Annotated in this window: 102 protein-coding genes, 1 tRNA gene and 1 pseudogene (1 of these 104 running past the window's edge); 38 read left to right on the top strand and 66 right to left on the bottom strand. The window is 71.4% G+C overall.

The features are described from left to right. Positions 1-46: 46 nt before the first annotated feature. The 11 genes from BJ971_RS03720 to glyA all read right to left on the bottom strand — a co-directional run bounded on the left by BJ971_RS03720 (position 47) and on the right by glyA (position 10,174). A complete protein-coding gene (locus BJ971_RS03720; protein ID WP_184989819.1) occupies positions 47-1,189 on the bottom strand; it encodes an LCP family protein in 1,143 nt (380 codons plus the stop codon). Between the two features lie 167 nt (positions 1,190-1,356). Further along, entirely contained in the window at positions 1,357-2,799 is a 1,443-nt protein-coding gene (gene atpD / locus BJ971_RS03715) for a F0F1 ATP synthase subunit beta (protein ID WP_221478725.1), read from the bottom strand. Beyond that, positions 2,799-3,725, bottom strand: coding sequence for a F0F1 ATP synthase subunit gamma (locus BJ971_RS03710; RefSeq protein ID WP_184989815.1), 927 nt, complete (start codon positions 3,723-3,725; stop codon positions 2,799-2,801). The genes atpD and BJ971_RS03710 overlap by 1 nt, the downstream gene beginning before the upstream one ends. 3 nt (positions 3,726-3,728) lie before the next feature. Next, a complete protein-coding gene (atpA, locus tag BJ971_RS03705; protein WP_184989813.1) occupies positions 3,729-5,378 on the bottom strand; it encodes a F0F1 ATP synthase subunit alpha in 1,650 nt (549 codons plus the stop codon). An 81-nt stretch (positions 5,379-5,459) separates the two neighbouring features. Continuing rightward, on the bottom strand, positions 5,460-6,281 hold the full coding sequence (locus BJ971_RS03700) for a F0F1 ATP synthase subunit delta (protein ID WP_184998628.1): 822 nt from the start codon (positions 6,279-6,281) through the stop codon (positions 5,460-5,462). After that, positions 6,278-6,820: a F0F1 ATP synthase subunit B gene (locus tag BJ971_RS03695; RefSeq protein ID WP_184989811.1), complete on the bottom strand. Its 543-nt coding sequence runs from the start codon at positions 6,818-6,820 to the stop codon at positions 6,278-6,280. The genes BJ971_RS03700 and BJ971_RS03695 overlap by 4 nt, the downstream gene beginning before the upstream one ends. A gap of 33 nt (positions 6,821-6,853) precedes the next feature. Further along, complete coding sequence (locus BJ971_RS03690) at positions 6,854-7,081, bottom strand: ATP synthase F0 subunit C (RefSeq protein ID WP_184989809.1); 228 nt, start codon at positions 7,079-7,081, stop codon at positions 6,854-6,856. Positions 7,082-7,152: 71 nt separating this feature from the next. Further along, positions 7,153-7,944: a F0F1 ATP synthase subunit A gene (gene atpB, locus BJ971_RS03685; RefSeq protein ID WP_184989807.1), complete on the bottom strand. Its 792-nt coding sequence runs from the start codon at positions 7,942-7,944 to the stop codon at positions 7,153-7,155. Between the two features lie 15 nt (positions 7,945-7,959). Then, entirely contained in the window at positions 7,960-8,193 is a 234-nt protein-coding gene (locus tag BJ971_RS03680) for an AtpZ/AtpI family protein (protein WP_184989805.1), read from the bottom strand. Positions 8,194-8,402: 209 nt separating this feature from the next. After that, entirely contained in the window at positions 8,403-8,813 is a 411-nt protein-coding gene (locus BJ971_RS03675) for a hypothetical protein (RefSeq protein ID WP_221479085.1), read from the bottom strand. Positions 8,814-8,884: 71 nt separating this feature from the next. Then, positions 8,885-10,174 carry a serine hydroxymethyltransferase gene (glyA, locus tag BJ971_RS03670; protein ID WP_184989803.1) on the bottom strand — a complete coding sequence of 430 codons (1,290 nt, stop codon included), beginning with the start codon at positions 10,172-10,174 and terminating at the stop codon, positions 8,885-8,887. An 80-nt stretch (positions 10,175-10,254) separates the two neighbouring features. Between glyA and BJ971_RS03665 the strand changes: the two genes are divergently transcribed. Further along, positions 10,255-11,769 carry an SDR family oxidoreductase gene (locus BJ971_RS03665; RefSeq protein WP_184989801.1) on the top strand — a complete coding sequence of 505 codons (1,515 nt, stop codon included), beginning with the start codon at positions 10,255-10,257 and terminating at the stop codon, positions 11,767-11,769. Here the strand turns inward: BJ971_RS03665 and BJ971_RS03660 are convergent. From BJ971_RS03660 to prmC, 4 genes are all read right to left on the bottom strand, one after another. Beyond that, positions 11,693-12,655 (bottom strand): L-threonylcarbamoyladenylate synthase, encoded by a 963-nt coding sequence (locus BJ971_RS03660; RefSeq protein WP_184989799.1) that lies wholly within the window; start codon positions 12,653-12,655, stop codon positions 11,693-11,695. The two genes, BJ971_RS03665 and BJ971_RS03660, sit on opposite strands and share 77 nt — an antisense overlap. An 89-nt stretch (positions 12,656-12,744) precedes the next feature. Continuing rightward, complete coding sequence (locus BJ971_RS03655) at positions 12,745-13,368, bottom strand: arsenate reductase/protein-tyrosine-phosphatase family protein (RefSeq protein ID WP_184989797.1); 624 nt, start codon at positions 13,366-13,368, stop codon at positions 12,745-12,747. 2 nt (positions 13,369-13,370) lie between these two features. Beyond that, positions 13,371-14,012: an L-threonylcarbamoyladenylate synthase gene (locus BJ971_RS03650; RefSeq protein ID WP_184998626.1), complete on the bottom strand. Its 642-nt coding sequence runs from the start codon at positions 14,010-14,012 to the stop codon at positions 13,371-13,373. Positions 14,013-14,049: 37 nt separating this feature from the next. Next, complete coding sequence (prmC, locus tag BJ971_RS03645) at positions 14,050-14,925, bottom strand: peptide chain release factor N(5)-glutamine methyltransferase (RefSeq protein WP_239087508.1); 876 nt, start codon at positions 14,923-14,925, stop codon at positions 14,050-14,052. A 99-nt stretch (positions 14,926-15,024) separates the two neighbouring features. On the opposite strand from prmC, the gene BJ971_RS03640 reads away from it, so the two are divergent. Both BJ971_RS03640 and BJ971_RS03635 read left to right on the top strand, forming a co-directional pair. Beyond that, positions 15,025-16,530, top strand: a complete 1,506-nt coding sequence (locus BJ971_RS03640; protein WP_184989793.1) for a GGDEF domain-containing protein — start codon at positions 15,025-15,027, stop codon at positions 16,528-16,530. A 26-nt stretch (positions 16,531-16,556) separates the two neighbouring features. Continuing rightward, positions 16,557-17,897: an outer membrane protein assembly factor BamB family protein gene (locus BJ971_RS03635; RefSeq protein WP_184989792.1), complete on the top strand. Its 1,341-nt coding sequence runs from the start codon at positions 16,557-16,559 to the stop codon at positions 17,895-17,897. Here BJ971_RS03635 and prfA read toward each other — a convergent pair. Continuing rightward, complete coding sequence (prfA, locus tag BJ971_RS03630) at positions 17,881-18,972, bottom strand: peptide chain release factor 1 (protein ID WP_184989790.1); 1,092 nt, start codon at positions 18,970-18,972, stop codon at positions 17,881-17,883. The two genes, BJ971_RS03635 and prfA, sit on opposite strands and share 17 nt — an antisense overlap. 79 nt (positions 18,973-19,051) lie before the next feature. After that, positions 19,052-19,276, bottom strand: coding sequence for a 50S ribosomal protein L31 (rpmE, locus tag BJ971_RS03625; protein ID WP_111651844.1), 225 nt, complete (start codon positions 19,274-19,276; stop codon positions 19,052-19,054). A gap of 230 nt (positions 19,277-19,506) precedes the next feature. On the opposite strand from rpmE, the gene BJ971_RS03620 reads away from it, so the two are divergent. From BJ971_RS03620 to BJ971_RS03610, 3 genes are read left to right on the top strand one after another with little or no spacing between them, the layout of a single operon-like run. Next, positions 19,507-20,577, top strand: a complete 1,071-nt coding sequence (locus BJ971_RS03620; protein WP_184989788.1) for an RNA ligase — start codon at positions 19,507-19,509, stop codon at positions 20,575-20,577. After that, positions 20,574-21,470 carry a phosphatase domain-containing protein gene (locus tag BJ971_RS03615; RefSeq protein ID WP_184989786.1) on the top strand — a complete coding sequence of 299 codons (897 nt, stop codon included), beginning with the start codon at positions 20,574-20,576 and terminating at the stop codon, positions 21,468-21,470. Before BJ971_RS03620 ends, BJ971_RS03615 begins: the two co-directional genes overlap by 4 nt. Next, the gene (locus BJ971_RS03610) at positions 21,470-22,102 is read left to right on the top strand and encodes an RNA ligase family protein (protein WP_184989784.1); all 633 of its coding nucleotides are present in this window, start codon (positions 21,470-21,472) and stop codon (positions 22,100-22,102) included. The genes BJ971_RS03615 and BJ971_RS03610 overlap by 1 nt, the downstream gene beginning before the upstream one ends. A gap of 6 nt (positions 22,103-22,108) precedes the next feature. Here BJ971_RS03610 and BJ971_RS03605 read toward each other — a convergent pair whose 3' ends face one another. The 5 genes from BJ971_RS03605 to BJ971_RS03585 form a co-directional block, all read right to left on the bottom strand. After that, positions 22,109-23,290 (bottom strand): nitric oxide synthase oxygenase, encoded by a 1,182-nt coding sequence (locus BJ971_RS03605; RefSeq protein ID WP_184989782.1) that lies wholly within the window; start codon positions 23,288-23,290, stop codon positions 22,109-22,111. 129 nt (positions 23,291-23,419) lie between these two features. Further along, positions 23,420-25,456 (bottom strand): transcription termination factor Rho, encoded by a 2,037-nt coding sequence (gene rho, locus BJ971_RS03600; protein WP_184989781.1) that lies wholly within the window; start codon positions 25,454-25,456, stop codon positions 23,420-23,422. 294 nt (positions 25,457-25,750) lie between these two features. Next, entirely contained in the window at positions 25,751-26,686 is a 936-nt protein-coding gene (gene thrB, locus BJ971_RS03595; RefSeq protein ID WP_184989779.1) for a homoserine kinase, read from the bottom strand. Positions 26,687-26,706: 20 nt separating this feature from the next. Beyond that, positions 26,707-27,996, bottom strand: a complete 1,290-nt coding sequence (locus BJ971_RS03590; RefSeq protein ID WP_184989777.1) for an MFS transporter — start codon at positions 27,994-27,996, stop codon at positions 26,707-26,709. 67 nt (positions 27,997-28,063) lie between these two features. Further along, positions 28,064-31,393 carry an efflux RND transporter permease subunit gene (locus BJ971_RS03585; RefSeq protein WP_184989775.1) on the bottom strand — a complete coding sequence of 1,110 codons (3,330 nt, stop codon included), beginning with the start codon at positions 31,391-31,393 and terminating at the stop codon, positions 28,064-28,066. A gap of 149 nt (positions 31,394-31,542) precedes the next feature. On the opposite strand from BJ971_RS03585, the gene BJ971_RS03580 reads away from it, so the two are divergent. Then, a complete protein-coding gene (locus tag BJ971_RS03580; RefSeq protein WP_184989773.1) occupies positions 31,543-31,980 on the top strand; it encodes a MarR family winged helix-turn-helix transcriptional regulator in 438 nt (145 codons plus the stop codon). An 8-nt stretch (positions 31,981-31,988) separates the two neighbouring features. Here the strand turns inward: BJ971_RS03580 and thrC are convergent, their stop codons facing one another. The 5 genes from thrC to argS all read right to left on the bottom strand — a co-directional run bounded on the left by thrC (position 31,989) and on the right by argS (position 37,845). Next, positions 31,989-33,038, bottom strand: coding sequence for a threonine synthase (thrC, locus tag BJ971_RS03575; protein WP_184989771.1), 1,050 nt, complete (start codon positions 33,036-33,038; stop codon positions 31,989-31,991). A 68-nt stretch (positions 33,039-33,106) separates the two neighbouring features. Continuing rightward, a complete protein-coding gene (locus BJ971_RS03570) occupies positions 33,107-33,475 on the bottom strand; it encodes a VOC family protein (protein WP_184989769.1) in 369 nt (122 codons plus the stop codon). A gap of 4 nt (positions 33,476-33,479) precedes the next feature. Further along, positions 33,480-34,790, bottom strand: coding sequence for a homoserine dehydrogenase (locus tag BJ971_RS03565; RefSeq protein ID WP_184989767.1), 1,311 nt, complete (start codon positions 34,788-34,790; stop codon positions 33,480-33,482). Continuing rightward, complete coding sequence (gene lysA, locus BJ971_RS03560; RefSeq protein WP_184989765.1) at positions 34,787-36,172, bottom strand: diaminopimelate decarboxylase; 1,386 nt, start codon at positions 36,170-36,172, stop codon at positions 34,787-34,789. Before lysA ends, BJ971_RS03565 begins: the two co-directional genes overlap by 4 nt. Positions 36,173-36,174: 2 nt before the next feature. Beyond that, positions 36,175-37,845, bottom strand: coding sequence for an arginine--tRNA ligase (gene argS, locus BJ971_RS03555; RefSeq protein ID WP_184989763.1), 1,671 nt, complete (start codon positions 37,843-37,845; stop codon positions 36,175-36,177). Positions 37,846-37,941: 96 nt separating this feature from the next. On the opposite strand from argS, the gene BJ971_RS03550 reads away from it, so the two are divergent. From BJ971_RS03550 to BJ971_RS03540, 3 genes are all read left to right on the top strand, one after another. Beyond that, positions 37,942-38,724 (top strand): thioredoxin-like domain-containing protein, encoded by a 783-nt coding sequence (locus BJ971_RS03550; RefSeq protein WP_184989761.1) that lies wholly within the window; start codon positions 37,942-37,944, stop codon positions 38,722-38,724. A gap of 89 nt (positions 38,725-38,813) precedes the next feature. After that, complete coding sequence (locus BJ971_RS03545; RefSeq protein ID WP_311772735.1) at positions 38,814-39,389, top strand: DUF305 domain-containing protein; 576 nt, start codon at positions 38,814-38,816, stop codon at positions 39,387-39,389. Between the two features lie 63 nt (positions 39,390-39,452). Beyond that, positions 39,453-39,524, top strand: a tRNA-Arg gene (locus BJ971_RS03540). A 440-nt stretch (positions 39,525-39,964) separates the two neighbouring features. On the opposite strand, the gene BJ971_RS03535 is transcribed toward BJ971_RS03540, so the two are convergent. Next, a complete protein-coding gene (locus BJ971_RS03535; protein ID WP_184989757.1) occupies positions 39,965-40,228 on the bottom strand; it encodes a DUF2283 domain-containing protein in 264 nt (87 codons plus the stop codon). Positions 40,229-40,420: 192 nt separating this feature from the next. Here BJ971_RS03535 and BJ971_RS03530 point away from each other — a divergent pair, with 192 nt between their 5' ends. Both BJ971_RS03530 and BJ971_RS03525 read left to right on the top strand, forming a co-directional pair. Next, a complete protein-coding gene (locus BJ971_RS03530) occupies positions 40,421-41,026 on the top strand; it encodes a hypothetical protein (RefSeq protein ID WP_184989755.1) in 606 nt (201 codons plus the stop codon). Positions 41,027-41,083: 57 nt separating this feature from the next. Next, positions 41,084-41,485, top strand: a pseudogene (locus BJ971_RS03525) (MerR family transcriptional regulator); the annotation flags it as partial. A 61-nt stretch (positions 41,486-41,546) separates the two neighbouring features. Here the strand turns inward: BJ971_RS03525 and pgfA are convergent. The 3 genes from pgfA to BJ971_RS03510 form a co-directional block, all read right to left on the bottom strand. Further along, positions 41,547-42,650: a cell envelope lipid trafficking protein PgfA gene (gene pgfA / locus BJ971_RS03520; protein ID WP_184989753.1), complete on the bottom strand. Its 1,104-nt coding sequence runs from the start codon at positions 42,648-42,650 to the stop codon at positions 41,547-41,549. 88 nt (positions 42,651-42,738) lie between these two features. Beyond that, positions 42,739-47,754 (bottom strand): alpha-(1->3)-arabinofuranosyltransferase domain-containing protein, encoded by a 5,016-nt coding sequence (locus tag BJ971_RS03515; protein WP_184989751.1) that lies wholly within the window; start codon positions 47,752-47,754, stop codon positions 42,739-42,741. Then, positions 47,751-49,550: a substrate-binding domain-containing protein gene (locus BJ971_RS03510; RefSeq protein ID WP_184989750.1), complete on the bottom strand. Its 1,800-nt coding sequence runs from the start codon at positions 49,548-49,550 to the stop codon at positions 47,751-47,753. The genes BJ971_RS03515 and BJ971_RS03510 overlap by 4 nt, the downstream gene beginning before the upstream one ends. Positions 49,551-49,655: 105 nt before the next feature. Here BJ971_RS03510 and BJ971_RS03505 point away from each other — a divergent pair, with 105 nt between their 5' ends. Beyond that, a complete protein-coding gene (locus BJ971_RS03505; protein ID WP_184989748.1) occupies positions 49,656-50,837 on the top strand; it encodes a glycosyltransferase family 4 protein in 1,182 nt (393 codons plus the stop codon). 368 nt (positions 50,838-51,205) lie between these two features. Here the strand turns inward: BJ971_RS03505 and BJ971_RS03500 are convergent, their stop codons facing one another. Genes BJ971_RS03500 through BJ971_RS03485 form a run of 4 tightly spaced genes read right to left on the bottom strand, consistent with a single transcriptional unit; the run spans position 51,206 to position 55,670 of the window. Further along, entirely contained in the window at positions 51,206-51,364 is a 159-nt protein-coding gene (locus BJ971_RS03500) for a hypothetical protein (RefSeq protein WP_184989746.1), read from the bottom strand. After that, positions 51,340-53,064, bottom strand: a complete 1,725-nt coding sequence (locus BJ971_RS03495; RefSeq protein ID WP_184989744.1) for an MmpA family trehalose lipid delivery protein — start codon at positions 53,062-53,064, stop codon at positions 51,340-51,342. The genes BJ971_RS03500 and BJ971_RS03495 overlap by 25 nt, the downstream gene beginning before the upstream one ends. 3 nt (positions 53,065-53,067) lie before the next feature. Further along, the gene (locus tag BJ971_RS03490) at positions 53,068-54,915 is read right to left on the bottom strand and encodes a hypothetical protein (RefSeq protein ID WP_184989742.1); all 1,848 of its coding nucleotides are present in this window, start codon (positions 54,913-54,915) and stop codon (positions 53,068-53,070) included. Beyond that, positions 54,912-55,670 (bottom strand): FkbM family methyltransferase, encoded by a 759-nt coding sequence (locus tag BJ971_RS03485; protein WP_184989740.1) that lies wholly within the window; start codon positions 55,668-55,670, stop codon positions 54,912-54,914. The genes BJ971_RS03490 and BJ971_RS03485 overlap by 4 nt, the downstream gene beginning before the upstream one ends. 117 nt (positions 55,671-55,787) lie before the next feature. Between BJ971_RS03485 and BJ971_RS03480 the strand changes: the two genes are divergently transcribed. From BJ971_RS03480 to BJ971_RS03460, 5 genes are read left to right on the top strand one after another with little or no spacing between them, the layout of a single operon-like run. Beyond that, positions 55,788-56,978 carry a nucleotide sugar dehydrogenase gene (locus tag BJ971_RS03480; RefSeq protein ID WP_184989738.1) on the top strand — a complete coding sequence of 397 codons (1,191 nt, stop codon included), beginning with the start codon at positions 55,788-55,790 and terminating at the stop codon, positions 56,976-56,978. Positions 56,979-56,986: 8 nt separating this feature from the next. After that, positions 56,987-57,766: a glycosyltransferase family 2 protein gene (locus BJ971_RS03475; protein WP_239087509.1), complete on the top strand. Its 780-nt coding sequence runs from the start codon at positions 56,987-56,989 to the stop codon at positions 57,764-57,766. After that, positions 57,763-58,788 carry an NAD-dependent epimerase/dehydratase family protein gene (locus tag BJ971_RS03470; protein WP_184989734.1) on the top strand — a complete coding sequence of 342 codons (1,026 nt, stop codon included), beginning with the start codon at positions 57,763-57,765 and terminating at the stop codon, positions 58,786-58,788. Before BJ971_RS03475 ends, BJ971_RS03470 begins: the two co-directional genes overlap by 4 nt. A 7-nt stretch (positions 58,789-58,795) precedes the next feature. Beyond that, on the top strand, positions 58,796-59,998 hold the full coding sequence (locus BJ971_RS03465; RefSeq protein ID WP_184989732.1) for a polysaccharide biosynthesis protein: 1,203 nt from the start codon (positions 58,796-58,798) through the stop codon (positions 59,996-59,998). Positions 59,999-60,033: 35 nt separating this feature from the next. After that, positions 60,034-60,705: an enoyl-CoA hydratase-related protein gene (locus BJ971_RS03460; protein WP_184989730.1), complete on the top strand. Its 672-nt coding sequence runs from the start codon at positions 60,034-60,036 to the stop codon at positions 60,703-60,705. A gap of 45 nt (positions 60,706-60,750) precedes the next feature. Here BJ971_RS03460 and BJ971_RS03455 read toward each other — a convergent pair whose 3' ends face one another. Beyond that, the gene (locus BJ971_RS03455) at positions 60,751-64,122 is read right to left on the bottom strand and encodes a CARDB domain-containing protein (protein WP_184989728.1); all 3,372 of its coding nucleotides are present in this window, start codon (positions 64,120-64,122) and stop codon (positions 60,751-60,753) included. Between the two features lie 256 nt (positions 64,123-64,378). Further along, positions 64,379-65,818, bottom strand: a complete 1,440-nt coding sequence (locus BJ971_RS03450; protein ID WP_184989726.1) for a serine/threonine-protein kinase — start codon at positions 65,816-65,818, stop codon at positions 64,379-64,381. 189 nt (positions 65,819-66,007) lie between these two features. Here BJ971_RS03450 and BJ971_RS03445 point away from each other — a divergent pair, with 189 nt between their 5' ends. Next, positions 66,008-67,729, top strand: coding sequence for a CocE/NonD family hydrolase (locus tag BJ971_RS03445; RefSeq protein ID WP_184989723.1), 1,722 nt, complete (start codon positions 66,008-66,010; stop codon positions 67,727-67,729). Here BJ971_RS03445 and BJ971_RS03440 read toward each other — a convergent pair. Both BJ971_RS03440 and BJ971_RS03435 read right to left on the bottom strand, forming a co-directional pair. After that, positions 67,695-68,060 (bottom strand): nuclear transport factor 2 family protein, encoded by a 366-nt coding sequence (locus BJ971_RS03440; protein ID WP_184989721.1) that lies wholly within the window; start codon positions 68,058-68,060, stop codon positions 67,695-67,697. The two genes, BJ971_RS03445 and BJ971_RS03440, sit on opposite strands and share 35 nt — an antisense overlap. A 164-nt stretch (positions 68,061-68,224) precedes the next feature. Then, on the bottom strand, positions 68,225-69,385 hold the full coding sequence (locus tag BJ971_RS03435) for a serine hydrolase domain-containing protein (RefSeq protein ID WP_184989719.1): 1,161 nt from the start codon (positions 69,383-69,385) through the stop codon (positions 68,225-68,227). Between the two features lie 112 nt (positions 69,386-69,497). On the opposite strand from BJ971_RS03435, the gene BJ971_RS03430 reads away from it, so the two are divergent. Both BJ971_RS03430 and BJ971_RS42460 read left to right on the top strand, forming a co-directional pair. Further along, positions 69,498-69,965, top strand: a complete 468-nt coding sequence (locus BJ971_RS03430) for a hypothetical protein (protein ID WP_184989717.1) — start codon at positions 69,498-69,500, stop codon at positions 69,963-69,965. Positions 69,966-70,364: 399 nt separating this feature from the next. Beyond that, positions 70,365-71,993: a VOC family protein gene (locus BJ971_RS42460; RefSeq protein ID WP_369076835.1), complete on the top strand. Its 1,629-nt coding sequence runs from the start codon at positions 70,365-70,367 to the stop codon at positions 71,991-71,993. Positions 71,994-72,063: 70 nt separating this feature from the next. Here BJ971_RS42460 and BJ971_RS03420 read toward each other — a convergent pair whose 3' ends face one another. Then, entirely contained in the window at positions 72,064-72,387 is a 324-nt protein-coding gene (locus tag BJ971_RS03420; RefSeq protein WP_184989713.1) for a winged helix-turn-helix transcriptional regulator, read from the bottom strand. Between the two features lie 76 nt (positions 72,388-72,463). Here BJ971_RS03420 and BJ971_RS03415 point away from each other — a divergent pair, with 76 nt between their 5' ends. Next, positions 72,464-73,366 carry an alpha/beta hydrolase gene (locus BJ971_RS03415; RefSeq protein ID WP_184989711.1) on the top strand — a complete coding sequence of 301 codons (903 nt, stop codon included), beginning with the start codon at positions 72,464-72,466 and terminating at the stop codon, positions 73,364-73,366. On the opposite strand, the gene BJ971_RS03410 is transcribed toward BJ971_RS03415, so the two are convergent. From BJ971_RS03410 to BJ971_RS03400, 3 genes are read right to left on the bottom strand one after another with little or no spacing between them, the layout of a single operon-like run. Beyond that, positions 73,281-73,745 carry a VanZ family protein gene (locus BJ971_RS03410; protein WP_184989709.1) on the bottom strand — a complete coding sequence of 155 codons (465 nt, stop codon included), beginning with the start codon at positions 73,743-73,745 and terminating at the stop codon, positions 73,281-73,283. The genes BJ971_RS03415 and BJ971_RS03410 overlap by 86 nt on opposite strands. 40 nt (positions 73,746-73,785) lie before the next feature. After that, positions 73,786-74,121, bottom strand: a complete 336-nt coding sequence (locus BJ971_RS03405) for a YnfA family protein (RefSeq protein WP_184989707.1) — start codon at positions 74,119-74,121, stop codon at positions 73,786-73,788. Positions 74,122-74,149: 28 nt separating this feature from the next. Continuing rightward, complete coding sequence (locus tag BJ971_RS03400; protein WP_184989705.1) at positions 74,150-74,506, bottom strand: STAS domain-containing protein; 357 nt, start codon at positions 74,504-74,506, stop codon at positions 74,150-74,152. A gap of 273 nt (positions 74,507-74,779) precedes the next feature. Between BJ971_RS03400 and BJ971_RS03395 the strand changes: the two genes are divergently transcribed. Further along, positions 74,780-75,784 (top strand): helix-turn-helix transcriptional regulator, encoded by a 1,005-nt coding sequence (locus tag BJ971_RS03395; RefSeq protein ID WP_184989703.1) that lies wholly within the window; start codon positions 74,780-74,782, stop codon positions 75,782-75,784. 13 nt (positions 75,785-75,797) lie between these two features. Here BJ971_RS03395 and BJ971_RS03390 read toward each other — a convergent pair whose 3' ends face one another. Next, positions 75,798-76,136 (bottom strand): hypothetical protein, encoded by a 339-nt coding sequence (locus BJ971_RS03390; protein WP_239087893.1) that lies wholly within the window; start codon positions 76,134-76,136, stop codon positions 75,798-75,800. 287 nt (positions 76,137-76,423) lie between these two features. Here BJ971_RS03390 and BJ971_RS03385 point away from each other — a divergent pair, with 287 nt between their 5' ends. Continuing rightward, positions 76,424-76,666: a hypothetical protein gene (locus BJ971_RS03385; protein WP_239087896.1), complete on the top strand. Its 243-nt coding sequence runs from the start codon at positions 76,424-76,426 to the stop codon at positions 76,664-76,666. Positions 76,667-76,677: 11 nt separating this feature from the next. On the opposite strand, the gene BJ971_RS03380 is transcribed toward BJ971_RS03385, so the two are convergent. Both BJ971_RS03380 and sigK read right to left on the bottom strand, forming a co-directional pair. Further along, entirely contained in the window at positions 76,678-77,430 is a 753-nt protein-coding gene (locus BJ971_RS03380; RefSeq protein ID WP_184989701.1) for an anti-sigma factor, read from the bottom strand. Beyond that, positions 77,427-78,044, bottom strand: coding sequence for an ECF RNA polymerase sigma factor SigK (sigK, locus tag BJ971_RS03375; RefSeq protein WP_184989699.1), 618 nt, complete (start codon positions 78,042-78,044; stop codon positions 77,427-77,429). The genes BJ971_RS03380 and sigK overlap by 4 nt, the downstream gene beginning before the upstream one ends. Before the next feature lie 386 nt (positions 78,045-78,430). Here sigK and BJ971_RS03370 point away from each other — a divergent pair, with 386 nt between their 5' ends. Genes BJ971_RS03370 through BJ971_RS03360 form a run of 3 tightly spaced genes read left to right on the top strand, consistent with a single transcriptional unit; the run spans position 78,431 to position 83,362 of the window. Next, positions 78,431-79,888, top strand: coding sequence for a leucyl aminopeptidase (locus BJ971_RS03370; protein ID WP_239087894.1), 1,458 nt, complete (start codon positions 78,431-78,433; stop codon positions 79,886-79,888). Continuing rightward, positions 79,885-81,552, top strand: coding sequence for an AbgT family transporter (locus BJ971_RS03365; protein ID WP_184989695.1), 1,668 nt, complete (start codon positions 79,885-79,887; stop codon positions 81,550-81,552). Before BJ971_RS03370 ends, BJ971_RS03365 begins: the two co-directional genes overlap by 4 nt. Positions 81,553-81,556: 4 nt before the next feature. Next, complete coding sequence (locus tag BJ971_RS03360) at positions 81,557-83,362, top strand: SLC13 family permease (protein WP_184989693.1); 1,806 nt, start codon at positions 81,557-81,559, stop codon at positions 83,360-83,362. Here BJ971_RS03360 and glsA read toward each other — a convergent pair. From glsA to BJ971_RS03345, 3 genes are all read right to left on the bottom strand, one after another. Then, a complete protein-coding gene (gene glsA, locus BJ971_RS03355) occupies positions 83,297-84,382 on the bottom strand; it encodes a glutaminase A (RefSeq protein ID WP_239087895.1) in 1,086 nt (361 codons plus the stop codon). The two genes, BJ971_RS03360 and glsA, sit on opposite strands and share 66 nt — an antisense overlap. A 24-nt stretch (positions 84,383-84,406) precedes the next feature. Then, on the bottom strand, positions 84,407-84,889 hold the full coding sequence (locus BJ971_RS03350; RefSeq protein ID WP_260414854.1) for a hypothetical protein: 483 nt from the start codon (positions 84,887-84,889) through the stop codon (positions 84,407-84,409). 143 nt (positions 84,890-85,032) lie between these two features. Then, entirely contained in the window at positions 85,033-85,929 is an 897-nt protein-coding gene (locus tag BJ971_RS03345) for a Gfo/Idh/MocA family protein (protein ID WP_184989689.1), read from the bottom strand. 78 nt (positions 85,930-86,007) lie between these two features. Between BJ971_RS03345 and BJ971_RS03340 the strand changes: the two genes are divergently transcribed. Continuing rightward, positions 86,008-86,373 carry a hypothetical protein gene (locus BJ971_RS03340; RefSeq protein WP_184989687.1) on the top strand — a complete coding sequence of 122 codons (366 nt, stop codon included), beginning with the start codon at positions 86,008-86,010 and terminating at the stop codon, positions 86,371-86,373. Next, on the top strand, positions 86,366-86,794 hold the full coding sequence (locus tag BJ971_RS03335) for a hypothetical protein (RefSeq protein ID WP_184989685.1): 429 nt from the start codon (positions 86,366-86,368) through the stop codon (positions 86,792-86,794). Before BJ971_RS03340 ends, BJ971_RS03335 begins: the two co-directional genes overlap by 8 nt. A gap of 4 nt (positions 86,795-86,798) precedes the next feature. On the opposite strand, the gene BJ971_RS03330 is transcribed toward BJ971_RS03335, so the two are convergent. The 6 genes from BJ971_RS03330 to BJ971_RS03305 all read right to left on the bottom strand — a co-directional run bounded on the left by BJ971_RS03330 (position 86,799) and on the right by BJ971_RS03305 (position 92,588). Further along, complete coding sequence (locus BJ971_RS03330) at positions 86,799-88,265, bottom strand: glutathionylspermidine synthase family protein (RefSeq protein ID WP_184989683.1); 1,467 nt, start codon at positions 88,263-88,265, stop codon at positions 86,799-86,801. Between the two features lie 2 nt (positions 88,266-88,267). Then, a complete protein-coding gene (locus BJ971_RS03325) occupies positions 88,268-88,666 on the bottom strand; it encodes a hypothetical protein (protein ID WP_184989681.1) in 399 nt (132 codons plus the stop codon). 84 nt (positions 88,667-88,750) lie between these two features. After that, the gene (gene fabG, locus BJ971_RS03320; RefSeq protein WP_184989679.1) at positions 88,751-89,509 is read right to left on the bottom strand and encodes a 3-oxoacyl-ACP reductase FabG; all 759 of its coding nucleotides are present in this window, start codon (positions 89,507-89,509) and stop codon (positions 88,751-88,753) included. A gap of 145 nt (positions 89,510-89,654) precedes the next feature. Next, positions 89,655-91,301: an alpha-amylase family protein gene (locus tag BJ971_RS03315; protein ID WP_184989677.1), complete on the bottom strand. Its 1,647-nt coding sequence runs from the start codon at positions 91,299-91,301 to the stop codon at positions 89,655-89,657. Next, positions 91,282-92,145, bottom strand: coding sequence for an HTTM domain-containing protein (locus tag BJ971_RS03310; protein ID WP_184998621.1), 864 nt, complete (start codon positions 92,143-92,145; stop codon positions 91,282-91,284). The genes BJ971_RS03315 and BJ971_RS03310 overlap by 20 nt, the downstream gene beginning before the upstream one ends. A 5-nt stretch (positions 92,146-92,150) precedes the next feature. After that, positions 92,151-92,588 carry a hypothetical protein gene (locus BJ971_RS03305; RefSeq protein WP_184989675.1) on the bottom strand — a complete coding sequence of 146 codons (438 nt, stop codon included), beginning with the start codon at positions 92,586-92,588 and terminating at the stop codon, positions 92,151-92,153. 73 nt (positions 92,589-92,661) lie between these two features. Between BJ971_RS03305 and BJ971_RS03300 the strand changes: the two genes are divergently transcribed. Beyond that, entirely contained in the window at positions 92,662-93,327 is a 666-nt protein-coding gene (locus BJ971_RS03300; RefSeq protein ID WP_184989673.1) for a DedA family protein, read from the top strand. A gap of 27 nt (positions 93,328-93,354) precedes the next feature. Here the strand turns inward: BJ971_RS03300 and BJ971_RS03295 are convergent, their stop codons facing one another. The 4 genes from BJ971_RS03295 to BJ971_RS03280 all read right to left on the bottom strand — a co-directional run bounded on the left by BJ971_RS03295 (position 93,355) and on the right by BJ971_RS03280 (position 97,126). Further along, positions 93,355-94,545 carry a chitinase gene (locus BJ971_RS03295; protein WP_377885264.1) on the bottom strand — a complete coding sequence of 397 codons (1,191 nt, stop codon included), beginning with the start codon at positions 94,543-94,545 and terminating at the stop codon, positions 93,355-93,357. Between the two features lie 29 nt (positions 94,546-94,574). Then, positions 94,575-95,858: a glycosyl hydrolase family 18 protein gene (locus BJ971_RS03290; protein WP_184989671.1), complete on the bottom strand. Its 1,284-nt coding sequence runs from the start codon at positions 95,856-95,858 to the stop codon at positions 94,575-94,577. A gap of 188 nt (positions 95,859-96,046) precedes the next feature. After that, a complete protein-coding gene (yidC, locus tag BJ971_RS03285; protein ID WP_184989670.1) occupies positions 96,047-96,763 on the bottom strand; it encodes a membrane protein insertase YidC in 717 nt (238 codons plus the stop codon). A gap of 69 nt (positions 96,764-96,832) precedes the next feature. Then, positions 96,833-97,126 carry a DUF6412 domain-containing protein gene (locus BJ971_RS03280; protein WP_184989668.1) on the bottom strand — a complete coding sequence of 98 codons (294 nt, stop codon included), beginning with the start codon at positions 97,124-97,126 and terminating at the stop codon, positions 96,833-96,835. Positions 97,127-97,194: 68 nt separating this feature from the next. On the opposite strand from BJ971_RS03280, the gene BJ971_RS03275 reads away from it, so the two are divergent. The 3 genes from BJ971_RS03275 to BJ971_RS40880 all read left to right on the top strand — a co-directional run bounded on the left by BJ971_RS03275 (position 97,195) and on the right by BJ971_RS40880 (position 101,405). Continuing rightward, positions 97,195-98,361: a carboxylate-amine ligase gene (locus tag BJ971_RS03275; RefSeq protein ID WP_184989666.1), complete on the top strand. Its 1,167-nt coding sequence runs from the start codon at positions 97,195-97,197 to the stop codon at positions 98,359-98,361. Beyond that, positions 98,358-99,737, top strand: coding sequence for an FAD-dependent oxidoreductase (locus BJ971_RS03270; protein ID WP_184989663.1), 1,380 nt, complete (start codon positions 98,358-98,360; stop codon positions 99,735-99,737). Before BJ971_RS03275 ends, BJ971_RS03270 begins: the two co-directional genes overlap by 4 nt. 132 nt (positions 99,738-99,869) lie before the next feature. After that, positions 99,870-101,405, top strand: a complete 1,536-nt coding sequence (locus tag BJ971_RS40880; protein WP_239087900.1) for a polysaccharide deacetylase family protein — start codon at positions 99,870-99,872, stop codon at positions 101,403-101,405. On the opposite strand, the gene BJ971_RS03260 is transcribed toward BJ971_RS40880, so the two are convergent. Next, positions 101,384-102,202 (bottom strand): Fpg/Nei family DNA glycosylase, encoded by an 819-nt coding sequence (locus BJ971_RS03260; RefSeq protein WP_184989660.1) that lies wholly within the window; start codon positions 102,200-102,202, stop codon positions 101,384-101,386. The two genes, BJ971_RS40880 and BJ971_RS03260, sit on opposite strands and share 22 nt — an antisense overlap. Positions 102,203-102,298: 96 nt before the next feature. Here BJ971_RS03260 and BJ971_RS03255 point away from each other — a divergent pair, with 96 nt between their 5' ends. The 4 genes from BJ971_RS03255 to rocD all read left to right on the top strand — a co-directional run bounded on the left by BJ971_RS03255 (position 102,299) and on the right by rocD (position 105,870). Continuing rightward, the gene (locus BJ971_RS03255) at positions 102,299-102,907 is read left to right on the top strand and encodes an ATP-dependent Clp protease proteolytic subunit (protein WP_184989658.1); all 609 of its coding nucleotides are present in this window, start codon (positions 102,299-102,301) and stop codon (positions 102,905-102,907) included. Positions 102,908-103,028: 121 nt separating this feature from the next. Further along, entirely contained in the window at positions 103,029-103,655 is a 627-nt protein-coding gene (locus tag BJ971_RS03250) for a hypothetical protein (RefSeq protein ID WP_184989656.1), read from the top strand. 200 nt (positions 103,656-103,855) lie between these two features. Further along, on the top strand, positions 103,856-104,662 hold the full coding sequence (gene ddaH / locus BJ971_RS03245; protein WP_184989654.1) for a dimethylargininase: 807 nt from the start codon (positions 103,856-103,858) through the stop codon (positions 104,660-104,662). Beyond that, a complete protein-coding gene (rocD, locus tag BJ971_RS03240) occupies positions 104,659-105,870 on the top strand; it encodes an ornithine--oxo-acid transaminase (protein ID WP_377885263.1) in 1,212 nt (403 codons plus the stop codon). Before ddaH ends, rocD begins: the two co-directional genes overlap by 4 nt. A gap of 31 nt (positions 105,871-105,901) precedes the next feature. Here the strand turns inward: rocD and BJ971_RS03235 are convergent, their stop codons facing one another. Then, on the bottom strand, positions 105,902-107,047 hold the full coding sequence (locus BJ971_RS03235) for an FHA domain-containing protein (RefSeq protein ID WP_184989652.1): 1,146 nt from the start codon (positions 107,045-107,047) through the stop codon (positions 105,902-105,904). An 80-nt stretch (positions 107,048-107,127) separates the two neighbouring features. Further along, entirely contained in the window at positions 107,128-107,421 is a 294-nt protein-coding gene (locus BJ971_RS03230) for a 4a-hydroxytetrahydrobiopterin dehydratase (protein WP_184989650.1), read from the bottom strand. Positions 107,422-107,682: 261 nt separating this feature from the next. On the opposite strand from BJ971_RS03230, the gene BJ971_RS03225 reads away from it, so the two are divergent. Continuing rightward, entirely contained in the window at positions 107,683-108,489 is an 807-nt protein-coding gene (locus BJ971_RS03225; protein ID WP_184989648.1) for a hypothetical protein, read from the top strand. A gap of 36 nt (positions 108,490-108,525) precedes the next feature. Here BJ971_RS03225 and BJ971_RS03220 read toward each other — a convergent pair whose 3' ends face one another. The 4 genes from BJ971_RS03220 to BJ971_RS03205 form a co-directional block, all read right to left on the bottom strand. Next, on the bottom strand, positions 108,526-109,584 hold the full coding sequence (locus BJ971_RS03220) for a 1-acyl-sn-glycerol-3-phosphate acyltransferase (protein WP_184998616.1): 1,059 nt from the start codon (positions 109,582-109,584) through the stop codon (positions 108,526-108,528). Further along, positions 109,581-110,426 carry a patatin-like phospholipase family protein gene (locus BJ971_RS03215; RefSeq protein WP_184989646.1) on the bottom strand — a complete coding sequence of 282 codons (846 nt, stop codon included), beginning with the start codon at positions 110,424-110,426 and terminating at the stop codon, positions 109,581-109,583. Before BJ971_RS03215 ends, BJ971_RS03220 begins: the two co-directional genes overlap by 4 nt. 74 nt (positions 110,427-110,500) lie before the next feature. Further along, the gene (locus tag BJ971_RS03210; RefSeq protein WP_184989644.1) at positions 110,501-111,889 is read right to left on the bottom strand and encodes a chitinase; all 1,389 of its coding nucleotides are present in this window, start codon (positions 111,887-111,889) and stop codon (positions 110,501-110,503) included. Between the two features lie 83 nt (positions 111,890-111,972). Then, a protein-coding gene (locus BJ971_RS03205; RefSeq protein WP_184989642.1) for an ATP-binding cassette domain-containing protein crosses the window boundary here: on the bottom strand, positions 111,973-112,499 show its final stretch. 673 nt of this gene lie beyond the right edge of the window; the window shows 527 of its 1,200 coding nt (coding positions 674-1,200); its start codon lies off the right edge, out of view — the gene reads right to left on this strand; the stop codon is at positions 111,973-111,975.

Below are 112,499 nucleotides of genomic sequence, written 5' to 3'. Positions count from 1 at the left end.
TGGGTGACACCACGGTGCCTCGGGTGGCGACCGCCACTGCCGACTATCAGAGTTTCTGGAAGAAGTCTGGGTGGTCGATCAGGAACGTCGTGATCGTGTCGTTGTTGACGGAGGCGAAGAAGGAGTCGGCGGAGGGCTCGAGCGCCTCGCCGAGGTACTTCTTGTTCTCGATGATGCTCCGGCCGGGCAGCTTGACCAGGGTCATGTCGTCGGAGCGCAGGCCCTTGAGCGCCAGGCCCCAGTCGACGATCGTGTGGCCGTTGCCGTCGAAGATCAGCGCGTCACCGGCGGCCCGCAGCACGGCGTCGAGCTTTACCGGGTTGGTCACCACGTTCTTGCTCAGCGCCTGCGAGGCCATCGCCTTGATGAACTGCTGCTGGTGCCGCTGGCGGTCGTAGTCGCTGCGGGGCAGGCCGTAGCGCTGACGCACGTAGTCGAGCGCCTGCCAGGCCTCGAGGTGGTACGTGCCCTTCTTGTACTCCGCCTGCGGCCCGATGTAGGGGTGCTCGCAGTTGTTTGCCGCGCACTCGGGGCGGCGGTCCCGCGGCTTGCCGTTGGGCTTCAGGTGCTCCGACTTCACGTTCTGGTCGATCTTCATCGTGACGCCGCCCATCGCGTCGACGATGTCCTTGAAGCCGTTGAAGTTGATGATCGCGCCGGCGTCGAACTTCTTGATGCCCGTCAGCTTGCTGACCGTCTTGGCGAGCAGGTCGAAGCCCTGCGCCACGTCGTGCTTGCCGTTGCCGATCGAGCTGCCGTACGACATCGCGGCGTTGATCTTCGCGGTCCCGCCCCGGAAGCCCGTCTTCTCGAACGGCGGGATCTCGACCCGCAGGTCGCGCGGGATCGAGAAGAGGTAGGCCTGCTTCAGGTCCTTGGGTATGTGCACCACGATGATCGAGTCGGACAGCGGTGCCGCGTTGGTGTTCCGCGGGTCGATGCCGACCAGCAGGATGTTGACCGGGCCCTTGATGTCGCTCGCCTTGGTGGCGCCGTTGGCGGCGTTGCCGAAGAGGTCCTTGGTCTCGACCGCGCCGGCATAGCGCGCCACCAGCACCTGGCTCGTGACGAGCCCGCCGCCGCTGACGACCATCAGGACGGCCCCGAGGATCGCGCAGAGCCGCGCCCACAGGGGCGCGCGCCGGCGGTTCCCGGATTTACTGCTCTTCGCCACTCGATCCCCAACCATGCCGGTCGAACCATCCGCGATCAACGGCAGTGCCAGACTATCCGATCAACAAAAGAAAGATTCACGTCCGAAAGCAGTACTGCGTAGCTAAACGGACATAACGGCACTCTGGAAACGCGTGAGCCGCGCCGACAAGCGTCGGCGCGGCTCACGTGAGATCCGCAAGATCAGCCCTTCATGAGCTCATGCGCGTTCTTCTCGAGGTCCTCGAGGCCACCACACATGAAGAAGGCCTGCTCGGGGTAGTTGTCGTACTCCCCCTCGCTGATCTTCTTGAACGCCTCGATGGTCTCCTTCAGCGGGACCGTCGAGCCGGGTACGCCGGTGAACTGCTCGGCGGCGTACGTGTTCTGCGAGAGGAAACGCTCGATGCGGCGAGCCCGCTGCACCGTGACCTTGTCCTCCTCGGAGAGCTCGTCCATGCCGAGGATGGCGATGATGTCCTGCAGGTCCTTGTACTTCTGGAGGATCCGCTGCACCTCGCGGGCGACCGCGTAGTGCTCGGCACCGACGAACTCCGGCGCCAGGATCCGCGAGCTGGAGGCCAGCGGGTCCACGGCGGGGTAGATGCCCTTGTCGGAGATCGACCGCTCGAGGTTCGTCGTGGCGTCCAGGTGGGCGAACGTGGTCGCCGGCGCCGGGTCGGTGTAGTCGTCGGCGGGCACGTAGATCGCCTGGAGCGAGGTGATCGCCTTGCCACGGACCGACGTGATCCGCTCCTGGAGCTCACCCATCTCGTCCGCCAGCGTCGGCTGGTAACCGACGGCGGACGGCATGCGGCCGAGCAGCGTCGACACCTCGGAGCCGGCCTGGGTGAACCGGAAGATGTTGTCGATGAAGAGCAGCACCTCCTGGTTCTGCACGTCACGGAAGTACTCCGCCATGGTCAGCGCGGAGAGGGCGACGCGCAGGCGGGTGCCCGGCGGCTCGTCCATCTGGCCGAAGACGAGGGCGGTCTTGTCGAGCACGCCACCCTCGGCCATCTCCAGGATGAGGTCGTTGCCCTCGCGGGTGCGCTCACCCACGCCGGCGAACACCGACGTACCACCGAAGTTACGGGCGACCCGGATGATCATCTCCTGGATGAGCACCGTCTTGCCGACGCCCGCGCCGCCGAACAGGCCGATCTTGCCACCGCGCACGTACGGCGCGAGCAGGTCGAGCACCTTGATGCCGGTCTCCAGCATCTCGGTCTTCGGCTCGAGGTCCGCGAACGCCGGGGGCTTGCGGTGGATCGGCCAGCGCTCGGTGATGTCCAGCGTGGACGGGTCCACGTTGAGCACCTCGCCGAGGGCGTTGAACACGTGGCCCTTGGTCACGTCGCCGACGGGCACCGAGATCGGCGAGCCGGTGTCCCGGACCTCGGCGCCGCGGACCAGGCCGTCGGTCGGCTGCATCGAGATGGCGCGGACCAGGTTGTCACCCAGGTGCTGGGCGACCTCCAGGGTCAGCGTCTTCGTGCCCCCGGAGAGGGTCACGTCGACGTGCAGCGCGTTGAAGATTCCGGGCATGCCGTCACGGGGGAACTCGGCGTCGACGACCGGGCCGATGACCCGGACGACGCGGCCGACGCCGGTCTCCGTCTTGGTGGGCTCAGCAACAGCAGTCATCACTCATCACTTCCCGCCGCGGCCAGCGCGTTGGCGCCGCCGACGATCTCACTGATTTCCTGGGTGATCGCAGCCTGCCGCGCGGAGTTCATCTCGCGCGTGTACCGCTTGAGCAGGTCGTCCGCGTTGTCCGACGCGCTCTTCATCGCCCGGCGCCGAGACGCCGACTCGCTGGCCGCCGAGTCCAGCAACGCCGCGTAGATCCGCGTGTTGAGGTACTTCGGCAGCAGCGCCTCGAGCAGCTCCTCCGCCTCGGGCTCGAACTCGTATGCCGGACGCAGCCCGGGCTCGCGCTCCAGCTCCTCGACCTGCATCGGCGCCAGGAAGCGCGCCTCCGCGGCCTGGGTCATCAGCGACTTGAACCGGGTGCTGACGATGTGCAGCTCGTCGACGCCCTGAATGCCGTCCGGCCCGAACGACTCGTCGTTGTCCGCTCCGGCGACGAACGCCTCCAGCAGGGCGTTGCCGATGGCGCGGGCGTCGGCGAACGACGGCCGCTCCGAGAACCCCGTCCAGCTGGTCTCGATCGGCCGGTTACGGAACCGGTAGTACCCGACGCCCTTGCGGCCGACGATGTACAGCGCCACGTCCTTGCCGTCCGCACGGAGCCGGGCCATGAGCTGCTCGGCGGTGCGGATCGCGTTGGCGTTGTAGGCGCCGGCCAGGCCCCGGTCGCTGGTGATCAGCAGGACCCCGGCCCGCCGCACCCGCTCGCGCGACTGCAGCAGGGGGTTGTCGATCGTCGCGTTGGACGCCAGCGCCGTCAGGACCCGCGTGATCGCCTCCGCGTACGGCTTGGAGGCGTTCACCCGCTCCTGCGCCTTGGCGATGCGGCTCGTCGCGACGAGCTCCTGCGCCTTGGCGATCTTCTTGGTGGACTTGACGGTGCGGATGCGCCGCCGAAGTGCCTGTACCTGACCGGCCATGGCTTAGTTCTCGTCCCCGGGACGGACCTCGCGGGTCACCGTCTCCCGGCTCTCGCTGCCGTCGGCCAGCGGCTCGGCCTGCGCCTCGTTGCCGACGTTGCTACGGGTCTCGCCCTGCTTGAACAGCACCTTGAACTCGTTGACGCCGCTCTGCAGCGTCTCGACCTGCTCGTCGCTCAGCTCGCCGGTCGACTCGATCGCCGTGAAGGTCTCGCCGCGGTTGCGCTTGACCCAGTCCAGCAGCTCGGACTCGAAGCGGCGCACGTCGCCGACTGGGATGTCGTCGAGCTGGCCCGTGGTGCCGGCCCAGATGATGATGGTCTGCTCGGCCACCGAGTACGGCGAGTACTGCGGCTGCTTGAGCAGCTCGACCAGGCGTACGCCCTTCTCCAGCTGGGCACGCGACGCCCTGTCCAGGTCGGAGGCGAAGGCCGAGAAGGCCTCCAGCTCACGGAACTGGGCGAGGTCGAGGCGGAGCCGGCCGGAGACCTTCCGCATGGCCCTGACCTGTGCCGAGCCGCCGACCCGCGACACCGAGGTGCCGACGTTGATGGCCGGGCGCACACCCGAGGCGAACAGGTCGGCCTCGAGGAAGATCTGGCCGTCGGTGATCGAGATGACGTTCGTCGGGATGTAGGCCGAGATGTCGTTGGCCTTCGTCTCGATGATCGGCAGGCCGGTCATCGAGCCACCGCCGAGGTCGTCCGAGAGCTTCGCGCAGCGCTCGAGGAGGCGGCTGTGCAGGTAGAAGACGTCGCCCGGGTACGCCTCGCGGCCCGGCGGGCGGCGCAGCAGCAGCGAAACGGCGCGGTACGCCTCGGCCTGCTTGGTCAGGTCGTCGAAGACGATCAGGACGTGCTTGCCGGCGTACATCCAGTGCTGTCCGATGGACGAACCGGTGTACGGGGCGATGTACTTGAAGCCGGCCGGGTCGGACGCGGGCGAGGCCACGATCGTCGTGTACTCCAGCGCGCCCTGCTCCTCCAGCGTGCCCCGGATGCTGGCGATCGTCGTCGCCTTCTGGCCGATGGCGACGTAGATGCAGCGGACCTGCTTGTCCGGGTCGCCGGACTCCCAGTTGGCGCGCTGGTTGATGATCGTGTCGAGCGCGACCGTGGTCTTGCCGGTCTTGCGGTCGCCGATGATCAGCTGGCGCTGGCCGCGGCCGATCGGCGTCATGGCGTCGATCGCCTTGATGCCGGTCTGGAGCGGCTGCTTCACGGGCTGCCGGGACATGACGTTCGGCGCCTGGAGCTCGAGCTCGCGGAAGCCCTCGCTCTCGATCGGGCCGCGGTCGTCGATCGGCTCGCCGAGCGCGTTCACCACGCGGCCCAGGTAGGCGTCGCCCACCGGAACCGAGAGGACGCGGCCGGTCCGCTTGACCTGCTGGCCCTCCTCGATGCCGGTGAAGTCACCCAGGACAACGGCGCCGATCTCGCGGACGTCGAGGTTCAGGGCGACACCCAGCGTGCCGTCGGCGAATTCAAGCAGTTCGTTCGCCATGGTCGAGGGCAGACCCTCGACGTGCGCGATCCCGTCGCCCGCATCGGAGACGATGCCGACCTCCTCACGGGAGACCTCGGGCGTGTAGGACGAGACGTAGCGCTCTAGCGCCCCCCGGATCTCGTCCGAGGAGATGGTCAGCTCGGCCATCCTCTGCCTTCTCTAGTCGGCTCGGGGCGTCGCCGCCGCCGAGGGCGTGCTCGGGACGTCGCCGCCACCGAGGGGAAGAAACTATTTAGCGAACGCCTGCCGGGCTTCGTTGAGTCGCCGCAGGATCGTGCCGTCGTAGAGGTCGGAGCCGACCCGGACGCTGAGGCCGCCGATGATGCTCGGATCCAGCTCGAACTTCAGCGAAACCTGCCGGCCGTAGATGTCGGCCAACTTGGCCGCGAGCCGCTGCTCCTCGGCGTCGCCGAGCAGCTTGGCGACCGTCACGTAGGCCACCTCGCGGTCCCGCTTCGCGCTGGTCAGTTCGACCAGTCGAATCAGCGAGGTCTCGAAGTTGCGCCCGCCGAAACCCTCGAGCGCCACCGCGATGAGCTGGATCGTCGCCGCCTGGGCCTTGCCCTCCAGCAGGTCCCTGGCCAGCTTAACCCGGCGCTCGGCAGGCGCACCCGGGTCACTGAGCGTGACCGCGAGCTCGGCGTCGCCGCCGACGATCTGACCGAAGCGGAACAGCTCGTCCTCGACCTCGGCGATCGTGCCGGCCTTGTCGGCCGCCGCCAGGACCATGTCCACGCCGAGCCGCTCCACCGCGTCGAGCAGCTCGGACGGCCGGGAGAAGCGCGCGGACACCAGGGTCGCGAGCGCGTCGACGGTGACCGCACCGAGCTTGCCGGCGAGGATCGAGCGGATCAGGTCCGCCCGGTCGCCGCCGCCGCGCGACGGGTCGGTCAGTGCCCGACGCAGCCGCAGCTCGCCGCGCAGCAGCCGGGCCACCGACAGGATCTCGTCGGCGGTCGTGGCGAGCTGCGCGGCCGTCGCCTGCCGCGTGTCCGCGGCGAGCTTCTCGGCGGCCGCCGCGTACGACTCCCGGTTGACGGTCGCCATCAGCGGGCGCCCGCGCCGAGCTCGTTGATGAAGCGGTCGACGGTGCCCCGGCTGCGCGCCTCGTCGGCGAGCGACTCACCGACGATCTTGCTGGCCAGGTCCACCGCGAGCGTGCCCACTTCGGAGCGGAGCTCACGGACGATGCTCTCGCGCTGGGCCGCGAGCTGGTCGCGCCCGGCCGCGATGATGCGGTCGGACTCCTCACGGGCCTTGGCCAGGACGTCCTGGCGGATGCCCTCGGCGTCGGCACGAGCCTCGTCACGGATGCGAGCAGCCTCGGTGCGGGCTTCGGAGAGCTGGGCGCGGTACTGCTCCAGCAGCTCGTTGGCCTCCGCCTGAGCGGTCTCGGCCCGCTTGATGCCACCCTCGATCGCGTCCACCCGCGCCGCGAAGGTCTTCTCCATGATGGGGAAGACGAACTTCATCAGCACGAAGCAGAGCACGGCGAAGGCGACCGTGCCGACCACGACCTCCTGCCAGATCGGAATGATCGGGCTGTGTTCGGCTTCCTCAACCACCTCAGTGGCTAGGTACGAGAGCATGTGAACCTCCGTTTCGGCGGGACAGCGTCGGGGCTAGCCCTGCCAGATGAAGCCGAAGGCGATGCCCAGCAGGGCGAGCGCCTCGATGACGGCGAAGCCGATCCAGACGAAAGGCAGGGTCAGGCGCGACGACTCCGGCTGGCGGGCCGTCGACTGGATGTAGGCCGAGAAGACCAGGCCGACACCGATGCCGGGGCCGATGGCAGCAAGACCGTAGCCGATGGCGGCGGTGCTGCCCGTAACGGCGGCAATAACGTCCATTACTGATTCCTCCTGGTATCTCGCGTGACTTTCACGCGGGACGACAACGGGGTGTTAAGCGGGCGGGCGACTCAGTGCTCGTCGGCGAGGGCGCCCGCCACGTAGCTCGCGGTCAGGACCGTGAACACGTAGGCCTGGAGCACGATCACCATGAACTCGAGGAACGTCAGCGCGATCGTCATCGCCCACGAGACGATCGAGAACGGCGCGTACCAGACATTCGCACTGAGCATCGCGAAGCCGCCGAGCGTGAACACGAGCAGCAGCATGTGCCCGGCGAACATGTTGGCGAAAAGTCGGACCGCCAGCGAGAACGGGCGGACCAGGAAGTTCGAGAAGAACTCGATCGGAATCAGCAGCGGCAGAATGAACCACGGCGCCGGCGGGATCAACGCGGTCTTGAAGTACTTGACGAAACCGTGGTGCCGGATACCGACGGCAATGAACAACACATAGCTGATCACCGCGAGAACCGCGGGGAAAGCGATGTGTGACATCGGCGAGATCTGGATGAGCGGCACGATGCCGAAGAAGTTGTTCAGCAGGATGAAGCAGAACAGCGTCGTCAGGTAGGGCGCGAAGGCGACACCTCGGGGCCCGATCATCTCCACCGAGATGTTGTTGCGGACGAAGCCGTAGAGGCTCTCCGCCAGCCACTGCTTCTTCGTGGGTACGAGCTGCGGCTTCCGGTTCGAGACCAGGAAGAAGATGATGAGCGCCGCGACGGACACCCAGACCAGCAGGGTGATCTTGGTGAACCAGTAGGAGTGCTCACCCCACGGCGCGATGCTGGGCAGGTAGAAGTCCTCGACGCTCGGCGGGAACGGAACATCCGCTGCGAGGACGATCGACTGACCGGTCACCGTAGCCCTTTCCTGTCAGGCGCCGAGACGGCGCACGATGAGGTAGACACCGCCGGCGGTGCCGATAACGACACCGATTCCGGCGAAGATGCCCTTGGTCCCGACGTAGTGGTCGACCAACCAGCCGATGCCACCCCAGACCAGCATTCCCCCGAGGAGATAGCTGAGGGCCGTCATTCCCATGCCCGAGTCGGGGGGATTTTGACCGTCGTCGCCGTGGGGGTTGCCGGGAGGTTTTTCACCAGTCATGACGGCCCGAACGATATCAGCAGGCGAGACAAAGCTAAGCGGGACCCCCCGCACAACCGCAGTTGTCCAGGCGTCAGGGGTCTCGCAACTCGCCATCACGCTACTCCTCCTCCGCCAGAACCGGACAACTTCGCCGTGCATCAGTCACCGGATCGTGGACAGATGGCACCCAAAGGGGCACTGACCAGCCGAAACGCCAGTGCAAAAGATCACTTGGAGAGGCTGGTCCGCGCCACCCACCAGATCTGCACGGCGGTCCAGCCGAGCACTCCCGCGACGATTCCCCACCCCATCGCGAACCGGCCCGGCCACTCCGAGGAGACCACAAACGCCAGGATCACGCCGAGCAACGTGTACTTCACCACGTAGGTCAGCATCCCCAGCGGCATCAGCAGCGCGGGGCGCACGGTGTCCGCCCAGGCGAGCACCAGGGTCGACATCGTGAAGCTGACCGTGACGATGGCCACCCCGGCGGCCGCGCCCACCGCCGACGGCGCACCGCCGGCGAAGAAGCCGACGGACGCCGCGCAGATCATCAGCGCCACCGAGAAGGCGGTCAGGAAGGGCAGATGCTCGACGCGCCAGCGCGGATCGGCGGGCAGCGGCGGCAGGTCGGGCAGCGGCCGGGCGTCCTCGTTGTCGTCGTCGACGGCGCCGGGCTGTGCCGGCACCACGCGGTCGGCGGAATCGTTCACGCCGGCACCCCGACCTGCGCGTACGCCGGGAAGTCCCGGACCAGGTCCGACACCTCGCCGGCGACCTCACGCAGCGCGGCGGCGCCGCCGGGCGAGCTCGGTTCCGCGCGCACCGCGGCGGCGATCAGCCCGGCGATCCGGCGCATCTCGCCCTCGCGCATGCCCTGGGTCGTCACGCTCGCCGTGCCCACCCGGATCCCGGAGGCGGTCATCGGCTTCTCCGGGTCGAACGGGATCGCGTTCTTGTTCAGGGTGATCCGGGCCTGGTCGCAGCGCGCCTCCGCGTCGCGGCCGCTGACCCCGACGTCGCGCAGGTCGACAAGGGCCAGGTGGGTGTCGGTGCCGCCGGAGACCGGGCGCATGCCCTCCACGGCCAGCCCGGCGGCGAGCGCCTGACTGTTTTTGACCACCTGGTTGGCGTACGAGCGGTACTCGGGCAGTGCCGCCTCGTGGAGGGCGACGGCCTTCGCGGCGATGGTGTGCATCATCGGGCCGCCCTGCGAGAACGGGAAGACGGCCTTGTCGATACGCGCGGCAAGCTCTTCACGACACAGGATCATGCCGCCCCGTGGCCCGCGCAGCACCTTGTGGGTGGTGCAGCACACGACGTCGGCATGCGCTACGGGCGACGGCACGGCCCGGCCGGCGACCAGGCCGATGAAGTGCGCCGCGTCGACCATCAGATAGGCGCCGACCTCGTCGGCGATGTCGCGGAACGCCTTGAAGTCGATCAGACGCGGGTACGCCGTCGCGCCGCAGACGATCAGCTTGGGCCGGTGCGCGAGGGCCAGGTCGCGGACCTCGTCGTAGTCGATGAGCTCGGTCTCGCGCCGCACCGCGTAGCCGACCGGGTGGTACCACTTGCCGGAGAAGTTGACCCTGCTGCCGTGGGTGAGATGGCCGCCGTGCGGCAGGTCCATGGCCAGCACCGTGTCACCGGGCTGGATCAGCGCCGCGTACGCCGCCATGTTGGCCGCCGAGCCCGAGTGCGGCTGCACGTTCGCGTGCTCGGCGTCGAACAGCGTCTTCGCGCGGTCGATCGCCAGCTCCTCGGCGCGGTCCACCTGCGCGCAGCCGCCGTAGTAGCGCCGGCCGGGATAGCCCTCGGCGTACTTGTTGGTCAGCGTCGAGCCGAGCGCGGCCAGCACGGCCGGCGAGGTGAAGTTCTCGCTCGCGATGAGTTGCAGACCGCCGCGCTGACGCTCCAGCTCGCCCAGGATCACTTCCGCGATCTCCGGGTCCTCGCGCTCGAGCGCACCGAAGTCGGGGCCCCAGAACGTCTCCATGGCGCGCTCCCTCACGTCGGCGACGCTGCCGGATTCGAGCATATGGCTTATTGGGCCCTGCCTGCGGGCACAGTGGGGTTATGCATTGTCTGGTCACCGGCGCGACCGGCTATATCGGCGGGCGGCTGGCACCTCGGCTGCTGGACGCGGGCCACTCCGTCCGCTGCCTCTCGCGCAGCGCCGCACGCCTGCGGGACGTGCCCTGGGCCGGCCGGGTCGAGATCGTCGAGGGCGACCTGTCCGACCCCGGCACCCTGCCGGCCGCGTTCGACGGCGTCGAGGTGGCCTACTTCCTGATGCACTCGCTGGGCCGGCCCGACTTCGAGCGCCTGGACCGGGAGGCGGCCGTCAACTTCGCGGCGGCGGCCCGGGCCGCCGGGGTGTCCCGGATCGTCTACCTGGGCGGGCCCGAGCCGCCCGCCGACGAGCATCCGTCGGCGCACCTGCGCTCCCGCGCGGAGGTCGCGCGGATCCTGCTGGACAGCGGGGTGCCGACGGCGGTGCTGCGGGCGCCGGTGATCATCGGCTCGGGCTCGGCCTCCTTCGAGATGCTGCGCTACCTGACCGAGCGGCTGCCGGTGATGGTCACCCCACGCTGGGTGCGTAACCGGATCCAGCCGATCGCCGTGCGCGACGTGCTGCGCTACCTGATCGGCTGCGCCACGCTGCCGGGAGACGTCAACCGCGGCTTCGACATCGGCGGCACGGACGTCCTGACCTACCTGGAGATGATGCACCGGTACGCACGCGTCGCCGGGCTGCCCAGGCGGGTCATCGTGCCGGTGCGCCCACTGAGCCCCTGGCTGTCGTCGCACTGGGTCGGCCTTGTCACGCCCGTACCGAATTCGATCGCCCGGCCGCTGGTCGGCAGCCTGATCCACGAGGCCTTCGCCCGGGAGAACGACATCGCCCGGTACGTGCCGGCCCACGGCCTGCTCGGCTTCGACGAGGCCGTCCGGCTCGCCCTCGGCAAGATCCGCGACGCGAACGTCGAGACCCGGTGGTCGAACGCGGCCGGCCGGGACGCGGCCGCGGAACCCCTGCCCAGCGATCCGGACTGGTCCGGCGGCAGCGTCTACGTCGACGAGCGCACCCACCCGGTCGAGGCGCCACCGCACGCACTGTGGCGGGTGATCGAGGGGGTCGGCGGCGAGAACGGCTGGTATTCGTCCCCGCTCGCCTGGTCCGTACGCGGCTGGCTGGACCGGCTGGTCGGCGGCGTTGGCCTGCGCCGCGGCCGCCGCGACCGGAACCACCTCTACGTCGGCGAGGCGCTGGACTGGTGGCGGGTCGAGGAGATCAGGCCGGGCGAGCTGCTGCGGCTGCGGGCCGAGATGCGGGTGCCGGGCCGGGCCTGGCTGGAGATGTCCGCGGAGCCCGGGCCCGATGGGACCAGCGTCTACCGGCAGCGGGCCATCTTCGTGCCGCGCGGGCTGGCCGGGCACGCCTACTGGGCGAGCGTGCTGCCGTTCCACGGGATCATCTTCAGCGGCATGGCCCGCAACATCGCGCTGGGCGCTACGACGCGGCCGCCCGGCGCAGCCGGTCCCGCACGGCCAGCCATTCCTCGGTCTCCGGCGGGGCCTGGACGATGATCGTGGCGACCCCGGCGTCGTCCAGGCGGTGCAGGGCCGCGTAAAGGTCGGCCGCGTACTCGCGCGGATCCACGCTGAGCACCTCGGCGACGAGCTCGTCCGAGAAGTCCTCGACGCTCTCGTAGCTGAGCACCGCCACCGGGCCGGCCAGGTCGCCGTGCTCCACCTCGCGCACGTCCTTCGCGAGGATCACGGTCGCCTTCGGCGCGTAGTGCCGGGCACCCATGCCGGGCGAGGAGCGCATCGCGCCGTCAACGACCTCGTCCGGCAGCGCGATCGCGCCGGTCACCTCGCGCAGCTCCCGCAGGCCGAGCGCGCCCGGGCGCAGCAGCTTCGGCGTCTCACCGGTCAGGTCGAGGACTGTCGACTCGATACCCAGCGAGGCCGGGCCGCCGTCCAGGATGAGCGGGACGTCGGGCAGGCCGCGCAGCACGTGCTCGGCCGTCGTCGGCGAGATGCCCTCCGAGCGGTTCGCGCTGGGCGCGGCGAGCGGCAGCCCCGAGGCCTCCAGCAGCTTCAGCGCGACCTCGTGCGCCGGCACCCGGAGCGCGATCGTCTCGAGCCGCGGACCGACCGCGCCCAGGTGCCGGGCCCGCTCCACCACCAGGGTCAGCGGGCCGGGCCAGAACTGTGCCGCCAGCTCGTTCGCCGCGTCCGGCCACCGCTCGGCGAGTCCGCGGGCCTCCGCCACGCCGGACACGTGCACGATCAGCGGGTTCCACGACGGGCGGTTCTTGAGGCGGTAGACCTCCGCGATCGCCTTCTCCGAGAAGGCGTGCGCACCGAGGCCGTAGACCGTCTCAGTGGGGAACGCGACCACCGACTCCTGGCGCAGCAGCTCCACCGCCCGGCCCAGGCCGTCGGCGTCCGGTTCAACTATGAGCAATTTTCAACCTGCCCTCGGGCCAGCGGTATCCGGGCCATCGACCTCCGCCGGGCGCTGCCGCCCGGGCCACGTTGAAAAAGGCTCAATCGTCACGCGGGCCTCGGCGCGGTCGGCAGCAGGGCGTCCACGAGCGCGTACAGCGACTCGTCGATGTCGTCGGCGATGCGCTGGAAGGTCTGGTCGCCCCGGCCCCACGGATCGTCCAGGTCGTCGCCGGGCACCGGCTCGGTCTCGCCGCGGCGGCGATCGGCGGCGGCGACCAGGGCGGCGGCCCGGGCCGCGAACGCGGCGGCGTCCGCGCCGGCCGGCGGCAGCGCCGAGAGGTCAAGCTCGCGCAGCAGGCGGGCGAGGTGGCCGAGCACGAACGTGCGGGCCGCCGCGCCGGGCACCAGCGCGTGCACGTAGTCGCTCTGGTCGGCGGTGGCGGTGAGGATCAGGTCGGCGTCGTCGAGCTGCGCGCTCGTCAGCTTGCGGGCCGTGAAGCCGTCGGTGCTGCCGCCGCGGAGGGTGATCTGCCGGGCCGCGGGCGGGTTCATCTCCTCGCCCTCGTGCCAGCCGCCCGTACCCGCGCTGGCGCTGCGCAGCAGGTCGCCCAGCTCCGCCTCGGGCGCGGTCTTGGCCAGCCGCTGCGCCGCGGCGAGCACGAGCAGCCGCTCGGCCATCGGGGAACGGCAGATGTTGCCCATGCACACGTGCAGGACCGTGAACGGCATCGTCAGGCTCCCACGGCCAGGATGCCGGGCACGACCTCACGCAGCTTCTCGAACGGGATGGCGCCCTCGCGCAGCACCCGGGGCTCGTCGCCGGTCACGTCGACGATCGTGCTGGGCGCCGGGTCGGCGGCCGGGCCGGCCTCGAGGTAGACCCGGACCGCGTACTCCAGCTGGTCGCGGGCCTCCTCGGCGGTGGTCGGCGCCGACTGGCCGATCTTGTTGGCCGTGGTGACGGCCATCGGGCCGACCTCCCGCAGCACCTCGAGCGCCACTGGGTGCAGCGGCATCCGGACCGCCACCACCCCGCCGGTGTCGCCCAGGTCCCACTGGAGGCTCGGCGAATGCTCGACGACGATCGTCAGCGCGCCCGGCCAGAACGCGTCGGCCAGTTCGCGGGCGGCCTTCGGCAGCGAGTAGACCAGCCCGTCGAGCGTGTGCCGCGAGCCGACCAGCACGGGCGGCACCCGGCGGTCCGTGCCGCGCGCGTTCTGGAGGGCGTTGACGGCGTGCGCGGTGAACGCGTCCGCGCCGACGCCGTAGACGGTGTCGGTGGGGAAGACGGCAAGCTCACCGCTCTTGACCGCCTCGACGGCCGCGGCGATGCCGCGATCCCGGTCGGCGACGGTACGGCAGTCGTAGAGCATCACAGGTTGCAGTGTGCCATGGCGCGGGTCACGTTCCCTATCTGCGCCGTGCCGTCGCGAATCTCGGGCGGCCCGCCAGATCGCGGTGCGCGACGACGTCGGCGAACCTTCCGTCCGCGCGTACCAGGCCGGGAACCTCGGCGCCGTGCACGTCGTCGTGCTCGATGCCGACCGTGCCGCCGGGCCGCAGCAGGGACGCGGCCAGGGCGATCACCGGCCGGATCACCGCGAGGCCGTCGGCGCCGCCGAAGACCGCCTCCGCCGGGTCGTGCTCGGCGACCTCGGCGGGCACGGCGGTGCCGTCCGGCACGTACGGCGGGTTGCAGAGCAGCACGTCGACCCGGCCCCGGTACTCCGCGAGCAGGCCGGGGTCGGTGACGTCGCCCTCGACGACCCGCACCACGCCGAACGCCGCCGCGTTCCGGCGCAGGTATTCGAGCGCCGCCGGCGCGCGTTCCACCGCGATGACCAGCCCCGGCTCGGCCTCGTCCGCGATGGAGAGTGCGATCGCGCCGGTGCCGCTGCACAGATCGACCACCGTCGCGCCCGGCGCGGTGCGCTCGACGCCCCAGCCGGCCAGCAGCTCGGTCTCGGGCCGCGGCACGAAGACGCCGTCGCCGACCTCGAGCTCGAGATGGCGGAACGCCGCCGTGCCGAGCAGGTGCTGCAACGGGATCCGGCGTGCCCGTTCCTCGACGAGCTCGGTGAATCGGCGCAGCTCGTTCCCGCGCACGGTGTCGATCAACAGCAGTCGACCGCGGCCGACGCCGAGCGCGTGCGCGGCGAGCAGTTCGGCGTCGACGCGGGGCGACGCGACGCCCGCCTCGGCCAGCCGCGCGGCCGCCCGCGCGAGCGCCGGCGCCAACCGCGCCCGTTCCGTCCCATCGGAGGGGTGTTCGTGCGTCGGCGTCACGGCATAATCATGGAACGTCGTATCTCGAAGGTGACCGGCCGGGTCACCCCATCGACGAACGACGTCGGCAGGAGGGGCCTGGATGGCCATGGCAACACCATGACGTGGTTGGACCAGCTCCCGGATTCAGTCGACGAACTGGCCAACGCCGGCGAGCTCCAGCAGGGCGGTCGCTCCGCGGAAGCGCTGGCGATCCTCGACAAGGTGCTCGCCACCACCGCCGACCCGCTCACCCGGGCGTACGCGCTCGTCCAGCGCTTCGGCGCGCTCATCAACCTGGGCCGCGTCGCCGAGCTCGCCACCGCGATGATGGTGGCCAGCAACGCCGTCCGGGACACCTCGGACCCCTACCTGCGCGGCCAGATGCACGCCTTCGCCGCCCTCGGCGCCTACCTTCAGGGCGCACTCGACCGGGGCGTCACCCACCTCGTGCAGGCCTCGCGGGCGCTGGCCGCGGTGGTCGAGGGCGACACCGAGACGGCGTGGGGCTGGCACGACCTGGCAATGGCCTACAGCTACCTCGGATTCCACGGCCACGCGCTGACCGCCATCGAGCAGGCCCGCCAGGTCGGCGCGGCGGCCGGCATGGCGAGCGAGGTCTTCGCCGCGCCGGGCATCCGGCTGCGCAACGCGGTCTCGCTGGACCACCAGGGCGACACCGACGGCTGCCTGCGGGTGCTCCGCGACATCGACGCGGAGCTGACCCGCTACGTCGCCACCGGCGCCGATGTGCGCCTGCGCCCGAGCAGCCGCCCCGTGTACGGCTACGCGCTCGCCCGCCGCGCGGCACTCGGCGAGTGCACCGAGACCGACGTCGCCGCGCTGCTGACCGGCGGCGGCGACAGCGTCCGCTCCCGCGACCTGCGGCATCTCGGCACGGTGTGCCTCGACATCGCCGCCGACCGGCCCGGCGACGCGCTGCGCAAACTCGACGCCGTGCCCGTCTCCCAGGAGATCCTCGGGCCCTCCGAGCCGGCCCGGCTGCGCAGCATCTGCTACGCCTCGGCCGGCGACCACGAGGCCGCGCACATCGCCGACCGGCACGCGTTCCGCCTCGCCGCCCAGCGCATCGACCGGCTCCGGGACGGCTACCTGGACGGGGTCGCCGCCCGCCTCGACGCCCAGGAGACCCAGCGCGACGTGGGCCGCTACGGCGACGAGACGCTCACCGACCCGCTCACCGGCCTGCCCAACCGCCGCCAGCTCGAGCGCTACGTCGCGGCGATGCTGGCCCGCGGCGAGCGCGCCGCGATCGGCGTCTGCGACCTGGTCGGCTTCACCGCGGTCAACGCGCGGCACGGCCGGCACTGCGGCGACCTGGTGCTGCAACGCATCGCCGGCGTGCTCAACCGGGTCATGCGCCGCGGCGACTTCGTGGCCCGCTTCGCCGGCGACGAGTTCGTGGTGCTGCTGCCCGGCGCGGGCCCGAACCAGGCGGCCGAGGTCTCCCGGCGGATCAGCGCCGCGGCCGCCGGGGAGAACTGGCAGGTTCTGGTGCCCGGCACCCCGATCGGCCTGGCCGCGGGCTGGTCCGAGGTCGGCGCAAACGGGCGCAGCCTCAGCGCCGCCCTGGCGACGGCGGCCTCGAACCGCACCCCCGCCTAGGCGGCCGGAGGACATACGCTCGGCCCATGACCGTCATCGAGCTGGGGCTCGTCACCGACGGCGGCGACCAGCCGCCGGCCGATCGTGTGCGGCGACGGCTGCGCCGCTCGGAGCTCCGGCGGATGCTTGTCGCCGCCGTGGCGGTCCTCTGCGCGCTCACCGTCACCGGCTCGGCGCGGCCCGACCCGCACGCGCCGGAACAGCTCTGGAGCACCCCGTACCGCGACGGCGCCGACATGTTCACGGTCGACGGCGACGCCGTCTACCTGCTCAGCCAGTCCGGCGACACCCGGCTCACCGCGTACGACCTGAGCACCGGGGCGGTGCGCTGGTCGAACTCGAGCCTCGGTGACCCCAAGTGGCTCGGCCCGGTCCAGGCGGGGGTCCTGCTGTTACCGGCCGCCTACTCGACCGCGCTCCTCAAGGACCCGGACGGCCAGGAGGTCTCCCGCGAGTTCAGCCGGGAGACGATCGCCGTCGACACCGCCACCGGGCGGCAGCTGTGGCGCGTGTCCGGCGAGCTGTCGGTGGCCGCGGGCGACCGGGCCCTGCTCGCGGACTGGAGCGACGACGGCGGCCGGGTCCGCACGTTGCGGGTGGTCCGGCTCTCGGACGGCGGCACGGTCTGGTCGAAGCCCGCCGACGACCTGGAGAACTGGGTGACCGAGGGCCTGTACCAGGACAGGGCCGACCGCCTGGTCACCGCGTCGCCGAACGGCGACGTCGAGGTGTTCGACCTCGCCGACGGCTCGCGGGTGGCCGCGGCGACGCTGCCCTGGTCGGCCCCGGACACCCAGAACTCGGCGGTGACCGTCGACGGGCACCGCCTCTATGTGGAACACGCCGGCGCGAAGACGACGATCACCGCGTACGACACGGAGACCCTGCGGCGACTCTGGCACATCGAGCCGGGCCAGGTCGGCGGCGGCTTCTACAGCTGCGGACCGGTGATCTGCGTCAACGGCCCCGGCGAGACGGCCGGGTACGACCGTGACACCGGCGAGCTGCGCTGGCGGATACCCGGCTCGGCGAACGCCTTCCCGTTCGCCGGCGGGCAGTTGCTCGTCGACGACGACCAGAGCGGCACACGACACCACCTCATCGACGCGGCAACGGGGCGGCGGATCGTCGACCTGGGCCTGGCGACACCGGTGTGGAACTTCCCCATCGAGGCGTCGCCGTACCTGCTGGCCCGCACCCGGGAGCCGGCCGGGCTCGTGGCGGTGAGCCGCTTCGACCCGCGCTCCGGCGAGGTGCTGCTGATCGGCGCGATGCCGCCGGTCGTCGAGTACGGCTGTCAGAACGAGGGCACCCTGCTGGCCTGCGTGACGCCGGAAGGCCGGCTGGCCGTCACGGACGTCGGCTGATCTCCGTCCCGCCGGCCAGCCGGGCGGCCCGGTCGGCCTCCGCGAGCGCGTCCAGCACCGCGTCCAGCTCGCCGCCGAGCGCCAGATCCAGGTTGTACGCGGTGTAGCCGATCCGGTGGTCGCTGATCCGGTTCTGCGGGAAGTTGTAGGTGCGGATCCGCTCCGAGCGGTCCACGGTCCGCACCTGGAGCTTGCGCGCGTCGGAGGCGGCCGCGTCGGCCTGCTCCTGCGCCATGGCGAGCAGCCGGGAGCGCAGGATGCGCATGGCCGACTCGCGGTTCTGTAGCTGGCTCTTCTCGTTCTGGCAGCTCACCACGGTGCCGGTCGGCAGGTGGGTGATGCGCACGGCCGAGTCGGTGGTGTTGACGGACTGGCCGCCGGGCCCCGAGGAGCGGAACACGTCGACCCGGATGTCGCCCGGTTCGATGTGCACGTCGACGTCCTCGGCCTCGGGCAGCACCAGGACGCCGGCGGCGCTGGTGTGGATGCGGCCCTGCGACTCGGTGACCGGCACCCGCTGCACGCGGTGCACGCCGCCCTCCCACTTGAGGCGGGACCAGACGCCGTGGCCGCCCTCGGGCACGCCCTTGGTCTTCACCGCCACCGAGACGTCCTTGACGCCGCCCAGGTCGGAATCCTGCACGTCGATGATCTCGACGACCCAGCCGTGCTTCTCCGCGTAACGGGTGTACATCCGCAGCAGGTCGCCCGCGAACAGCGCCGACTCCTGCCCGCCCTCGCCGGCCTTGATCTCGACGATCACGTCCTTGGCGTCGTGCGGGTCGCGCGGGATGAGCATCTCGCCGAGCTTCTCCTCCAGGGGTGCGAGCAGCGCGGCGACCGCCTCGACCTCCCCGGCGAAGGACGGGTCCTCGGCGGCGAGTTCCTTCGCCGCGGCCAGGTCAGCGCGGGCGGCGTCGAGCTCGGCGCTGGCGGCGTAGAGCGGCGCCAGCTCGGCGAAGCGGCGACCGACCCGGCGCACCAGCGCCTGGTCGGAGTGGATGGAGGGGTCCTCCATCTGCTTCTCGAGCTGCGCGTACTCCTCGAGCAACGTCGACAACCGGTCGGTACTCATGCCGCCTCCTTGGTCACCCGGACAGGAACACACGAACGGCGCCCGACCCCGGAATCCAGGGTGGGCGCCGTCGCGGCAGCTACTTCTTCTTGGCGGCGGTAACCTTCGCGTACTTCGCCTGGAACTTGGCGACCCGGCCCGCGGTGTCCAGCACGCGCTGCTTGCCCGTGTAGAACGGGTGGCAGGCGCTGCAGGTCTCGACGCGGATCTCGCCGCCCTTGGCGGTGCTGCGGGTCGTGAACGTGCTACCGCAGGAGCAGACGACCTCGGTGGTGGTGTACTCCGGGTGGATACCGCTCTTCATGATTTCTCGGTCCCTCTCGATGATGTGGTCGCCGGGTCGCCGTCAGCGCCGAACCACCCCGCCAGGGCGGACGACTCGAGCGTGAACCGGAACCATTACTGGCCGATGGACCAGTCTGCCATGTCACCTGCCCCGATCAGAAATCAGGAGGCATTACTGGGTCCGTGGTCGATAACGTGAGCGCCCCCCGTCGCATTCCCGCGGCGGGCGCACACGGAGGGAAAGCCGTCATGGCGCTGCTCGCGGACGTCCTCGACCCGGCCGAACTGGCCACCGCGGTCGAAAACGGGCACGTGCGGGTCCAGCGTCACCCGACGCGGCCGTACGTGATCTACAACTACACCGAGGCCTGCCAGTACGCCGGCGCATGGACGCCGATCACCCTGGCCTGCCGCGGCCTGATCGTGCACGGCGACACCGTCCTCGCCCGGCCGTTCAGCAAGTTTTTCAACCATGACCAGAGCCACGCGCCGCGGTTCCTGCCGGATACGGCGGTGACCGTCACCGACAAGGCCGACGGCTCGCTCGGGATCATCTACCGCGACGGCGCGAACCTCTCGGTCGCCACCCGCGGGTCGTTCGCGTCGGACCAGGCGCGGCACGCGACCGAGGTGCTGCGTTCCCGGTACCCGGGCTTCGTGCCGCCGGACGGGCTGACCGTGCTCGTCGAGATCGTCTACCCGGAGAACCGGATCGTGCTCGACTACGCCGGGCTGGACGACCTGATCCTGCTCGGCGCCGTCGAGATCGCCACCGGCCGAACGTTCGGGCCGGCCGCGGTGCCGAACTGGACCGGCCCGGTCGTGGACTCCTTCGCGTACGCGACGCTGGCCGAGGCGCTCGCCGCGCCGCCGCGCGAGGGGCGCGAGGGACTCGTGGTGCACTTCGCCGGCACCGACCAGCGAGTGAAGATCAAGTACGCCGACTACGTCCGGCTGCACCGGCTGGTGACGGGGCTCTCCGCCCGTACCGTATGGGAGGTTCTCGTCTCGGGCGGCGACCTGGACGCGCTGACGGAACCCCTGCCGGACGAGCTGCACGCGTGGGTTGCCGACGTCGCCACCGCGCTGACCGACAAGGTCGATGCGCTGGCCGCGGCCGTCGAGGCGGAGTTCGCGGCGATCGTGGCGGGCCTGCCGGAGGGCTGGGGCCGGCGCGAGTTCGCGGCCCGGGCCGTGCGCAGCGAGCACCGCGGCGCGCTCTTCCTGCGCCTCGACGACAAGGACTACCGTCCCGGCCTGTGGCAGCTCGTGCGGCCGGCCGCCGACACCCCGACCGGTACCCAGGTGAGTGAGGAATGACCAGACTGCTGATCACGCGTGGCCTGCCCGCCTCGGGCAAGACCACGTTCGCCCGCAAGCTCCAGCCGCGGGTCGTCCGGGTCAACCGCGACGACCTGCGGCGGATGCTGCACGGGCGGCCGCTCTACACCCAGTGGGCGGAGGGCCAGGTCACGCGCGCGCAGCGGGCCGCCGTCGAGGCGCTGCTACGCGGGCACACCGACGTGATCGTCGACGACACCAACCTGCGGGCCAAGACCGTGCGGGAGTGGGCCGAGCTCGCGGCGCGCTTCCACGCGACGTTCGAGGTGCACGACTTCACGGACGTGCCGCTGGAGGAGTGCCTGCGCCGCGACGCCGACCGCGGCGAGGACGAGCGGGTCGGCGAGGAGGCCATCCGCCGGATGCACGAGCGGTACCTCGCGGGCAAGCGGACGCCGCTGCCGATCCCGTACGTGGATCCGGGCGGCCCGGCGGCCGTCTACGACCCGGACCTGGAGCTGCCGCCGGTCGTGCTCGTGGACATCGACGGCACCGTCGCGCTGATGAACGGCCGCAGCCCGTACGACTGGGGCCGGGTCGGTGAGGACGCGCCGAACCCGGCGGTCATCGCGGCGGTCCGGGCCATGCACGCGGCCGGCCACGCGATCGTCTTCTGCTCGGGGCGCGACGAGGAGTGCCGGGCCGAAACACAGGCCTGGCTGGACCTTTACGTCGCCGTGCCGTACGAAGGACTCTTCATGCGGCCCGCCGGCGACTCGCGCAAGGATGCGATCGTCAAGCGGGAGATCTTCGACCAGGAGATCCGCGACCGCTGGCGGGTCATCGGCGTCTTCGACGACCGCCAGCAGGTGGTGCGCATGTGGCGCGCCCTGGGACTGACCGTGTTCCAGGTGGCGGAGGGAGACTTCTGATGGACGGGCAGGCCGGAAAGTACCCGCGGACTTTCCACCTGCCCGACTCCCCCGGCGCCACCGGCGACGACCGGGTGCAGCCGGATCTGTCCTGGTTGGACGGTGAGCTGGTCGTAACGGAGAAGCTCGACGGCGGCAACCTGACCTTCACCCGCGACGCGATGTACGCCCGCTCCGTCGACTCCGGCACCCACCCGTGGGACCGGGCGGCCAAGGCACTCTGGGCGATGACGGCATACCGGATACCCGACGACTGGCGGGTCTGTGGCGAGTCGATGTGGGCGCGGCGCAGCATCGCGTACACGGATCTGCCGGGTGTCTTCATCGTCTTCGGCATCTGGGACGAGACGAACACGCTGCTCGGCTGGGACGACACGGTCGACTGGGCGCAGCGGCTGGAGCTGCCGGTCGTCCCGGTGCTGTATCGCGGCGGCAGCCTGAGCGAGGCGCGGGCCGCGTGGTCCGCCGTGCGCGACCCCGGGTCGTCGGAGGGTTTCGTCGTCCGCAGCGCGGGCCGCATCCCCGCGGCGGAGTTCTCCCATCGGCTGCTGAAGTGGGTCCGCGCGGACCACGTCCGCACCGACGCGGCCTGGCGCCACCGGGACGACTTCCCGCTCAACGAGTTCGCCTAGGGCTGCTCAACCGGAGAACGGGCAGGTGCGGGTGCCGGACTGCCCCAGCGCCTGCGCCTCCGGGTCCAGGTAGAAGTTCGGGCGCAGGTCCAGCTCGTCGTAGTAGCGGTGGAAGACCGGCGTAGCCCCGCCCGAGATGGGCGGCACGATCCAGCTCCAGTCGGCCGGCACGCGGCGGCCCGCCTTCTCCTCGTTGCTCAGGTGGGTCAGGAAGCGCTGCGACTCGGTGTGATGATCCGCGATCTTCATGCCGGCCTTCTCGTACGAGTGCAGCACCGCGCGGTTGAGCTCGATCAGCGCCTGGTCGCGCCACAGCGTCGACTCGCGGCTGGTGTCCAGGCCCATGCGCGCGGCGACGATCGGCACCATGTCGTACCGGTCCTGGTCGGCGAGGTTGCGGGCGCCGATCTCCGAGCCCATGTACCAGCCGTTGAACGGCGCGAGCGGGTACTGCACGCCGCCGATGGTCAGGCGCAGGTTCGCGATGGCCGGCACCACGTGCCAGCGCAGACCCAGCTCCGCGAACCAGCCGAACTCGGGGTGGGTGAGCGGCACCTCGAGGATCGCGCGCTCGGGGAGCTCGTAGAGGCGTACGCCCTCCGCCGGGGTCTCGACCGCGAGCGGCAGCACGTCGAAAGCCTCGCCCTTGCCCCGCCAGCCGAAGCCCTGCATGGCGGCGGTGAACCGCTCGTTGCGCGGGTCGCCGACGAAGCTGCCGTCCTCGGTGCGGTAGCCCGCGTACCGGATCAGCTGCTCGTTCCAGACCCGGGCGTACGGCTGCCCGGGCAGGGCGGGCGCGAAGATGCTGATCACCGGGCGGATCGCGCCGGGGCGGTCCCCGCCGCCGGCGACCCGCAGGTGGTGTACCAGCAGCGAGAAGATGTCGTCCGCGGTCCGCGCCCGGCGCCGGTCGAGCACGACCAGGCTGCGCCAGTAGAGCCGGCCGATGCAGCGGCTCGAGTTGCGCCAGGCCATCTTGGCGCCGTGCGCAAGCTCCTCGGTCGTGTGCGCGTAGCTGCCGGTCGCCGCGATCTGCGCCCGCACGATGGCCAGGCGCGGCTCGACGGGCCCGAGCCGGGGGTTCTCGAGGTAGCACTGGCGCAGGAAGTCCTCGGCCTCACCCGGATCGACTGGTGCGATCGGATCCCATCGCTCGGTCGGATGGTCCCGGTACCCAGGAACGATCATCGGGCGTCCTCCCACGTTGAGCCAGGTGCCCAGGGAGGTTCGCACAGCGCCATATGAACTCAAACGCACTGAATGTGCGACAGGGGCAGCCGTCGTGCGACGGCTGCCCCTTTCGGTCGTTTTCCGGCGTTATTCGCCCGGCGTCGACTTCGCGATCTGCATCAGGAACTCGATGTTCGTCCGGGACTGCTTGAGCCGGTCGAGCAGCAGGTCCAGCGCGGCCGAGGACTCCAGCGAGCTCAGCACCTTGCGCAGCTTGTGGACGATCGCCAGCTCTTCCTTGCCGAGCAGGATCTCCTCCTTGCGGGTGCCGGACGGGTGGATGTCGATGGCCGGGAAGGTCCGCTTGTCGGCGATCTTCCGGTCGAGCTTGAGCTCGGCGTTACCCGTGCCCTTGAACTCCTCGAAGATGACCGTGTCCATCATCGAGCCGGTCTCCACCAGCGCCGTCGCGAGAATGGTCAGCGAGCCACCGTTCTCGATGTTGCGCGCCGCGCCGAGGAACCGCTTCGGCGGGTAGAGCGCGGTCGAGTCGATACCGCCGGACATGATGCGGCCGGAGGCCGGCGCCGCCAGGTTGTAGGACCGGCCGAGCCGGGTCACCGAGTCGAGCAGCACGACCACGTCGTGGCCCAGCTCGACCAGGCGCTTGGCCCGCTCGATCGCCAGCTCGGCGACGGTGGTGTGGTCCTGCGGCGGCCGGTCGAACGTGGCCGCGATGACCTCGCCCTTGACCGAGCGCTGCATGTCGGTGACCTCTTCGGGCCGCTCGTCGACAAGCACGACCATCAGGTGGCACTCGGGGTTGTTGTGGGTGATCGCGTTGGCGATCGCCTGCAACACCATCGTCTTACCGGCCTTCGGCGGCGAGACGATCAGGGCACGCTGGCCCTTGCCGAGCGGCATTACCAGGTCGATGACCCGCGTGGTGAGGATGTGCGCCTCGGTCTCGAGACGCAGCCGCTCCTGCGGGTACAGCGGGGTCAGCTTGTAGAACTCCGGCCGCCTGCGTGCCTCCTCGGGCTCCATCCCGTTGATGGTGTCGAGGCGGACCAGCGGGTTGTACTTGTCGCGACGCTGGTCGCCGCCGCCCTCGCGGGGGGCGGCACGCACGGCGCCGGTGACGGCGTCACCGCGGCGCAGTCCGTGCTTCTTGACCTGCGACATCGAGACGTAGACGTCGTTGGGGCCGGAGAGGTAGCCCGTGGTGCGGACGAACGCGTAGTTGTCCAGCACGTCGAGGATGCCGGCCACCGGCACGAGGACCTCGTCCTCGTTGACGTGCGGCTCGCGGCCGCTGTCGCGCCCGCCCTCGCGGCCACCGTCCCGTCCGCCGTCGCGGCCACCGCCCTCGCTGCCGTCCCGGTCGCGGCCGCGCCGACGGTCACGGAACCGGCTGCGCCGGCTCCGCCGGCCGCCCTCGCCGCCCTCACCGTCTTCGTCGTCGCTGTCGTTGCGCGGGCCGTTGTCGTTGCGCGCGACGCCCTCGTTGCGCGGACCGCGGTCGCCGCGGTCGTTGCGCTCGCCACGATCGTTGCGCTCGCCGCCCTCGGACCGCTGCTGGTTGCGCTGCCGGTCCCGGTTGCGCGGCTCGCCACGCTCAGGCCGGTCACCCCGGTCGGCGCGCTCGGTGCGCTCGCCCTCGCCCTGGCTCTGGCCCTGGCCCTGGGCCTGGCCGTCGGCCGGGGCGTTGTCCCGGTTCTGGTCACGGCGGCCGCGACGGCCGGACTCGCCCTCGGTCGCGGGCTGCTCGGTCGTCGCCGGTGCAGCGGACTGCGCGGCGGCGGGCTCGGCTACGACGGCCTGAACCACCGGAGCCTGCACAGCCGGGGCCTCGGCGACCGGAGCGGCCGCGGCGGGCTCGGTGCGCACCGGCTCGGCCGCCGGAGCGTCGGAGCCGTTCGTGGTGCGCGGGCGCGGGGCGCTCTTGGCGGGCGCCGCCGGAGCCGTGCCGTTCTGGCGCTCCGAGATGGCGGTGATGAGCTCGCCCTTGCGCATCCGCGCGGTGCCGGAGATGCCGAGGGACGCGGCGAGGCTCTGCAACTCGGGCAGCAGCATCGCCGACAGCCCCGTGCCGCCGCGGCGGCGCTTGGTGACAGCCGCGGTGGTGGCGCCGTCGTCAGCGACGTCAGAAACACCCGACGTCACGTCGGTGGTGTCGCTCAATGGATTCCTTCCGTCGAAAAAACCAAGTCCACCCGGGTCTGCAGCCTGGTGGCCGGGTGCCCTCGGAACCCGCTTCGCAACTGCGGCGCGGGAGTTTGCAGCACGGCAGCTCGACGGTTTCCCGACCCGTCGGACGTTGACGGGTAGGTCTCGGCGAGTGCAGCGATCTGATGATCCGCTGCTCGGCGTGTGTTTTGAAGAGAAGTGAGACCGGCAGAATGCCATGAGTCTCGGGGGTGCGCGCCGAACCGCAATGATCGCTTGCTTCGCGGCTGTGCTAGGTCTTGAGCGTAGTCAACTCTTACGACCTGCGGCAACAGGGCCCCGCTCGGCGTGTTCCACCATACTCCCCTTGGCAAGAGCACCGGCGCTATCCACGCCCAGCGACTCCGCGCGCCATTGCTCTCCGGTGTTGAAATCTCCGGGTATGGGGGTCAGCGCGAGCACGGTCGGCCCCGCCCCACTGACAACTGCCGCAACACCGACAGAACGCAGGCCCGCGACCAGCGACGCCGTGCCGGGCATCGCCTCGGCCCGGTAGCCCTGGTGCAGCCGGTCCTCGGTGGCGGCGAAGAGCAGCGACGGGTCCCGGGTCAGGGCGTGCACCAGCAGCGCGGCCCGGCCCGTGTTGAACGCGGCGTCCGCGTGGGGCACGGCCGCGGGAAGCGCGGCCCGCGCCGCCGCGGTCAGGCCCCGTTCCTGCGGAACGAAGACCGTCGGCCGTACGCCGGCAGCGACGTCAAGCCGCACCGCCCGCGAACCGGACGCCTCGTCCCAGGCGATGGTGAAGCCACCGAGCAGGCACGGCGCGACGTTGTCGGGGTGCCCCTCGAGCCGCGCGGCGATCCGCAGCGCGGCCGCGTCGTCGATCTGCTCGCGCGCCAGCGCCCGGGCCAGCTGTACGCCGCCGACGATGGCCGCCGAGGAGGAGCCGAGCCCCCGCGCCTGCGGGATCCGGTTGACGCACTCCACGGCCACGCCCCGCGGGCGCCCGCCCAGCTCGTCGAAGGTGGCCAGCATGGCGCGCACGACCAGGTGGGTCTCGTCGCCGGGCAGGTCGCCCGCGCCCTCACCGGTCACCGAGACCGTGTAGGAATCGCCGGTGACCCGGGCGGTCAGGTCGTCGTGCAGCGCGAGCGCGAGGCCAAGCGTGTCGTAGCCCGGACCGAGATTGGCACTGGTGGCCGGCGTGCGCACCCGCACCGGCTCGGAGACGAAGGTCAGGCCCATCGCCACATGCTAGGCGTTGATCATTGCCGCTCGCCCGGCCGCCCGTCCAGACCCTCGGCGGCCGGCTCGCCCAGCAGGAGTGCCTCCGGCTCCTCCGCGGGGCCCGCGAGCGAGAGGCCGCGCGTCGCGATGCGCCAGCCGATGGCGTAGACCAGGGTGATCATGCCGCAGGCGATGAGGATGACGCGCTCGTCGACGCGGTCGACGAAGAGCGCGGTGCCCAGCTGGCTCACCGAGATGGCCAGCGTCGCCAGCATCATGTCGGTGGCGAAGACCCGGCCGCGCAGCCGGTCCGGCACCTCGCCCTGTAGCGCGTAGTTGGAGAGCACCCAGTTGGTGCCGCCCGCGAAGTGGGCCACGAAGACCAGCGCCAGCACCAGCGGGAACCAGGACGCGAAGGCCACGCCGAGGTAGCCGAGGCCGTAGAGGCTCATCGAGAGCGCCAGCCCCGGCAGCAGCCAGGTCCGGTGGTTGAGCACGGGCCGCATGACCAGCGGGCCGACCAGGGCGCCGGCGCCGCGTACGGCGAAGAGCAGGCCGGCGCCGAGCGCGCCGACGCCGTACAGGCCGGCCAGCAGCGGGAAGACGGTGAGCACGCCGTTGCCGAGCCCCACCGCGGACTTCACGGTGACCAGCGCGCGGATCCGGGGGCGGGCGCCGATGTAGCGCAGCGCCTCGATCAGCGCGTGCCAGGCGTGCGCCGGGACCGCCTCCGGGTCGCGCGGCGCCTGTAGCGGCCGGCGGATCAGCGCGGTGAACACCGCAGCCAGGAGCAGGCTGACGGCGGCGGCCGCGAAGCTGACGTACGGGCCGAAGGCGCTGCTGACGATGCCGCCGAGCGACGCGCCGACGATGGTCATCGTGCCCCAGGCGGAGCCGGCGACCGAGTTGGCGGCGGCCAGGTCCGCGGGGTCGACCACGTTCGGCAGGGCGGCGGAGGCGGCCGGCGAGTAGAAGGCCTTGGCAACGGCGACCGCGCCGATGGCGACCAGGGCGAGCGGCGCCGTCGCCGCCGACCGCACGACGAAGAGCAGCAGCGTGGCGAGCAGCGCGGCGACATTCGACGCGATGAGGATCGCGCGCCGGTCGATCCGGTCGGCGATCGTCCCGGTGTAGGGCAGCAGCAGCGCGGTGATCCCGGTGTCGGCGGCCAGCACCAGCGCGCCCCACACGCCGCTGCCGGTCAGCTCCGGCAGCAGCACGAGCAGCGGCACCATCACGAACCAGTCGGCGCCGAAGACGACGAGCTCGGCCGCGAACAGGCGCCGGAAGTCGCGGTTACGGGTAAGGACCGAGAAGGGAGTCGCCACGTACCGGAATCTACCGGCAGCGGCGGCCGGCCCCGATCGGGCCGGCCGCCGCGCGACTTTCCACCGCTCAGGCGGTCGGCGGGTCCGCCGGCCTGCGGGGCATCCTCAGGACCTCGAACTGGTCCGTGTACCCGCGCAGCGCGGCGCTGGGCTGCGCGGCCGGCTCGCCCTCAGGCGCCTCGGGCGCCTCGTGCGCCCCACCGGCGGACGCCGGCACCGGGTCGTCGGGCGGCACGACCACACCCGCCGGCTCCTTCGCCGCGTGCTTCGGCGCCTCCTGTGCCGCCTCGCCCGCGCCGGCGGACCGGGACGCCTTCTCCGCACGGCGCCGCTCGCGCCGGGCCCGCGACCTGACCTTGGTGTTCTCCGCCATCGTGTAGAGCGTCGGCACCAGCACCAGCGTGAGCAGCGTCGAGCTCACCAGGCCGCCGATGACCACAATGGCCAGTGGCTGCGAGATGAAGCCGCCCTCGCCGGTCAGGCCCAGCGCCATCGGCAGCAGCGCGAAGATGGTCGCGATCGCCGTCATGAGGATCGGGCGCAGCCGGTGCCGGCCACCCTCGATCACCGACTCCTGCACACCCAGTCCCGCACGGCGGTAGTGGTTGATCAGGTCCATCAGCACGATGGCGTTGGTGACCACGATGCCGACGAGCATCAGCACGCCGATCAGCGCCGGAACGCCGAGCGGGGTGCCGGTCGCGAGGAGCAGCGCGATCGCACCGGTCGCCGCGAACGGGATGGAGACGAGCAGCAGCAGCGGCTGCAACAGGCTGCGGAACGTCGCGACCATGATGACGAAGACGATCGCGATCGCCGCGAGCACGGCGAGACCGAGGTCCGCGAACGCGTCCGCCTGGTCCTGGCTGACCCCGCCGATCTTCCACGTGCCGGCCGGCAGGTTCAGTGCCTCGAGCCGCTCGGTCAGGTCCTTGGTGGTCTGGCCCACGTTCGAGCCGGTCGCGGTGCCGTTGACCGTCGCGCTGCGGTTGCCGTCGATCCGGGTGACCGCCTCCGGGCCCTCGACCTCGTTGACGTCGGCGACCGCGTCCAGGAGGACGACCTGGCCGGTCGGCGTGGTCAGCGGCAGCTTGCGCAGCGCGTCGACGCCGGCCGGCGGCGCACCGAGGGCGACCACGACGTTCTGGCCGACGCCGTCGACGTTGATCTCCCCGACCGGCGCCGGGCGGAACGCCGCCGCGACCGTGCGGCCGATCTCGGCCTCGGTGAGACCGTTCGCCGCCGCGGCGGCCCGGTCGACCTTGATGTCCAGGCGGGGGACGCTCGCCGCGAGCGTGCTGCTCACGTCGGTGACGTCCTTCGTGCCGGCCATCGCGTCCTGCACCTGCTTGGTCGCGGACTCGAGGGTCTCCTGGTCGGCGGCCTGCACGACGACGGCGAGCGCGCTGCCGTCGAAGCCGGTGCCGCTCTCGCTGCCGATGGTGACCTCGCCGATGTCGGTCATGCCCTCGAACTGCTTGCGCAGCTCTTCGGAGACCTTGCTCGCGTCGGCGTCGTCGTCCAGCGCCACGTTGAAGCTGGCGCCGCTGGCCCCGCCGGAGCCGACGAACGGGTTGAACTCGCCGTTGCCGACCGTCACCTGGTAGTGCTCGACGTCGTCGTTGGCGACGATGACCGCCTCGACCTTGCGGGCGGCCGCGTCCGTCGTGGCCAGGTCGGTGCCGACCGGCAGGTCCTGCGTGACGACGATGGTGTCCTGGCCGGACTGGTCGAGGAAGTTGGTCTCCAGCTTGCTGGCCAGGCCCATCGTGCCGATGAGCACGACGATGCCGATCGCGACGGTGCTCCACCGGGTGGCCTTGCTGCGGATGACCCAGCGGATGATCGGCAGGTAACCGCGCTGCAGCGGGCTGCGCAGCTCCTTGGCCTCGGCGGCCTGGCGTACTTCGATGGACTCGGAGCCACCCGCGGCGGGCCGCAGGAACCAGTACGCGAGCACCGGCACGACGGTCAGCGACACGAAGAGCGAGGCGACAAGCGCGACCGTGACCGTGATGGCGAACGGCGCGAACAGCTGGCCGACGAAGCCGCCGACGAGTGCGATCGGCGCGAACACGGCGACAGTGGTCAGCGTGGAGGCGGTCACCGCGCCGGCGACCTCCTTGACGCCCGACATGATCGCGTGGACCTTCTCCTCGCCGTACTCGAGATGTCGTTTGATGTTCTCCAGCACGACGATGGAGTCGTCGACGACGCGCCCGACCGCGATGGTCAGCGCGCCGAGGGTGAGCAGGTTCAGCGAGTAGTCGCCGAGGTAGAGCGCGATGAGCGCGATGAGCACGGAGAGCGGGATCGAGACGATGGTCACCAGCGTCGAGCGGATCGACAGCAGGAAGACCAGGATCACGATGACGGCCATGAGCAGGCCGAGCATGCCCTCGGTGGTCAGGCTCTCGATCGACTTCTCGACGAACGGCGCCTGGTCGGTGATGACGGTGAGCGTGGCGCCGGAGGAGGACTCCAGGTCGGCGAGCTGGTCGCGCACCTCGTGGGAGATGTTGACCGGGTTGCCGTCCGGCGCGGCGGTCACCGCGATGCCGAGGCTGTCGACCCCGTCCGTGCGGGTGTACGACGTGGCGGGCGCGAGCTGCTCGGTGACCGTGGCGACGGCGTCCAGCCGGACCGGGCCCCGGGCGCCCTTGAGGTAGAGGCCCTTGATCTCGTCGACGGTCTGGATCGGGGTGCCGACCTGGACGCTCAGCGAGCGGGTGCCGTCGGTGACCGCGCCGGCCGGGATCGAGATGCCGTTGCTCTGCAACAGGGTGGCGATCGAGCGGGGGTCGACGCCGGCGGCGGCCAGCTTCGCCGGGTCGGGCGCGATCAGGATCTGCTGGGCACGGGTGCCGGTGACGACGACCTCGCGGACGCCCTCGATGGCCTTGAGCTCGGGGACGACCGTCTCCTGCAACCGGTTCGCCAGCGCGGCCTGGTCGTTGCGGCCGTCGGAGGCGGCCAGGACGATGGCCGGGATGTCGTCGGTGCCGCCGGCGAAGATGACCGGCTCGACGTCGTTGGGCAGCGTCGGCTGGATCCGGTTGATCGAGGTGGTCAGCTGGTTGACCGCGTCGTCGAGGTCGGTGCCGAACTCGAAAAGCACCTGGACGGTGGTCGAGCCCTCGCTGGTCGTCGACTGGATGGAGTCCAGGCCGTCGGCGCCCTTGATGGCGTCCTCGATCGGCTTGGTCACCTGCTGTTCCATGATCTCCGGGCTCGCGCCCGGCAGCACCACGCCGATGAACGCGCCGGGGAACTCGAGCGAGGGCAGCAGCTGCTGTTTGAGCGACGGCACCGTGTAGATACCGAAGCCGGTGATCACCACCGCGATAAGGGCGACGAGCCCCCGGTTAGCGAGACTGAGCCTGGTCAGAAACGACATCTGCTCCCCCGTAAAAGTTCGGCCAAGGCATATAGTTTGCCCGACGCGAACGAATCAAACGACGCCGGGGTGCTCTGGTTACGCCCGGTCACACAACGCGATACACAGGGGGTGCGGTGACCGAAAATGAACGCCTCATCGCGGACATTATGGGCGCGCAAGAACGGCTCCAGCACCTGTTTGCCCACGACCGGTCGGATCCGCTCTTCTCCTCCCAGCTGACGATGCCGCAGCTGAAGATCCTGTTGCTGCTGTACCGGATGGGCGACACGTCCGGGCGCGAGCTGGCCGGACTGCTGGGCGTCAGCCTGGCGACGATGAGCGGCATGGTCGACCGGCTGGTGGCCCACGACCTGGTCACCCGGGCCGAGGACGCACACGATCGCCGGGTACGCCGGATCACCCTCAGCGGGCACGGCGCCGAGATGATCGGCAAGATCATCACGGCGGGGCTGGAGAAGCAGGCCCGCCTGCTGCGCCGGCTCAGCCCCGAGGAGCTGCGCGCGGTGCACGACGGCCTGCACGCGATGGTCCGGGTGGCGGCCGAGGAGGCGGAGGAGGCCGCCGCGGCCGAACCCGTCGCTTAGAGCCTGTCCTAGGCCAGGTCGAGGGACCGGGCGGCGGCCAGCACGTCGTTCTGGATGGTGGTGGGCGACGGCGCGGTGCTGATCGCCCACTCCGGGTCCTTGAGGCCGTGGCCGGTCACCGTGCAGACGACAGTGCCGCCGGCCGGGATCTTGCCGGCCTCGGCCTGCTGCAACAGGCCGGCCACGCTCGCGGCGCTACCCAGCTCGACGAAGACGCCGACCTCGCGGGCGAGCAGCCGGTAGGCCGAGAGGATCTCCCGGTCGGTCACCGCCGAGATCAGGCCGCCCGAGCTGTCCCGGGCGTCGAGCGCCTTGGTCCAGCTGGCCGGGTTGCCGATCCGGATCGCCGTGGCGATCGTCGACGGCTCCTGCACCACCTGACCGTTGACGATCGGTGCGGCGCCGGACGCCTGGAAGCCGTACATCTTGGGGAGGATCTTGCTGTTGCCCGCCGCGTGGTCCTCCTGGTAACCCATCCAGTACGCGGCGATGTTGCCCGCGTTGCCCACCGGCAGGCAGTGGATGTCGGGCGCGCGGCCGAGCGACTCGACGATCTCGAACGCGGCCGTCTTCTGCCCGTGCAGGCGGAAGATGTTCACCGAGTTGACGAGCGAGACCGGGAAGTCCTGGGACAGCTTCGAGGCGAGCGCGAGGCAGTCGTCGAAGTTGCCGTCGACCTGGAGCAGCTTGGCGCCGTGCACGAGGGCCTGCGCCAGCTTGCCCAGCGCGATCTTGCCCTGCGGCACGAGCACGGCGCAGGTCAGACCCGCGCGGGCCGCGTACGCCGCCGCGGAGGCGCTGGTGTTACCGGTCGAGGCGCAGATGATCGCCTTGGAACCCTCCTCGACGGCCTTGGACACGGCCATCGTCATGCCACGGTCCTTGAAGGAGCCGGTCGGGTTGGCCCCCTCGACCTTGAGGTAGACGTCCGCGCCCGTCCGCTGCGAGAGCACGGGTGCGGGCACGAGCGGCGTGTTGCCCTCGTGCAGCGTGACCACCGGGGTGGCCTCCGAGACCGGGAGCCGGTCGCGGTACGCCTCGATCAATCCCCGCCACATGGTCTTTTCCTCTCCGCTGACTCGCTCAAGGATGCATCACCCCGCCGAATAGCGAGACCATGCGCCCACTATGCAGGACCGTGGGACACGGCCTCCACGTTGTTGCCGTCCGGATCCCGGACGAACGCGCCGTAGTAGTCCGGGTGGTACTCGGGGTGGACGGCCGGCTCGTGCAGCACCTCGGCACCGGCCGCCACCGCCGCCGCGAAGAACGCGTCGACGGTCGCCCGGTCGGCCGCCCGGAACGCGAGATGCGACTCCCGGAAGCCCTGCCCCGAGTCGAAGACGCCGATCCAGAAGTCGGGCCGATCGACGCCGTAGCCCATCGCCACCTCGAAGTCCATCAGCCGGCGCGCGCCGAGCGGGGCCAGGACCGCGTCGTAGAACGCGGCGCTGGCGGCCAGGTCCGCGCACTGGATGCCCACGTGATCGAGCATCGCGTCAGACCCCGCCCTCGACCCGCAGGACGCTGGCGATCGACCGGACTATGTCGAGCGAGCGCAGGTCCTCCACCGTGGCCGCGAGGTTCGCGTCCGGCGCGCCGTGCGTCACGATCACCAGGGTCGCGTCCTCGTCCCGGCCGGACTGCCGGACGGTCGCGATGGACACCTCGTGCTTGGCGAAGACGCCCGCGACGGTGGCGAGCACGCCCTGGCGGTCGGCAACGTCGAGGCTGATGTGGTAGCGGGTCACCGCCTCGCCGATGGGCCGGATCGGCAGGTGCGCGTACGAGGACTCGCTGGGCGCCCGGGTGCCCGAGAGGCGGTTGCGCGCCGCCGCGACGATGTCGCCGAGCACCGCGCTCGCGGTGGGCGTACCCCCGGCTCCCCGGCCGTAGAACATGAGCTGCCCCGCGGCCTCGGCCTCGACGAAGACCGCGTTGAAGGCGTCACCGACGCTGGCCAGGGGGTGGCTGCGCGGGATCATCGCCGGGTGGACCCGCACGCTCACCGACTCGTTGCCGGTCGAGTCCGGGCCGCGCTGCGCGATGCAGAGCAGCTTGATCGTGCAGCCCATCTCCTTGGCGCTGGCCACGTCGGCGGCCGTCACGCCGGTCATGCCCTCGCGGAACACGTCCGCGGCGGTGACCCGGGTGTGGAACGCGAGCGAGGCGAGGATGGCGGCCTTGGCGGCGGCGTCGAAGCCCTCGACGTCGGCGGTCGGGTCGGCCTCCGCGTAGCCGAGCTCGGTGGCCTCGTCGAGCGCCTCGCCGAAGCCGGCCCCGGTGGCGTCCATCGAGGACAGGATGAAGTTGGTCGTGCCGTTCACGATGCCGGTGACGCGGGTGACCCTGTCTCCGTGCAGGGATTCGCGCAGGGGGCGCAGCAGCGGGATGGCGCCCGCGACCGCGGCCTCGAAGTAGAGGTCGGCGTTGCCCTCGGCGGCGGCGTCGTGCAGCGTCGCGCCGTCCTCCGCGAGCAGCGCCTTGTTAGCCGTGACAACGCTCTTGCCGGCGCTGAGTGCCTCGATCAGCCAGCTGCGGGCCGGGTCGATGCCGCCGACGACCTCGATCACCACGTCGACGTCGTCGCGTTTGACCAGGCCGAGCGCGTCGGTGGTGAACAGCGCGGGGTCGATGGCGCCGCCGCGCTGGCGGCCCGGCCGTCGCACCGCGATGCCGACCAGCTCCAGCGGGGCGCCGATCCGGGCGGTCAGGTCCTCGGCCTGCTCGTGCAGCAGCCGTACGACCTCGGTGCCGACCGTGCCGCAACCGAGCAGCGCCAGTCGAACCGCGGGCTTGTCAGAACTCATCCCACATCCAATGCGAGCAGATCGTCTTCGGTCTCCCGGCGGACGATCACGCGAGACGCACCGTCTCGAACCGCGACCACCGGCGGCCGGGGCACATGGTTGTAGTTACTGGCCATACTCCGGCAATACGCGCCAGTACCAGGTACGGCGAGAAGATCTCCGGGCTGCACGTCGGCGGGCAGGAATTCATCCTTCACGACAATATCCCCGGATTCACAATGCTTTCCCACGACGCGGGCGAGCATCGGGGGCGCGTCGGAGCTGCGACCGGCCAGAGTGGCGGAATATGAGGCGTCGTAGAGGGCGGTGCGGATGTTGTCGCTCATCCCGCCGTCGACGCTCACGTACGTCCGGATGCCGTCGACGTCCTTGACCGTGCCGACCTCGTACAGGGTGAAGACGGACGGGCCGACCACGGCCCGGCCCGGCTCGATCGAGAGCCGGGGGCGCCGCAGGTTCTCGGCCGCGCACTCGCCGTCGACGATCTTGTTGATCCGCTTCGCCAGGTCGGCGGCCGGCGACGGGTCGTCCTGCGTCGTGTACGCGATGCCGAAGCCGCCGCCGAGGTCCAGCTCGTCGAGCTCGACGCCGCGGGCGTCGCGGATCTGCGCCTGCAACGCGAGCACCCGCCGGGTGGCCACCTCGAAGCCGGACGTGTCGAAGATCTGCGAGCCGATGTGCGAGTGCAGGCCGCGCAGGTCGAGGACGCCCTCGTCGAGGACCCGGATCGCGGCCTCGAAGGCGGCGCCGCCGGCCAGCGAGAAGCCGAACTTCTGGTCCTCGTGCGCGGTCGCGATGAACTCGTGCGTGTGCGCCTCGACGCCGACGGTCACCCGGACCAGCACCTTCGGCCGCCGGCCGCTCTCCCGGGCCAGCGCCGTGAGCCGGTCGATCTCCTGGAACGAGTCCAGGATGATCCGGCCGACGCCGGCGTCCAGCGCCCGGGACAGCTCGGAGATCGACTTGTTGTTGCCGTGGAAGCCCATCCGCTCGGCCGGGAAGCCCGCGGCCAGCGCCACCGCCAGCTCGCCGCCGGAGCACACGTCGAGGAAGAGCCCCTCCTCGTCGACCACCTTCACCACGGCCTTGCAGAGGAACGACTTGCCCGCGTAGTAGACGTCCGCGCCGGCGAACGCGGCCGCGAAATCGCGGCAGCGCGCCCGCAGGTCGTCCTCGTCCAGCAGGTACGCGGGGGTGCCGTGCTCCGCCGCCAGGTCGAGGACGCTGACGCCGCCGATCTCCAGGGCCCCGGAGTCCGCGCGCACCACGGTCCGCGGCCAGAGCTGCGGCACGAGCGCGTTGACGTCCTCGGGGGTACGCAGCCAGGCCGGCCCCCTGTTACCGAGGTCGCCGTGCAGCGCCCCGGCCTCGTGTGCCCGCATGACTACATCCTCTCGGGCGCGGAGACGCCCAGTAGCGCCAAACCGTTCGCGATCACCGTTCGGGTGGCGTCATTCAGCCACAGGCGAGAGCGGTTCGCCTCGCCGATCGGCTCCTCGCCCTTGGGGGTGATCCGGCAGCCCGGCTCGTCATAGAAACGGTGGTACGCGCCCGCGACATCCTCCAGGTACCGGGCGACCCGGTGCGGCTCCCGCAACTCGGCCGCGCCGGCCACCACCGCCGGGTACTCGCCGAGGGCCTTGAGGAGGTCGTTCTCCTTCTCGTTGGTGAGCAGCTCGGGGTGGAAGTCGCCGGCGTCGCCGCGGACCAGCCCGACCGCCTCGGCCTGCCGCGACACGCTCGCGGTCCGGGCCGCGACGTACTGCACGTAGTACACCGGGTTGTCCCGGCTGGCCCGGGTCCACAGGTCGATGTCGATGTCGATCTGCGAGTCCGAGGAGTAACGCGCCAGCGCGTACCGGGCGGCGTCCACGCCCAGCGCGTCCACGAAGTCCTCGAGCGTGACGACCGTGCCGGCCCGCTTGCTCATCCGCAGCGGCTCGCCGTCGCGGACCAGGTTCACCAGCTGGCCGATCAGGATCTCGAGGTTGGTGTCCGGGTCGTCGCCGAAACACGCGGCCATCGCCTTCATCCGGCCGATGTAGCCGTGATGGTCGGCGCCGAGCATGATCACGACCCGGTCGAAGCCGCGCTTGCGCTTGTCCAGGTAGTAGGCGCAGTCCGCGGCGAAGTACGTCCAGTCGCCGTCCGACTTGCGCAGCACCCGGTCCTTGTCGTCGCCGAAGTCGGTGGTCCGCAGCCAGGTAGCGCCGTCGGCCTCGACGACGTGACCCTGATCGCGCAGCCGGTCCAGGGCCTCCTGCAACTCGCCGCGGTCGTGCAGGTCCTTCTCGTTGAAGTACGTGTCGAAGTGCACGCCGAACTCGTCGAGCGACGCCTTGATCTCGGCGAACATCAACTCGACGCCCCGCACCCGGAACACCTCGAGCGCCTCGGCCTCGCCGAGCGCCAGGGTGCCGGGCGCCTGGCCGAGCACCGCCGTCGCGATCTCCGCGATGTAGGCGCCGCCGTACCCGTCCTCGGGGGCCGGCTCGCCCTTCGCGGCCGCGTAGAGCGAGCGTGCGAAGCGGTCGATCTGCGAACCGGCGTCGTTGAAGTAGTACTCCGTGCCGACGTCGGCGCCGGCCGTGCGCAGCAGCCGCGACAGCGCGTCGCCGACGGCCGCCCACCGCACACCACCGATGTGCACGGGGCCGGTGGGGTTGGCGGAGACGAACTCGAGGTTGATCCGCTGCCCGGCGAGCCGGTCACCACGGCCGTACTCCTGCCCCGCCAGCACCACGTCGCGCGCCAGCACGCCGGCGGCGGCCGCGTCCAGCCGGATGTTGAGGAAGCCCGGCCCCGCGATCTCCACCGACTTGATGCCGGAGTGGCTGCTGAGCTCCTCGGCGAGGGCCGCCGCGAGCTCGCGCGGCGGGACGCCGGTCTTCTTGGTGAGCTGCATCGCCATCGTCGAGGCGTAGTCGCCGTGCTCGGGGTTTCGGGGCCGCTCCACCGTCGTCGTCGCGGGCAACAGCGAGACGTCGAGGCCGCGGGCAACGAATACAGCACGCGCAGCTGTGAGAACGGTGGAAGCGAGGTCTGCGGGAGTCACCGAGTCATGCTATCCGGGTAGACTTTGCCGCCCGGCGGCATACCGGGGCCTGCTCGCGGGCCCGGCCCGACCTTTCCATCGAATTGACGAGGCACGATGAGCATGAGCACCCCGGGTCCCGAGCGGGTCCCGTCCACCGTGAAGGTCGACAAGACGTCGGGCCAGGGCAAACCCCCCGCGCAGAAGACCACCGGGTCCAAGCCCGGCAACCGCCCGCAGGGCAAGGCCGGCGGCAAGGGCCGCAAGGCGGTCACCCCGGTCAAGGTCAGCGGCAGCCGCAACTGGGGCCCGATCGCGCTGGCCGGCGTGGTTGTCCTGGTCGCGGTCGGCATCATCGGGTACGGCGTGTACGCGTCGGTAAAGGGCACCGAGTCGTGGCAGGACAAGGCCGCCGCGATCAAGGGCGTCGTCGACTACCGCGCGCAGAAGAACCCCGCGATCGACTCGCAGGACCACAAGGACGGCCCGCAGACCTACGTGACGAACCCGCCCGTGGGCGGCGCGCACAACCCCGTCTGGCAGAACTGCATGGGCGACGTCTACGCCGAGCCGATCGCCAGCGAGCACGCCGTGCACAGCCTCGAGCACGGCGCCGTCTGGGTGACCTACAAGCAGGGCCTCGGCGCCGACCAGGTGGCCAAGCTCCAGGAGAAGGTCCAGGGCAAGGACTTCATGCTGATGAGTCCGATCGCCAACCTCGACAAGAACATCTCCCTGCAAGCCTGGGGTTACCAGCTCAAGGTCGACAACGCCGACGACGAGCGCATCGACGAGTTCATCAAGGTCCTGCGCCTCAACGCCTCCCTGGAGCCTGGCGCCGCCTGCTCGAGCGGCAACACGACGACCGGCCCCGTCCAGGCCGCGCCCGCGGGCAAGTGATGACGGTCTCGGCCGAATCAAGCGCGTCCGACGCGGCCGAAACCCCAGACCACGAAACCGCCCCGGCCGGCCGCAGCCGGTTCGGGGCGGTGTGGCTCGCCGTGGTCCTGGCCCTCGGCCTGATCGCCGGCCTCGCGATCGGCTTCCTCGTCCCCCGCCTGAGCACACCCGGCGACGACTCGGCCGAGGCGGGCTTCCTGCGCGACATGAGCACCCACCACGCCCAGGCCGTGGAGATGTCGATGATCGCCCACGCCGACTCGGAGAACTCCTCGGTCATCACCCTGTCCAGCGACATCGCCCTGACCCAGCACGGTCAGATCGGCTACATGCAGTCCTGGCTCCGCGAGTGGAACCTGAGCCCGAGCAGCAGCGAGCCGCCGATGGCCTGGATGAAGGACGCGGAAGGCTCGGTCAAGAACGGCCTCATGCCAGGCATGGCCACCCCGCAACAACTGGCCACCCTGCGCGCGGCGACCGGCAACGACCTCAACATCCAGTACCTGACCCTGATGCGCCAGCACCACCTGGGCGGCATACACATGGCCCAGGAGATCCTGGAAGTGTCGGACGACGAGGACGTCACCTGGCTGGCCGAAACGATGGTCCGCAGCCAACAGAACGAGATCAACCTGATCGACTCGATGCTGAAGCAACTGCAGTAGGCGGCGCGCCGCGGAACCGATTGGCAAGGTCTCCGCGGCGCCTGCTAGGCTCTTCCTCGCTGAGCCCCCGTAGCTCAGGGGATAGAGCGTCGCCCTCCGGAGGCGAAAGCGCAGGTTCGAATCCTGCCGGGGGCACCCAGGCTTAGCAGCACAAACGAGGTCACTGACCAGGCGAAAGCCAGTCGGTGGCCTTTCTTGTATGTCCGGCTGTCACCGAGTCGGACCGACTCTCAACGGCCATCCACGCCAAGTGCGCGCCAAGTCGGCAGTCACCCCTGGCTCTTGCCGCCCCGCTGACGGTGGCCCGCAGCATTGTCCCGTCTGGCTCCGCGAATACCGTCGGCTGCTCGACCAGCGACCGCGCCGCCACGGTCATCCCGGAACTGGTCGTCGGCCCGACCTTGGCTCGCCGATAAGGGTCATGATGCTGATCGTTAAGTCACATAGTGGCCATCATCCTGACCTTTGTCCGAAGGCCTGGCTATGCCCCGCCCCTCCGCCCGGGTTAGTGCCTCGGCGAGCAGTTTGCGGCCTGGCGAAAGCTGACGCGCACACTCCGCCGCTACGGCTGACGATCAATTGGTGTCGCTTGCCGGGTTTGCGTGAGCGAGTAGCGCATGCAGCAGAGCGGGCGGTAGGTGGCGGCGGGCATCGATGATCTCAAGGCCGACGACGTGGCCGTCGGCGTTGAGGTCGAGGTTGAACATGCCGCGCTCGGGCTCGAATGGCAGGACCCGCTCGGTCTCACCGGCCGGGAGGGGATGGTCGAGGTAGATGTATGCCGCGTCGGCGTCGCTGTCGTACGTGCAGACCAAAGGTATGCGTGCCTCGATATACATGATCACCAGGTTGGCACGGACCACCGGAAAGCATGACTAGCCCACTCGATTTGGAATCCGACTACGAGATCGCCCCGGGGTTGCACTCTGCGATGTGAGCGGAGCCACAGGCGGTGGTCTTGAATTCGGTACCTAGGTACAGGCTTACCGTCGAGGGTGACGGGCGGAAACGCCGATCACTCGGAGGGATCGATGGCGAGCACGGTTGAGGCGGGCGTGCGGGCACGGTTCATCGCCGGGGCCGAGGAGCTCGGCGTCGTCGGGGCCGAGTTGGCTGGGCTGGGCACGGTGTTCGACGCCGGCGACTGTCCGGCGACGCAGGCGCGGCTGGCCGAGGTCGCCCGGCTGCAGGCGGCCGCCGTCCGGCTGGCGGAGCCGTCGACGGCGGGCGCCTGCGGCGAGGGCTGCACGTGCGTCACCGCGGCGTCGACGCGGACCGCCCCGCGGATGCCGGTGGCGCGGGCCGCCTTGCCTCTGCTCGACAACTCGGTGGGTACGGACCTGGTGTGCACGTTGGACGGTGGTCTGGACTCGATGCGGGGCCGGATCGGCGAGTGGCAGGCGGTGATCGGGCGGGCCGTCGGGCGGGAGGCCGCCGATGGTGGGGTCACCCTGGTCTACGACCACGACCCGGCCGTGGCGGTGGAGCTGGCCCGGCTCGGGGCGGCCGAGTTCGCCTGCTGCTCGTTCTTCGGCTTCACCCTGACCGTGGCTCCGGCGGGCATGCGGTTCACCGTGACCGCCCCGGCCGAGGCCGCGACCCTGGTGACCGCCGTGTTCGGCAAGGCGGCGGGCTGACGTGGCCGGCACCGGCACCTACGACATCGGCGGGCGGCGGCTGCGCGGACCGGCGAGGTCGCCGAGCGGGCCGGGGTCAACATCCAGACGCTGCGCTACTACGAGCGGCGGGGGTTGATCGCCGAGCCCGACCGGAGTCCGGGCGGGCACCGTTCCTACCCGGCCGGCACCGTCGTGCTGCTCGGCGTGATCAAGTCCGCGCAGCGGCTCGGGTTCACCCTCGATGAGGTGGCCGAGCTGCTCGACGCCGGGCGGCGCGAGCACCCCACGCCCGATCTTCGTGACCGCGCCGGCGTCAAGTTGGCCGAGATCGATCGGAAGATCCACGATCTGCAGACCATCCGGGACGCGCTGGTGCGGGTGATCGAGGCCCGTTGCGACAGCCTCACCAACTGTTCCTGTACCGACTGTCCGCTGCCCTACGCGGACCTCGCCGGTCCCGAGGGAGAACGGGCCTGAAACGACGGGGACCTCCCGAGCACAGGTGCTCGGGAGGTCCTCGTTCAACCAGGTCTGCGCCTTAGTCGGTCTTGCTGCCGGACTTCTCCGGCTCGGCCGCCTCGGCGGTCGGCAGCGCCTCGGTCGGGGCGTCGTCGGCGTCCGCCGAGTCCGCCGGCGCCACGTGGCGTCCGCCCTTGCGCTGGGCGGGCACCTGGGCCGCGGCGGCGGTCTGCCGCCGGCCGCGGACCACCAAGAGGGTGCCCAGGACCAGGAGGATCAGGCCGAGGACCGTGAGGCCGATCGGCACGGTCACGCCGACCAGGTTCAGCTTGTCGCCGTTGCTCTTGGCGGTGTCGGCCGCCTTGGCGACGGTCTCGTTCGTGTAGCTGAACACCGCGTTGAGGAGGGTCACCGACTTGCCGTCGGGGGCCACCAGCGACTTCTGCTGGCGCTCCTGCACCGAGATGTACTGACCGGTGGTCGGGTCGACCCACACGGTGCGGGTGTTGCTGTACTTGAGCTCGGCGCTCGTCGAACCCGGCAGCAGCTGGCCAACCAGCAGCGCGAGACGGTCGGCCGGGAAGTCCAGCGTCTCGTCACGGATCTCCTGGGTGAACTGGTAGGTCTCCAGCCCGCCCATCTGCTCGGTCTTCACGAACTGCATCGGCTGGGCCTTGAGGAGGTCGCGGTCGAACATGTCGTACGACTTCTTCTCGGTGCCGAACGGGAACTTGTACGTCTGGCCGGCGTACGTGACGCTCTGCCGCTCGTTGCCGGTGTCAAGCCACTGCTTGTCCCAGTTCTGCGCCGCGCCGGTCTTGCGGTCGACCGCGAGCGACGTGCTGTACGCGCTGACGACCTCGTTGGTGTCGGTGCGGACGACCTCCTGGCCGACCACCCACACCAGGGCCGTGCCGTCGAGCTTGCCCTCCAGGTCCGCGGTCGCCTTCGAGTCCGGCTGTACCCGGATCGTCGAGCGCAGCGTGCCCGTATTGATCTTCGCAACACCGTTGGTGATCTGAAGGAACTCGGCGTTGGGAGCCTCCGCCACGGACTGCGTTGGCTGCATGTCGTATGGCAGCTGCGCAACCTGGGGTGCTACGACGAATGCCAGGCCGCCGGCGAAAACCAACGCCAGAACACCGAAGCCGACAAGCAAGGCGCCGACGACGCGGGACCTCATAGTGCCTCCACGAGAAAATAACGAGCACGAGAAAATAACGAGATTTGGGGTTCGGCAGGCGGCTCGCTTACCGGGTGGCGGAATGTTACTACTGGGTACCTCGGGGAAGCGAGACCTTAACGGTTTCTTTCTTTGCCGAAGCCGGTACTGGCTTTTCCACCCGCCGAAGCACAACGGTGAAGTTCCACGTCAGCGACTCCCGCAGGCCCGGTATCCGGGCGATCCAGCACGCCCACCTGGGGTGGTACCGCGGCAGGACATCGATTACCGTGATATCGCCGGCGCGACGGGCTGCCCGCGCCCAGCGCATCGCGCGCGCCGCGCTGATCGGGAAGAGCGTCTCCATGAAACGGTTCTTCGGCTCGCGGCCGTTGCGCCGCACAAAGCGCCGCCGGGCGCGGTGGCCGCCGAAGAGGTGCCACGGCGACGTCTCGTGCCCGCCCCACGGCGACAGCCACGGCGTGAACGACACGAAGACGGTCCCGCCCGGGCGGGTCACCCGCACCATCTCGTCGAGCATGGCCTCCGGCTCGGAGACGTGCTCCAGCACGTTCGACGAGTAGCAGACGTCGATGGAGCCGGACTGGATCGGCAGCGCGGTGCCGCTGCCGCGCACCATTCCCGCCACGGTGGCGCCGTCGGCGGCGAAGTCGCCGACCGCCGGGTCGATGCCCAGGTACGCCGCCCCGCGGCGCCGGAACTCGGTCGCGAAGTAGCCCGGCCCGCCGCCGACGTCGAGCACGCGGGCACCGGACAGCTTGGCGTACGAGCCCAGCTGGCGCGCCGAGTCGGCGGCGAGCAGCGAGTAGAACCGGTCCGGGTCGGTCTGCTCGACGAGGAACGCCTTGAACAGCCCGACGGAACGGCGCAGGGTCGCCCGGTGGGGTTCGATGACCGGACCACCGGTCGGCTTGCCCGGCGACGCGGTCCCCTTGGGGCGGCGCGCCGAGGGCGCGACCGTCGCCGCGACCGCGCACAGGGCGGCCAGCATGGAGGTTTGCACCGCCGCACCGTACGCGAACTCCTGCCCGTGGCCCAGTAGCCGACCGGCCACCGCGATCGCGATGCCCGTACCGGCGGATCCGAACACGATGGCGGGTAGCGCGCCGGGCCACAGCTGCCGGACGATCAGCGCGGCCAGCAGCAGCGCGGCACCGGCGGCACCGCCGAGCAGCACCGCCAGCAGCATCAGCGGCACCAGCATCCACCAGCCGCCGCCCGGTGCGTTCACGGCACGGGCCATGGGCAGTACGGGCAGCGGCTGCGCGGCCAGGGCCCGGGCGGCCAGCGGCGACGCCGCGAGGGCCTGGGTGAGCGGCTGCCGGCGCCGCCGTACCCGCACCAGGGCCAGCAGGACGACCAGGAGCACGCAGGCCGCGCCGGCCGCGAGTCCGGCCCGGTACGGCTCGTCGGGCGTGAACCGCAGCTTCACCACGCCGCCCTCGCCGGCCGGGAGCACGAACGCCTGCTGCCAGCCGTCCACCCGCACGGCACGCAGCCGCTTACCGCCGAGCGTGGCGATCCAGCCCGCGTTGTGGTTCTCCGGCACCACGAGCAGCGACTGCGCGCCGGCGGCGACGGTGACCTGCCGCGAGGTGGTGTCCCAGCGGTCGACCTGCACCGCCCGCGAGTGCACGGCCGGGGGCACGGCCGCGGCGCCGTCGCGGACCAGCGTCGCCGACTCCACGACGAACGCGGTCGACGGCACGGTGCGCAGCCGGTGCTCGCCGGCCGCCAGCTGCACGGACTCGCCTACGAAGTCGTCGCACACCTTCACCGGCATCGGGCGGCCGGCGCGGACATCCCCGAGCGTGCCGGACACCGATGTCGGGTAGTCCACGCCGTCGATCTCCACGGTCGGCCCGGTACCGCAGGGCGCGGCGAGCGCCGTGCTGTCGGTCGCCGGCTTGAGCAGTTCGCCGAGCGCCGGCACCTTGACCTCGGCGATTCCGACCGGCGCCGGCCAGCTGTTGCCCCGGGTGTCGGCGACCACCGGCGTCGACGCGACGACGGAGATCTCGATCCGGTCGGTGTTCAACGGCGGGAACCGCACCCAGCCGTCCTGATCCACCGAGACCCGGCCCGGCCCGGCGGGCGTGCGCAGGAGCACCTCGGTAGGCCGGGCGGCCGACGGCGCGTCCGGCACGACGAGCTGGAGCCGGTTGATCGTGCGCTTCGCGCCCCAGTACAGGCGCAGCGTCGGATTGGCGTCGGTCGGCTCCGCCAGCCAGGCCGTCGCCGGGTCGCCGTCGACCGCCGCGTGCGCGCCGACGGTGATGTCACCGGTCAGCACGCTCGACGCGGACGCGGTCATCGGCCGGGACAGCGGCACCGCGCCGCCGGGCCGCGGCAGGGCGGTCATCCGCAGGTCGTACGTGGCGTCCACCGGCGTCGCGAAGAACCGGTCGATGCCCAGCGGCTCCTCACCGGCGCGGGCGAGGAACTGGTCGCAGTGGGTGCCACCCGTGGCCGGGAAGCACGCGCCGCGCTGCTGCGGCGCGCGGTCGAACGAGTACACCGGGGTCGTGCCCTCGCCGAAGTCGGCCGGCGCACGCAGCCCGCGCTGCGCGGTGAGGCCGGGTATGCCCAGCTCGCGCAGCGCGACCCCGCCGTAGTAGCCCTGGCGCAGGGCGAGCACCGTGACCCGCACGGTCGTGGTGAGGCCGGGGAGCGTCGCGAGCTTGTGCGGTCCGGCGGTGGCCGGCACCGGGCGGTCCACGACGCCCTGGTCGGTGGTCACCCGCACGACGCCGACGGGCGCCGCGACCCGCAGGTCGTCCGCGAAGTCGACGGTCACCTCGGACACCCGCCGCGGCGTGTCCAGCAGGACCTCGAGCCACTGCCCGACGCCGAGCTGGTAGGGGTCGGAGCGCCAGGCGGTCGCCGGGTCACCGTCCAGCGCCGCGAACGGCAGGGCGGACGGGTCGGTGGCGCCGACCGAGTCGGCGAAGCCGGCGCTGCTGGACGCGTCGACCGACCGGATGCCCTGGTACGCGGCGACGGTCTGGTGGCCGGCCGCGGCGAACGGCAGCAGGTCGCTGCGCACCCGGCCCAGCCGGGTCTGCTCGTCCGCGGTGAGGGTCTGGCTGACGTTGTCGCGCATGCGGCCGATGTTCAGCTCGCGGCGGCGCAGCCCGTCGGTGACGATCCGCGGCCCCGCGGCCTCGGGCGCGCCGAGCGCGCCGTCGGCGTCGCCGGCCAGCACGACCGGCTGCCGGCCGTCGATCAGCTTCTGTTCGAGCACGCCGAGCAGCCCCTCCGGGCCGCCGCTGACCACCGGCACGTCGGCGAGGTTGCTGGCGGACACCACCGGCACCGGCCGGTCGACCTTGAAGATCTCGATCGACGGTACGGACACCGCCGTGTCGACCGGGCTGGGCGCCGCGCCGCCGGCGCCGACCTTCGGGCCGAACTGGGCGGCCGGCACGAGGCCGGGCGAGCCGAGCACGGCCCGGCGTACGACGGCGATCGGCGGTGCGCCGGACGCCGCACGGTCCAGATCGTGCCGGACCAGCAGGTAGGTGTAGCCGGCCCGGGCGAGGAAGTCGGCGAGGGCCGGCGATCCGCGGCCCTGCGCGAGCACCTGCTCGACGGCGTCCATCACCCGGATGTTGCCCTCGGAGCCGAGCGGGATCTGGTGCCGGGTCGCCCACGGCGCCCCGGCGAGCGGCTGGATCGGTTCGTCGACCGTACGGCCCCAGGTGTGCTGGGCGAAGCCGGAACCGGGCACGACGAGCGTGCGGGCCTGCGGGTCCTTGGCGAGCCACGCGGTCGCCTGGCTCCAGTGGTCCGGCACCTCCGACCAGCCGGGCCCGGGGCGCAGCATGAACAGCCAGGCGGGCGCCGCCGCGGCGATCAGCAGCGCGGCGATCACCGGCGCGGACGGCAGCCGCAGCCACCGCAGCCGAAGCGGGCGGCTCGCGGCGTACACGAGGCCGAGCACGACCGGCAGCCGGAGCACCGGCTCGAACTTGTGCACGTTGCGCAGCGGGGCGAGCGGGCCGTCCAGCAGCTCGCGCACGTACGGCGCGACCGGGCTGTCCAGCGTGCCGACGTAGCCCATCGTGAGCAGGGTCAGCCCGGTCAGCGCGCCGAGCACGAGGAACCGCCGCTCGGGCAGCCCGCGCAGCGCGAGGCCGGTCAGGCCGGCGGCGGCGACCAGCGCGGTCGCGACCATCAGCCCGGGGTGGTCGACGAGAATCCAGCCGGACGGCCACCACGCCTCGCCCTGGACGATGTAGCCGCCCCACTGGTTGGTGCCCCGGACGGCCTGGAAGAGCGAGACCACCGCGGTGGTGGTCGTCGAGGACTCGATGTAGTCGAGGAACGGCAGGCTGTACTGCCCGAAGAGCAGCAGCGGCACCATCCACCACACGGCGGCCAGGGAGACGCAGACGAACCACCAGGCGGCGAGCTTCGCGAGGTGCCGGTCCCAGCGCCGGGTGAGCAGCCACATTCCGGGCAGCACCAGCGACATCACCACGGCGGCCGCGTTGATGCCGCCCATGCAGACCACCGCCAGGGCGGACAGCGCGGCCGCGCGGCGGGGTGAGCCGATCCGGCGCGCGGAGACCAGGGGCAGCAGCACCCAGGGCAGGGCGACGACCGGCAGCATCTCCGAGGAGAGCGGGCCGATCTCGGTGAGCATCCGCGGCGCGAGCGCGTACGCGAGCGCGCCGATCACCCGGCCGGGCTCGGTGCCGATCCCCAGCGCCCGCGCCAGCAGGAGCACCCCGAAGTACGCGGCGCACAGCAGAAGCGCGCACCAGAGGCGCTGGGTGACCCACGGCGGCACGCCGAGCCGGTCACCGGCGGCGAAGAACGGACCCATCGGGAACAGGTAGCCGTACGCCTGCTGCTGGAGCTCGCCGGAGGTGGCCTGCGGGTTCCACAGGTGCAGGGCGCGGGCCATGAAGCCGACGGGGTTCTCGGCGAGGTCGAGCTTGGTGTCGAAGGTGACGCGGCCCGGGCGCTGGAGGAAGGCGAGCGCGACGAGCACCAGCGCGCCGGCGACGGCGCCCAGGGTCCGGCGGCCGGTACGGGCCGGCGCGGCGGCGGCCGTCTTCGCGGGAGCCAACTTCTTCTCCCTGGTGGCGGCGGTCATCGGCGGCACTTCGGCGGCAGGCAGCTGAACTCGGCGAGCGCGGTGAAGAAGATCTGCCGGATCCCGGACGGCCGCGCGGTCAGCGCCACCTGTCCGCCGGTGGCGTTCGCGATCTGCCGCAGCTCGTCGGGGTCGATCTCCGGGCCGACGCCGATGAACAGGATCGGCACGGGCCGCTTCCGGTCGACCAGGCCGCCCAGCTCGCGCAGCAGGTCGGCGCGGCTGATCCCGCTGGCGTTGTCGTCCTTGCCATCGGTGAGGACGAGCACCATGTTGATCCGCCCAGGGGTCCAGTTACGAGTCGCGTCACGGTACGCGGCCAGCGTGGTGTCGTACAGGCCCGAAGTGCCGTTCGGCTTGACCTTCATCCGGCCCAGCTCCGCCACGATCTCGGCGCGCCGCGGCCCGATCGGTCCGACCGGCACGACCTCCTGGTAGTCGCGCTCGCCGTCGAGGTCGTTGGAGAACTCCCAGATGCCGAGCTCGGTCGTGCCGAGCAGCAGCTGCGCACCGCCCTGCGCGGCCTTGATCGTCTCGGACAGCCGGGTCTCCGTGGAACCCGGCACCTTCGCGCCCATCGAGCCGGAGGTGTCGAAGACGGCCAGCATCCGGGCGCTGATGTGCACCCCACCCCACGCGTTGAGCAGCGCGAGGGCGTCCGTCTCGCCCGGCAGTCGCGCGGGCTTGTACGCGCCGGTGCGGATTCCCATGCCGGACGGGATGCCGACCGGCGGCCCGCCCTTCGGGGTGCGCAGCCCGTTGCGGGTGAGCGTGGTGGCGCCCTCGGTGGCGAGCAGCGCGCGCAGCAGCGCGGTGGCGCCGTCGCGCCCCGGCCCGGTGGTCAGCGTCGCGTACGGGTAGTCGGGGCTGGGCAACGCCGAGGGCGGGTAGACCGCGACCTGGCGGCGACCGCTGACGCCGCCGAGCAGGACCGCCTGCTCGGTGGTGACCACGGCGGCCTCGTCGGTGCCGGGCCCGGTCGGCGCGGGCGGGTTCTCGCCGGTCAGCGAGGCGGTGCGCGGCGCGAGACGGCGCATGGTCGCCGCCGCGCCGGCCGCGGCGTCGTTCGGCTGGGCCGAGCGGGCGAGCGCCCGGATGCCGACCAGCGCGCCGAAGCCGATCGGGCTGGTCGCCGGGTCGGGCAGCACCACGGGCAGCGGCGGCGCGGTGGCGGCCACCAGCCCGGTCCAGCCGAGGCTGTGGTCGCGCCAGCCCAGCCGGGTCGCGGACCGGCTGTCGAGCGCGAGCACGACCGGGGTACCGGCGACGGAGACCCCGTCGGCGGGCACCTGGAACGCGCCGGCCGCGCGGGCCCGCCGCAGCCAGAGCGTCGATTCCGGCAGCCAGGCGTCGGGCGGCGCGGAGCCGGCGATGGTCGCGCCCGCCTGCGACGGCGATCCCGCCGCCGAGGGTGCGGTCGAGGGAGCATTCGGGGCGGCCTTCGAGGCGGGCGTCGAGGCGGCCTTCGAGGCGGGCGTCCTGGTGGAGGCCGCGCCGACTCCGCCGGGCGCGGTGCGGGCCAGATCGCGCAGCACGTCCGCCGACTCGCGGGCCTCGACCGTGATGTCGAGGCACCGTTCCCGGAGGGCGAGCCGACGGGCGATCTCCCGGACCGGCGGGGCGATGCTCGGCGCCGCGGCGATCCGCAGCGTGGTCCGCTCGACGCACGCCGGCACCTGACGGGTGCGGTCAAGGTAGGTGGCGGTACCCCAGCCACCCAGCACGGCGACCAGTGCGACGCTCAGCAGCGAGACCGGCCAGAATTCCGGCCGCGCCAGCACGCCCCGATCGGCCATGCACTTCTCCTTATGTTGACTTCAACCGTTGCGGATCACCGTTGGGGTGCCCTACTGTGACGCGATCGCGAATCGTACTCGCTAGTAGGGTGGGCCGAGTAGACAATGATGTATGCCGGCGCTGGACACATCCTTTTTTTGAACTGGCGAGACACGACGCATCCTGAAGGCGGCGGCTCTGAGGTTTATCTCGAGCGTGTGGCTGCCGAACTGATCGGTCATGGCCGCCGTGTCACCGTGCTGTGCCAGGCGCACGGCACCGCGCCAGCGGAAGAGACTACCCCGGACGGGGTACGGATCGTAAGGCGTGGCGGGCGGCATACGGTCTACCTGTTCGCCGCCCTGGTCTACCTGATCGGCGCCCTCGGTTTCGGTCCCCTCTCCCGGCGCCGGCTCGGTCGGCCGGACCTCATCGTCGATGTCGGCAACGGCATGCCGTTCCTGAGCCGCCTGTACGCCCGCAAGCCGGTGATCGCGCTGGTGCACCACGTGCACCGGGAGCAGTGGCCGGTGGTGTTCGGGCCCTGGGTCGCCCGGATCGGCTGGTGGATCGAGTCCCGGGTGGCCGTGCGCGTCTACCGCAACTGCCGGTACGTGACGGTCTCCGAGTCCAGCCGCAGCGAGCTCGCCGAACTGGGCGTGGAGCCGCACCGGATCACCATCGTGCACAACGGGACGCCCGAGGTCACGGGCGCGCCGGCGCCGCGGACGCCGCACCCGAGCCTGGTCGTGCTCGGCCGGCTCGTGCCGCACAAGCGGGTCGAGCTCGCGCTGCGGGCGACCGCGCTGCTGGCCACGGAGCTGCCGGACCTGGAGCTCGTGGTGGCCGGTCACGGCTGGTGGGACGAGCCGCTGCACCGGCTCGCGGCCGACCTCGGCATCGAGGACCGGGTCCGCTTCGCCGGGTTCGTGACCGAGCAGGAGAAGCACGAGCTCCTGTGCAGCTCATGGCTGATGCTGCTGCCCTCGCTCAAGGAGGGCTGGGGCCTGACCATCGTCGAGGCCGGCGCCCGGGGCACGCCCTCGGTCGCGTTCCGGTCCGCCGGCGGGGTCGTCGACGCCATGGCGCACGGCGAGACCGGGATGCTGGTCGACGACGAGTTCGAGTTCTTCCAGACCGTGCGGTCGCTGGTGCTGGACGCGCCGCGGCGCGCGGCGATGGGCAAGGCCGCCGCGACCCACGCGCGGCAGTTCACCTGGGCGGTGAGCGGCGCCGCGTTCCACCGGGTGGTCGCCGCCGAGCTACCCGCGGTGGCGCAGCCGCTGACCGATCAGCGCGTGTCGTAGGACGACAAGCCGAATTCTTCAGGCGATTAAGCCGCTATTGCCGGACGCCCGGCAATAGCGTTGTCGGCGCGCGGGAAATAACCCTGTGATTGGCAGTCCACAAATGGGCGGATGCCGCCAGACAAAAGGCTGAATTCTTCAGGCGATAAGGTCGCCGATGCGGGCACGCGGTGAATGGGCGTGGCCGCCGCCGGGCTCCACCGCCGGCGAATCGGCGGGAGCCGCAGGACGAAAAGCTGAGCTCTTCGAGCGAAAAAGGCCGCCGGCGCCGGCGCTCAGCGTTGAGCGCCGCCGTAGCGACCTACAAACAGTAGTTCACCTGGGAGATGACCGTTGCCGCCCAACTCCCAGGTGAACCGCCGTACCGATCAGCGCGCGCCGTACACCGTCGACGTCGGATCGATCTTGGACTGCTCGGCGACGTGGTCAGCGGACGGGCTGACCGCACCGACCGTCGCTACGACGCCGACGACGCCAAGGACGGCGCCGAGAGCGGTGGCGGCTATGAACGTGGCCAGACTGACCATGGCGGCTTCTCCTCGGATTCGTGAGTGCGCGGACGGTACCACGGGTTTCGCCGTGTGCGTAATAGAAAAAGGGAAGCGAAGATCACGATTGTTATGGCGAGCAGGTGTGCGACCAGGGCGGGTACTCGCCGGGTCGCGGGCGCCGGTTCGGCGGCGGCCGCGGACGGGTTCTCCCAGAGCCGGAGGTACGGCCCGTCGTACGCCAATCTGAGGCCCGCAAGGACGCCGGCCGGGGGTTCGTCCTGGGTACCGCGGCGTACCAGCACCCAGCGGACGCCGAGCGCCGCGGCCGGGCGACCGGCGGCGAGGTGCTCCGCGGCCCGGGCGGCGCGCGGGCTCTCACCGTCGACGGTCACCGCGCCGACCCGCAGGGCGTCGTTCATCAGGACCGGCGCGTCCAGGTAGCGGGGCGCCGGGTCGCGCACCACCACGCCGCGGGTCCACGGGTAGCTCTGGTAGCCCTCGAACGGCCACGACAGCACCTCGCCCGGCGCGGCCGCGACCAGCTTGGCCACCGCGTTCCAGTCCGCCGGGTAGCGCACCGGCCGCAACGCGCCCGCACCGCCGAAGGCGAGGTCCGGCAGCAGCACGATCGGCAGCAGCACGGCACCGGTCAGCAGCACGCCGCCGAGCGCGGGCTCGAACCGGCGGGCCAGCTTGTCGGCGAGCAGTTCGGCGCCGAGCGCGAAGCCTAGCGCGACAGTGAGCGCGTACGGGATGAGGAACTTCTGGCCGTCGCGCAGCAGGCCGGCGCCCGGAACGTGGCCCACCAGCCACTCCAGGCCGGGCGCGAACGGCCCGGTGCCCGCGACGGCCAGCAGGAACCCGCCGCCGGCGAGGACGAAGAGCCGGTCGGCACCGCCGGGCCAGCGCCGGCGCAGGTCGCGCAGCCCGACCACGGCCACCGCGAGCAGCACCAGCGTGACCAGAGGTACCAGCGGTGAGGATCGGCTGGACGGCACGGTCTGCGCGTTCCAGATGCCGCCGGTGCCGGCGAGCGCCGCCCAGGTGCCGGCCCAGTTCTCCGCCCGGGCGGAGAACTGGGCGACGCCCTCCGGGTCGGAGCCGCCGCCGGCGGCGCTTGTCGCGACGGCCATCAGCCACGGCGCGTTGAGCGCCGCGACGATCGCGAGGGCGGCCGCGGTGGCGCGGGACCTCAGCGGCAGCAGCACCGCGACGGCGGCCAGCGCCATCAGGCCGCCGGTCGGGGTGACCGCGGCCAGCGCGGCGGCGAGCGTCAGCCGGGGCAGCGCGCCGGGCCGCCCGGCGCGCAGGTCGCGCGCCGCACCCACCAGCCAGGGCATGGCCGCGTACGCGAGCAGCAGCGCCCACTGGCCCAGCAGCAGCCGCTCGGCGAGGAACGGCGTCCACGCGAACGCCAGCGCGGCGACCACGCGGGTGGCGGTACGGCCGGTCGGCACCAGCCGGGCGGCGCCGAGCGCGGACAGGTAGACGACCGCGATCAGCGCGATCCGCTGGAGCAGCCAGCCGGGCACCGCCAGGTTGGCGAGCGACACCAGGGCGTCCAGCGGCACCGCGCGCGGCAGCGAGTCGGCGGGCGCGATCATCTCCCAGCTCAGCGGCTGCCGCGGCACGAACACCATGTCGTAGCGCAGCGCGTACCCGGGCAGGGCCAGCGGTGCCAGCACCACCGCGGTGACCGCGGCGGCGACGGCGTGCGGGACCAGCCGGGCGCGCACCGGCTACCCGGCGGCCTGTGGGACCAGGGCGCCGATCTCGATCTCGTCGGTGCAGAGGTTCGCCGCCGCGTCGCGGAGGCTGAGCTTCACCTCGTCGCCCTCGACCAGCATGAGCAGAAACATCGCGTTGAGGCCGCGGTGCACGTCGAACGGCACCGCGGGGTGGGCGCCGACCTGGATCGTCGCGGTGGTGTCGCGGTCGCTGAGGTAGCCGATCCGCACCACCTGCCAGTAGTCGATCACCGCCTTGGTCAGCGGGATCGAGACGGTGCGGCCGGCGGTGACCCGGTGGCCGCAGCCGGCCAGCGGGCCGGGGCGGGCGGTCACGCCGTCGACCCAGGCGGGCCGGATGTGGCCGGCCTCGTCGAACACCGACAGCTTGCGGGCCTCGGTGACGAACACCGGCCCCTCGGCGAGCGGGCCGAAGAACCGCGACTGCATGTTCCACGGGTAGGAGAACCCGGGCACCACGCCCTCCGGCACGGGCTGGTCCATGAACACGGTGCCCGGCTCGGCCTTGGCCAGGTCGGCCTTCGCGGTGTTCAGGTAGTCGCGGCCGGCCTTGACCTGCCAGTCGGAGGCGAAGTCCTTGCCGCTGTACAGGCTGCTCGCGATGAGCAGCACCAGGCCGACCGCCATGGCGGTGGCCAGCTGCGGGTACCGCCGCGCGGGCACGGGCGCGGCGGCGGTCGCCGGCTCGTCGGCGGAGTCCAGGCGGCGCAGTCCGCACACGGCGACCCCGACGCACACCGCCGCGACCACCAGCACGTCGGCCAGGTAGCGCGGCACGAGCCCGGCGACGCCGCTCAGCCCGGAGCCCAGCCGGGTGGCGGCGATCAGACCGGCGGCCAGTGCCGAGAAGAGCACCAGCAGGGTCCACGCGCGGACCGCGACCCACCTGCGCACCCAGATCGTCACCAGCACCAGCACCGCGAGGATTCCATACGAGACCCACCGCGCCGGCTGGGTCGGCGCGGCGAGCGGCGTGCCGTCGGCGGCGTCCAGCCAGGTCCACGGGCCGCCGACCAGCCCCGGCGCGAGTGTCTCGCCGTAGTACTGGCCGAAGAACGTGCCCACCTCGCCCGCGGACGTCGGCGGGCGCAGCGTCGCGGCGCCCGACGCCGACATCAGCACGTAGGCGGCGAGGTAGGCGGTGGTGACCCCGGTCAGCACCACCCAGGACGGCCACCAGCGCCGGATGGTGGTGAACACCGCGCGCACCGGACCGCCCGGGGCGTACAGGCAGAGCGTCACCAGGAAGACCAGCGGCACGACAAGCAGTGCCTTCTCGAAGAACAGCAGCCCGAACGCGACCGCGAGGCCGAGCCACACCAGGTGCCGGCGCGCCCCGGTGCGCAGGTAGCGGATCTGGGCGCCGACCGCGAGGACCATCGCGAGCTGCATGGGCAGCATGTTGACGCCGACCGCCCACCACGCGGTGACCTCGAGGGTCATCGGGTTGAAGAGGAACACGCTCAGAGGCACGAGCAGCAGCCAGCCGGCCGGCAGCATCAGCCGCAGCAGCCGGTAGAGCGCCACGCTGACCGCGACCTGCCCGAGCAGCATCAGCACGAGGTACGGCCGGTACTCGTAGCCGGTCAGCCGCTGCGTGACAAAGGTGATCAACCGCCCGGCCGGCATGAGGTGGTTGTTGTAGACCTCGAACAGGTGCCCGAGGGTCAGACCGGACGCGTCGGCCTGGGCGATGATCGGGAAGTCGTCGGTGGTGAGGAAGCCACGGTCGGAGATCCAGCCACGCCAGAGCACGCTCACCGTGATGAGCACCGCCGCGACCGCGTCGACCGGACCGAGCCGGGCGGCACGCGCGGTGGCCGCGGCGCCGGCGTTCACCGGGTGAGTTCCGGCCGGAAGAGCACCATGTTGACGTAGCGGGGCTTGGGCCGGATCACCCGCCGCGCGAAGCTCTGGTCCACCCGGCCGAGCGCGGCGCGCTGGTGCCCGATCAGATCGAAGCCCTCCAGCGGCAGCCACCGGTCGTCCGGCATGACGTAAGGCCGGTAGCCCCACCCGGCGAGCAGGTCGAGCACCGGCTGCACCGGCTGGATCCGCTCCTCCAGCTCGACCATGAGCATCGGGAGGTCCCGGCGGATGGTCTGCTCGGCACCGCGCAGCGCCGGCATCTCGTGGCCCTCGACGTCGAGCTTGACGAACCGGACGTCGCGCAGCTCCAGCTCGTCGACGGTCATCCGGGCGACGGTGACCGACGACCCGGTGCCGTACTCCAGCGACGAGGTGCCGACCCCGGGTCCACCGGACGGCAGGAAAAGTTCGGCCGTTCCGCTGTGGTCCGAAGCGACCGCCTGTATGACCCGAACGTCCGGAAATGCGGCCGCCACACAGCCGGCGAGCTCGGCCGTGGGTTCGAACGAGACCACCTGATCGGCGATCCGCCGTAGTCCGCGGGTCCAGGGCCCGTACCAGGCGCCGACGTCGACCGCGGTGCCGCCGCGTGGGGCGTATGTGGCGAGCCGTGCCAATTCAGGCTCGACGCGCGGGTACGCGGTGCGCACTGCGGCGCCAACGGCGCGCGCCGGCAGCGCCGCGGCGAACCGCGAGCTCAGTTCGTTGAACAGGGTGCCGACCATGATGTCGCAGCTTAGCCCCTGGGCTACTTGTGGGTAGACCCGAGGTTTCCTCGCTAGTAGCCTGCACGAGCCGAAGTCCGGCGGGTTGACTTCGCGGCGGGATTGTGGGGAAAAACGATGACCGACACGGTCGACGTTTGCGTGGTGGGCGGGTGTGGCCGGGTCGGCCTGCCGCTGGGAATCGCGCTGGCCGCGCGCGGCCAGTCGGTGGTGCTCTACGACATCGATGCGGCCGCGGTCGAGCGGGTCAACTCCGGGGTCATGCCGTTCGCCGAGGAGGGCGCGCAGGAGCCGCTCACCGAGGCGCTGGCGGCCGGCCGGCTGCGTGCCACCACCGACCCGGCGGCCGTCGGGCTCGCCGACGCGCTGGTCGTTGTCGTCGGCACCCCGGTCGACTCGCACCTCAACCCCGACCTCGGCGCGGTGCCGCGGGCGATCGAGCGGTGCGTGGAGCACCTGCGCGACGGCCAGCTGATCGTGCTGCGCAGCACGGTCTACCCCGGCGTGACCGCGCTGACCGAGAAGCTGCTGTCCGCCAAGGGCCTCGTGGTCGACGTGGCGTTCTGCCCGGAGCGGATCGCCGAGGGCCGGGCGATGACCGAGCTGTTCACGCTGCCGCAGATCATCGCCGCCCGCACGCCGCAGGCGCTGGACCGCGCGGAGGCGCTGTTCCGCAACCTGACCGGGAAGATCGTGCGGCTGGAGCCGGAAGAGGCCGAGCTCGCGAAGCTGTTCACCAACACCTGGCGCTACCTCAAGTTCGCTGCGGCCAACCAGTTCTGGATGATGGCCAACGACTTCGGGCTCGACTTCGCGCGGATCCAGCAGGCCGTCGTGCACGACTACCCGCGGGCGGACGACCTGCCGATGCCGGGCTTCGCGGCCGGGCCGTGCCTGCTCAAGGACACCATGCAGCTGGCGGCGTTCAACCGGAACAACTTCGTGCTCGGCCACTCCGCGATGCTGATCAACGAGGGCCTGCCGCTCTACCTGGTCTCGCGGCTGGAGGATCGGTTCGACCTCGCCGAGCTGAGCGTCGGCATCCTCGGCATGGCGTTCAAGGGCGGCAGCGACGACACCCGCGACAGCCTGGCGTACAAGCTGAAGAAGATCCTGACGCTCAAGGCGCGCGAGACGCTGTGCACGGACCCGTACGTCACCGACGACCGGCTCGTGCCGCTCGACGACGTGCTCAAGCGGGCCGACCTGCTGGTGATCGCGGCGCCGCACCCCGACTACGCCGTCCTGGACACCGACAAACCGGTGGTCGACATGTGGGGCCTTACCGGTCAGGGCGTGCGGGTATGACGCCGCGCGTGTCCGTGGTCATCCCGGTCTACAACGAGGGTGAGGGCGTGGTCCGGCACCTCGAGCGCATCCTGCGCGAGGTGCTGCTGCCCGCCGAGATCCTGATCGTGCACGACACCCCGGACGACACCACCGTCCCGTACGCGCAGGAGATCGCGCGCCACGACCCGCGGGTCCGTACGGTGCTCAACACCTACGGCCCCGGGCCGGCCAACGCGGTCCGTTTCGGGATCGACGCGGCGCTGGCGCCGGTCGCGGTCGTGACGATGGCCGACGGCTGCGACGACCCGCGGCAGGTCGACGACCTGGCCCGGCTGGTCGACCGGGGCGTCGTGGTCGCGGCGGCGTCGCGCTACATGCCCGGCGGGCAGCAGGTCGGCGGGCCGCGGTTCAAGCGGATGGCGTCCCGCTGGGCCGGGCGCACCCTGTCGCTGTTCGCCCGGGTCGGCACCCGCGACGCGACGAACAGCTTCAAGGCCTACGACACCGAGTTCGTCCGCGAGGTCGGCATCGAGTCGCGGACCGGCTTCGAGATCGGCATCGAGCTGACCGCGAAGGCGACCCGGCTGGGCCGCCCGGTCGCGGAGATCCCGACAATCTGGCTCGACCGGCAGCTCGGCGAGTCCCACTTCGACGTGGGACGCTTCCTGCCCAGCTATCTACGCTGGTACTTCTTCGCGTTCGGCCGCCGGCTGACCGTGACACAGCTCGCCGAACGGTGGGCGGACCGCAAACCCGACCTGGACCTGGTGTCGGCCGATCGCGCGAAAGAGGAAACGCCCGCATGACGAAGGTGCTGGTTACCGGCTCGGCCGGCTTCATCGGCGGGTACCTGGTCGAGGAGTTGCTCGGCCGCGGCTACGACGTGGTCGGCCTCGACGACTACTCGAAGTACGGCCCGGTGGTGCACGGATACGACGATCACCCGCGTTACCGGTTCGTCGAGGGCGACGCCCGCGACGCGGCCCTGGTCGCCGAGCTGCTCGCCGACTGCGACCACTTCATCGCGGGCGCCGCGATGATCGGCGGCATCTCCTACTTCCACGCGTACGCCTACGACCTGCTCGCCACCAACGAGCGCATCATGGCGTCGTCCTGCGACGCGGCGATCGCGGCGCACCGCACGGGCAAGCTGCGCAAGGTCACCTACCTGTCCTCCTCGATGGTGTACGAGTCGACGGACCACTGGCCGAGCAAGGAGGGCGACGAGCAGCACATCGCGCCGCCCCGCTCGTCGTACGGCTTCCAGAAGCTCGCCGTGGAGTACTACGCGCGGGCCGCCTGGGAGCAGCACAAGCTGCCGTACACGATCGTGCGGCCCTTCAACTGCGTCGGCGTCGGCGAGGGCCGGGCCCTCGGCGAGGTCGAGGTGCTGTCCGGCAACGTCAAGCTCGCGATGTCGCACGTGGTGCCGGACCTGGTGCAGAAGGTGCTCAAGGGCCAGGACCCGCTGCACGTCCTCGGCACCGGCGAGCAGGTGCGCCACTACACGTACGGCGGCGACCTGGCGCGCGGCATCGTCGAGGCGATGGAGCAGGACGCGGCGTACAACGAGGACTTCAACCTGTCGACGGCCGAGTCCACGACGGTGCTCGAGCTGGCCGAGGTGATCTGGCGCAAGGTCAAGGGCCCGGACGTGCCGTTCCGGTACGTGAGCGACGACCCGTACGAGTACGACGTGGCGATGCGGGTGCCGGACGTGACCAAGGCCCGCGAGGTGCTCGGCTTCACCGCGGAGACCACGCTGGACACCATGCTCGACGAGGTGATCCCGTGGATCGAGCGGGCCGTCGAGCAGGGCCGGCTGTAAGCCCGCGATGACCGTCACGGCCAGGTCCCGGCGGCGCATCGGCGTCGCCGGAATCGCGGTGGCGGTCGCCGGCGCGGTCACCAACGCGCTCGGCTACCTGGTACCGGTGCTCGGCGCCCGCCAGCTCAGCGCGGGCGACCTCGGCGCGCTCGCGACCGTGCTCGCGATCTCCGCCATCGCGGGCGTGCCCGGCATGGGCCTACAGATCGCGGTCGCGGTGCACCGGGCGCGCCACCCCGGCGCGGCCGCCGGGCGGATCGGCTGGCTCACCGCCGCCGCGTCCGCGGGCGCGGTCGTGCTGCTGGCGCCGGTCGCCGGGCCGCTGCTCGACCTGCCGCCGACGGTCACGTTCCTGCTCGCGGCGTACACCGGCGGGGCCGTGGTGGCCGGCCGGTGGCTCGGCGAGTTGCAGGGCGACGAGCGGTTCCTGCGCCTCGCGCTGGGCATGGCGGTGCTGGCCGCCGGGCGCTACGGGGGCCTGATCGCCGGGCTGCTGCTCGGTTTCGGGCTGACCGGGTCGCTGCTCATCGGCACCGCGACGGTGATGCTCATGCTTCCCGCGCTGGCCGCCCTGGCCCGGGTGCCCGGCGCCCGGCCCGACGACCACGGCATCACCGCGAAGCGGGTCTTCACCGCCTGCTCGGCGACGCTCGCGATGCTGGCCGTCTCGTACGCCGACCTGATCCTCGCCCGCGACCTGCTGCCGGCCGCGGAGTCCGGCGCCTATGCGGTCGGGACCGTGCTGACCAAGGGCGCGCTGTGGGCGCCGCAGGTGGTCACCGTGCTGGCCCTGCCCCGGTTCGCGCAGGGCAGTCGGCGGGCGCTCGCCCTCGCGGTCGGGGTGGTCGCCGGCTGCGGCGCGCTGCTGGTCGCCGCGTCCGCGCTGGCCGGCGGGCTGGCGTTCCGGCTGGCCGGCGGGCCCGGCTACGCCGAACTGGGCCGCTACGCGCCGGTGTTCGCCGCGACCGGCGCCCTCTACGCGGTCCTGTTCGTACTGGTCAACGCGCAGGTGGCCGCCGGGGCCAGGTGGCCGTCGGCGCCGCTGTGGGCGGCGACCGCCGCGCTGGTCGTGGCCGCCGAGTGGCTGGTGCCGCACACCTTCGTCGCGATCATGTGGTGCGCGGCGGGCACCGCGGCCCTCGCGCTGGCCGCGACGGCGTTCCTGGCCTTGCGACCTAAGTTACCGATGAGTAACGTCGCGGTTGTGTGAGCGTCCGCCACGCCACCGCTGACGAGGGAGCAGACGTGCCAACACTCGACCGCCAGAACGACGTATTCGTCCTCGACATCGGGGATGGCGAGAACCGGTTCCACCCCGACTGGATCGCCTCGGTCAACGCGGCGCTGGACGAGGTGGAGAAGGCGGACGGGGCCCGGGCCCTGGTGACCGCCGCGACCGGGAAGTACTTCTCCAACGGCCTCGACCTGGAGTGGCTGTTCGCGAACGGCGACAAGTACCACGAGTACGTGGTCAGCGTCCACGAGCTGTTCGCCCGGGTGCTCTCGCTCCCGCTGATCACCGTGGCCGCCCTGCAAGGACACACGTTCGCGGCCGGCGCGATGCTCTCGCTGGCGCACGACTTCCGGGTGATGCGCACCGACCGGGGCTACTGGTGCCTGCCCGAGGCGGACATCGAGATCCCGTTCTCCCGGGCGATGTCCGCGCTCATCCAGGCCCGGCTGACCCCGCAGACCGCGCACGAGGCGATGACCACCGCCCGCCGCTACACGGGCCCGGAGGCGCTGACCGCCGCCATCGTCGACCACGCCGTCGAGCAGGACGCGGTGCGCAGCACCGCCGTGGAGATCGCCGAGTCCAACACCGGCAAGGCCGGCGACACGCTCGGCACGATCAAGACCCGCATGTACGCCACGGCCCTTGAGCTGCTGCGTGACCGGGAGAACCCGCTGGGCTGAGCGCGCTGGAGCCCCCGGCGGGTGCCGGGGGCTCCGCGCCGGCCGTCAGCCGCCGGTGATCGTGAAGCCCGAGCCCGGCTGGATGACGATGTTGCCGTCGGCCGAGTTCGTGATCGTCACGTTCGACAGCGTCGCGTTTCCGCGGGCGCCGCTCATCGCGAGAATCCCCGCACCGTTGTTGGACTTGTCGATCCTGACGTTGGTGATGGCGACGTTCGGCATGTTGCCGCCGCCGTTCTTGAACTGGATGCCGTCGTAGGTCGAGTCGGAGATCTCGGTGTCGCGGATCGTGACGCCGGTGATGTCCTTCGTCGACGGGAACAGGGTGATCGCGCCGAACTCCTGGTCCTCGTTCCAGAACGCCCCGCCGGTTCGGTAGAGGCCGTTGTTGGCGATCAGCGTCGTCCCCCCGAACGGGAGCGGGCTGTGGTCCGTCGCCAGCATGATGCCCGGGTAGTTCATCGTGTCGTAGACCAGGTTGTTCTCGATCGAGTTGTTGGAGCCGCCGTAGATGGCGATGCCGTTCGCCCGCCACGGCAGCTGCACCGTGTTGTTGACGAAGTGGTTGTTCGACGCGATGTCGACGGCCTGGTCCTTCACGTACGGGTTGGCCCAGACCGCCAGCGAGTCGTCGCCCGTCGTACGGAACGACGAGTTGAATACCCGCGAGTTGCGCGTTCCGTTGCTGAAGTTGATGCCGTCCGCGTACGTGTTGCGGATCCGCATGCCGGAGAAGTCGAGCCCGTCGCCCGGGTTCCAGTAGGCGGGCGTGTCCGAGTAGTCGCGGCCCACCCAGGCGCCGACGTTCACGTGCTCGATCCAGACGTTGCTGATCTTCGTGTTCTTGCCGAACCGGCCGTTGAGGCCGTGGCCGCGGTTCGCCCGGTTCTGCGTGTTGCCGAAGATCGCCAGATCGGAGATCTGGGTGTTGTCGTCGATGTCGAAGCCGACGTTGCCCTCATGTGGATGGTTGATGTTGCCGACCACGTTCTGCGGCTGGGTGTTCGTGTAGAGCTGGGAGTGCCACATGCCCGCGCCGCGGATCGTGACGTTGCGCAGGCCCTTCTGGTTGTACTGGCCGCGGGCCGGGTCCGGCGAGAGGATCTTCTGCTCCTGGCGCCACTGGCCGGCCGGGATCCAGACGCAGCCGATCACGCCGTTCTGGTTGTCCGTCACGGCCCGCTGTATCGCCGCCGTGTCGTCGTTGCCGTCGTTCGGCACCGCACCGTACGTCGTGATCGAGGTGCAGCCGGCCGGCTGGCTCGCGGCCGGCGCCACCTGCTCCAGGTCGATGAAGTCGATGATGTGGAACGACGCGTTGTCCGCGGCGTCGCGTTGCAGCTTGAAGCGGGTGCCGGGCGGATACGACTGTGACAGCAGCGCGTGCGACTCGTCGAACAGCCGCCGGGCGTCGGCCGAGGGCGAGTTCGACAGGGACTCGGTGTCGTCCGTCGTGCCGTACAGCCAGCTGTTGCGCGAGGAGAGCGTCAGCTTCTGCGCGAACTGGTCGTTGATGTAGAGGCTGATGCTCGCGTCCTGGCCGCCGCCGCCCGGTGCGTCCGGCACGGAGTTGCGGACCACGATCGAGTTCGCCTGGTTGATCGAGGTGAACTCGACGAACTGCCCGGTGCTGTTCAGCCGGACCGACCTGCGTCCCGACGACTCCGTGGCGAAATTGGTGTGCCCGAACGTGCGCAGGGCGTCGGTCTCCAGCAGCGTGCCCTGGTAGCGCGCCGCCTCGGCCTCGTACTCGACGTACGGCACCGCCGCGCCCCGGCCGACCACGACCGAGCGGGTCAGCACGTTGTTGCCCTCGTTGGTCTCGGCGACGGCGCCGGTCGCGTCCGCGGTGGCGGTGAGGGTGGCCCCGCCGCTGGTCGCGGTCCAGGTGCCGCCGATGGCCACGTTCGCCGTCGCGCCGGCGGCGATCGCCGGGGTGCTGCCGTTGAGCGTCGTGCCGCCCACCGTCAGGCGGGTCGTCGAGGCGCCCGCGCCGCTGGTGCCGCGGTTGTTCACCGCGACCGTGAACGAGACCGCCGCGCCGACCGCGGGGTTCGCCGGGTTCGTGGTGATGCCCAGAACCTGCAGGTCGGGGCCGGGCGCCTGGCCGACCACGAGCTGCGTCGGCGCGGTGAACGTGTTGTTTTCGTTGTTCTGCTCCGCGACCGCGTTGGCCGGATCGACCACCGCCGCGACGCTGTAGCTGCCCATCGGCCGCGCGCCGACACTCGCCGATACGGTCGTCGACGTGCCGACGGCAAGTGCGCCGACCGGCGCGCTGCCGGCGACGGTGCCGCCGAGCCGGAAGTCCACCCCGGTCGCGGGCGCGGCCGCCGTGCCCTGGTTCTTGACCGTTGCCGAGAGGGTGATCGCGGTGGCCTCGTTCGGCGCGGCGGGCGTCCAGGTGGCGGCGGTGACGACGAGGTCCGGGTTCGGCGCCCAGCCGCCGAGCACCTGGAGGTCGGCGACCTGGCCGCCCGGCGCGCCGGTGTTGCTGAAGAACTGGAGCTGGAGGTCCGCGACGCGGCCGGTCACCGGGATGGTGACCGAGTTCTGGTTGGTGGCCGGGTTGAACGTGTAGTCGGCCCGGGCCTTCAGCGACGTGAATCCTGCCGCGGCCTGCGCGCGGCCGAGGACCTGGACGTTCTGCGTACGCGTACCCCAGATCGGGTCGGGGTTGAGCTTGACGACGACCCCGGTGACGTCGGCGTCGGCGCCGAGCTTCACGGTCAGCGTCGCCGGGAAGCCGTTGGACTCCCAGTAGCTGGTCGGGCTGGCGTCGTTGGCGTTGCCGGGCACGAACGTGAACACCGACGACGACGCCTCGATCGGCTTGCCGCCGGCCAGGTTCGCGCCCGTCGGCGGGTCACCCGGGTCGCCCGGGTCGCCGCCGCCGGCCACGCCGTAGATCTCGAACTCCGAGACCTGCGCGGCCGGCCAGCCCGTGTTTCCGGTGATGTGCACGCGTACATACCGGACGGTCGCCGCGGTGAAGTTGATGGTGACGGTGTTGGCCGAGGCCGGATCGAAGACCCGCCCGGCCGAGGCCGAGAGGACGCTGAATCCGCTGCCGTCGGTGCTGCCCTGCACGCTCAGCGTCTGGGTGCGGGCGCCCCAGGCCGTCAGGGGCGGCAGCTTGAGCACGACCTGATCGATGGCGACGCCGCCACCGAGATCGATCTGCACCCATTGCGGGAAAGCGTTCGAGGGACTCTCCCAGTACGTCTGCGCGTTGCCGTCGTTGACGTTGCCCGCGACGTACGGGCCGTTGGCGCCGCTGGCGGAGACCGGCCGGCCGGCGGAGAGGTTGGGTCCGCCGGCCGCGTGGGCGGGCGTGGGTGCGAGCGCCGTCGCGGCGGCGAGGCCCGCCGCGAAGAGGCCGCTGAGCAGCCTCCGGCTGAGTTTCTTGGGTTTCATGGCGTCCTTGTTCTGTGAGAACGACAGAGGGGATTGCCGCGCGGCGAGCCGCGCGGCAGAGGTGCGCCGGGTCGAGAAGGGTGCATTTTGGGGGAAATGCGGATGACAGGCCCGGGACGGGTGGGCCTGCCACGATCTTTCGGCTCGCTCCGCAGAAATTGCGTGGTGTCTGCTTACTTTTTGCGGCGCGAGGCATTCAATGTTTCAGATGTGTCACTGTTCGTCAACGCCCGGGCGACGACCTCGCCCGCGCCGCTCAGATCGGCAGGGTGACGGCCGTCGGCGAACCGGCCACACAGGTCACCGTCATCCGGATCCGGCTCGCGACGTACCTGAAGACGATCGCGGCCGTCAGCGCTGGCCCGGCGCTGACCCGTTCCACCTGGTACGGGTCCTTCGGCGCCCACGCGATCAGCCGCGCCTGACCGGAGGTGTCACAGCTCGCCTCGACCGTGCCGCCGGGCGACGTGAACGTCCGCACCCCGGCGATCGGCACCGGCGATTCCGGCCCGGCGGACGGCACCGGCTCGGCGCTGGGCGACGGATCCCCGGAGGCGACGGCCGACACCACCGCCGACACCACGGCGGACGGCACGACGGACGGATCCGGATTCTGCTCGGGCGCGACCACGGGCCGGGCCGTCACGGTCGGCCCGGCGGACGGCGCACCGGTCGCCGACCGGGCGGGAATCGACGGCAGCCCCGCGGGCGGCGCCCCGGCGTCGTCCCGCTCGCCGATCGACGGCAGCACCCCGGCCACCGCGACGGCGACGACCGCCGCCGTGACACCGCCGAGGATCAGGCTCCGCCGCGACCTGCCCGGCGGCGGCGCCGGCACGCCCTCGGGGGCCAGAACCGTGGCGTCCACCGACGGCTCCTCGTCCTCGGCGGCCCAGCTCAGGATCGCGGCGGCGTCCGCCGCGGTCGGCCGTCCGGCCGCCTCCTTGCACAGCATCCGATTGACCAGGCCGGTCACCGCCGGCGGTACGCCGTCGAGCTGCGGCAGCGGCGCCGGCTCGATGTAGACGTGCGCCGTCAGCATCTGCGTCGTCGAATCGACGCTCCACGGCGACTCGCCCGCGAGCAGCCGGTACATCAGCACGCCCAGCGCGTACACGTCGGAGGCCGGCTCCACGCCGTCGCCGGTCAGCCGCTCGGGCGCCAGGTAAGCCGGGGTGCCGAGCAGCTCGGCGTCCGGATCGACCGGCCCGACGGTCGCGGCGATCCCGAAGTCGACGACCTTGGCGCCGTCCTCGGTGACCATCACGTTGGCCGGCTTGATGTCGCGATGCACCAGGCCGTCGGCGTGCGCGGCGGCCAGCGCCGCCGCCACCTGGCCGCAGATCTCGAAGACCTGCCTTGGCGCGAGCACACCGTCCTTCACCCGCTGCTGCAACGTGCTGCCGTGGATCAGCTCCATCACCACGTACGGCACGGAGCGCCCGCCCTCGTACGATTCGCCGTAGTCGTACACCTGCGCGATGTTGCGGTGCGACAACGTGGCGGCGGCCCGCGCCTCGGTGCGGATCCGGGCACGCCACTGCGGATCCGCGGCGTAGCGCCCGGCGAGCACCTTGACCGCGACCGCGCGGCCGAGCACCTCGTCGCGGGCACGCCAGACGACGGACATGCCGCCACTGCCGAGCTCGTCCATGAGAACGTAGCGGCCGCCGAGTGTGCGCTGCCGAACCTCCATCCGATGAAGTCTGCCCGACGGAATCGTGGTTTCGCATCGGACGAGGCCGGTGAAAATGCTTCACCTTCGCCAATTGCATGCCAAAAACCAACAAATAGGATAGTGGATCTCCCCGTACGGGATGAGGCGTACCCCTCACCGCCGACCTCCGGCAAGATCGCACTGGCTGGCACCCCTCGAGGAGTACCCATGAGAATCGCCGACCGCGTCCTGTCCCGCCTCCTGCGCCTGCCCCCGATGCGCAACGGGTACACGGTCGAACACGGCCTGCGGATCCCCATGCGCGACGGCGTGGACCTGCGCGCGGACCACTACGCGCCGACGACCCGCGAGCCGCGCGGCACGGTGCTGGTGCGCACCCCGTACGGCCGGGGCTTCCCGGAGTCGGCCCTGCACGGCCGGATGCTGGCCGCCCGCGGCTACCACGTGCTGATCGGCAGCGTGCGCGGCACGTTCGGCTCGGGCGGATCATTCGAGCCGATGGCACAGGAGACGGCGGACGGCCGCGACACGATCGCCTGGCTCCGGGACCGGCCCTGGTTCGACGGCCGGCTGGCGACGCTCGGCGGTTCGTACCTCGGCTGGGCCCAGTGGACGCTGCTCCAGGACCCGCCGCCGGAGCTGCGGACGGCGCTGGTCTACGTCGGCCCGCACGACTTCCGGGAGGCCGTCTTCGGCACGGGCGCGTTCACCCTCGGCGACTTCCTGAACTGGAGCCACCAGATCACCGCACAGGAGTCCCACCTGCTACGACGCCTCACCGGCCGCGCGACGGCCCGGCGCCGCCTGAAGCCGGGCCTACACGACCTACCCCTACCCGACGCGGCGGAACCGGTCCTACGCGGCCGGGCACCCTGGTACCGCACGTGGCTCTCCCACCCGGAGGGCGACGACCCGTTCTGGGGCGCATACCGGGCGGGCGCCGCCCTGGAACGCGTCCAGGTGCCGGTGCTGCTGGTAAGCGGCTGGCAGGACCTGTTCCTGGACCAAACCCTGATCCAGTACGAAACCCTCCGCGCCCGCGGCGTCGAGGTATCACTGACCGTCGGACCTTGGACCCACGTCGGCACCGCAATCGCCGGCGCAGCCCCAGTAGAGAACCGAGCCCTGTCCTGGCTCGACAAACACCTGTCCAACACCGCTTCCACCCCACCAACCGCGCCAGCCGAGCCAGGCGAAACCCCCACGCCGATCCACCACACCGACGAGGAGGGGCGGCACGAGCCGACCGGGCCAGGTGAGGCGCCCGTGCGGGTATACCGGACCGGCGAGGAGAGGTGGCACGAGTTGGCGGTCTGGCCGCCCGCTACCGCGCCGGCGTCGTTCATGCCGGATCCGGTCGGCGGGCTCTCCGCCGGTGACTCGGTCGATGGGGAGGTCAGCTTCCGTTACGACCCGGCCGACCCGACGCCCTCTGTCGGCGGACGGGTGCTCGCCGGCAAGGCGGGCGTGCGGGACAACCGCAGGCTCGAGGCCCGGCCCGACGTGCTGGTCTTCACCACCGCTCCACTCGCCGCCGACCTCGACGTCGCCGGCTCGCCCGTGCTCGAACTCGCCCTGACCGTCGACAATCCCCACGCGGATGTCTTCGTGCGGCTCTGCGACGTCGACCGGCGCGGGCGCTCCGCCAACTTCTCCGACGCGATGCTGCGGCTCGACCCGGGCGCACCCGCCGGCGAGGTGCAACACCTGCGCCTGAACCTCGACGGCTGCTTCCACCGGCTGCTCGCCGGGCACCGGCTGCGACTACAGATCTCCGGCGGCGCGCACCCCCGCTTCTCCCGCAACCTCGGCACCGACGGCACGTTCGCCGACGGCGCGAAGCTCGCCACGTCCCTGCACACCGTCCACACCGCCCCGACGCGGCTGGTGCTGCCTATTTCTTCGGATGCTCCATCCACCACTCGGTGAACTGACGCGCCTGGCCGGAATGGTCCAGACGCAGCACCCACATGTTGCTGTAGGTCCGAGCCGGCTCGCGGTACACCGTCCTCGCCTCGATGATCGCGAGATCCTCGGTCACGATCAGCGGATGCCACTCGAAGGTCGTGGCGCCGGCCGCGTCCCTGTTCTCCAGCCAGTTCGCCACGATCTCGTCGCGGCCGAACCAGGGCTTGGCGAAGGGCTCGGTGAAATAGGCGGCGTCGTCGGCGAAAAGCCCACCTACGTCATGCGGGTCATTGGACTCCCAGGCCACCCGGTAGCTCTCCACCCACGCGGTGACAGCATCAAGGTTGGTCATCGTCGTCTCCCATCCCGCCGGGAACCACGCCTGGAGCGTACCCACCAACACCTCCTATCGGCGGATGACGATCTCGCCGGGATTCCCACCGCGCATCTCCGCCGCACCGCGGGCACAAGACCCCACAGATCTCGCCGCGATCCAGGTGGTTCCCGCGGACTCCGTCATGCGTATGCCAGTTCGCGGAACTCCTTCATTGCGCCGTTCCACATGAAGTCGCTGACCTGGGTCAACGCGATCGCGGTGAGGCCTTCGCTCGGGTCGTTGAACCAGTGGGTGCCATAGCCGCCGCTCCAGCCGTAGACCCCGGGGATGGCCCCGGGCGGGTCCGGGGTGACGGTCACTGACATGCCCAGGCCCCAGCCGTAGTTCTCCAGAATCGGTCCGCCGGGGGCCGTCTGCTCCGGTGTCAGCCGGTTGGTGGTCATCAGGCCCACGGACTGCTCCGACAGCAGCCGGGTGCCGCCGTGCACCCCGCGACGCAACAGCATTCGGGCGAAGGTGTGAAACTCGTCCACGGTGGACACCAGACCGCTTGCTCCCGACGGGAAGGCCGGCGGGCTGCTCCACACCGCGGGCGGGGTGGTCGCCGTCAGGTTGGTCATCTCGCCGGTCTCGAGATCGTTCGCGTAGTAGGAGGGGAGCTGTGCCGCCCGCTCGGCGGGCAGCCAGAAGCCGGTCTCGGTCATCCCGAGCGGATCGAAGAGTCGTTCGCGAAGGAGGTCGCCGAGTGGCCGGTCGGCCGCCCGGGCGAGCAGCACGCCCAGGACCAGGCTGCCGGCGTTGTACAGCCAGCGCTCGCCGGGCTGGTACATCAGCGGGAGCGCGGCCAGGCGCCGGATCCACTCGTCGGGGTCGTGCGGGGTCCGCGGATCGGGCGCGCCCAGCACCAGCCGGGCCGCCTGTGCCGCCTCGACGATCGGGAAGGGCGGGTCGTAGGTCGGCTCGGTGAGCGTGCCGAAGCCCATCCGGAAGGTGAGCAGGTCCTCGATCGTGACCGGACGGGCCGCCGGGACGGTCTCGTCCAGCGGGCCGTCGACGCGGGCGAGCACCCGCTGGCCGGCCAGCTCGGGCAGCAGCCGGTGGATCGGCTCCTCCAGGTCGATGAGGTCGTCCTCGACGAGGATCATCGCGGCGGCCGCGAGCACCGGCTTGGTCAGCGACGCGATCCGGAAGATCGTGTCGCGCCGCATCGGCACGCCACCGCCGAACTCGGTCGTGCCGATGGTGTCGACGTGGACGTCGTCGCCACGCGCGACCAGGGTGACGATGCCCGGGAACTCGCCGCGATCGACACGTGCCGCCATTGCTTCGTGCAACTTCATGTCGGTCACTTTGCCAGGGGCCTCTGACAAAATCGCGGTCTTGCGAGGACGGTCCGGCGCGCTGGCCGCGCGGAGGCCGGGAATTGTCGGACCCCGGGGCTAGCGTCGAAGCGTGACCAACCAGTGGCGGCATCTCCCCGCACCCGCACGGCCGATCGCCGCGGCCGTCGACGCCGCGGTGACGGCCGCGCGGGCTCACGACATCGAGGCCCTGGCCACGGCGGTGGACGAGCTGGCCGCGCAGGACCGGGCGCAGGCGTCCCTGATCCTCGGCACGACGGTCCGGCTGCTGCTCGAGGCCACGCACCAGGACGGGCTGGACGGCGACGACGTCCGCGAGGTGCTCGAGCAGTGCGTCCGCACTTCCGCGCAGTGGCACCCGGAGGTCGATCCGCACGTGGTGCTGATCCTGCTGGCGGGGTCGCTGGGCGTGCACGACGACGAGGAGCCGCCGCCGAAACCGGACGCGCAGGCCCTGCATTCGGCGCTGCTCATCGCCCACCTGCTCGGGCCGCGCCCACTGCCGGAGTTCCTGACGCTGGCGTTGGGCGAGATCGAGCACACCCAGCTCAATGACTAGCCCGCAGGAGGCGGCCGGATTCATGTTCCGCTGCCCTGTGAGTCTCCGCCACGCTCCCCCGGAAGCCGGTGGCAGGCCACCCGAAGGGTCACCCGACAGGGTGATCCGGGCCGGGTGATCCGGCCGGGTGGATCGCAGCCGGCACGGCGCGATGGCTGGGGCTCTGTCCGCTCTGGGCGGTGGTCGTCGCGCTGATCAACACCCGGCTCGTTCCGGCAGGAACATGGGCGCGCCAGGTCCATGACCGCCTGCCCGGCCTGCCTGCCCGCCTGGCCTGCCCGCCTGGCCGGGCGGGTCCAGGCGGCCGCGCATGTCGTGTCCGCCGGTGATCAGTGAGAGGCGGCGGGAGGCGGCCGATCCGGCTGTCTGGCGGCGTGCCCGGGCCGACACCGGTTGTCGATGGTTCGCCGGTACGGGCGGGCGACACGGCGGAGATGTATCGATGAGCGCCATGGGTCGTTGAGCCTTTCGGCGGCGGCAGTTCGCCGGCGTCGCACGTTCGCTCGACAGGAGCACGCCATGGCCAGCAAACGACCGGTTCCCCCCGGCAGGAAGCCGGCGAACGCCAGGGGTGGGCAGAGCACCCCCGACAGCCCGGGCCGCTCAGCGGGCGCGGCGGCCGCCCCCGGCCCGCGCCGACCGTCGTCGGGCGGGCCCTCGGACCCGCGGCCGATCGCGGCGCCCTTGATCAAGCGGATGGTCACGTCGAGCCCTCCCGAGCAAGACGCCCCGAGCGACCCGGGCGTCCGGAGTGCCTCGGGAGCCCCGGAAGCCAACGAGCCGACCTGCGAGGCTCCCGCCTCTGCCACCGTGCCCGCTCCCCCAGCCGCGACAAGCCCCCGCACCGCGCCCACCACCAACGCCCCGGCCACCACCAACTCCCCGACCACCACCCACGCACCGGCCACCGCCGGCCCCGCAACCACCAACTCCCCGACCACCACCCACGCACCGGCCACCGCCGGCCCCGCAACCACCAACTCCCCGACCACCACCCACGCACCGGCCACCGCCAGCTCCGCAACCACCGGCTCCGCAACCACCGCTCGCGCCGCGGCCGCGACCCACGCGGCCGCCACCCACGCCGCGGCTACTGCCCGCGGTGCGACCGCGGCCCGTTTGGCCAGCCGGCAGCTGCCCGGCGCGCAGCGCAGGTCGCGGTTGGACAACACCGTCCAGACCCCGCCCCGCTCCGATGGCCAAGGTCCGGTCTCTGGCGCGACCGGTGTGACGACCGCGCGGACGACCTCCGCCGCAGCCTCGACCGCGGTCCCCGAAACAGGCGCCGGGACCGCACCCAGGTCCATCCCGAGATACACCGGCCGGCTCAGCGCGGGTCTGCGAGGCGCCCGTTCGGCCGCGGCCGCCAGGATCGCGGCCGGCCTGGGCGCAGGCCCGGGCACCGCTCCAGGCACTGCTCCGGGCACCGCTCTTGGCACTGCGCCGGGCACCGCTCTCGGCACGGCTCTCGGCACTGCTCCGGGCACCACTCTCGGCACTGCTCCGGGTACCGCTCTCGGCACTGCTCCGGGTACCGCTCTTGGCACTGCTCCGGGCACCGCTCTAGGCACCACTCCGGGCAAGGCTCCGGGCACCTGGCCGGGCGATCGCCGTCCCGAGGCCGCCGGCGTCGCCAAGGTGCCGCGGCCGCGGTCACACGAGCCTGGGCTGCATCTCCAGCCGATGGTGCATGTCGGCGACATGCCCGCGGCCGTAGCGTTCTACGAGAAGCTCGGCGGCGAGGTCAACCACGGCGACCGGAACGGCGAGTGGGTGCTCATGCAGGTGGGCACCGCCCAGATCGGGCTGGTCACCCGCCCGCCGGACGCCGCGCGCGGCGCGAGCACCGTCGAGCTCAACTTCTCCGCGACCATGCCCCTGCACCGGCTTGAGCAATGGCTGCGGGATCAGGGCGTCAAGATCGTGGAGGTCGCCCGGGACCTGGATCTCGGCACCCAGTTGCACGTCGAGACCCCGGACGGCATGCCCATCCGGATCCATCAGGTGGAGACGGACCTGATGGTCTGAGTACACATTCGGGGATGCACGCGGCGAATCTCCCTGGCCAGGGGGATCGAGATGGTCGGCCGGGGCGGGGTCAGGTTCTGGCTGCCCAGTTGCAGATCGCGGACAGTGGTTCCTCGAGGGTCTTGCCGAGTGGTGTGAGGGCGTATTCGACGTGCTGCGGTGGTTCCGCCTTGAGGACCCGCCGCTCGACCAGGCCGTCGGACTGCATGCCGCGTAGCGTCTCCGTCAGTACCTTCTGCGTGATTCCCGGCAGTCTTCGCCGCAGGCTCGCCGGGCGCTGCGGACCCGCCAGCAGCGCGTAGATCAGGAGCACCCGCCACTTCGCGGCGAGCCGTTCCAGTGCCTGCCGCGTCGTGCAGGTCTCCTCGAGCACGTCCGGGATCATCAGCGTCATTCGAAACCCCCGAGAGCGGATGGGCACCGCGAAGTGCCTACTGGTCGGCCGCCGTCGTCGAGCCTAGCGTCGATGTGTGGACGACATCCGTACCGAAGAAGTCACCTTCACCAGCGACGGCCTCGAGCTGGTCGGGACCCTGCGGGTTCCGGCCGCGGCGGACGGCGGCGCGGCCGTTCTGACCGGGCCGTTCACCGGGGTGCAGGAGCAGGTCACCGGGCTGTACGCCGACCGGCTGGCTGGGCAAGGGCTGATCACGCTGGCGTTCGACCATCGCGGCTTCGGCCGCAGCGCGGGTCGCCGGGGACACGAGGACACCCAGGGCAAGCTCGCCGATCTGCGGTCGGCGGTCGGGGTCCTGCAAGCGCGGCGCGAGGTGGACGCGGACCGCATCGGGGTGGTGGGCATCTGCCTGGGCGGCGGGTACGCGGTGAGCGCGGCCGCCACCGACCCCCGGATCCGGGCGGTGGCCGGAATCGCCGGCGCCTACAACAGCCCGGCCTGGTTCGCCGGGGATCCGGCCGGGTACCGCGCGGCGCTGCGGGGGTTCATCGACGGCTACGACGACTATCTACCCGCGGTCGCGCCGGACCACGGCGAGGCGGCGATGGCCGGCGACGAGCCGTGGTCCTACTACGGCACCGCCCGGTCCGCGTCGGCGAGCTGGGAGAACCGGGTCACGCGGGGTTCGCTGCACTCGCTGATGACCTTTGACGCGCTGGGGCGGGCCGCGCTGCTCGCCGAGACGCCGCTGCTGATCGTGCACGGGCGCAAGGACGACTATTGCAGTCCCGAGCTTGCCGCGCGGATGCACGCGGACGCACCGGGCGACAAGGAGATCGTCTGGCTGGACGCCGACGAGCACGTCGACCTGTACGACGTGGAGCCGTTCGTCACGCAGGCGGTGACGGCGACCGCGGACTTCCTGCGACGCACGCTGCGCGGTGCCGGGGCGACGGCACCGCGAGCCGGAGGATGAGCAGGCCGAGCAGCGCGCCGCCGGCGTTGGCGATCAGGTCGTTGACGTCGACGGTGCGGCGGCTGCCCAGCGTCATCCCGAGAGCGAACTGGGTCAGCTCGATCGCCAGGCTCGCCGTTGCCGCGTGCACGGCGAGCCGGCGCACCGCGTCGAGGTGGGGTTTGAGCAGCGGTAACAGCACCCCGAACGGGATGAACATGATGACGTTGAGTACGAAGCTGGGGCCGTCCACATCGCCGGGTACGAGGTGGACCATCGTGCGCCACGGGTCGTCGGCCCAGTAGGCGGCGGGGCGGACCCGGATCGGGAAGACGGTCACGGCGACGACGCTCACGGCGTACAGGATGAAGACCGTGATGGTGAGCCGCCGCCGCATCATGATCTGTCAAACGTAGGCGACGCCGGTCGGTTCCTGGGAGCTACGCCCCGCGCGGGGCGTACATGATGACGCCGACGCCGGCCAGGCAGAGGGCCGCGCCGATCAGGTCCCAGCGGTCCGGCCGGAAGCCGTCGAGCAGCATTCCCCAGCCCAGCGACCCGGCGACGAAGACCCCGCCGTAGGCGGCCAGGATCCGGCCGAAGTGCGCGTCCGGTTGCAGGGTCGCGACGAACCCGTACGCGCCGAGCGCCGCCACGCCCGCTCCGACGAAGAGCAGGCCGCGGTGCTCGCGGACGCCCTGCCAGACGAGCCACGCCCCGCCGATCTCGGCGAGCGCGGCAAGCAGGAACAGGCCGATGGAACGCAGCACAGACATGTGCTGCATTCCAGCACGGGACGGCCGGTCAGCTGGGCCGCAGGCCCACAGAGGTCCGTGGGGACGACGGCTCGGCGCAGCCGAGGAGGCCGACCAGCCCGGAGATCCAGAGCTGGCGGTAGACCGTCGGGCTCGGGTGGCTGACCACGAGCTTGACGCCGCTGGCGGCCGCCGCGTGGAAGCAGGCCACCAGGATGCCGATGCCGATACTGTCGATCAACATCACCCGTTGGAGGTCGAGGTCTATCTTGCCCGGCGTGGTGCCGGTCAACACGTCGTTGACGGCGTCGCGCATCACGTGGGCGTTGTCGAGATCAATTTCGCCACTGGGGGCGATCTCGACGGTGCCATCGGCCAACTGGCGAGTGGTGATCGGCAGATACACAGCTGCCCTCTTCCTGGCGTCGTGCGGGCGACGCCACCTCCGCGCGGGTCTCTCTGCACCGGCAGGCGCAATTCGGCCCCTCACCCAGGCGCCGACCGGACACCGCATCCCCAACAACAGTCCGCTGGTCTGCAAGTTACGCCAGGTAGGCGCGGAACGCCAGAGTAGTTCATATGGCCAGAATGTGCTGGAACGGCCAGCTGATGGCGTGAACGTTGACGACGTACCGGTCAGAACCGAATACTCACCGAATGCGTAGGAGCGCCTCACGAGATGGATAAAGCTAGATCCAGGACGGTTTCGTCCGGTTCCACATCCCCCACGACCGCGAGTTTCAGCAGCGTGGACATCGATGACACCCGCTCCCTGCTAAACCGATTCTATTACCCGATCGCCGTGGGTGCGCCCGAGGGCGCCGAGGGTTTCCGGTTCAACGCCGAAGTGATCAAACTCGGACCGCTCACCGTGGGGCAGCTCGGCTTCGGCGCCCCCGTGACGCTCGTCGCCCCGGAGCTCGACGCCTACCACGTCACCATCCCGGTGGCGGGCCGGGTGCACGCCCGGCACGCCGGCCACGAGGTCGTCGCCGGGCCGTCGACCGGAATCGTCTTCGGCCCCGGCGGGCCGGTGTACACCCTGCACGACGCGCACTCCGCCGAGCTCGACATCAAGATCGAGCGATCGGCGCTCGAGAACGAGCTCGCGGCGCTGCTCGGCCGCCCGGTGGTCGGCCCGATCGACCTGCCGCCGGCCATCGACATGAGCGGCGGGCCGGCGCAGAGCTGGGGCCGGCTCGTGCGGCTGCTCAGCGGCGAGACCGAGGACCCCGGCAGCCTGATCTGGCAGCCGCTGATCGCCGACCTGCTGCGGCGCAGCGTGCTCAACGGGCTGCTGCTGAGCGTGCGGCACCGCTACAGCGACGAGCTGCGCACGCCCGCGCCCGCGGGCCCGCCGCGCGCGGTCCGGCGGGCGATCGACGCGATCCAGCACGAGCCGGAGCGGCCGTTCAGCGTCGGCGATCTGGCCCGGATCTCCGGCATGAGCGTGCGGTCGCTGCAGGAGGGCTTCCGGCGGCACGTCGGCTGCGCGCCGATGGCCTACCTGCAGTCGGTGCGGCTCGGCCGGGCGCACGAGGCATTGCGGCGCGAGGATCCGGCCCGGGTGACCGTCGCCGCGGTCGCGCACCGCACCGGCTTCGCCCACCTCGGGCGCTTCGCCGCCGCCTACCGGGCACGCTTCGGCGTCTCCCCGTCGGCGACGCTACGGGACACGCCTTAGCAGCCCTCCCGCCCTACTCGCCGGGATCACAGCGGCGCCGGGGGCGCGGCATCTCCTTGATCCGGGGCGCGCCGGCCATCTCGCCGAACAGGTCGCCCCGCGGCGGCACCCAGTGCCGCCAGGGCCCGAGCCGCGCCGGCACGGCGACGGCGACGCCGTCGCCGGAGCCCTGTAGGGCGCGCAGGTATTCCAGGACCCGGGCGGCCGAGACGCCGCCCTCCAGGGCCAGGCCGAGCATCGCCTGGGTGTCGTCGTCGAGCACGAACTCACGCCGCCGCAGCAGCTCGGCGAACCCCGCCAGTAGTTGCACGACCTCGTTCGCGTCCCGCTCGGCGTCCGGCAGGCTGGTCACCGCTGTACTTCCCAGCGATCGATCATGTGTCACGTTCCCCTCGCGCCACGTGCCGCGAGTCGCCGCCGGCGGCCCACGTATTGAGTGGTCCCCGCCGGAACACTCACACACGCGCCAACGCAGAAATGTATTCGGCTCGTAACTCACAGTCCATCCGATGCACGCGGTGGTTGTCCGAATCACGCTCGCTTGGCAGTCGAAGGGATTGATCGTCCGATTTATGGGGGGCATCAGCGAGTCGCTGGTCACCGGAGGCACGACAGGGTAGGACTAGGGAGGAGGTCGACATCAAGGCATCCACCCATGGAGGAGCCATGACCGAGCACAACCTGCGACCGCCGGGTGAGGACGACCCCGGACTCCTGCACGCCGGCGCGGAGCCGGTCCTGCGTACCGGGGCGGATCAGCCCTGGGATCCCGAGGACCTGGCCCTCGCCGAGGGCCGGGACCCGACACCGGAGAACATCGAACGGGCCCGCAGGATCCTGGAGCGCGACGGCCCCGCCGCGATCGAGCGCACGGTCCCCTGACGGGCCGGCCCTCAGATCAGCGGGACCTGGGCGACGACCTCGGTCGGGGACGGCGAGCCGCCGGCGGGCTCCACCGAGACCGCGAAGACGTCGTTGCCTGGCACGCCGTCGACCACCTGCACGGTCGAGGCCTGCCCGGCGGGCAGCACGCCCGCATTGGCCGCCGGGCCGGTGCCGCGGATCGTCCACATCTGGAAGGCCTGGCCGGCGGGCGGCGCGTCGTCGGCGCGTAGCGAGACCACGCTGGCGGCCTGCTGCTCCGAGGAGGCCACGGTGACCCGGCCGCCGCCGATCATCGGCGCGGTCCGGACCACCAGGTCGGGGGCGGCCATGATCGCCTCGGTGCGGGCCTCGCGCTTCCGGGCCTCCGCGACCACGGCGCTCTGCTCCTGTACACGCTGCTCCTGCACGGCCCACGCGGCGACGCCCGCACCGGCGGCCAGGATGCCCGCCGCGACCGCGCCCGCCGTGTAACGCCGCCAGCGCGACACCGCGGCGCGCGCGTCCGGCCGCGGCCGGGCCGACTCCAGGGGCGGCAGCTGGCGGGTCCGGCCGACCGCGGCAAGCACCTCGGCGCGCAGCCGGGGCGGCGGTACGGACCAGGTGCTGTCCGCCAGCCGCGAGGCGGTGCCGCGCAGCTCGTCCACCTCGGTACGGCAGGCCTCGCAGTCCGCGACGTGCCGCTCGAAGGAGACCCGCTCGAGGTCGTCCACGGCGTCCAGCGCGTAGGCGCCGACCAGGGCGTGAATGTCGACGGTGGTCACGCGGTCACCTCCACACCCAGGCAGTCGCGCAGGCGGATCAGTCCGTCGCGCATCCGGGTCTTGACCGTGGGCAGGGGGGCTTCGAGCAGGTCGGCCACCTCGCGATAGGAGTGGCCCTGGTAGTAGGCGAGCGTCACGGCCTGGCGTTGCAGCTCGGTCAGGCCGTCCAGGCAGTGCCGGACCTGCTGGCGTTCGAGCCGGCCCGCCACCTCGTCGACGACCTCGTCGTAGGGGGTGTCCACCGAGGCGACCCCGACCTTCATCAGACGATCGGCGGACGCCTGCTCGGCGCGGACCCGGTCGACCGCGCGGCGGTGCGCGATGGTGAAGATCCAGGAGGTGGCCGAGCCCCGGGCGGTGTCGAAGCGGGTCGCCGTGCGCCACACCTCGACCAGCACCTCCTGCGCGACCTCCTCGGCCTGGGCCGGGTCGCGCAGCACCCGGCGGATCAGGCCGTACACCCGCGGGATGACCAGGTCGTACAGGCGGCCGAAGGCCGCCTCGTCGCCGCGGGCCACGAGGCGGAGCAGGTCGCCCGCGTCGGCCGGCGGCGACCCGGATCCGGGCACGGCCGAGAGGTGGTCCGGCCGGCGGGCGGCGCCGCGCTCCGTCATTGCTCAGCCCTCTCCGTCGCTATCGCAGATTCAACCCTCATTCGTTGCCGGTAGCCAGACCGGATTGGTCACCCGGCCGTTCCGTGCCCGGCCGATTCCCGGCCGGGAATCCGGCCGGTGTCCCAGCGATCGGCGGCATCGCGAGCAGCCGTCCCAGGGGTTCACCAGTTTTCGGATTCGCCTATCAGGAAGGCCACATAACGGAAGAATCACCGCTAGGGCCCCAGAACGGGGCTGCCGGGGACAGCGCTACCGGAGGCCGTGACCGGTGCGCGGGCCCGGTCGGTGCGGTTCCGTTCGATGGGCACGGGGTTCGCGGGATGACTTTGTTGGCAGAATCGTTCGACCCTGCGCCGTCCTGGCGCACCCAGCCGAGTGTCGCCGTGGTGGATTCCGCAGGCCTACCGGCGGACATCGAGCTGCTGGGCCTGCCCGTCGGCAGCACCGGTGACGTTCCCGCCGAGGTCGGCGTGGCATGGGACCGACTGCGGAGCGCCGGGTTCACCGGCGGGATCGGCCAGTCGCTGCTCGTGTCGGTGCCGTCCGGCCCGCCCCTTGTCGTGTACGGCGTGGGTGACCCCGCGGAGCTGGACGCGGCGGGGATGCGCGACGCCGCGGCGGCCTTCGCGCGCGCCGCGGAGAAGCAGTCCCGGCTGGCCATCGTGCTGCCGGCCGGCGATCACTCCGGGGCCGACCACGGACAGGCCGCGGTGGAGGGCGCCCTGCTGGCGCGGTACGCCTACCGCGGGCTGCGCCGGGCACCGGAAGAGGTCGCGGTGGCGGAGCTGACGCTGGTGGCCGCGCCGCGCTCGATCGCCGAGGTCGAGGCCGGCGCGCGGCGCGGCGTGGCCTATGTCAGGGCGGCGTCGCTCGCCCGGGACCTGGCGAACGGCCCGCCCAGCCTGCTGACCGCGGCGCGGATCGCCGAGTTCGCACAGGCCCTGGCCACGGAGTGCGGCCTGTCGGTCGAGGTGTTCGATCGCGACGCGCTGGTGGCGCTCGGCTGCGGAGGCCTGCTTGGCGTGAACGCCGGGAGCGTCGACCCGCCCCGGATGATCAAGATCTGGTACGAGCCGGCGGCCGCCGGGCCGGACGTCGCCCGGCTGACGCTTGTCGGCAAGGGAATCATGTACGACTCCGGTGGCATCGCCCTGAAGCCCGCGGACGCGGTGCACGCGACGATGAAGAACGACATGTCGGGCGCCGGGGCGATCCTGGCCGCGATGGCGGTGCTGCGCGACGTGGGCTGCCCCGTTGCGGTGACGGCCTATCTGATGTGCACCGACAACATGCCCTCCGGATCGGCGACGAAGCTGGGTGACGTGCTGTCCATCCGCGGCGGCACGACGGTCGAGGTGGTCAACACCGACGCCGAGGGCCGCCTGGTGATGGCGGACGCGCTCGTGCTCGCGACCGAGGAACCGGTGGACGCCATCCTGGACATCGCGACCCTGACCGGCGCCTGCATGCGGGCGCTGGGCACGCAGATCGCCGGCGTGTTCGGCAACGACCAGGAGCTGGTCGGCCAGGTGCAGGCGGCGGCGGACCGGGTGGACGAACCGGTCTGGCAGCTGCCGATGGCGCACCGCTACCGAAGCGAGATGGACTCCCATGTCGCCGACATCAAGAACATGGGCGGCGCGAACGGCGCGGCGATACACGCCGCACTGTTCCTGGAGGAGTTCGTCGACGGCCGGCCGTGGGTGCACATCGACATCGCCGGCACCGCGCAGAACGAGTCCTCCACCGGGTGGCAGTCGGCGGGCTGCTCGGGCTTCGGCGCGCGGCTGCTCGTCGAGTTCGCCGTCAAGTTCAGCCGGACCGGGCGGGGTGAGCGGGCATGACGGCGCAGGCGGCGGGGAAGCGGACATTCAGCCAGCGGATGCTGGACGGTATCGAGAAGGTCGGCAACAAGGTTCCGCACCCGGTGATGATCTTCCTCGGGCTCATCGGGGTGATCATCGTTCTGTCGGCGGTATTCGCCGCGCTGAACGTCAGCGTCACCTACGAGGTCACCGAGCCGGCGCCGGTGGTCGCCGAGGAGACCTATCCGGGCGGCACCCAGGAGCCGTCGGTCACCGTCGACCCGGAGAAGCTCTACCACCCCGACGTCGAGACGCACACCGAGACCACCGAGGTCAAGAGCCTGCTGACCGCCGACGGGATCCGGTTCATCTTCACCTCCGCCGTCACCAACTTCACCAACTTCGGCGTGGTCGGTGTCATCCTGGTCGCGATGGTCGGCGTCGGGCTGGCCGAGCAGGCCGGGCTGATCGGCGCGCTGATCCGCAAGCTGGTCGCGGTCGCACCGAAGTGGTCGCTGACCTTCATCATCGTCCTGGTCGGCGTCCTGTCGTCGATCGCCTCGGACGCCGGCTACCTGGTACTCATCCCCCTGGGTGCGGTCGCGTTCATGAGCGTGGGCCGACATCCGCTCGCGGGCCTCGCCGCGGCGTTCGCGGCGGTCGGCGGCACCTTCATGGTCAACGTGATGATCACCCCGACCGACGGCATCATCACCGAGATCACCAACGAGGCCATCGCGCTCGCCGATCCGACGAAGACGATCAGCCTCACCTCCAACCTCTACTTCGCCATCGGGTCGTCGCTGTTCCTCGCCGTGCTGATCACCATCGTCACGGAGAAGATCATCGAGCCGCGGCTTGGCACCTTCACCGGTGCCGTCGGGCGCGGTGCCACCGAGATCCCGGACGCGGATCCACCGGAGGCGGAGGTCACCCCGCAAGCGCAGGCCCGCGGGCTGCGACTGGCCCTCTACGGCTTCCTCGCGGTGCTCGCGCTGCTGGTGCTGCTGTCCGCCCCCAGCGGCGGCATCCTGCGCAATCCGGAGACGGGCAGCCTCATCGAGGACTCGCCGTTGATGGACAGCCTGATCTTCATCATCATGCTGATCTTCCTGGTCTCCGGCGTGTGCTACGGCGTCGGCGCCGGCACGCTGAAGGGCAGCGCCGCCGCGATGGCGGCCATCACCAAGACGTTCGCCGGCCTCGGCGGCCTGATCTTCATGCTCCTGGTGATCGCCCAGTTCATCGCGTACTTCAACTACACGAACATGGCGACCATCGCCGCCGTGAAGATGGCCGACGGCCTCGAATCGGCGAACATCGGCCCGCTCTGGCTGCTCATCGGGTTCATCCTCGTCACGTTCGTCCTCGACGTGATCATCCCGGGGGTGATCCCGAAGTGGGCGATCTTCGCGCCCATCTTCGTGCCGCTGTTCCTGCGCCTCGGCGTGGCGCCGCAGACCGTCCTCGCCGCCTACCGGATCGGCGACTCACCGGTCAACGTCGTCACACCCCTGATGGTCTACCTGCCCTTCATCGTGCTGCTCGCGCAGAAGTACAAGAAGGAGGCGGGAGTGGGCACCGTCGTGTCGCTGATGATCCCGTACACGTTGATCATCGCCGTCGTCTGGACTCTGTTCTTCGTCGGCTGGTACCTGGTGGGCATACCGCTCGGCCCCGGCGCGCCGGTCGAACTGCCGTAGGCAGATGAACGACGCAGCGATCTGCCTGCTCATTCTGGCGGCGGCCATCGTCCTGTTCGTGTGGAACAGGTTGCCGGTGGAGGTGGTGGCGCTCGGATCGACGATGGCCCTCTACGCCACCGGGCTGCTGACCCTGGGGCAGGTATTCGGCGGGTTCGGTGACCCGGTCATCGGATTCATCGCCGGTCTGTTCGTCGTCAGCGCGGGACTCGACGCCTGCGGCCTCACGGCGTGGGCCGGGCGGCAGCTCATCGCCCGGGCCGGCACCGAGCGGCGCAGGCTGCTCGTCGCGATCATGTTTCTCGCGGCCCTGATGACCGCGCTCATCGGCGTCACCGGCACCACCGCGGCGCTGCTGCCGATGGTGGTCCTGCTCGCGGTGCGGCTGGGCCGATCGCCGTCGGGCCTGGCGATGCCCCTCGCCTTCGCCGGCCATGCCGGATCCCTGCTGGTGCTCACCGGCACACCCATCAACATCCTCGCCTCGGAGGCGGCCGCCGACGCCGGGTCGAGGCCGTTCGGATACTTCGAGTTCGCGGCGGTCGGTGCTCCGCTGACGGCCGGTGTGGTCGTGATCGCGATCCTGGCCGGGCGGCGGCTGCTGCCCGAGCGCACGCCCCGGTCGCTGCCCGCGGACCTGAGTGGACACGCGCGCGTCCTCGTCGGCCAGTACGGCCTCGACACCCTGGCCGTCGGCCTGCGGGTGCCGCCGGGTTCGCCGTCGATCGGCAAGCCGGTGACGGAGCTTCGCCGGCGGGGCGACGACGGGCCGCTCGTGATCGGCGCCGCCGGCCAGGGTGCCCCGCGCGGCGATGAGCCCCTGCGGGAGGACGACGTCATCGCCGTGCACGGCGGTACCGCCGCGATCGACCGGTTCGCCGAACTGCACCGGCTCGAACGGGTGCCGGACGGCGTCACGCCGCAGTTGGAGCAGCTGGTGCTCAACCGCCGCGTGGGCGCCGCCGAACTGGTCCTCGGACCCCGGTCCGCGCTCGTCGGCGACACCGCCTATCCGGGCATGACCACCGACAGCGGCGAGCTGGTCATCCTGGCCATCCAGCGTCAGGGGCACGAACTCGGGCCGCAGCGCGAGGTCCTGGCCGCCGGGGACGCGGTGCTGGTGCAGGGCACCTGGGCGGCCATGGAGCGTCAGCTCGACCCGGCCGAGGGCGTGCTGATCGTGGACAACCCCGCCACCATGCGGCGCCAGGCGGTGCCGTTCGGCCGCGACGCCCTCCCGGCGGTCCTCATCGTCACGGCGATGGTGGTCCTGCTCGCCACCGGCCTGGTCCCGCCGGCGATCGCCGCCGTCCTCGCCGCCGGGGCGATGGTGCTGACCAAGGTGCTGACGATGGATCAGGCCTACGAGGGCATCTCCTGGACGCCGCTGGTCGTCGTCGCCGCCATGTACCCGATGTCGACGGCGATGGCGCAGTCCGGCGCGGCGGACCAACTCGCCGCGATCGTCGTGTACGTGTTCGGCGGCTCCGGCCTGCTCCTGCTGCTGGGGCTGTTCCTGCTCACCGCCGTGCTGGGCCAGGTGATCAGCAACACCGCGACCGCGCTCATCGTCATCCCGGTCGCGGTGGCCGCCGCGGCCGAGGTCGGTGTCTCGGTCCTGCCCGTGATGATGTGCGTCGCCATCGCCGCCGCCGGCGCCTTCCTGACCCCGATCGCCACCGCGGCGAATCTGATGGTCCAGCAGCCCGGCGGGTACCGGTTCACCGACTACGGCCGGTTCGGCCTACCCATGATCATCTGGTTCCTGGTGATCGCTGTCGGGCTGGTCCCGCTCATCTGGCGGCTCTGACCCCGGCCGCCAGATGCCGTCCGCTGCCTGCGACGCGAAGAGGTCCAGGCCGAGTCTCCGGGAGAGGTAGGCCGAGGCCAACTGGCCCTTCACGCTGTTGCCCGCCTCGTCGAGCAGCGGCGCGAAGGTGCCCAGGCCGCCCTTGCCCGGCGACACGGTGACGATGCCGCCGCCGATGCCGCTCTTGCCCGGCAGCCCCACGTCGTAGAGCCAGTCGCCGGAGGTCTCGTACAGGCCGGCCGTTGTCATCACCGCCAGGGCGCAGCGGCAGCTCTCGGCGCTGAGCACCTGCACGCCGCTTGTCGGGTTCAGGCCGCCGTCGGCGAGGGTCGCGCCCATCACCGCGAGATCACGGGCGCTGACCAGCAGCGAACTCTGCCGGGTGTACAGGTCGAGCGCCTCGGCCGCGTCACCACCGATGCCGCCGTAGCCGTCGAGCAGGTGGACCATCGCCCGGTTGCGCTGGTTGGACCGCGACGCGGACTCGTACATCGCCGCGTCGAGGTCGAGCGGCCGCCCGGCGAACCGCGACAGCCCGTCGGCGAGGAAGTCCCACCGGTCCTGCGGCGTCGCGCCCGGCGCGAGGCTCGTGGTCGCGATCGCGCCCGGATTCACCATCGGATTGGTACGCCCGCCCGGCCCGTTCTCGACGGCCGCGAGGGAGTTGAACGCCATCCCGGTCGCGTTGACGCCGATCGCCCGGCGCGCCTCGTCCGCGCCGATGGCATCGCAGATCAGGGCGAAGACGAAGGGCTTGGCGATGCTCATGATCGAAAAGAGCACGTCGGCGTCGCCGGCCGCATAGGTGTCGCCGGAGGTGCCCGTCGCCGCCACGCCGAACAGGCCGGGCGGCACCCGGGTCAGCGCCGGATAGACCGTGGAGAGCGCGCCGGAGTCGTCGCCGGCGTAACGCCGGTGCGCCGACCGGACCAGGTCCGCCACGACCGCGGGCGGCGGAAGCCGCCCGGTGGAGACGAACGGCGGCTCGGCGCCCGCCTGCCCCCCACGACCGATGATCACGAGGTGTGCCGCCGCGGGGCGGGCTTATTTGCTGTCGCGCTTGGCCTGGCGCCGCGCGCCGACGGCCTTGGTGCCGGCGTGGCGCTTGCGCATGGCCGGAGCCGACGCCGGTGGCCGCTGCTTACGCTGCGGCTTGACCGGGGCCGAGGCCGGCCGGCGAACCGCCTTCGGCGGGGCCTCGTTGCGCTGGGCCTTCGCCGCCGCGAGCCGTTGCGCCTTCAGCTCCGCCGCGGTGCGGCGCGCCGCGACGGCGAGGTGGCGGCTCACCCGGGCCAGCGCGTCCTCGAACACCTCCGCCTTCTGCGCGTTGCGGGTGTTCTTCGGGCGTGCCTTGCCCCGGCCGCCGTACTCGGCGACCTTCGCGCTGGCCTCACGCCGATACGACTTCATGTACTTGTTGCGGGCCCGCCGGATGCGCGTGTGCAACTCCACGAGTCCGTCCTCGTCAAGCGCCGCCAACTGGGCGGACTTGGTCTCGTGGACCAGCAGCAACTCCGCCTCGGTCAACGAATTCAGCAAAGCTTTCATGGCGCGCCCCGATCATTGCCACATCGCAGTGTGAACGACCTTCGTCAGAGCAAACCTAACCACGAAAACACCGCTATGTGAGCAGGACCCGCATTTCGCGCGGGAAGGCCTTCCGCGGACAATCAGCCGAGCTTGACCGTCCGGCCGGTCTTGATCGACTCCGCCGCGCCGGCCAGGATCTTCACGACCTCGGTGCCGAACGCCAGGTCCAGCGGCGAGGCCGGTCCGCCGCCGGCCGCGACGATCAGCGCGTCGACGGCCCGGGTGAAGGCCTCGACCGGCAGCCACGGCACCGGCGGCACGTCCGCGACGCCGGACTCGCCGAAGAACGCGGCGTCCTCGCGCTCCAGCGCCGCCGGCGCGTCGACCGACAGGGTCAGCGTGCTGACCGCGCCGCTCGCGTGGCCCAGCAGCACGTGGGTCATGTCGCGGCTGCCGGCCAGCGCGGTCACCTCGGCGACCGGGCCGAGCACCGGAAGGATCAGCGCGACCGCGTGCGGGCCGACGTCCCACAGGCCGCCGCTCTCCTTGCGCCACACCGACGCCCCGAACGGGTTGCCCGGCTGGAAGATCGAGCCGAGGTGGTCGATGCGGGCCTCGAGCCAGCCCTCGGTGGCCTGCGCCCGCTCGATGAACTGCTGGATCTCCGGCATGAAGCGGCGGGTGAAGAACACCACGCCGGCCACCTCGTGCTCCGCCGCGGCCGCGACGATCTCGTCGGCGGCCTCGGGCGTGAACGCCACCGGCTTGTCCAGCAGCAGATGCTTGCCCGCGCGGGCCGCGCGCAGCGCGATGTCCGCCTGCACGTCCGGCGGCAGGGCCACCGCGACGGCGTCCACGTCGGCGATCAGATCGTCGATCTCCGCGTACGGCTTGGCGCCGTGCTCCTGTGCCAGGGCCGCCGCCTTCGCCGGGTCACGGCCCCACACGCCGACCAGTTCGACGTCCGGGTGGGCCGCCAGCGCCGGGGCGTGCGCCTGATGCGCCCAGGGTCCCGTACCGAAAAGTCCGAACCGCATCCTCGTGCCGCCTTCCATTCAAGATCACACCCGGCCGAAAGCTAACACGCCGGATGGGCTCAGTACGCTGTGCCGGTGATGAACGGCCCACTATCGACCGCGACCATCGTCGCGGCCCTGCTGCTGGGTATCTGGTATCTGATCCGCTGCGCGCGGAACCGTGCGCCCAGCAACGCGGACCTGTGGGCCATGCTAGGCCTGAGCGCCCTGGTGGCGGTGCTTGTCGTGGTAGCCGTCGTCGGGCTCTTCGTCGGCGAGCCGCCGAGCGACTGGACGACGTTCGTCGGCTACCTGATCACCACCGTCGCGTTCGCGCCGGCCGGGTTCTATCTGGCCCGGCTGGAGCCGACCCGGTGGGGCTCCCTGATCCTCGGCGTCGCCTGCCTGGTGCTGCCGGTCCTGGTGCTGCGGCTGCAGCAGATCGCGGAGGTGACCGGTGCCTGAGCCGTCGAACGCGCCGGCCCGGCCGCGGGACGCCGCCATCGGCACCGGCGCCGGCCGGGTGCTGCTGTTCGTCTACGGCGTCTTCGCCGTCTCCGCCAGCGCCCGCGCGGGCGTGCAGATCGCCACCAAGTTCTCCGAGGCGCCGCTGGCCTTCCTGCTGTCGGCGTTCGCCGCGCTTGTGTACATCGCGGCCACGGTCGGGCTCGCCGTCGGCGGCACCCGGGGCCGGCGGATCGCGCTGGTCAGCTGCACCATCGAGCTGATCGGCGTGCTGGTGGTCGGCACGCTCAGCATCTTCGACAAGGCCGCGTTCCCGGACGCCACCGTCTGGTCGCAGTTCGGCAGCGGCTACGGCTTCGTCCCGCTGGTGCTGCCGATCGTCGGCCTCTGGTGGCTGTGGCGCCACCGCCCGCGCGACTGACCCCTCAGGAGTCGCTCGCGCCGACAGTGTGCGGCAGAAAATTACAGCGGTCCTTGGTCACCAGGCCGTCGGCGCCGAGGCCCTCGCGGATGCCCATGCCGGCCGGCTCGCCGTCGATCAGCCAGGCGCCGATCACCGGGTGGACCGTGCCCTCCAGGCCGTCGAACGACGGAAGCTCCAGCAGCTCCTGCACGACATAGCGGCCGTCGGCGCCGTACTCCGACGGGTTGTCGGAGATGGTGACCCCGTCCTTGACCAGCGTCACCGAGCCACCCTCGCGACCCCAGACCGGCTTTTTCGCGTACGAGGTGAGTTTTGCCGCCGCGGAGGACTCCGCGAAGTAGGCCGGTAGCAGGTACCTGCCGCGTTCAGGGTCGTCGCCGAAGAGCTTCCACAGGACGGGCAGCAGCGCCTTGTTGCCGAGCAGGGCCGCCTTGTACGGCGGTTCCATCCAGACCGTGCCGCGCTTGGCGGGGTCGGCCATGTTGCGGAAGAAGGCCTTGCCGCCCTCCTCGTTCCAGAACCACTCCCACGGATAGAGCATGAAGATGACGTCGATCGACTCGGCCTTGTGCTCCTGGCCCGGCGCGGGCACGAAGAGCACCCGGTCGCCGGCCACATCCCAGCCGATCTGGCTCATCGCGATCAGCTCGACCGGATAGCCGGCCTCCTCGGCGGTCGCCATGAGGTAGGCCACGTTCATCCGGTCCTCGCCGGTGGCCTCGCTCGTCTCGTACGCGAAGAAGATCTTTGGTTTCTCCGGCAGCCACGGGCGGGCCTCGCGCAGCTTGCCGATGTTTCGCCGCCAGGCGCCGGGGTTGGCCGGCTCGCCGTCGGCGGCCTCCCAGCCGACCAGCCGGTCGTGAATCGAGTTCCACTGCCGCCACGGGTGCTGGGTCAGGTTGGTCTGGTCGACCCAGTGCCACTGGATGACCGCGGCCTCGACGAGCGACGTCGGGGTCTGCGCGTTGTACTCGAGCAGGCGCGGCGTCGTGCCCGCGCCGTTGTACCAGAGGTCGAAGCGGCCGTAGACGCTCGGCGAGTAGTCCGGCGTCTGCATCGGCAGCCGGCCCTCCGGGTCCTTGTCCTGGTGGGTCCAGGTCTCGGCGTCACCGTCGAACCACGTGCGGATGATCTGCTCGTGTGCGTACTCCGGGATGCCGATCTTCGTCAGGAAGCAGGACTCCGGGCCGCAGACCGAGGCGAAGTAGCCGTCGCGGCGGCCCTGCGCGGTGTGGCGTGGGCACTGCCGCACCATCCAGTCGCCGGCCTCGATGCACATGCTGTCGAGGACGGTCGTCGCCGTCTCCAGCTCCTCGATCTCAGCCTCGGTGAAGTCGTAGTACGGACCCTCCTGCCAGTACGACATCATCGTGCCGTCCGGCAGCTCGGTGTCGTTGTAGGTCAGGCCGAGGCTGTAGTTGGTGAGCCGCCAGCCGTCGCGGACCGGGCCGTAGGGGATCCGGCGCAAGGTCAGCCGCCGGACTTGCCGCTGGAGTGACCGCCGCTGCCGCCCTTGCCGACCACGCTGGTCTTGACCGTGCCGTTGCCGACCCGGCCGGTGGGCGGCAGCCCGTACTTGGAACGCGCGATCTTGTCGTTGTAGGCGAACTTGGCGCCGCCGGGCGGGAGCTTGTGGCCGATCGGATAGCCGGACCGGTAGCCCGCCGAGTGCCAGAGGAAGAAGGCGCCACCGCCGCCGCCGAAGTTGCCGTCGTCGTCGTCACAGTTGTCCTCGTCGACGATGACGCCGTTCTCGTCGGCGCAGTAGAAGCCCTCGTCCTGGTAGTCGTCGCCGTTGTCGCAGGCGGCCGTGCCGCCTGCGGCCAACAACAGAAACGTGCTGGTCAGAGCCACGCTCCGCGAGCTCATCCGTCGATTCACAGTCCCGCTTCTCCGCCCTTGTCCGTCCGGGGTCGCACCCTCATGTGTAGCGCCCCGGATCAAGCCGGTGCGCTAGTCGCGGGGGCCACCCGCCACATAGATGACCTGCCCGGAGACGAACCCCGCGCCGTCACTGACCAGGAAGGATACGGTGTTCGCGACGTCTTCGGGACGGCCCGCCCGGCCGACCGGAATCTGACCGATCGCCGCCTTCTCGAAATCGGCGAAATCGACGCCGACCCGCGCGGCGGTCGCAGCGGTCATATCGGTCACGATGAACCCCGGTGCCACCGCGTTCGCGGTGACGCCGAAGCGGCCCAGCTCGATGGCGAGTGTCTTGGTGAAGCCCTGTAGGCCGGCCTTCGCGGCGGCGTAGTTGGCCTGGCCCCGGTTGCCCAGCGCGGAGGTGCTGGACAGGCTCACGATGCGGCCCCAGCCGGCCTCGACCATGTGCTTCTGCACGGCCCGGCTGAACAGGAAGGCGCCGCGCAGGTGGACCGCCATGACGGTCTCCCAGTCGTCGTCGGTCATCTTGAACAGCAGGTTGTCCCGCAGCACCCCGGCGTTGTTGACGAGCACTGTCGGCGCGCCCAGCTCGGCCGTGATCCGTTCGACGGCGGCGGTGACCTGCGCGGCGTCGGAGACGTCGGCGCCGACGGCGAGAGCGGTGCCGCCGGCGTCGTGGATCGCGGTCACCGTGTTCGCGCAGGCGCCCTCGTCGAGGTCGACGACCGCGACGGCCATCCCGTCGGCGGCGAGCTTGCGCGCGGTCGCGTCGCCGATGCCGCGAGCGGCCCCGGTCACGATCGCTACCCGATTCGGCTGGGTCATCCTCGGCCTCCCGCAGTGGTCGAAAGCTGTGCTCGAAAGCAAGTCCGGCCGACTCTAACCCAGTAGTTACCCGCGGGTTACATGGCGGGTTCTTCTCACAAGCTATTGCGCCGACGGTATTTACGCACTAGAGATGCAAATTCTCTCAGGCGTGACGGCGGAGCCTGATCCAGCGGTAGCCGTAGCCCGCGACGGCGAGCTTGTCGAGCCCGCCGGGCTCCGCGTACTCCTGGTCGGCGAGCACGTCGTTGGGGTACTCGGCCTCCGGGTGGAGGCTGCCGAGGTCGACCACCCCGTCCTCGCCGGAGAGGTTGTGCAGAAACAACATGGTGCCGGTGAGGTCGTCGGCACGATGCACCAGCAGGCCCGTCGGCGCGGGAACGTCGACGTGCGTGCAGCTGCCGCTGCCGATCTCCGGCGCCTCCCGCAGGGTGCGGATCATCCGCTCGAACCAGGACAGCAGCGACGCCGGGTCGTGCCGCTGCGCTGTCGCGTTGACCGTCTCGTAGCCGTAGTCGCCGCCGGAGATCACCGGGCGGACCAGGTCGCCGGCGTTCGCGGTGGAGAAGCCGCCGTTGGGCAGCAGGGACCACTGCATCGGCGTACGGATGGCGTTGCGCCCGTCCTGCGTCAGGTCCTCGCCCATGCCGATCTCCTCGCCGTACCGCAGCACCGGGGTGCCGCGCAGGCTGAACTGGAGCGCGTACGCCAGCTCGATGCGGCGGCGGTCGCCGCCGAGCATCGGTGCCATCCGGCGGCGGATGCCGCGGCCGTACAGCTGCATGTTCTCGTCCGGGCCGAACTGCGCGAACACCTCGTTGCGCTGCTCGGCCGTGAGCCGCGACAGGTCGACCTCGTCGTGGTTGCGCAGGAACGTCGCCCACTGCCCGCCGGCCGGCAGCTTCGGGGTGTCGTGCAGCGCGTCGATGATCCCCTCGGGGTTGCCGCGGGCGAGTGCGAGCATGAGCCGGCCATTGAGCATGAAGTCGAAGAGCATGTGTATGCGGTTGGCGGAGCCGCCCGCGTCGCCGAAGAACTCCTTGAGCTGGTCCGGCTCGGCGTTCGCCTCGGCGAGCAGGACCGCGTCGCCGTGGCGCCACTGCACGTGCTGGCGCAGGTCGGTGAGGAACTCCAGGTCCTTGCGCGGGTTCGGGTTGCCCGGCTCGGTCTCCTCGATGATGAACGGCACGGCGTCCATCCGGAAGCCGGAGACGCCGAGCTGGAGCCAGAACGAGCAGATCTTCTTGATCTCGGCGCGGACCTCCGGGTTCTTGATGTTGAGGTCCGGCTGGAAGTCGTAGAACCGGTGGTAGAACCACTTCTTCGCGGTGCGGTCGTAGCTCCAGGTCTCGGCCTGCTCGCCGGGGAAGACCATGCCCTGGCGCCGGTCCGGCGGCGCGCTGTCGGACCAGACGTACCAGTCGCGGTAGGGCGAGTCCGGCGACGAGCGGGCCGACCGGAACCACGGATGCCGGTCGGAGGTGTGGTTGACGACCAGGTCGATGATCACCCGGATGCCCAGGTCCCGGGCCTGGTGCAGGAGCTCGGCGAAGTCGCCGAGGGTGCCGAAGCGCGGATCGACGTTGTAGAAGTCCTCGACGTCGTAACCGTCGTCGCGGTTGGGGGTCGGATGGATCGGGTTGAGCCAGACGCAGGTGACACCGAGCCGGGCCAGATAGTCGAGACGCCCGATCAGGCCCCTGATGTCACCGACGCCGTCGCCGTCTGAGTCGGCGTACGTGTCGATGTCGAGGCAATAGATGACGGCCTTCTCATACCACCGGTCGCTCATGCTCCGTTACATGTCCGCGACGGCGGGCGCGGAAACCCCGGACCCACACCACGGGACGGACCTTCTCCAGTTCGAGGAAGCTGGTGATCGCCGCCAGGTGCGGCGCGAAGGAGATGGTGATGGTGGCGAACGTGACGAGGTGGAACGAGTAGAGGAACGCGACCGCGTACCCGCGCCAGCGCGGCTTGAGGAAGAAGATGGCCGGGCTGGCCAGCTCGAACGCGATGATCCCGATCTGCGCGGCGATCAGCAGGCCGGGCACGCCGGCGATGAGGTCGGCGAGGTCGGTGCCGCGGCGGATGATCGCCCGGGCGAGCACGGAGCTCGTCATCCAGTCCAGCCCGCCGAACCGCAGCTTGGCCAGGGCGGCGAGGAAGTAGGTGCAGACCACGGCGAGCTGGGTCACCCGCAGCGCCCAGCCGCCGGCCTCGGTACGCGTCGGGTCGCCGTGCCGGGCCCGGCCGACGGTGGGCAGCGCGGCGAGTGCGACGAGCAGCCCGACCCGGTCGTGGTCGACCTTGCCGTAGCTCATCGCGATGACCATCCACTCGAAGTAGAGCGCGAAGACGGTCCAGCCGAGCAGGCGAGGCGCGCGGCCGGTCGCCGCGGCGAGCGCGAGCAGCAGCAGCGCCCAGAAGACGCCGTGCACCAGCAGCGGGGTCGGGGTCGGCAGGTGCAGCAGCCGCCCGACCAGCAGCGGCTCGTAGAGGTCGGCCGGGGTGGTGGCGTGGTGGCGCACCCAGGGGGTGAACACCACCAGGTCGGCGGCGACGAAGAGGTAGATCAGGGTGCGGAAGGCGGCGATCCGCCCGAGCGGCACGGGCTCGGTCAGCCAGCCGGCGATCTTCTTCACGGCGCCGTCCAGGTCGCGATGGTCTCGTCCCGGCTGGTGCCCGTCGGCCGCGAGTGCTCGATGCCCTCCCAGCGGATGACGATCCGCACGGTACGCAGGGGCGCGGCGCCCGGGCTCTTCTCGGCGTAGGCGGCCGCGATCTGGCGCAACCGGCCGGGGTCGTCGATGTAGGCACGCTGCTGGCCCTCGATCTCGGCCCGCCGCAGGCCGCTGTTGGCCTCGGTGAGCACGATCGTCCGCCCGGTCGTGTCGACCCCTTCGACCCGGGTGTCCGGTGCGTCCGCGTTCGGGTCTGGTGCGGTGGAGTACATCCGGAACGGCCCGAACGGGAAGTCGTCGTCCTGGCCCCAGAAGGTGCCCAGGAGCAGCAGCAGCGCTCCGAGCGCGGTCACCGCCACCCGGACAGTGCGTCCCCGCGTGCTCAACGTTTCCATCGGGCCGGGACACTACCGGTTCGTACGCTGGATCGTGGGTAGGTAAGCCCGGATCGACAGCGGAGGAGAGCCGATGAGCGTGCCGTATCCCCTGGCGGCCGAGACCGCACCCAGCCAGCTGGGCGGCCTGACCGGATGGGTGGCATCGGTCATCGAGTCGCTGGGCGCGGTGGGCGTCGGCCTGCTCGTCGCGCTGGAGAACCTGATACCGCCGATCCCGAGCGAGGTCGTCCTGTCCATGGCGGGCTACCTCGCCAGCCAGGGCCGGATCAACGTCGTGCTGGTCACCATCGCCGCGACGGCGGGCTCGGTGCTGGGCGCGCTCGCGCTCTACTGGCTGGGGTACGCGATCGGCGAGGAGCGCCTGCGGCGCTGGCTGGACCGCATCCCGCTGGTCGACGCCGACGACCTCGACGTCGCCGACCGGTGGTTCGAGCGGCACGAGAAGGGCGCGGTGCTGTTCGGCCGGATGGCACCGGTGATCCGCAGCCTGGTGTCGATCCCGGCCGGCGCCAACCACATGAACCTGGGCATGTTCACGCTGCTCACCGCGGTCGGCAGCGGCATCTGGAACTGCCTGTTCATCGGCGGGGGCTACGCGCTCGGCACCCGGTGGCGCCAGCTCGAGGAGTACAGCCGCTACTTCGACTACGCGATCCTGGCACTGTTCGCCGTCGCGATCGGCGCCTGGGCGCTCAAGAAGGCGCGCAAACGCCGGCGGGCGGCCACGGATAACTGATCCGTCGCCGCCCGCCGACCTACTCGGTCAGAAGCCCGCGCTGATCCGGGTGAACTCCCAGTCGGACTGCGCGATGCCGCTGCAGTTGGAGACCACGCCGCCGCCGGGGCAGCCGCGGTCACGGTTGACCGCCCAGAAGGAGAACCGGGCGAGGTTCTTGCTCTTCGCGTAGTCGCGGATCTGGGTCCAGGTCGCCGGGGTGGTGACCTCCTGCTGGTCGGACAGGCCGTTCATGCCGGAGATGCCCATGTGCGCGTACGCCTGCGCGTCGCTCCACCCGAAGGTCGACTTGAGCTGGTTCTTCAGGCCCTCGGAGGCGTTGACGGTGCTGGTGTACATGTTGGCGCCGCCGCCGAAGTCGAACGGCATGATGGTGTAGATGTCGATGTTGGCGCCCAGCGCCCTGGTCTGGTTGATCAGGCGCACGCCGTGGCTGTTCGGGCCGGTCGTCGTGGTGCCGAAGGTGAGGATCGTCTTCACGCCCGGGTTGTTCTGCTTGATGATCTTCAGGGCGCCGACGATCCGGTCCGCGACCGTGTAGTTCTCGAACTCGTCGTAGTTCTCGATGTCGATGTCGATCGCCGTGAGGCCGAACGCGTTGATGACCCGCTGGTACGCGCCGGCGAGCGCCTCGGGCGTCGCGCAGTTCGGGCCGAGCTTGTTGCCCTGCCAGCCGCCGATCGACGGGACCACGGTGGCGCCGGCCGCCTTGATCGCGTTGATGGTGCTCTCGTGCACGCCGCCGGTCAGGCCGCCCTCGCCGTCCCAGACCGGGTTGCACCCGTTGGCGAGCACGAACGCCATGGTGAAGGACCTGATGCCGGTCGCGTTCACGACGGTCGACGGCGCCGGCGGGTTGCCCCAGCCGGGGTAGATGTACGGCGCGGCCGCCATCTTGGTGCCGGTCGGCGGCGTGGTCGGGCCGGTGGTCGGCGGCGTCGTCGGCGGGGTGGTGCCGCCGCAGGTGCCGTTGTCGATCCAGACGTCCCACTGGCCGCTGTGCGTGGCGGGGCTCTCGTTCTGGTTCCACCACTTGGCGGTGTAGTTGTGGCCGTTCTGGGAGGCCTGGTTGTCCTTGACGTATACCGCCGTGGAGTTCCAGGCCGGTGCGCAGGCGGCGGCCGCGGAGGCGCCGGGCGCGAGCACCACCGTGGCGCCGACGCCGGCGACGGCCAGCGTCATCGCCAGGACGGCCGGATACAGCTTCTTGAGTCGCATGGGGATTCCCTTCCAGTGGGGGCTGGTGTTCAGGGCAGGGTGGAGAGGTGGGGCTTGATGGTGTTGGCCCAGCCGTTGCCGGCGGTGACGTCCCAGTTGATGGACCAGGTCATCGCGCCGCGAATGCCGGGGTAGGTGTGCGGCGGGCGGAACGAGCCGCAGTTGGTGCCGCGGGCCAGGCAGTCGAGGGCCTGGTTGACCACGGACGGCGAGACGTAGCCGCCGCCGGCCGCGCTGGTGGTGGCCGGCAGGCCGAGGGCGACCTGGTCGGGCCGCAGCCCGGACTCCAGCTGGATGCAGGCGAGCGCGACCAGGAAGTTGACGGTGCCCTGGCCGTACGCCGCGTTGTTGTCGCAGCCGAGCATCGCGCCGGAGTTGTAGAACTGCGTGTGGACGACCGTGAGGATGTCCTTGATGTCGAGCGCGAGCTTGAAGTACGAGCCGGCCGGGTTCTGCATGTCGATGGTCTGCGGCGCCATCGTGATGATCAGGCCGGCGCCGGCCTTGGCCCGCAGGCTGCGCAGGGCCTGGCCCATGTAGGTCGGGTTGAGCCCGTTCTCCAGGTCGATGTCGACACCGTCGAAGCCGTAGGTCTGCATCAGCGAGTGGACCGAGTTGGCGAAGTTGGTCGCGGCGCCCGCGTCGTTGACCGCGACCGAGCCCCGCTCGCCGCCGACCGAGATGACGACCTTCTTGCCGCGCGAGTGCAGCGTGGCGACGTCGGCCTTGAACTGGTCGTTGGTGTAGCCGCCGACGGAGGCGGAGAGCCCGGCGTCGATGCTGAAGGAGACCGCGCCCGGCGTGCCGGTGGCGTCCGCGAACGCGACCGCGATCAGGTCGTAGTTGGCGGGAACGGCGGCCAGCTTGATCTCGTTGGCCGGGTTGTCGAAGTTCTGCCAGTACCCGGTGATGAAGTGCGCCGGGAGCGTCCCGTTGCCCGGCGGCACCGTGGTGGGCGGTGTCGTCGGGGGCGTGGTGGGCGGGGTCGTTGGGGGTGTGGTCGGCGGCGTGGTGGGCGGGGTCGTCGGGGGTGTGGTCGGCGGCGTGGTCGGCGGAACGGTGCCGCCGCAGGCGCCTTTGTCGATCCAGACATCCCACTGGCCGCTGTGCGTCGCGGGGCTCTCGTTCTGGTTCCACCACTTGGCGGTGTAGTTGCGGCCGTTCTGCGAGGCCTGGTTGTCCTTGACGTAGACCGCCGTGGAGTTCCAGGCCGGAACGCAGGCGACGGCGGCGCTCGCGGACGAGGCTATGTAGACGGCGGAGCCGGCGGCCGCCAGCGCGGCGGATACGGCCAGAACAAGGGATCGGCGCATGGGGGTGGGCCTTCCACGTCGAACAGTTAGGTTCGTCAATTATTAGGACTGTTAACAATGCAAGTCCAGGCCCCGGCGACCTTAAACTTCCTTAAGGCGCGGGGGCCGAAGGCGCAGGTCGCGCCTCCGGCCCTTACAACTAGATATTGAAGAAAGCCGCTACCTGCGGAATCGGATCCAGTTCACGTTCACGAAGTCGGCCGCCTGGCCGCTGGTGAAGGTGAGAAAAACGGTGTCCGGTGTAGAACGAGCTGCTCCAGCGCGGTCCAGGCGGTCGAGGTGACCAGGTAGAGGGCGCCCGCGAGCGGCAGCCACAGCACCACCGCGACGGTGAGGAACGGCAGCAGCGACATGACCCGGCCGACCGCGCCGGCGTCCGTGCCGGCCGCCATCCGCCGCATGCGGCGCGACGACCACCACGCGAGCACGAGGGCGAGCGCCGCCAGGACGGCGAAGACCGGCAGCCCGGCGGCGAGGTGCGCGGCCAGCGGCACCCCGGCCAGGTGCCCGCCGAGCACGCCGGCCGGCACGCCCGGCCCGGGCCGCACCAGCTGGAACATCAGCATGAAGAACGGCGCCTGCGCGAGCGCGGGCAGCAGCGCGGCGAACGGGCCGGCACCGTGAGCCCGCCGCAGCGCCAGCGTCGCGGTGGCCAGCGCCACCGGGTCGTCGCGGTGCTTCTTCCGCAGCTCGGCGACCTGCGGCGCCAGCGCGGCACCGCGCCGGGCCGAGCGGGCCTGCAACCAGCTCAGCGGGCTGATCGCCAGCCGTACGGCGACGGTGAACAGGACGATCGCGAGCGCCGGGGCGAGCCCGCCGGCGATCGGCATCAGGAGGGTGTGCAGACCCTCGAGGGCGGAGTGCGCGACACCGACGACGGCGTCCAGCGCGGCGGAAATAGACACGGGCGTACCCCTGCGGTCCGAGCGAAAGGATGGACGCGGAGGCGGTGGGACTCCCGGCAGGGCGCGCGATCAGCCCGCGGCGACGCGTGGGAGCGGGACCGCCGGGTACGCACCCGGCGCCCGGGGACGCGGCCGCCCGGCCGCGTCGGGGTCCAGCAGCCGGGGCAGCCGGCTCGCCCGGGTCCGCGCGCCGCGCGGGAGGCCCGCGGCGGCGGGGCGCGGCGCCGGGACCGCGCGGACGGCCGCGGCGAGCACCACCAGCATGGCCGCCGCGACCGCGGCGAGGCCGAGCACGAGCGACGCCGCCGTTCCCGGCGTGGGGCTCTGCACGGCGGCGAGCGCCCAGAACCCCAGTAGCAGCATGCACCCGAGGCTACGCCGGGTACACAAACGCCGGTGTTCGCCCGGCGGCGAACGGGTAGAACGGAGACATGGCGACTCCGGATCGTGCGGCCGCGACTATGACGATCTCCGAGGAGATGGCCGGGCGGGCCGAGGCGCGAGGCCTGCTCACGCTCGGCGTCGAGGAGGAGTACCTGCTCGTGGACGCCGTCGAGCCGCGGGCCGTCGAGGCGGTCGAGGCGGTCTTCGACCAGCTTCCCGACGACCTCCGCGGCGCGGTGCAGCACGAGATCATCCGCAGCCAGATCGAGTCGGCCAGCCCGCCGCAGCTCGAGCTGCGCGACCTGCGCGACTCGATGTCGCGGCTGCGGGCCGGGCTCGCCGCCAGTGCCATGCGGGCCGGCGCCCGCCTGGTAGCCGTCGGGGCCGCACCGGCGGCGGGGCCACGGGCGCGGATGGTCGACGCACCGCGCTACCGGCGGATACACGAGTGCTTCGGCGACCTCTCCCCCGGCTCGGGGCTGAACGGCATGCACGTGCACGTCAGCGTCCCCGACCCGGAGACCGGCGTGCAGATCCTCAACCACCTGCGGCCGTGGATGCCCATCTTCCAGGCCGCGACCGCCAACTCGCCGCTCTCCGGCGGCCACGACACCGGGTACGCGAGCTGGCGTTCGCTGCTGTGGGAGCGCTGGCCGACGGTAGGCCCGACGCCATACCTGGAGTCGCACGAGCAGTACGAGACGCTGGTCTCCGACCTCGTCGCGAGCGGCGCGATGCTCGACAAGGGGATGCTCTACTGGTACGCGCGGCTCTCGGCCAACTACCCGACCGTCGAGATCCGGATGGGCGACGTCTGCCCGACGCTGGACGACGCGATGCTGCTGGCCGCGCTCGCCCGCGCCCTTGTCGCGACGCTCCTGCGCCAGGTGCGCGACGGCCGGCCGGCCTCCAACGTGCCGCATCCGCTGCTGATGGCCGCGCACTGGCGGGCCGCGCACGACGGGCTCGAGGGCCTGAACATCGACATGGCCACCCGGCAGACCCGGCCGGCGTGGAAGCTGATGCGCCAGCTCTTCGAGTACGTGAGCCCGGAGCTGGAGCGCCACGGCGACCTCGACACGGCCTCCGTGCTGCTGGGCCGCCTGCGTGAGCAGGGAACCGGCGCCGCCCGGCAGCGCGCCCTGCTGTCGCGGCACGGCACGGTCGCGGACGTGGTCGACTGGCTCGCCGCCGCCACCAGGGGCGAGCGGTGAAGCTCGTCGTGATCGGCGGCGACGCGGCCGGGATGTCCGCCGCGTCGCAGGCCCGCAAGCGGATGGGCACCGGCGAGTTGGAGATCGTCGCGTTCGAGCGGGGCCGCTTCACCTCGTACTCGGCGTGCGGGATCCCGTACTGGATCGGCGGGGTCGTTCCTGGCCTCGACCCGCTGATCGCCCGTCGGCCGGAGGCCTTCCGCGAGGCCGGCATCGACGTCCGGACGCGGCACGAGGTGGTCGCGATCGACCTGCGGCGGCGCGAGGTGACCGCGCGGGACCTCGAGGGCGGCGGCGAGCTGCGGGAGGGCTTCGACCAGCTCGTGTACGCGGCCGGCGCCGTGCCCGTGACGCCCGACTGGGCGCGGGTGGACGCCGGCGGCGTCTTCGGCGTGCAGACCCTCGACGACGGCGCGGCCGTGCAGGCCTGGCTCGATCGCGATCCGGCGCCGCGCCGGGCGGTCGTCATCGGCGGCGGCTACGTCGGCGTGGAGATGGCCGAGGCGATGGTCCGGCGCGGGCTCGACGTGACGCTGCTGGAGCGCTCGCCGCAGCCGATGTCCACGGTCGACGAGGACATGGGCGAGCGGGTCGGCAAGGCGATCCGCGGGCTGGGCATCGAGGTCCGGACGCGGACGCCGGTGCGGGGCCTGGAGACCTTGGACGGCCGGGTGTCGGCGGTGGTCACCCCGGACGGCGCGCTGCCGGCCGACATCGTGGTGCTCGGCCTGGGGGTACGCCCGAACACCGCGCTCGCCGCGGAGTCCGGCATACCGCTCGGGGTGACCGGCGGGATCCGCACCGACCTGCGGATGCGGGTCGTCGGGCCGCAGGGTCACGTCGACGGGATCTGGGCGGCCGGCGACTGCGTGCAGACCGTGCACCGGGTAAGCGGGCGGCCGGTGCACGTCCCGCTCGGCACCCACGCGAACAAGCAGGGCCGGGTCGCGGGCATCAACATCGGCGGCGGGTACGCGACCTTCCCCGGCGTGATCGGCACCGCGGTGACAAAGGTCTGCGATCTCGAGGTGGCCCGCACCGGGCTCACGGAGTCCGAGGCGGCGCAGGCGGGCTTCGAGTACGTCACCGCAGCGGTGGAGTCGACGAACCGCGCGGGCTACTACCCCGGCGCCGTCCCGATGGTGATCAAGATGATCGCCGAGCGGCGTACCGGCGTCCTGCTCGGCGCGCAGATCGTCGGCCGCGAGGAGGCCGGGAAGCGCATCGATGCCCTCGCGATCGCGATCTGGAACCGGATGCCGGTGGAGGAGATGACCGCATTGGACCTGAGCTACGCGCCGCCGTTCTCGCCGGTCTGGGATCCGGTGCTGATCGCGGCGCGCAAGGCCACCGAGGCGGTGCACGCCGCGGGCTGACGCTTATCGTCCGATGTGTCGTCATGAATCCACTCTGTGCGCAACGCCCTGAGCGGCACTGATTACTTCCGGTCACTTGATGATCACGAATGTGGTATCGTCTTCGATCTTGTAACCGGGTAGGCATGACGAATGCCGCCGCACCCACCCTCCCGCTCGGAGCCGAAATCCGGACCGCGGCACGCGGCCCGGACGGCGACGCGCGCCCGTAGTGGCGACGCGCTCACCGCCACGACCGGCGGTTTCCCGCACGTCCAGGTCCTCGAGGGCGAGACCGCAACCGGGCGGCACCGGCGGCCCGAATCGCTGGCCGACGCCACCGTGTTGCGGCCGCCCGCGTCGATCCGGATCGCCGGCGGACGGCGGGTCGCCCTGGCCCTGGCCCCGCGCGGCGCCAAGCTCGACGGCGCCGCCCGGCCGGCGAACGCGGCGTCGCGGCGCCCGGCCGGCGGCGCACCGCGCGGCCGGCACGCCAAGGCCGCCGACCCGCTGGCCATCACCGTGCGCCCGCTGCCCGTCGTCCTGGACGCGGCCGGCGCGGTCCGCGACTGGGCCCTTGCGGACACCGGCCGCCGGCCCGTCACCGGAACCCACCGCGCCCCCGGCACCCTGCCGATCGAGTCATGGCTGCTCGTCGGCCGGCGCCGGCAGCAGGCGCTGCTCGCCTCCCTGGTCGCGATCGGACTGATGCTGATCGTCGTGCCGATGCAGCAGGGCGGCGGCGTCGACATCAACCCGGTGAACGCGGCCGGCCAGGCGATCGTCAAGGCGCCGAAGGCGCCGAAGAAGAAGGAGAAGCCGGCCGGCGCGGCGGACGGCAACGAGCAGGCCGGCGCGCCCGCCGGGCCGAGCTCGCCGGCGCCCGCCGGCACCGAGGGCGCCAAGCCCGCCCCGGCGAAGTCCGCGGCCGGCGCGACCTCCACCGGCCCGGCGATCCTGGTGCCGAACGGCACCGGCCCGGCCAAGTCGCTGCGCACCACCGGCACGGCCACCGTCGCGCTCACCTTCGACGACGGCCCCGACCCCGTGCAGACCCCGAAGATCCTCGAGCTGCTCGCGAAATATCAGGTCAAGGCGACCTTCTGCCTGGTCGGCGAGCAGGCCCGCAAGTACCCGGACCTGGTCCGGCAGATCGCCGCCGCCGGGCACACCCTGTGCAACCACACCTGGAACCACAGCCTGAAGATCGGCAAGGACAAGCGGGGCAAGATCCGCGCCGACCTGCGGCGCACGAACGACGCCATCCGCGCGGCGGTGCCGAGTGCGGCGATCCCGTTCTTCCGCGCGCCCGGCGGCAACTTCACCGACGCGCTCGTCGAGACGGCGTACGAGGACGGCATGACCTCGCTCTACTGGGAGGTCGACCCCCGCGACTGGGAGCACCTCGAGAAGGACGACGACGCGGCGCACATCGACAAGATCGTCAAGAGCGTGCAGAACGAGGTCCGGCCGGGCTCGATCGTGCTGTCGCACGACTTCAACCAGCCGGACACCATCCGCGCCTACGACGAGCTGCTGCCGTGGCTGAACGAACGGTTCGAGCTGGGCGTGCCGTCGGAGCCCAAGCCGCCGGCGGAGCAGCCCCCGGCCGAGCAGCCCTCGGCGCAGGCACCCGCCGCCGAGGCTCCGGCCGCGGAGCCCGCCGGTCAGCCGGCCGCCGACGCCTGACAGGCGGGGCACCAGTAGAGGTTGCGGCCGGCGAGCGGGCCCCGGGCGATCGGGGTGCCGCAGACCAGGCACGGCTGCCCGGGACGGCGGTAGACGTAGACCTCGCCGCCGTGCCGGTCGACCCGCGGCGCCCGCCGCATCGCCTCGGGCGTGTGAGCGGTGTGGACGGTGTCGATCCGGCCGGACAGGACGCCCTCCTTCATGAGGGCGCGCAGGTCGCTCCAGAGCTCGTCCCAGCGCTGCGCGCCGATGAGGCGGCCCGGGATGGTCGGCGGGAGGCCGGCCCGGAAGAGCACCTCGTTGGCGTAGATGAGGCCGCACCCGGCGACGATGGCCTGATCCATCAGCAGGGCGAAGAGCGGCCTGGTGGCGGTGGCGATCCGCGCGTACGCGATCCGGGGGTCGGCGTCGTCCCGCAGCGGGTCCTGGCCGAGGCGCGCGCGCAGCGCGGCGACCAGGCCGGGATCGAGCACCTCGCAGGCGGTCGGTCCGCGCAGTTCGAGCCAGTGCCGCTCGTCGGCCATCCGCATCCGCACCTGCCCGACCGGGGCCGGCACGGGCGGCTCGCCGTCGGCGAACTTGCCGTAGAGCCCCAGGTGGACGTGGAGCGTCGCCGCGCCCTCGAAGTGATGGAACAGGTGCTTGCCGTACGCCTCGGTGTCGATCAGGGTCAGGCCGTCGAGCCGGGCCGCGCCGGCGGCGAACCGGCCCTGCGGGCTGGCGACCCGCACCGCGCGACCGGCGAAGAGCGCCCGATGCCGCGCGGCAAGCCGGTGAATGGTGTGTCCCTCTGGCACCCGAGAACCCTAGCCGGGCTTTCGCCCTGAGGAGAATCGCTGGGTTCCCCGCCCACTACCGGGGAAGGTGTAAACGTCGAATGAGAGGGTGGGTCCATGAGTGTTGACGAGATCGCGATGCGGGCGGGTGGCGCATCGTTTGACGACCAGGTCTTCGAGCGGCTGCTCCGGGAGCGCATCATCTTCCTCGGCAGCGAGGTCAACGACGAGGTGACCAACCGCATCTGCGCACAGCTGCTGGTGCTGGCCTCGGCCGACAGCGAGAAGGACATCGCCCTTTACATCAACTCGCCGGGCGGCTCCATCAGCGCGGGCATGGCCGTTTACGACACGATGCAGTACATCAAGAACGACGTGGCCACGATCGCGATGGGCATGGCGGCCTCGATGGGTCAGTTCCTGCTCTGCGCCGGCACCCCCGGCAAGCGCTACGCGCTGCCACACGCACGGGTGATGATGCACCAGCTCTCCGGCGGCATCGGCGGCACCGCCGCCGACATCGCCATCCAGGCCGAGAGCATGCTGCACATCAAGAAGGTCATGAACGAGCGGATCGCGTTCCACACGGGGCACACCCCGGAGGAGATCGGCATCGACTCCGACCGTGACCGCTGGTTCACCGCCCAGGAGGCGAAGGACTACGGCATCGTCGACCACGTGATCGCCAAGGCCGCCGACGTGTCGGCGACGTCCGCCCTGGTCTGACGCGTTTCCGCGACGGGCGCCCGGATGATCCGGGCGCCCGTCGCGCCGCGTTGTGTCACCTTCGGGCCTTCGGGGTATAGGCGGGTACGGCATACCCGCGTAGACCTGAGGAGGTGCTGACGTGAAACTCCCGACTTTCTCCCGTCAGTCCGACACCACCGATCGCCCGTCCGTGGCCACCGGCTCCACCGATCCGGTGCGTCCGCGGACCGACCCCCCGACCGACCCCCCGACCGTGACACCCCCGCCCGCCACGCCCCCGACGGTCGTCGAGCGCCGCCGCCCGGCCGAGGGCCAGACCCTCGTCGCCCCGCGCGACACCGACACCGACACCGACACCGACCTGAACAGCCGCGACCTGCGGCCGCCTGCCCGCGAGCCGGTGCGGCCGACCACCGAGCGGCCGCCCGTCGTCGCCGGACCGAAGCCGCGGGCGAGCCTGCTCGCCACCCTCGGACTGATCGTCAGCGTCGCCGCCACCCTGCTCGTGCTCTCCGGGCCCCTCCTCGGGTACGGGATCGGCCTGGCCGTCGTCGGCCTGGTCCTCTCGCTCTGCGGCATCTCGGCAACCGGCAAGCGGCACGTCGCCGGCAAGACCGACGCGCTGATCGGCGTGGTGCTCTCGCTCGGCGCGATCGTCGTCGGCGTCTTCGCCCTTACCGGCTCGCTCTCGTGGCTCGGCACCGACACGCAGCCGGTGACGAGCGTCCGGGAATGGCTCGACGCACAGGTGGTCAACCGCTTCTGACGGGCCCGCCACATTCATCGGTGACGATGCGTCGCCGGTGGGTCCGGAACCGGGGCGGCCACCCGGCCGCCCCGCCCGGAACCTCCCCCGGCGAGCGTGCAACGAATCTTCGCGCGAGGCTCGGATCACGCAACGATCCGCCGCCTCGCGCATGGTTGTTCTAGGGCGTACGCAGGCACTTCGCGCATACCGTTGCCGTCATGACGCCCATCGCCACTCCGCGCCGCTACCTCATGTGCCGGCCCACGCACTTCGCCGTCACGTACCGGATCAATCCGTGGATGGATCCGACGGCGCCCTACGACAACGCCCTGGCCGTCAGCCAGTGGGAGAACCTGCGCCAGACCTTCCTCGACCTGGGCCACACCGTCGAGTTGATCGATCCGCTGCCGGGCCTGCCCGACATGGTCTTCGCCGCGAACGGCGCCACCGTCGTCGACGGCAAGGTGCTCGCCGTGCAGTTCCGCGACGCCGAGCGGGCCGACGAGGCCCCGGCGTACGCCGCCTGGTTCGCCGGCAGCGGCTTCGAGGTGTTCGAGTCGAAGCACACCAACGAGGGCGAGGGAGACATCCTGCTCGCCGGCGACGTGCTGCTGGCCGGCACCGGCTTCCGCACCGCGCACGCCGCGCACGCGCAGACCCAGGAGGTCTTCGGCCGCCCGGTGATCACGCTCCAGCTTGTCGACCCCGCGTACTACCACCTCGACACCGCGCTGTGCGTGCTGGACGAGCGCAACGTCGCCTACCTGCCGTCGGCGTTCTCGCCGGGCTCGCAGGCCGTCCTGCGCCGGCTCTTCCCCGACGCGGTCATCGCCACCCCGGCCGACGCCGAGGTGCTGGGCCTCAACGCCGTCAGCGACGGACGTACCGTGGTACTGCCGGTGCAGGCCACCGCGCTGAACGCCGCCCTGCGGGAGCGCGGTTACCAGACGGTCGGCGTCGACGTTTCCGAGCTGCGCAAGGCCGGCGGCGGACCGAAGTGCTGCACCCTGGAGGTTCGATCGTGACCGACCTTGACCTGCGTACGCCCGCCGCCCTGGCCGACGCCGAGCGCTGGACCGCACACAACTACCACCCGCTGCCGGTGGTCATCACCGACGCCGAGGGTGCCTCGGTCACCGACGTCGACGGCCACCGCTACCTGGACTTCCTCGCCGGCTACTCGGCGCTGAACTTCGGCCACCGGCACCCCGACCTGATCAACGCCGCGCACGCGCAGCTGGACCGCCTCACGCTGACCAGCCGGGCATTCGTGCACGACCAGTTCGCCGACTTCTGCCGGGGCCTGGCCGAGCTCTGCGGCAAGGATCTCGTGCTGCCGATGAACACCGGCGCCGAGGCCGTCGAGACCGGCATCAAGGTCGCCCGCAAGTGGGGCTACCAGGTCAAGGGCGTGCCCGACGGCCAGGCCGAGATCATCGTCGCGGACGGCAACTTCCACGGCCGGACCACGACGATCATCAGCTTCTCCACGGACACCGACGCGCGCGACGACTTCGGGCCGTACACCCCGGGCTTCCGGATCGTCCCGTACGGCGACCTGGCCGCGCTGGCCGGCGCGATCACCCCGAACACGGTGGCCGTGCTGCTCGAGCCGATCCAGGGCGAAGCCGGCGTGCTGGTGCCGCCCGCGGGCTACTTCGCCGGCGTGCGCAAGCTGTGCGACGACTCCAACGTGCTGTTCATCGCCGACGAGATCCAGTCCGGCCTGGGCCGGACCGGCAAGACCTTCGCGATCGAGCACGAAGCGGTCGTACCGGACATGTACCTGCTGGGCAAGGCGCTCGGCGGCGGCATCGTGCCGGTGTCGGCCGTCGCGGCCAACGCCGACGTGCTCGGCGTGCTCAAGCCCGGCGAGCACGGCTCGACCTTCGGCGGCAACCCGCTGGCCTGCGCGGTCGGCGCCGCGGTGGTCCGGCTGCTGGAGACCGGCGAGTTCCAGGAGCGCTCGGCGCGACTGGGCGCCCGGCTGCACGAGGGCCTCAACGCCCTGGTCGGCAAGGGCGTGCTCGCGGTGCGCGGGCGCGGCCTCTGGGCCGGCGTCGACATCGACCCGGCGATGATGACCGGCCGGCAGGCCGTCGAGCGGCTCGCCGCGCGCGGCGTGCTGGCGAAGGACACCCACGGCTCGACGATCCGGCTGGCGCCGCCGCTGGTCGTCACCGAGGAGGAGCTGGACCACGCGGTGGCCCAGCTCGCCGCGATCCTGGTGTGAGGCCGGTAGGGGAGGCGGCCCGCCGCCTCCCCTACCGCTCGAACTTGCGGATGGCCATCGTGGGTGCCTCCGCCATGACCGACGACGGCTGCGTGACGCCGCCCGTCGACCACAGCTTGGCGCGGCCCACGTTGACGCCGGCGTAGAGCTCCACCACGTCGTTCGCCGCCAGGGTGCGGGACTCGTCGCGGTTCAGGGTGATCCGCTGGTCGTCGTCCTGCGAGCCGCCCGGGCGGATCCCCGTGCCGTTGGTGCTCACGTCCTGCGCCGTCAGCTCGCCGCCGCGCAGCGACAGGCGTACGTGGCCGCGGCTGATCCACTTCCGGGCGTCCTCGGTCAGCCACTGGCCGAGCATGATGCCGCCGCCCTCCGGTGCGCGACCCACCACGACCGGCTTGTCCTCCGAGACCACGAAGCGCTTCCGCACGACGCCGTCGATGCGGACCGACAGCACCTCGACCGCCGGCCGGGGGCCGGAGTCGCGCAGGCGCGCGTTGTGCCGGGGGCAGGTCGGCGCGCCCGAGCGCAGGGACGGCGGCGGCTGGGCGACCGGCGCGGTCACCTTGCGCATGTCGGCGAACGGGCTGTCCGGGTCGCCGCCGGAGTCGAAGGCGTTGCAGTTCGACTCGGGGCAGCTCCAGACCCGGGCGAGCAGCTTCTTGCCCATCGGGGACGGCTCGCCGACGGCCGGGATCTCCCCGCGCCCGACGCGGGCCACCAGCACCGGTCCGGCCGCGCCGGTGACCGCGGCGAGCAGCCGGCCCGGCTCCTCGACCCACGGACGGCGGTCCCGGAACTGCTCCGCGCGGTTGCGGGTCAGCACGGGCAGGCCGAGCAGCTCGGCCACCTCGAAGACCCGGTCGTCGAGCTGCGGAACCACCTCTACGACGCCGTCGTCCGCCCAGCGCCGGACCACCATGCGCTCGTTCGAGGTCAGGTCGGCGTCGGAGAGCAGGCCGCGCGGTACCACCGCGTACACCGGCACGTTCTCCTCGGAGACGTGCCGGCCCAGCGCGTCGATGACCAGGCCGAGCCGCAGCATGCTGGCCGGGCGACCGCCGTCGAGGTCGGCGTAGCGCACGATCTCGGAGAGGTCGACCACGGCACGGGCCAGGGCCGGGTCGGTGGTGAGCTGGGCCTCGATGGCGTCGAGGACCTTGCTGACCTCGAATCTCACGAAGCCTCCCTGAACGTGCGCATACGGCTACCTCCGGCCATCATGCCGTCTGGTCCCCGGGCGCGGCGAATCAGGGCGGTTCAGGACGCGTCGGCGAGGATCCGGTCGATGCGGTTGGCGAGGGCGATGTCGCGCGTCGTGACGCCCCCGGCCGAATGCGTGACGCAGCGGAAGGTCAGCGTCCGCCAGCGGATGTCGATGTCCGGGTGGTGGTCCATCTCTTCCGCAACCTTCGCGACCCGGTCGACCACCGCTATCGCGGCGGGAAAACTGCGTAGGCCCACGGTGCGCACGATCGCGTCGGTCCCGCCCTCCCAGCCGTCGAGGACGGCCACGGCACTGCGTACGGAATCGGCGTCGAGCAGGTCAGCCATGACTCAACCTTAGTGCCCGGGCGCCGCCCGGCCGTGGCGGCCCGGACGCGGGTGTCGCGGCCCCTCGCCACCTTGGGCGCCGGAACACGGGGGCCGAGGGGGAGGACGACCCATGGTCGATCGACGGCCGGCGATCGTAGGACTCGTCCTGGTGGCCGTTCTCGGCCTGGCCGGTGTCCGTTTGCACAGCAGCCGCATCGGGCACTCCAGCTGTCGACCGTCGTCACCCCCGGACGACCGGCACGGCAAGGAAGGACCGACATGCGGACGCCACGACTCGCCGGACTCGGCCTCGCAACAATCGCCGCGGCCGCACTCGCGGTGAGCGGCTGCGCGGCTGAGAACGGTGCCGCACCGGGCGCCGGCGCCTCGGCGGCAGCCCCCAGCGCCACCGGCAGCGCGGGACCGGCCGATCCGGCCGCCGCGGCCGAGCTGGCCTCGGCCGCCGCCGCGCTCGGCACCACCAGCTTCCGGGTCACCATGACCTCCGGGCCCGGCCTGAAGCTGAACAGCCTGATGGACGCCCCTAACGGCGTCGGCACCGCCGAACTCACCGCGGCCGGGCCGAACACCGAGATCAAGGTCAAGACCCTGCTCGTCGGCCAGGACCTCTACCTACAGGTCGACGGGATCACCAAGCCCGGCACGTGGACACACGTCGACGTGTCCCGCCTGCCCGAGGGCGCCGACGTCGGCCTGCGCCCCGGCCAGATCGACCCGGCCGACACGGCCAAGCTGCTGACCTCCACCACGGACGTCCAGAAGGTCGACTCCCGCAGCTACAAGGGCACCCTGGACCTGTCCAAGGCGGCCGGCGTCGCGGGCGTCGACCAGAAGATGATCGACACTTGGGGCTCGCAGGCGCAGGACGTCCCGTTCACGGCGGGCCTCGACGACCAGGGCCGGCTGTCGGCGCTGACCATCCAGCTCCCGGCGGTGAACGGACGGCCGACCCCGCCGCTCGAGACGCTCTACACCGAGTACGGCGTCAAGGCCGACGTGAAGAAGCCCGCCGCGGGTGAGATCACCGAGGCGCCGGACAGCCTGTACACCAGCCTGGGCGGCTGACACCCACCTCCGGATCCCGGCGCCGGGCGGTTCTCCTCAGGGAGCCACCCGGCGCCGCGCCGTCCAGTCGGTGCCGAGCGGCCGGGGCCGCGGCTTGTTCTCCTCGATCCAGGCGTCGATGCGCGCCCACCAGTCGTAGAGCCAGCGCACGCGCTCCTCCTCGCCGGCCGGGATCTCCTCCGGCGGCACGCTCCAGAACCGCATCACCAGCTGCTTGTCCATCGGCAGTTCCCGCCACACGTCGCCGACCGTGATCATGCGGTCCAGCCCGGTGTGCGCGCAGAAGATGACCCCGGCGTCCGGCGCGGCGTCGATCGCCGTGAACAGCCCGGTCGGCTTCGGCGGCAGCACGTTGCGCAGGCCCTCGGCCCGCGCGGCGATGTCGTCCATGCCCCGGTCCCGGAGAAACGCGATCGCCCGGATCCGCCGGCGCGGGGTGAAGTTGCCGCCCTCCGGAAAGATCACGAACGCGTCGTTGTCGTCCAGGCCCGTGGCCAGATCGCTGATCTCCTGCTCCAGCGAGCGGGTATGGGTGTGTCCCGGCGAGATGAACCTGTTGGGGAGCCGGTTGAGCAGGATGTCGACCGCCGGATCCCATTGCAGCGCCGCCTTCAGCACGATCCGCGGTTCCCGGTCGAACCAGTTCACCAGCCCGTGGATCAGGATGAACGAGTCGCCGGGCCCGGCATGCCGGCTCACCACGATCTCCGGCCGCCCCGGCATGCCGGTGTCCGGGTCGGTGCCGACGATGTCGACGGTCAGGTGCAGGGACCACTCGGCCAGCCAGAACAGCACGCCGAGGAACCGGCCGGTGAGCACGTAGTGCGCACGCTGGAACGCCGCGCTGCGAATCTTCCACCCGAACCCGGACGCGAACCACAGGACGGCGAGGCAGACGAGCGCGGCCGCGTCCCAGACCAGGTAGACAAGCGCCAGGAAGGCCAGCCGGGGCACCCGCAGGTGCCCCGGCACCAGCGGCGACGCGGCGAGCGCCAGGAGCAGCCAGACCGGCAGGGTCGTGAACATCAGCACGGCGAGCAGCACCACCAGCGGGGCGATCACCAGCCGTCGGACCCAGACCGGCGGCAGCATCAGAGGCCGTCGGGCCGGGCGGTCACATTGGCGGCCAGGTAGCGGCGCGACGCGGTGTATGCCCGGCTGATCCGCCGGCCGGCGGCCGCCATGTCCCGGTAGGCCCACGGCGAGTCGTCGCGGCTCTCGCCGCCGCCGGTCGGTAGCACATGCACCCGTACATCGTCGGGCAGCGATGCAACATCGCGCGCGAACCGGTGCCGCCGGGCGATCTCGAACGCCACCTGCGCCACCTCCCAGGGCCGCCTGGGCACCGTCAGCGGTCGCTCGATCCGCCCGACCTGTAGCACGAAGATCTGCTTGGCACCCACCCGCACAGCCTCGCTGATCGGAATCGAATTGACGATCCCCCCGTCCACGAAATGCTCGCCGGCGATCTCCATCGGCGGCAGCAGCCCGGGCACGGACGAGGAGGCGAGAACGGCGTCGACGAGCGGTCCACTGTCGAACCAGTGCTCGGCGGCGCGCTCGATGCTGGCGGCGCAGCAGCGGAAGGGCACCTTGAGGTCGGCGAAGTCGCAGCCCTCCCCCAGCTCCGAGGCGAGCAGCCGGCGCAGCGGCAGCGGCGAATGCAGGTGGGTCCGGGCGGCGAAGCGCCGCAGTTGCCGGGCCAGCGAGTCGCCGTACACCTCCGCCGCCTCGGGCGAGGACCAGAGCCGGACGAGCCGGCCGGTGACGGCCTCGGAGGGGTCGGCGGCGACCAGCGCCCCGTTGACGGCGCCGATGGACGTGCCGATCACGACGTCGGGCCGGTAGCCGGCCCGGAAGAGGGCACGCAGCATGCCGACCTGCACGGCGCCGAGCACGCCACCCCCGCCAAGCACGAACGCAACCGGCCCATCCATGCGTTCATCGTGTCACGGCGCGAACGCCGTCCCCACCGGGCCGTGCGGGCCCGGCGGGGACGGCGGCCAGGCCGTCAGCCCAGGCCGTTGAGGAACGGCTCGTGGTTGATCCGGAACTCCCAGCTGTAGAACCGGTCCCAGTTGATCGACCAGGTCATCAGGCCTCGGAAGTTCGGGTTGGTGCCGCTGCGTACCGTGTAGCCGCCGCAGTTCACGCCCTTGACCAGGCAGTTGACCGCCTGCTGAACGCCGGCCGGCGCCACGTAGCCGTTGCCGGCGCTCACCGAGGACGGTGCGCCGAAGGCGATCTGGTCCTCGCGCAGCGCCGGGAACATGTTCGCCGTGTTGCCCGCCACCGGGAAGCCCGCGAGCATCATGTCCGTCATCGCGATGTGGAAGTCGGCGCCGCCCATGCTGTGGTACTGGTTGTCGAGACCCATGATCGATCCCGAGTTGTAGTCCTGCACGTGCAGGACCGTGAGGTCGTTGCGCATGGCGTAGATGACCGGGAGGTACGAGCCCGCGCGCGGGTCCTGGCCGCCCCACGGCCCCGAGCCGTAGTACTGGTATCCGAGCTGGACGAAGAACGTCTCGGGCGCCATGGTCAGGACGAAGTTCGCGCCGTACCGGGACTTCAGCGACCGCAGGGCCGCGATGAGGTTGACGATCACCGGGGTGGTCGGGTTCTTGAAGTCGGTGTCGCCCGTGTTGAGCGACAGCGAGTGGCCCTCGAAGTCGATGTCGACGCCGTCGAGCCCGAACTTGTCGATGATCGCGCCGACCGAGGAGACGAACTTGTCGCGTGCCGCGGTCGTGGTCAGCTGGACCTGGCCGTTCGCGCCGCCGATGGAGAGCAGCACCTTCTTGCCGGCCGCCCGCTTCGCCCTGATCGCGGCGATGAAGTCGGCCTCGCTCTCCACGCCCGGGCATTCCGCCGCCGGGCAGAGGGTGAAGCGGATGTCGCCGGAGGTCGCGCTGGTCGGCTCGCCGAAGGCCAGGTTGATGATGTCCCAGTCCGCCGGCACGTCGGCCATCCGCAGGTAGCCCGAGCCGTTGGCGAAGCTGGAGTGCAGGTAGCCGATCAGCGCGTGCTTCGGCAGCCCGGTCACCGGGGGCTGCGTCGTGGGAGGCGTGGTCGGCGGAGTCGTGGGCGGCGTCGTCGGCGGGGTGGTCGGCGGGGTCGTGGTGGGCGGCGTGGTCGGCGGGGTGGTGCCGCCGCAGGTGCCGTTGTCGATCCAGACGTCCCACTGGCCGCTGTGCGTGGCGGGGCTCTCGTTCTGGTTCCACCACTTGGCGGTGTAGTTGTGGCCGTTCTGGGAGGCCTGGTTGTCCTTGACGTAGACCGCCGTGGAGTTCCAGGCCGGGACACAGGCCGCGGCGGCGCTCGCGGACGAGGCTATGTAGACGGTGGAGCCGGCGGCCGCGAGAACGGCGGACGCGGCCAGGATCAGTGAGCGGCGCATGGGGGGGTGGCCTCCACGTCGGTATATCGACAGTTGGCCAATTATTAGGACTGTTAACTGATTCTGTCCAGTGGTCGCAACAATTAACCGGCGGCGAACCGGATCCGCCGGCCGCCGCGGTCGAAGAGCAGCAGATCGTCAAGCCCCACCCCGACGGCCAGCTCCTCGCCCCGCACGACCCGGCCGGGCATCGGTACCCGGACCATCACCTCGCCCATCGGCGGCGGGTCCACCACGTCGTACGCCGGATAGAACCCGTACGGGGTGCTCTCCCCGGGTGCGGCGGCGCGGGCGGACGGCGGCTGCATCCACGGGCTCGGCACCCCGCCGACATCGACGTGCGCCAGCAACTCGTGCCCGAGGTTCTCCACCGCGCACACCGTGCCGCGCAGCGTCATGCCCCGCGCGCCGATCGATAGGGCCCGCAGCGCCACGGTCACCCGCTCGGTGTGGTGGCGGGCCAGCACCGCCGTGCGCGGATCGCCCGCCGGCAGCTCCAGCACCTGCGAGCCGAGGTCCAGCACCACCCGGCAGTCCTCGGCGTACACGGCCGCCTCCAGCAGGCTGGTGCGCGGGGTGCCGAGAAACGCCGCCACGAACAGGGTGTCCG

The sequence above is a fragment of the Amorphoplanes digitatis genome, from assembly GCF_014205335.1.
Lineage (GTDB): Bacteria > Actinomycetota > Actinomycetes > Mycobacteriales > Micromonosporaceae > Actinoplanes > Actinoplanes digitatus.
This window is presented reverse-complemented; position numbering and strand designations above follow the sequence as displayed.

What these genes read in the sequence shown, in the direction of transcription:
- BJ971_RS03410 (WP_184989709.1), bottom strand. Translation starts at nt 73,745, where the DNA reads ATGATGCGGCGGCGGCTCACCATCACGGTCTTCATCCTGTACGCCGTG.
- BJ971_RS03305 (WP_184989675.1), bottom strand. Translation starts at nt 92,588, where the DNA reads ATGGAAACGTTGAGCACGCGGGGACGCACTGTCCGGGTGGCGGTGACC.
- BJ971_RS03480 (WP_184989738.1), top strand. Translation starts at nt 55,788, where the DNA reads ATGACCGACACGGTCGACGTTTGCGTGGTGGGCGGGTGTGGCCGGGTC.
- lysA (WP_184989765.1), bottom strand. Translation starts at nt 36,172, where the DNA reads ATGCGGGCACACGAGGCCGGGGCGCTGCACGGCGACCTCGGTAACAGG.
- thrC (WP_184989771.1), bottom strand. Translation starts at nt 33,038, where the DNA reads ATGTGGCGGGGATTGATCGAGGCGTACCGCGACCGGCTCCCGGTCTCG.
- BJ971_RS03655 (WP_184989797.1), bottom strand. Translation starts at nt 13,368, where the DNA reads ATGCCGTTCACGGTCCTGCACGTGTGCATGGGCAACATCTGCCGTTCC.
- BJ971_RS03580 (WP_184989773.1), top strand. Translation starts at nt 31,543, where the DNA reads ATGGGCGCGCAAGAACGGCTCCAGCACCTGTTTGCCCACGACCGGTCG.
- BJ971_RS03275 (WP_184989666.1), top strand. Translation starts at nt 97,195, where the DNA reads ATGGCGACTCCGGATCGTGCGGCCGCGACTATGACGATCTCCGAGGAG.
- sigK (WP_184989699.1), bottom strand. Translation starts at nt 78,044, where the DNA reads ATGACGGAGCGCGGCGCCGCCCGCCGGCCGGACCACCTCTCGGCCGTG.
- BJ971_RS03650 (WP_184998626.1), bottom strand. Translation starts at nt 14,012, where the DNA reads ATGCTCTACGACTGCCGTACCGTCGCCGACCGGGATCGCGGCATCGCC.
- BJ971_RS03295 (WP_377885264.1), bottom strand. Translation starts at nt 94,545, where the DNA reads ATGCGACTCAAGAAGCTGTATCCGGCCGTCCTGGCGATGACGCTGGCC.
- BJ971_RS03420 (WP_184989713.1), bottom strand. Translation starts at nt 72,387, where the DNA reads ATGACGCTGATGATCCCGGACGTGCTCGAGGAGACCTGCACGACGCGG.
- BJ971_RS03395 (WP_184989703.1), top strand. Translation starts at nt 74,780, where the DNA reads ATGGATAAAGCTAGATCCAGGACGGTTTCGTCCGGTTCCACATCCCCC.
- BJ971_RS03720 (WP_184989819.1), bottom strand. Translation starts at nt 1,189, where the DNA reads ATGGTTGGGGATCGAGTGGCGAAGAGCAGTAAATCCGGGAACCGCCGG.
- rpmE (WP_111651844.1), bottom strand. Translation starts at nt 19,276, where the DNA reads ATGAAGAGCGGTATCCACCCGGAGTACACCACCACCGAGGTCGTCTGC.
- BJ971_RS03230 (WP_184989650.1), bottom strand. Translation starts at nt 107,421, where the DNA reads ATGGCTGACCTGCTCGACGCCGATTCCGTACGCAGTGCCGTGGCCGTC.
- BJ971_RS03280 (WP_184989668.1), bottom strand. Translation starts at nt 97,126, where the DNA reads ATGCTGCTACTGGGGTTCTGGGCGCTCGCCGCCGTGCAGAGCCCCACG.
- BJ971_RS03530 (WP_184989755.1), top strand. Translation starts at nt 40,421, where the DNA reads ATGGCGAGCACGGTTGAGGCGGGCGTGCGGGCACGGTTCATCGCCGGG.
- BJ971_RS03450 (WP_184989726.1), bottom strand. Translation starts at nt 65,818, where the DNA reads ATGGAGGTTCGGCAGCGCACACTCGGCGGCCGCTACGTTCTCATGGAC.
- BJ971_RS03255 (WP_184989658.1), top strand. Translation starts at nt 102,299, where the DNA reads ATGAGTGTTGACGAGATCGCGATGCGGGCGGGTGGCGCATCGTTTGAC.
- BJ971_RS03405 (WP_184989707.1), bottom strand. Translation starts at nt 74,121, where the DNA reads ATGTCTGTGCTGCGTTCCATCGGCCTGTTCCTGCTTGCCGCGCTCGCC.
- fabG (WP_184989679.1), bottom strand. Translation starts at nt 89,509, where the DNA reads ATGACCCAGCCGAATCGGGTAGCGATCGTGACCGGGGCCGCTCGCGGC.
- BJ971_RS03500 (WP_184989746.1), bottom strand. Translation starts at nt 51,364, where the DNA reads ATGGTCAGTCTGGCCACGTTCATAGCCGCCACCGCTCTCGGCGCCGTC.
- BJ971_RS03690 (WP_184989809.1), bottom strand. Translation starts at nt 7,081, where the DNA reads ATGGACGTTATTGCCGCCGTTACGGGCAGCACCGCCGCCATCGGCTAC.
- atpD (WP_221478725.1), bottom strand. Translation starts at nt 2,799, where the DNA reads ATGACTGCTGTTGCTGAGCCCACCAAGACGGAGACCGGCGTCGGCCGC.
- thrB (WP_184989779.1), bottom strand. Translation starts at nt 26,686, where the DNA reads ATGGGCCTGACCTTCGTCTCCGAGCCGGTGCGGGTGCGCACGCCGGCC.
- BJ971_RS03610 (WP_184989784.1), top strand. Translation starts at nt 21,470, where the DNA reads ATGGACGGGCAGGCCGGAAAGTACCCGCGGACTTTCCACCTGCCCGAC.
- BJ971_RS03695 (WP_184989811.1), bottom strand. Translation starts at nt 6,820, where the DNA reads ATGCTCTCGTACCTAGCCACTGAGGTGGTTGAGGAAGCCGAACACAGC.
- BJ971_RS03455 (WP_184989728.1), bottom strand. Translation starts at nt 64,122, where the DNA reads ATGAAACCCAAGAAACTCAGCCGGAGGCTGCTCAGCGGCCTCTTCGCG.
- BJ971_RS03535 (WP_184989757.1), bottom strand. Translation starts at nt 40,228, where the DNA reads ATGTATATCGAGGCACGCATACCTTTGGTCTGCACGTACGACAGCGAC.
- BJ971_RS03680 (WP_184989805.1), bottom strand. Translation starts at nt 8,193, where the DNA reads ATGACTGGTGAAAAACCTCCCGGCAACCCCCACGGCGACGACGGTCAA.
- BJ971_RS03620 (WP_184989788.1), top strand. Translation starts at nt 19,507, where the DNA reads ATGGCGCTGCTCGCGGACGTCCTCGACCCGGCCGAACTGGCCACCGCG.
- BJ971_RS03215 (WP_184989646.1), bottom strand. Translation starts at nt 110,426, where the DNA reads ATGGATGGGCCGGTTGCGTTCGTGCTTGGCGGGGGTGGCGTGCTCGGC.
- BJ971_RS03360 (WP_184989693.1), top strand. Translation starts at nt 81,557, where the DNA reads ATGAACGACGCAGCGATCTGCCTGCTCATTCTGGCGGCGGCCATCGTC.
- pgfA (WP_184989753.1), bottom strand. Translation starts at nt 42,650, where the DNA reads ATGAGGTCCCGCGTCGTCGGCGCCTTGCTTGTCGGCTTCGGTGTTCTG.
- BJ971_RS03440 (WP_184989721.1), bottom strand. Translation starts at nt 68,060, where the DNA reads ATGACCAACCTTGATGCTGTCACCGCGTGGGTGGAGAGCTACCGGGTG.
- BJ971_RS03570 (WP_184989769.1), bottom strand. Translation starts at nt 33,475, where the DNA reads ATGCTCGATCACGTGGGCATCCAGTGCGCGGACCTGGCCGCCAGCGCC.
- BJ971_RS03515 (WP_184989751.1), bottom strand. Translation starts at nt 47,754, where the DNA reads ATGACCGCCGCCACCAGGGAGAAGAAGTTGGCTCCCGCGAAGACGGCC.
- BJ971_RS03315 (WP_184989677.1), bottom strand. Translation starts at nt 91,301, where the DNA reads ATGAGCGACCGGTGGTATGAGAAGGCCGTCATCTATTGCCTCGACATC.
- BJ971_RS03640 (WP_184989793.1), top strand. Translation starts at nt 15,025, where the DNA reads ATGACGTGGTTGGACCAGCTCCCGGATTCAGTCGACGAACTGGCCAAC.
- BJ971_RS03635 (WP_184989792.1), top strand. Translation starts at nt 16,557, where the DNA reads ATGACCGTCATCGAGCTGGGGCTCGTCACCGACGGCGGCGACCAGCCG.
- BJ971_RS03710 (WP_184989815.1), bottom strand. Translation starts at nt 3,725, where the DNA reads ATGGCCGGTCAGGTACAGGCACTTCGGCGGCGCATCCGCACCGTCAAG.
- BJ971_RS03300 (WP_184989673.1), top strand. Translation starts at nt 92,662, where the DNA reads ATGAGCGTGCCGTATCCCCTGGCGGCCGAGACCGCACCCAGCCAGCTG.
- BJ971_RS03365 (WP_184989695.1), top strand. Translation starts at nt 79,885, where the DNA reads ATGACGGCGCAGGCGGCGGGGAAGCGGACATTCAGCCAGCGGATGCTG.
- BJ971_RS03550 (WP_184989761.1), top strand. Translation starts at nt 37,942, where the DNA reads ATGAGCATGAGCACCCCGGGTCCCGAGCGGGTCCCGTCCACCGTGAAG.
- prfA (WP_184989790.1), bottom strand. Translation starts at nt 18,972, where the DNA reads ATGAGTACCGACCGGTTGTCGACGTTGCTCGAGGAGTACGCGCAGCTC.
- BJ971_RS03345 (WP_184989689.1), bottom strand. Translation starts at nt 85,929, where the DNA reads ATGCGGTTCGGACTTTTCGGTACGGGACCCTGGGCGCATCAGGCGCAC.
- BJ971_RS03470 (WP_184989734.1), top strand. Translation starts at nt 57,763, where the DNA reads ATGACGAAGGTGCTGGTTACCGGCTCGGCCGGCTTCATCGGCGGGTAC.
- BJ971_RS03485 (WP_184989740.1), bottom strand. Translation starts at nt 55,670, where the DNA reads ATGGTCGGCACCCTGTTCAACGAACTGAGCTCGCGGTTCGCCGCGGCG.
- BJ971_RS03290 (WP_184989671.1), bottom strand. Translation starts at nt 95,858, where the DNA reads ATGCGCCGATCCCTTGTTCTGGCCGTATCCGCCGCGCTGGCGGCCGCC.
- BJ971_RS03565 (WP_184989767.1), bottom strand. Translation starts at nt 34,790, where the DNA reads ATGAGTTCTGACAAGCCCGCGGTTCGACTGGCGCTGCTCGGTTGCGGC.
- atpA (WP_184989813.1), bottom strand. Translation starts at nt 5,378, where the DNA reads ATGGCCGAGCTGACCATCTCCTCGGACGAGATCCGGGGGGCGCTAGAG.
- glyA (WP_184989803.1), bottom strand. Translation starts at nt 10,174, where the DNA reads ATGGAGACGTTCTGGGGCCCCGACTTCGGTGCGCTCGAGCGCGAGGAC.
- BJ971_RS03225 (WP_184989648.1), top strand. Translation starts at nt 107,683, where the DNA reads ATGCGGACGCCACGACTCGCCGGACTCGGCCTCGCAACAATCGCCGCG.
- BJ971_RS03465 (WP_184989732.1), top strand. Translation starts at nt 58,796, where the DNA reads ATGACCGTCACGGCCAGGTCCCGGCGGCGCATCGGCGTCGCCGGAATC.
- BJ971_RS03210 (WP_184989644.1), bottom strand. Translation starts at nt 111,889, where the DNA reads ATGCGCCGCTCACTGATCCTGGCCGCGTCCGCCGTTCTCGCGGCCGCC.
- BJ971_RS03325 (WP_184989681.1), bottom strand. Translation starts at nt 88,666, where the DNA reads ATGAGCTCGCGGAGCGTGGCTCTGACCAGCACGTTTCTGTTGTTGGCC.
- BJ971_RS03435 (WP_184989719.1), bottom strand. Translation starts at nt 69,385, where the DNA reads ATGAAGTTGCACGAAGCAATGGCGGCACGTGTCGATCGCGGCGAGTTC.
- BJ971_RS40880 (WP_239087900.1), top strand. Translation starts at nt 99,870, where the DNA reads ATGCCGCCGCACCCACCCTCCCGCTCGGAGCCGAAATCCGGACCGCGG.
- BJ971_RS03510 (WP_184989750.1), bottom strand. Translation starts at nt 49,550, where the DNA reads ATGGCCGATCGGGGCGTGCTGGCGCGGCCGGAATTCTGGCCGGTCTCG.
- BJ971_RS03615 (WP_184989786.1), top strand. Translation starts at nt 20,574, where the DNA reads ATGACCAGACTGCTGATCACGCGTGGCCTGCCCGCCTCGGGCAAGACC.
- ddaH (WP_184989654.1), top strand. Translation starts at nt 103,856, where the DNA reads ATGACGCCCATCGCCACTCCGCGCCGCTACCTCATGTGCCGGCCCACG.
- BJ971_RS03445 (WP_184989723.1), top strand. Translation starts at nt 66,008, where the DNA reads ATGAGAATCGCCGACCGCGTCCTGTCCCGCCTCCTGCGCCTGCCCCCG.
- BJ971_RS03665 (WP_184989801.1), top strand. Translation starts at nt 10,255, where the DNA reads ATGCATTGTCTGGTCACCGGCGCGACCGGCTATATCGGCGGGCGGCTG.
- BJ971_RS03340 (WP_184989687.1), top strand. Translation starts at nt 86,008, where the DNA reads ATGAACGGCCCACTATCGACCGCGACCATCGTCGCGGCCCTGCTGCTG.
- BJ971_RS03505 (WP_184989748.1), top strand. Translation starts at nt 49,656, where the DNA reads ATGATGTATGCCGGCGCTGGACACATCCTTTTTTTGAACTGGCGAGAC.
- BJ971_RS03585 (WP_184989775.1), bottom strand. Translation starts at nt 31,393, where the DNA reads ATGTCGTTTCTGACCAGGCTCAGTCTCGCTAACCGGGGGCTCGTCGCC.
- BJ971_RS42460 (WP_369076835.1), top strand. Translation starts at nt 70,365, where the DNA reads ATGGTTCGCCGGTACGGGCGGGCGACACGGCGGAGATGTATCGATGAG.
- BJ971_RS03605 (WP_184989782.1), bottom strand. Translation starts at nt 23,290, where the DNA reads ATGATCGTTCCTGGGTACCGGGACCATCCGACCGAGCGATGGGATCCG.